The following is a 115343-nucleotide window of genomic DNA, read 5'->3' as shown; positions in this document are numbered from 1 at the left end:
TGAAGTCGGGCATACTTTTGATCTTGGTCATGATGGCCGTACCAATCCTGCTGAAGATTATTTTGTCGGGATAAACAATACTTCATGGGCACCTATTATGGGAGCAGGTTATTACAGACCTGTTGTACAATGGAGTAAAGGAGAATATGATTATGCCAACAACAAACAAGATGATGTTGCCACTATCGCAAGTGCTAAATTTGGTGTGGGATACAGAGGCGATGATTACGGTAATACTACAGCTGCTGCAGCCAATTTAGATTATAACGGAAGCGGTGCCATCAATCAGAAAAATGGAATTATTTCAAGTGAAGCTGATTATGATTTCTTTATGTTTACAACGGGAGGAGGAAATGTATCTATAAATGCCAATACAGTTTCAAGAGATGGAAATCTGCATCTTTTACTTCGATTATATAATTCGGCCGGAGCTGAAATGGGAACGTATTGGAATTCCGATCCGTTTGCTTTAAATGCTTCCATGAATGTAAATTTACCAGCTGGTAAATATTTTGTTGGTGTTGACGGAAACGGAGCCGGAAGCGCGGGTTATGGAGGATATTCGGCTTATGGTTCTATAGGAAGTTATTCGATTACAGGAACTATTCCGCCGGGAGGAAATATAGTGGCTTCTACAGATGTGATTACCGTTTATAAAGATTGTAATTATACCGGTTTCTCTGGCGGATTGACAATTGGTGATTATAATCTGGCCAGTTTAAATGCTTTAGGAATTTTAAATGATGATATTTCGTCACTTAAAATTACACAGGGTTTTCAGGCGATTTTATATCAGGATGATAATTTTACGGGAGCTTCGACTGTAATTAATTCTGATAATTCGTGTTTAAATACAACGTGGAATGACAAAGTAAGTTCAATTCGAATTTTGGCCAATGGCGTTACGACTCTAGGAAATCAGACTTTCTATTTACAAAACAGAAACAGCGGCTTAAATATGGATGTCTGGAATGCCAGTTTAGCTAATGGAGCCAATGTAGCACAAGGAACTGTAAATACAGGAAATAATCAAAAATATACTTTCACTCATTTAGGCGATGGTCTGTATAAAATTATTGCGAATCACAGCGGCCAATCGTTAGATGTAAATGGTTTTAATAAAGCCAATGGCGCCAATGTCGAGCAATATCCATATAATGGAACTACAAATCAACAGTTTATTCTGGTGGGAACAGGTGATGGCTTTTATAAAATAGTAGCCAGACACAGTGGTAGAATTGTTGAGGTTGCCGGAGCAAGCACTGCCAATGGCGCAAATGTACAGCAATGGGATAACAACAATCAAACTTGTGGACAATGGAAATTAATCTCCACCACAACTGCACAAACTTCAACTTTAATTCAGGCCGAAGATTATTCTGCTATGAGTGGAATTCAGGTCGAAGTGACAACAGATACTGGAGGAGGATCAAACGTTGGTTACACCGAAACAGGTGATTGGATTGCGTATAATAACATCAATTTTCCAACCACAGGTTCGTATTTAATTGAATACAGAGTAGCAAGTGGCGTAACTGGAGGCAGATTATCATCTGATTTAAACGGAGGAACGATTATTCTGGGAAATGTTGATATACCTAATACGGGAGGCTGGCAAAACTGGCAAACCGTTACACAAACGGTAAACGTAAATGCAGGAACGTATAATTTTGGAATCTACATTCAAAATACAGGTATGAACATCAACTGGATTAAAATCACAAAAATTGGTGCAGCTGCTATAACGGGGGAAACTTCATCTCTTATTGAAGAAGAAGAACCAATTGATGTTGTCTTTAATGTGTATCCAAATCCGGTTTCAGAAACGTTATTTTTTACAAAAGATGTTTCAGGAGGAAATCTTAATGTAGTCGATTCTCAAACAGGAAGTGTAGTTTTATCTCAAGAAATGAATGACAATAGTTTGAACGTTTCGAATTTGAGAAAAGGAGTTTATCTGGTTGTTTTTGAGAAAGATGGAGAGAAGATAATTAAGCGTTTTATTAAAAAATAATCCTAAACCATTCGCCATAATGGTTTTAGATACATTAATTTTAAGGTTTTAATGTAATGGAAGGCTGTCAGTAATGACAGCCTTTTCTATGCAGATTCCCATTTGCCGTTTTCTTTGGCAAGATCAATCATTAACTGGCCATGTTCGGTCATTAAACCTTGTTCTATCATTTTTGCTGCACGGTCTTTATTAGGCTGGCTCCATTTGCTTTTCTTAGGATTTCGGGGTGTAAAAGTCAGATAGAAACTTTCAAAATCTCGTTTTTTACACAAACTGTCGATCCAGCCAAAACATAATGCCTCTTCAGTTGCGTCATTCAGATTAACGCTTTCAACTTTACTTTTTTTGTGGTATAAAATCAACCAAACTGATTTTTCTGTTTGAGAATTTTGCTGTAGCCAGTCGCGCCATTCTTTTCTGGTTTGGGCGTAAATGGCTAGTTTTCCGTCTTTTGTTTCCATGATTAATCGAAATTGCAAATTGAATATAAATTTAATAAATAATTCATTGACGTAGAAAATTTAAATCCCAGAGGGATGTTATGTTTATAGAAAATAATAGAATTTAGGGTTTAAAGCCCCAGCGGGGTGACATCTAAATTCATAGAAAATAGCATATCGCTCCGATGGAGCTTTATTAGCAACGTTAAATATTTGGCTATAAATATTTTGCTCCTCTGGAGCTTAACAAAATTTAATAAATATTTATTTGATGAAAGCGGTATCAAAAGTTATCATTCGATAACAATAAAGTAAAGATCTTTCAGGTTTTTATCACTAAAATTGCACGTTCTTTTTTGATGATTGCGCCCATTTCATAAATCTTTTTAAAATTTAACCTAATGAATTTAAAAATTACATTCACTCATAAAGCTTGTTTTATATTTCTATTTTATTTTTTTTTCAACTCTAATATTCTAGCCCAAAACCCTAAAAATCTTAACGGTACTCAAATCGCTTTTTTATCTGACGTACACTTGCAGGATTTATTCGGAACCTTTTCAGATAATGATTATAAAGGTGTTCTGAATCCGAAAACCGGACAATATGTTTTACTGCGAACAATGGCTTCGCAATTGCATTCGACTAGAATATTCAATGAAAATTATTTTGCTTTTATAGCCGCTTTGGAGGATATCGCAAAGCGAAAAATAAAATACGTCGCACTTCCCGGAGATTATACAGATGACGGTCAGCCGATTCACGTTCGTGGTTTGCAGAAAATTCTGGATCAATATCAAAAGAAATATAACATCGAATTTTTTATCACAACAGGAAATCACGATCCCGTTGGGCCTTTTGAGCAAGATTCCGGTAAAGAAGATTTTCTTGGTAAAGACGGAAAAAGCCAACCCATTTATAGCAAAAACGTCCTTTATAAGCCCAATTTAAGTACCGAACAGCCTGTAATTGTAACAGCCGATATTGCCAAAATGGGTTATTTAGGAATCACAAACGGATTAAAAGATTTTGGTTTTTATCCGAATAAAAAATACAAATTCTGGGCAACTCCCTTTTCAAATTATAACAGTCAAAATTATAGTTTTGAAAAAGCTTCTGAAGCTGCTTTATTATCAAACCGTGTTTATAATGTTGCACCTGGTTATGAAGTTCCGGATGTGAGTTATGTTGTTGAACCAATAGACGGATTGTGGTTAATGGCGATTGATGGAAATGTTTATATTCCGAAGAAAAATGATGGCGATCCTAAAGATTCAAAAAGTTATTCGGAGGCGAGCACGGGTTATAACAATGTACTTTCAAATAAAAAGCATCTTATAAAATGGGTTGAGCAAATTTCGGCGGAAGCCAAAAAACAAGGAAAAACTTTAATTGCTTTCAGTCATTTTCCGATGATTGATTTTAATGATGACGCTTCCCCGGAAATAAAAGAGCTGCTTGGGCCAAACAAATGGCAATTAAACAGAGTTCCGGTTGAGGAAGTGGCAAAAACTTTTGCTGATGCCGGATTGAAAATTCATTTTGGTGGGCACATGCACATCAACGATACCGGAATTCGCACAACGGAAAAAGGAAATACTTTGGTAAATATTCAAACGCCTTCATTGGCAGCTTATATTCCGGCTTATAAATTATTGACGATTAAAAAAGATAATGTAGTTGATATTCAAACCATCACAATTGATGATGTTCCGCGATACGATGAACTTTTTGATTTGTACAAAATGGAATATAAATTCTTAGAAAGTCAAAACGCAAAAGACATTTGGAATATCGATATTTTGAAAACCAAAAACTATCATAATTTCACTGATTTCCATCTAAAAGAATTGGTTCGCCTACGTTTTTTATCAGACGATTGGCCTTCTAATTTCAAAGATTTTTTCCTGAAACTTTCCGCACAGGATTTATTGGTTTTAGCAAACGTTCAATCAGAGAATGATTTTGATGAAGTCTTGAAAAATAAGGAAAGATTTCAAAAAGAATGGAAAGATGCAGAACTTAAATCAGATCAATATTTAAAAGAGAATAAACTCAAAAAAAAAGATTTTAACTGGACGGGTTACGATTTATTGGTTGATTTTTATCGTTTCAGAAGTGCCGATGAATTGGCTCTGGCCGATGTGGGAACAGCGAGAGCAAAACAATATAAAGTATTGTCTCAATTGTTTTTTAAAAATCATGCAGCCGATACTTCAAAAGAAAAACCATTGCAAAACCAAATGCGATTGTTTTTAATCATCTTCAATAAATTTATGCATGAAGTTCCTGCAGATCATTTTACTGTTGATTTGAAGACTGGAGTGATTACTGGTTTGAAGTGATTTAACCGCAAAGAGCGCAAAGATTTACGCAATGTTCGCAAAGTTTTATAGACAAAGCTTTGCGAACTTTGTGTTTTCTGAGCATAGAGTAAGTCAAAAAATCTTTGCGCTCTTTGCGGTTAAATTTTTATGTATTTCAACTGGAACTTACTTCACTCCATTAATCGGATCAACTCTCACATAAGTTCCGTCATCGTATTTTATCTGATAAGGAGAATTGAAAAACGTACTTGGCAAATAATAGTCGGTCGTTATAATTTGTGCTCCTGATTTTTTGGCTGCTTCAAAGTGCGTGTAATCGTTTTTTCGTGCTTCTTTAGTGTCAGAATCGGCTCTGGTTCTGATGATGTAGCCTTTCTTAACTAAATCAGCAATTTGAGGATCTTCAGAATTATTTCTGAATAAAGTCGCCGCTTCCGGTTTTCCAGGTTCCGCATTAATGAAAACAGCACGTCCTTTTAAGGAAGGATGATTTAGAGCATATAAATCTCTTTTGGCTCCGTTGTTATCTAAAATAAACAAGAATTTACCTTTTGCTTTTTTCAATGTTGGCCAATTGTTATTCAAAACAGCTTCTTCTAAGGTTTTGTATTTACCACGTACCATATCTGGTGTGATTAATTTATCTCCTAAACCTTTTCTAAGTTCTTTGTCTAAAGCATCAAACAATTCGGGTGTAAATTTCTCTGCCTTTGTACCTAAATAACTATCGTCATCTTTTGGTTCCAAAGTAATAAAAACCGGAACGTGATCCGGATTGGCATCAGACCATTTTTTTAATTCTGCCAGGCAATTTTGAAGTGTGTAGCAGGATGTTCTAAAATCGATATCGATCATATGAAAAACTTTAAAACCGGGTTTTTTCATTTCTCCATTTGGATCATAAGCTTCTTCAGATTTTGCAAGGTCTAAACCTTTTGGGTGCGCAAATTTTCCGCCTTTAGGATCAGCCTGAACGTCAATTTCAAGATTTCTTAGACCTTTATTTAATTGATCTGTAATAGAAATATGAGTGTACTGCAAACCATTTAAAGAACGGCTTGTGTCTTTGGCCTGAATAAGATTGTATAGATCAGTTTCAATGGCGTGGCGGTAACTGTTGTGAGAACCAATAACCTGAATTTGATTGATTTTTAGATTGTCATTTTGTGCCTGAACGCTGCTGTTAATGGCGCTGGCAAGAAATAGGGTGAACAGAATTTGTTTCATGATGGAAAATGTAAAAAGCGTTACTAGATTAGGGGACGCATCAAAAGAAAACACTTTTTAGAGAGCACTAAATTAAAAACAGAAGTCGAATCTTATGTTAGTTTAAGAAAAAGAAATCGCAAACCGATTGTCATTTTTACCTTAAAATAGTAGTATTTATACAGCAAAAGAATTCATTATTTAATTTAAAGTTAACCTTCAGGCAAAAAACTTTGGTATAACATTTTATTATTTTACAACTCCAAATACTACCAAAATCGACTATGAAGAATCCTGAAATTTTTGAACAAACGTATACCGAATACTGGAAAAAGCTCAATGCGTTTTCGTATACGATGACTCAGGATAAAGACTTGGCGCAGAACATTGTTCAGGATGTTTTTATTGATTTATGGGAACGAAAAGACGATTTGAATATTAATGCGATTGAACCATATTTGTTTCGCGCCGTAAAAAATCAGGTTTTCAAACATTATCAAAACAATCGTTTTGATAAGACCATTATGGAAGATCAGTTTGAAGATTATGTTATCGATAATTTTGCTTCGATTGATCCTGAATTAATGGATTTACTTTATTCTTTATTAGATAAACTTCCGGAGAAACGAAAAGAAGTTTTATTGATGTACAAATTTCAGGATATGTCAATCGAAATGATTGCTGATGAACTTGGAATTTCAAAACAAACGGTTAAAAATCAAATTTCTTCTGCCTTAAAACAACTTCGAGAAGGCTTAAAAGACCTTGCCTGGTTGGCTCCATACATCATTTTACACCAAAAGTTTTAAGATAACTTTCCGTTGATGTTTTCATAATATTTCCCGATAGTACGATTTCGTGATTCCGGTACTTACTTGTAATAATAGCAAGTATGATAAAAAGAATCAAACATAGTTTAGAACATTTAATAGATAAAAGTTCAAGGAATAAAACGTCAATAGCAGAAGAAAATTTATTAAATGATTTTGCTTTTGACCAATATCAAAATTCAAAATGGAATGAAACGACAATGGGAAATCCAGATGAAGTTTCGCAACATATATATGAAGGAATTCAACTTCGAATAGGAAAGAAGAAAAGCTTCAATCCTTATTTAAAATACATGGCCGCTGCCAGTATTCTTTTTCTTGTTGGTTTGGGATTTTTTTTCAAACCAGGTTTTTCAGTTGAAAAGCAACTAACATTTAAAACTTTAGATACCCCCAAATCTATCCAATTAAATGACGGCTCGAAAATTTATCTGGCAGCAAATTCTATTTTTCAATATCCTGAAAAATTTGAGGGAGAAGAAAGAAAAGTTTCGCTATTAAAAGGAAATGCGTTTTTTGAAGTGGCCAAAGATAAAATGCATCCTTTTATTATCTCTTCAGGCGAAATTAAAACAAGAGTAGTTGGAACGTCATTTCACATTCAGTTATCAAAATCAAAATGTGAAGTAATTGTTGTGACAGGAAAAGTAAATGTTACTTCAAAAGGGCAGAGCGTTGATTTAGTGCCGAATGAAGAAGCGCTTTTTGAATCTCAAAAGTTAACCAAACAACTGGCTGACAAATCGTTTTTAGTGAATTGGTATAACACCGATGTCACACTAGATCAAACTACTCTTAAACACGTTATCACAATTTTACAATATAAATACGGAGTTTCATTTCAGTATGATAATGAACACGTATTAGCAATGCCGCTAACGGTATTCATTAAGAAGGACGCATCATTAGAGAATGTTTTAGAACAAATTAATTACATCACAAACCTAAAATTTAAAGTTTATGGCGAAATAGTAAAAGTGAATTAAAAACAAAAAAAGCAGTTGCTGAGAACAACTGCGATTAATAATTAAGTATCGATAAAAAACCAATAACTTAAATCATGTATTTTAAACTTTCCTATTTAAATCTAAAGAGAATTGTCTTTTTAGTAATGGCGTTACTGGCCATTCAAAATGGTTACAGTACAACTAGTTTCCTAGAAAATTCAAAAGTAAAAAATAAAATAGAAAAAGCTACACTTGTTTCTATCTTTTCAAAATTAAGCCAGCAAACCGATTATAAATTTAGCTACGGGCAGGCTATAATTGCTGATAATACGGTTTATACAGTAAATTATAGCAACGAATCTGTTGCATTGATTTTGAGCGACCTTTCTAAAAAAGCTAATTTCAATTATAATATTAATGGAAAATTAGTTTTAATTCAGAAAACAGAAGCTCCAAAAACGACAACTCATAAAGCGGTTGACAAAATCAAAGTAAAAGGAAAAATTGTTGATGAAAATAAAGTACCAATTCCTGGTGCAACAATCAAAGAAACAAGTTCATCAAACGCAACGACTACAAATTTTGACGGTGAATTTGAAATTATGGTTGGAGAAGGAAAAACAATCGAAATCTCTTATTTAGGTTATAAAACGAAAAGTGTGGCTGCACAAAATACTTTTATGACAATTCAGTTGGAACCAAATACAGCTGAATTGGCTGAAGTTTTAGTTGTGGGTTACGGTAAGCAGTCTAAAAAAGATGTTACGGGAGCTGTTACACAATTAGAAGCGGCTAATTTTAAACAAGGTCCCACTATTTCTCCGGATCAATTATTACAAGGAAAAGTGGCTGGTGTTCGCGTTGTAAGTACAAGTGGTGAGCCGGGAGCAGGTGTTAATGTTACGATTCGTGGAGTTGGTTCTATCAGAAGCGGAAGCACGCCTTTGTTTGTGGTTGATGGAGTGCCATTGTCTAATGATGATGTGAGTCCTGGTGCGAGTAATGTTGGTTTTGGAAGTTCACAGGCTAAAAACCCTTTAAACTTTTTGAATAATAGTGATATCGAATCGATTACGGTTTTGAAAGATGCGTCGGCAGCAGCAATTTATGGTGCAAGAGGATCAAATGGAGTTGTTTTGGTAACGACTAAAAAAGGATCTAAAGGAGAGGGAACTCTAACATTTGATTCTTATACCGGAATTTCAAACGTAGCCAATAAATTGGATGTTTTAAATGCTGATCAATACAGAAAAGCGATTAAAGATCCTGCGTTTGATCACGGAGGAAATACAGACTGGCAGGATGTAATTTACAGAACGGCTATTACGACAAATAATTCATTGGCTTTTTCTAAACAAACAGAAACGGGAAATTATTACGCTTCTGCTGCACAAATGAATCAGGAAGGTATAATCAGAAATAGTAATTTCAAACGTATGTCGGGAAGAATTAATGCAGCTGAATCCTTTTTGGATGACAAACGTTTGAAAGTAAAACTGAACCTTACAGCGAGTGAAACTAAAGATGACGGAGTGCCAACAAGTGATGACGGTGGTTCAAACGGACAGTTGATAGTACATACCTTAATGGCAAACCCAACAAGATCTGTTTTTGATGCTGACGGAAAGTACACCAACTTCAACATGAATGCGCATTATAATCCGGCTTATTTGTTAAGTATTTATGATGACGAAACGCGCACATTAAGAGTCTTGGCAAACTTAGAGGCTTCACTTCGAATTGTTGACGGACTGGAATATAAATTGAACATTGGTTTTGACCGTTCGGCGGCAGAAAGAAACACTACAATTTTCCCAAACTTAACCGATTTAAATCCAAAAGGGAAATACGTTCAGAATAATTTAGATTCAAAAAACTCTTTGATCGAACATTATTTGACTTACAATTTAGCGTTAGACAAACATAAATTTGAAGCACTGGGTGGATTCTCTTATCAAAAATTTGAAAGATCCGGGACAGGTTTCAGTATTGACGGAATTTCAAATCAGGGAGTTGGTGTACCGCCATCTATCAATCCTGGATTTGCAGGAACACAATCAGGAGTTGCAGGATATGCTCAGGAAAACGAATTACAATCCTATTTTGGAAAGTTACATTATAGTTTCGATAATAAATATCTTTTAACGGCTTCGATGAGGGCAGACGGTTCTACTCGTTTTGGAGATAATAACAAATACGGTTATTTTCCTTCAGCTGCTTTGGGTTGGAATATCTCTAAAGAAAAATTCTTAGAAAATGCTTCAGCTGTTAGTAACTTAAAATTAAGATTAAGCTGGGGACAAACAGGAAACCAGGAAGTTGAAAATAAAATTACACAGGCAAGTTATTCTCTTGCAGGAGCTGACGGATATTATTTATATGATGATTTGAACCTGGTAAACGGAGTCTCAGTAAACAGAACACCAAATCCTGATTTAAAATGGGAAGTTGTTACGCAATATGATGCTGGTTTAGATTTTAGTTTTTGGAATGATAAATTCTATGGAACTTTAGATTATTTCAATAAAACGACAACCGATGCTATTTTGAATGTTCCTTCACAGGCTTTGAGTCCAACTACTACAATCTGGACGAATATCGATGGGAAAATCATAAACACGGGCTTTGAGTTTATGCTGGGTTCAAAAATTATTGATAATAAAGATTTCTCGTGGAATATCGATATGAATGGCGCGACTATAAATAACAAAATTGAAGATTTGCCAGTTTCAGAAATTTTGAGCGGAACTATTTCAGGGCCGGGACAATCTGGAGTTAATGCTAATATCTACAAAAGTGGTTACGCAGCAGGATCTTTCTATTTGTTAGAGCATACTGGTTTTGATGCAAACGGAGCAAATGTATTTAAAGATCAAAACGGAGACGGTAAAATTGACAACAGCGACAGGGTAATTATTGAAGGAGCGTTACCAACTTTTTACTACGGATTTAATAGTGATATGAGATACAAAAACTTTACGTTCTCTTTCTCAATCATTGGGCAAACGGGAGGTTATTTATTGAATAACACAGGATTAAATGCCTTAAATATTAACAACTTAGCATCTGACAGAAACGTTGCTACAGGTTATTATGAGTCGGGAGCAAATGCTACAAATTCACCAATTTTATCGACACTTTTCTTAGAAAAATCAGACTTTATCAGATTAAATACAGCTCGTGTTGGATACAATTTCGATTTAAAAGGAATGAACTGGATCAACGGATTGACACTTTATGTTACAGGACAAAACTTAATTACGATTACAAATTATTCTGGTTATGATCCTTTAATCAACAGTCCAAAGTCAAATGGTGGAAATCAATCTATCGGTATTGATTATGCTAGTTATCCAACTTCCAGAACATTCAGTTTTGGAGCAACTTTAAAATTATAATTATTATGAAGACAAATAAAATTTTTAATATAAAACTAATAACATTATTCTCTTTCATCTGGTTGTTTGCCAGTTGTACTGATCTTGATGAAGTTGTTCTTGATGAGGTTTTAGGAGATAATGCCTCTAATCCTGCAGGTGCACTTGCTGCAGCTTATGATCGATTGGGAGACGGAACTTTTACAGATCACGGAGCCGTTTTTTCTTTACAGGAATACACAACAGATGAGGCTATTTTGCCAACTCGCGGAAGTGACTGGGGTGATGGTGGAAAATGGAGAGACATGCACGAATTTACATGGAAATCTGATAATGCTGTGGTAGGTAATAATTGGAATTTATTAACTAACGGAATTACGCGTTCTCTAACGGCAGTTCAATCTATCGAACAAAGCTCGATCCCACAGAAAAAATTGTTTTTGGCTGAAGCTAAAGCTCTTTTGGCCTATTATATGTACACAACTTTGGATTTGTATGGACAAACGCCTTACAGAGATCCGATGAATCCAAAAGCACCTTTGCAAATTTTAAAAGCGGATACTCAAATCGATAAATTAATTACAGATGTTGAAGCTTTGCTTCCTGATTTGGCTCCAATGGGAGAGCAGCAAACACACCACGGGCGTTTTTCGAAAGAAGCAGCTTACGCTTTTTTAAGTACAATGTATCTAAACCGTGCCGTTTTTAAAGATCGTTACAATGCCACTTCAAACTTTAATTTTAATGAAGCTGCAGTAAGCGGGGGAGGAACGGATATGGATCGTGTCATTTATTACACTTCATTACTAATCAATTCCGGAAAATACAGTTTAGAAAGTGATTATTTCAAAAACTTTGCAAGAGATAACGAGAATGGTAAAGAACTTATTTTCGCTATTTCTCAAAAGATTGATTACATACGTAACGGTTCTAACAGTTTTGCTTATGTGTGTATGGAGCGTAACCAGAGAACATCTGCAGCAAACAGAGGAACAAATGCGGCTTGTACAACTCCCGAATTTTATGCAACCTGGGATGGAAATCACGAAGATCCAAGATTTCAGCAACATTATCAATATGCAGATGGTACATGGTTTATGAATGATGGTACCGATGTGAGCGTTCCTGCAACAGATATTGTACCGAAAAGTGCAAACTTACCTTGGTTCCATTTTAATAGAGGGATTCAGGCCGGACTTCAATACGGACCAATATTATTGCCTTCAGGATCTTTAGAAATGGTAGGTAATCGTATTAAAGTTTCTCCTTTGTATATGGAAAAAAGTACGACGACAAGAATGGATTTTACACCATCATTAACGTTTAAAAACCCGGCTCAGGCAGTTTTTGCTCAAAATGAAATCAATCAGGGCGCGCGTGTTTTTAAATATGAATTTGATCCGGAAGGAGGAAACGGAAACAGTAATGTTGATATTTCATTGTTTCGTTTAGGTGGAATATACACCATGAGAGCAGAGGCTTACTTCCGAAAAGGAAGTGCCGGATTAGCTATGGAAGATTTGAATAAACTGCGTACCAGCAGAAAAAGAGAATCCTTATATGCAAGTGCTCCGGGAAAAGCCTTAACCTCTTTAGATGCTGAGCAATTGTATAAGGAAATTGGTTTCGAATTGTACTGGGAATTGTACAGAAGACCACAAATGATCCGTTTTGGGAAATTTGATTTACCGGGAACTGCAAAATCCGCTTCACAGCCTTTTAGAAGAATATTCCCAATTCCGCAGTCAACAATTGATGTGACTAAAGAAATCAAACAAAATCAAGGATACAATTAAGTTTGTGTTAGTTTATTTTTATTTATTTTTTTACAAAAAGCCTGTTTCGTAAGAGACAGGCTTTTGTTTTTTGAGATAAATCAGAAATATTAAACAGTTGGATTAAAATGAATTTCTTCATACAAATCCCAAACACTGCCGCTGCTGACAGCTTCTTTCATTTGGGCCATGATAATATTTTCTCCATCACATCTTAAATTAATCATCCCGTATTTAATTCTGTTGGTACTGTCGGTAGAACGGGCCAATTCAGTCGAAAAAACCAAAGGCCTTTTTGATTTGGTATATTTTCCGGCACATCCAATAGCATCGGCTCTCGGGTGCGAATAGGTTTCATTATCTCCTGATGAAATTACTGTTGCATACGGATTTACTTTTTCCATAAAATCAGTTGTAAATTCAGATGCTCCATGATGACATGATTTGGCAACGTCAACCTCAAAAGGATTTGCATGATTATAATGTTCCAATAAATGTTCTTCAGCAGGAATATTCAAATCTCCTCCGTATAAAAAAGAACGGTTTCCGTAGGTTATTTTCAATACTAGACTATGTCCGTTTATCGTATGTGCTTCATCATCAAAATATTTATAGGCCAATTTATTATTGATTTGAGAGGTGACCGGACCTAAAACTTCAATCTTAAAATTTTTATTGTTGATTAATTTCTGCGGAATAGTTTTAGTATGATCCAGGCGCTCAAAATTGGTTAACCTTCCCTGAGAAGTAGCATTGTTGACTGCGGCCAGAAATTTTTCCTGTAAATCAAGCATGCCGCCTTTTAGTTTTAAAGCATTGAATTCGGCCAAAGTAGTAAAGGAAGTCTCGAGAAAATATTCGGTTCCTTGTTTGGATTTTTTTCCTAATTCGGTATTGTATTCCAGTTTTGGAAAATTCACTTTAGCATTATTGAATTTCGCAATTCCGTTATGGTAAATGGTTCCGATAGTATAATGATCATCATTAATAATATCAATTAAGCCCTGATAATGATCTTTATCAAAATGACTGATGAAGATATAATCCAGATGGACTTTCTTGTTTTTATCAAAGTAATATTTGTATTGCCATTTACTTAAATAGTTGCTTAAATTATCATTTGGTCCTCCGTCAATAATTATTTTTAGTCCGTTTTCATCATTGCCAACTTCAATCAAAGCACCATCACCCTGACCCACATCTACATAAAAACATTTAAGCGATGGAGACAAACCAATGCAGTTTTTGTCAATCCAGCCTTCTTTGCTAAAGGCATAAATTTTTTGCCAATTGCCATTTTCTTCCGGTAAAACTTTGACAAATGATCCCATCAAAATGGTATTGTTTTTTGATTTTGGTTTTCCGTCGGTTCCTATGTTCTTATAAACGTAGGCATAAAGTGTTGTAACTACTTTGTAAACGTCTGCCATGTGATTTTTGATTAAAAGTTGGTACTGTAATTATGTTTTTTTCTAAGAATGTAAGTGTTAAAATATATGCAAATATATGAAAATCAGTGAAATAAATATTTTTATGTAGTAAGTATTTTGGTATTATTGCGTTAAATTATATTCATTTTTTTGGTTTCAAATTATAATATGAAACCATTAAAAGGCATTACATCAGATGTTTATTTCTAATTCTATTTAGCTTTGAGGTAATTTTAAGAAAGGGCAATAATTAAATTGACATTCAAGAAATTAATACTGCTATTTTATTTAATACTGATTAATCACCAGAATTGTATAAAGTAGAAAAGTAGCCGTATTATTTATAGATCAGGATAATTTAAATTCCCCATTTCTCCAGATTTAATTTGCATAAACAAAGAGAAGCATGAAAAAACAATTACTTGCATTGTTGGTTGTCCTATTGGTAACCTGTATTTTTTCGCAAATAACTTTGGGACAAAATCTTGACAGAACTTCATTACCTATAAAAGAACCACCCCGACAAACTTACACAGAACTGGATGCTCGTGATGCGAAAGCACCTGCGCGTTGGGAAGTAAAAGCGCCAAAAGGTGTTCCTAATGTTGTAGTTGTTTTAATTGACGATATGGGTTTTGGCGCTTCAAGTCGCTTTGGCGGTCCGGTTAATATGCCTGTGCTCGACAAAGTTGGACAAGAGGGAATTAGTTACAATCGCTTTCATACTACTGCACTTTGTTCGCCTACACGTGTTGCGCTGCTCACTGGATACAATCATCACAGCAATAATGCAGGAGCGATTATGGAAGCTGCAACTGTCTTTCCGGGAAATACTGGAGTACGACCACAAAGCATAACGCCGATGGCTGAAGTGTTGAGACAAAATGGTTATAGTACGGCGGCTTTTGGAAAGTATCATGAAACTCCGCCATGGGAAATATCAGTTTCAGGTTCGTTAGACCGTTGGCCAACACATTCCGGATTTGATAAATTTTATGGATTTATTGGAGGAGAAACCAATCAATGGGCACCACTTATTTATGATGGAACGGCTCAGGTTGAAATTCCGAAAGATCCTAACTATCACTTTACAACCGATATGACCAATCAGGCTATCAGCTGGGTTCGTTTCCAACAGGCACTGACTCCAGATAAACCTTTCATGATTTATTTTGCTACAGGAGCTACACATGCACCTCATCACGCACCACAGGAATATATCGATAAATACAAAGGAAAATTTGATCAGGGTTGGGATAAAATTCGAGAACAAACTTTAGAGCATCAAAAGAAACTTGGAATGGTACCACAAGACACCAAGCTTGGTCCAAAACCAACAGATATAAAAGACTGGAGTACACTTTCAGCTGATGAAAAGAAAATGTTTGCCCGTCAAATGGAAACTTATGCTGGATTTGGAGAACATACAGATCATGAAATTGGTCGTCTTTACGATGCTATTGCTGATCTTGGAGTATTAGACAATACCATCTTTATTTACATAGTGGGAGACAATGGTGCCAGTGCAGAAGGAACAATGAGCGGCTTGTTTAATGAAATGACTTATTTTAATGCAGTTCCTGAAACAGTTCAGGATATGCTAAAACATTATGGTGAATGGGGAGGTCCAAATACATATCCGCATTATGCAGCGGGTTGGGCAGTGGCAATGGATTCACCGTTTTCTTACACTAAACAAGTAGCATCTGATTTTGGGGGAACACGAAACGGAATGATTATCAGATGGCCTGCCGGTATAAAAGCCAAAGGAGAAATCCGTTCCCAGTTTACGCATGTTATTGACATTGCGCCAACGGTTTTTGAAGCTTGTAAAATTCCGGCGCCAAAAGAGGTTAATGGTATCAAGCAAGATCCGATTGAAGGAACAAGTATGGTCTATTCTTTTGATGATGCTAAAGCAAAAGAACGTCATACCACACAGTATTTTGAAATGTTTGGAAACAGAGCAATTTATCATGATGGCTGGTATGCCAGAACGATTCACAGACCGGCATGGAATCAAAAACCGGCCACTTCCTTAAAAGATGATTCGTGGGATTTATACAACTCTAATGTAGATTTTTCTCTTAGTAATAATCTGGCTGCAAAAAATTCGGAAAAGCTTAAAGAACTTCAAACCATATTTATGAAAGAAGCTGAAAAATATCATGTTTTACCACTTGATGACCGCTTGCTTGAACGACTGGATGCAGAAACTGTAGGACGCCCTGATGTAATGGGAAAAAGAACCAAAGTTACCTATGGAGAAGGAATGAAAGGAATGGGGGTAGATGTTTTTATCAGTACTAGAAATACTTCTTACAGCATTACAAGTGAAGTTGAAGTAAAAGAAAAATCAAATGGCGTTTTGGTATGTCAGGGAGGAAAATTTGGCGGTTTTTCATTTTATGTTAAGGAAGGAAAACCTGCATTTACTTATAATTTTTTAGGACTTGATAATTATAACATTCAGGCTGATCAGGCCCTGAAACCGGGAAAACACACTATCGTTTACGATTTTAAATATGATGGTGGAGGTTTGGGAAAAGGAGGGACAGGAACGATCACTGTTGATGGAAATAAAGTAGCAGAAGGAAAACTAACCAAAACACAGCCGGGAATTTTCTCTGTAGATGATCTTGCTGATGTTGGTACAGATGACGGAACGCCGGTTACCAATTATGGAACATCACCACATTTTAATGGTAAACTGGATAAAGTAACAATCGAAACAAAAAAGTAAATCAAAAAATTAAGTCAATTATAAATCAAATTAAAATTAGAAATCATGAAAAAGTATCATTTATTATTCGCAGTTTTTTTCTTCTCGCTGACAATGTCAGCTCAAAGTGAAGGGGCATTTTTACTTAATGTATATGGAGGTTATACCTTTTCGGACAAAGTAGAATTTGACTCCTCGTATGCAAAAGTAGAAGATGGTTTTGAGTGGGGTGGAGGATTGGAATATTTCTTTATTGATAACCAATCCATTGAATTAAAATATAACCGACTTGATACAAAGATGCCTTTATATACATATCTTCCTATACCTGCTGCTGGTATTCCTGCTAATGGTCAGGTTAATAAGGGAGATGATGATGGTTCTATCAATTATATATTAGCAGATTATACCTATTATTTTGGGTCAAGTGCTTCGAAAGCCATGCCATTTTTAGGTGCTGGTGCCGGTATTGCAATCCTTAATACACCTCAAAGTGGCAGCGGAACTTATTTTGCCTGGGAAATTAAGGCCGGTGTGAAAGTAAAAACCAATTCACCACTCTCAATTAATTTTAATGCTTATTTGCAATCGATGTCAGCAGCTGTTGGATATGATTATTACTGGGACTACTACTGGGGACCTGTGGGAGTTACTGATTATGCATCAACATTTCAGTTTGGATTGGGAGCTGTTCTAAGCTACGACTTCAGTAAATAAAGAATTGCCCTTAATCGAATTTCAACCTTACAAATAAAATTATGAAAAAAATATTTTTAGTAATTATCTTAGCTTTTACTGCAGGAGGATATGCACAATCAGGTTCGAGTCTGGCAGATGATGTTGCTGTAATTCAGAGTATTTATGGTAAATCTAAAGCAGATTTAGTGAAACAATACATGAACTTGTCAGAACCTCAGGCAGCGGCATTTCAAACCATCTATGATGAATATGAAACGCAGCGTAAAGCATTAGGACAAAAGAAAATGCAGCTAATTAAAGATTATGCTGATAATTATGATAATCTTGATGATGTAAAGGCGGCAGAATTAACAGAAGCTAATTTGAAAACGAATGCCGAATCAGACAAGCTATTATCTAAAACATTCGGTAAAGTTAAAAAAGCCGTTGGTGGACGTAATGCTGCAAAATTTGTTCAGTTAGAACAATATTTACAAGTAACAATAAGAGGAGAAATTCAGGATTCAATTCCTTTTATCGATGAAATTGATAAATCAAAAATTTCTAAATAAAAAACAAATGCAACTCTATGAGTTGCATTTGTTTTTATAGGCGCTGAGGTTTTAAGGCACTGAGGTTCTAAGATCAAAAAAAACTTAGAACCTTAGCATCTTAGTCCCTTAGAACCTTAGCAAAAGATAGTTATTTTATAAAATACAAGTGCAATGATATAATATTGAACACTTATAATAGTGGTATTTTTGATAGAGCTTCACATCATCTGTGACAAAAAAATACTACATAAAAAGCATTCAATAAATAATAATTCAAAATGAGAATATCATGATACATCAAATAGACACAACTGATAATATAGTCGCTTTTAGAGCATTGGCAGAAGTAACTAAAGAAGATTTTCTGAGTGTAGTAATCCCTGCTGTTGAGCATTTAATAAAGCAGACCAATGAAATCAATTTTTTATTAGTTCTGGATACTGACCTGGAAAATTTTACGGCCGGTGCCTGGCTAGAAGATGCATTACTTGGATTAAAGCATCTTGGAAAATGGAACAGAGCGGCTATAATTTCAGATTCAGAAGATATTATTTCGTTTACCAACGGATTTAGCTATGTCGTTCCGGGAGAATTCCACGGATTCAAAAAAATAGATTTCAATAAAGCCTTAAACTGGGTAGAGGGGAATATTAACTTGGCATAAGCTTAGTTTTTTTTGTTTGAGGTTTCAAGTTTCAGGTTACTTTCTGGACATTTTAAAATAATAGCCACGAATTCACGAATTTTTCTACATGATAGTAGACAATAATTCGTGAATTCGTGGCTAACTTTTTTAGTTTGCCTTCGGTTCCAATAACTTTAAACCTCAAGAAAATCTGAAACAAAAAATAGCCACGCCTTCAGGAGTTTTTCTACAGAAGCAGACACTCATGAATTTTCGTGGCTAATTTTTTTAGTCTCTTATTTTGGTTCCAATAGCTTGAAACTTGACACGAGGCTTTAGCCGAACTGGCGAAGCAAACAAAGAAAAACCTGAAACAAAAGTTTTAGTGATTATACTCAATACCACTACTTTCGGTTTCTGCTTTTTTGTCTTTAGATATTTTTGATAGTTTTTTATAGCATGCTGACGCTAACAATGGCAATGCAAGACCTCCAACAACAGCTGCAGTCTTATTATGACCTGTTTTTTTTAATACAGCACTAACAGCAAGCGTACTTATACCAGCGCAAACTAAATTCCTAACAGAAAGTTTAGAGGCCGGATTTGGTGTAATACCGTGTAATAATGGGTCTATGAAATTTAAATTTTCCATGATTATAATAATTTATTTGTTTGAACTTTTTTGTCTTTTATTTTGAGACTTTTTCGTTGTCTGTTTCAATCTCGATTTTTTCAATCTCTACTTTTTCCTTTTTGATAGCTTGTCTTAGCAAAGCCAAAAGGCTCATATAGACATTCGCAACAAAAACTAGCGAGAATCCTGCCAAAATATACCCGCGCCAGTCATTTAACAAAAGTTTATAATCCGTAAAGAATAAACAGGCAATTGTGACATAATGGCTAAAACAGTATTCACAGGTAAAAAGATAGAACGCTTTTCTTGACAGTAATGTCCTGTCATTTTTAGAATGTTTGACACACCATTCTCTGGGTTCCCTAAAAATTTCTTCATGCGTTACCGTCCAACTGATGCAAGCAACTGGAACCGCTAAAACAAAAAGCCAAATAATTTGGGTTGAAAGATCCATAAACTGACGTGTTTCTTATTCTCTGGGATGTGTTTCAGGAAAATGTTCCGCTTCAAAGTCATCCATTTCATCAAGATCATCATCTATATGTTCTTCTTCATCATCGTCAGGTTTATTATGATCATCGACGTCATCCGGAACATATTCTGTATCCTTTTCTTCGTCATTGGTAATTAAACCATCCTCATTAATGATTCTTTCTTCGTTCGGAATATTTTCATTTCGGCTGTAATCATTGGTCTCGTGATTCACATCTCCTATAAATTCTCCGTTATAATGCTGTTCATACGGATCTTCCTCTTTTTTATAATTATCGTTATCAATAAGTGTTTCCTGATCTATAAAATCTGGATCTGTCTGACCATAATTTTCATTATTATACTTTTCCATGATGTTTAATTTTAATTCTTTTTTTGTCGAATGGAAGAAAACTTCCAGGGCTTTTACTTTTTTTAATGGCTTGTATTTTTACAAATTTAGCTATAGAATAATTGGAAAGCGTTACAGAAAATTAAATTGAATTTCTATAATTATCAGTTTATGTAGCGAGTGTCATTAGGTAAATGTAATTGGTACCAATTGAACCCAATTCGATATTTATGAAGCGCTAATGATATTCTTTACATAAAGGAGTAAATCAAAAGTGAAAGAAATTTTTGAACGCATTGAAGGTGTAGAAGATTGATATTTAAATATAATATTGAATAGATATTTAAATAGAAGTAACTGTAATAAAACTGAAAATCCTCCAAAAATATAATTGATTTTGGAGGATTTTTTATGTTATTTTATGAAGTAAAATGCTGACTATAATTTAGTGTATAGAATAACTAAGGTTTTAAGTCCACCGTAACTTTCTCGATTTTGCCCTGAAAAGTAAAAGGAGCATCGTAAGTTCTGTTTACTGGTGTACCAAAGTCTTCGCCTACGTCTAAAGTTTCATCAGAAGAGAACCTACTTGGAACTGTTTTAGAAATATCACCGCTGGCTACTTTTTTACCATCGACCATTAAGGTAGCTTTTGCCGCTTTTCCAACTCCGCCACCAGCGTAATCAAAATTCAATATAATGGTATGTTTTCCTGCTGTTAGGGCCGTAGGCGATTGAATACTCCATTTATGTTCTGGATAATGCGAAAATGCATAGGCAAATGTTGGTTTTCCTTTTTGAAGCATCAATGCTAAACCGGCAAAATAACCGCCTTGCGTAATAATCATACCTTCCTGGCCTGCTTTTACATCAATATCTGCCGTTATGCTGAACGATGTGTTTTTCATGTTAGGCGCCATTCCTTCTGTAATACGTGAGATTCCTTGATGAAAAGTGAATTTTGTTCTGCCTTCGTTAAATTTTGGTCGATTCTCCGGATTTACTCTGTCAATATAACGGTCATCAAATGGAAAGACTTTATATTTCTCTGCTTCTTCCATAAAAGCTTTTTGCATTTCTTTTAATTTTTCCGGATTTTGTGCTGCAATATCATTCGCCTGGCTGTAATCTTTTGTAAGATCATATAGTTCCCATTTATAATCTTTAACAGGATCTTCTGAGGGTACAGGGTGGCCTTGCCACGGAAGATTTTTTGGTGTTGTACTTGCCAGCCAGCCATCTTTATAAAAACCTCTATTGGCAATAACTTCAAAATACTGTGTTTTATGGGTTTCAGGCGCATTTGCATTATCAAATGAATACACAAGACTTTTTCCCGCAATTGGCGTTTGTTCAAAACCGTCTACCTTTTTGGGCTGTGGAATATTGGCTGCTTCTAAAATCGTCGGTACAATATCTGTAATATGAGCAAACTGGCTTCTGATTTGACCTGTCTGTTTAATTCTTGCCGGCCATGAAATAACCATACCGGTACGGCTGCCTCCTAAATGAGAGGCGATCTTTTTATCCCATTGAAAAGGAGTATTCATGGCATGAGCCCAACCATGAGAATAATGTTCTCCCATCCATGGCCCGCCAAAATCGTCCAGGTGCTTTAGCATATATTCTTCTGTATCAACTTCACCGTTTACCAACATACCAATCTCACTGGTCATTCCGTGACCTGTTGGATCTTCTGCACTGGCGCCATTATCACCCATTATAAAGATAATCATGGTATTATCTAATTCTCCCAAATCTTTAACAGACTGAATAACTCTTCCAATTTGATAATCGCAATAAGCCAACATAGCAGCGTAAACTTCCATTTCTCTGGCAGCTACTTTTTTCATTCCCGGAGTAAGCGCATCCCATTTTTGATATTCTGGGGGTGTTGCAGCTAATAATGCATCCGATGGTATAATACCTAGTTTCTTTTGATTTTCGTAGGTTGCTATACGTTGCTTGTCAAATCCCTGATCAAATTTACCTTTAAATTTAGCAATCCATTCTTTGGGAGCCTGATGTGGTGCATGTGCTGTACCGGGTGTATAGTAAGCAAAGAAAGGTTTATTTGGCGAAACATTTTTTTGTGTCTGAATCCAACGAATAGCATGATTTGCCAAATCTTCGTCTAAAATGTAATTATTATCTACTTTTTCATCTTTTAAATAGGGATCAACAGCCTTTGTACCTTCAAATAAAGCAGGTCTGAATTGATGTGCATCCGCACCAAGAAATCCATAAAAATACTCAAATCCTAAACCAGTAGGCCATAAATTAAATGGTCCTGCCGGAGTAGTCATCCAATCTGGAACATTATGATTTTTACCAAACCATGAAGTTCCGTATCCATTATCAGTCAATATCTTACCAATAGTAGCAACGCTTCGTGGCACTAAACTATTATAGCCCGGATAAGGCGTTGAAAATTCCATAATAATTCCTGTTGCAGCTGTATGATGATTTCTTCCTGTGATTAATGCAGCTCTGGAAGGCGAACAAACCGCTGTTGTATGAAAACGATTGTATCTTAATCCGTTTTTGGCAAGAGCATCAAAATTTGGAGTTGGAATTGGACCTCCAAAGGTTGAACTTGCGCCAAAACCAACATCATCAATCATAATCAACAATACATTTGGTGCTCCTTCCGGGGCGCTGATTTCTTTAGGCCATTTGATTGGATCAGAATCTTTAATTGTCGGTGCTACTTTGCCTACCTTTTGATAAGGTTCAATAGGCAATGAGGTTCTGTCAGGCCAGTTTTGTGGAGAAGAATTCTCCTGAGCATTAACGGAGGATCCAAAAACCATCAATACAATAAAGCCAGTGAGTGAGAGAAAATTTTTCATAGTGAGTTTTTATGGTTGAAATACAAAGAAAAAACGCAAATTTTACTGTGTTGGAAACGAATATATTTGACTGATAAAATTAACGAGTTAAATACTAAAACCTACGAGTTATTCGGTTGCATTTTATAAAATGAAACCATTTTGTAGTATTAAAAATAAAGAAAAAGGATTAAGGAATTAAATTAATTAGTTCGAATACAGCTTTTAGAATGGAACCCAATTAGATTATAGTAGAATCCAGTGATTTTTATTAAATTCATTATTAAATAAGAAGAAAAAAAATGACTTCTTGATGGAGAAGCAGGGTAATGAATAAAAGGTTAAATCGTGAATTAATCTAGATCCGAAATAATACTATCACCAAAATATAGATCTCTTAGGTTTACATAGAAAAGCCTTTAGCTTGATTCGATAATGATGCGTATATTTGGAATAATAATAATAATAATAATTAATAATGCTACCGATGAAGAAAATAGGATTTTTATCGTTTGGACACTGGGCCAATCATCCTTCCTATCAAACTCGTACTCCAGGCGACACACTGCTTCAGTCTATTGATTTGGCTGTGGCGGCAGAAGAAATTGGTATTGATGGAGCTTACTTCCGCGTGCATCATTTTGCTACGCAGTTAGCATCGCCCTTTCCTTTACTTTCAGCCATAGGGGCCAAAACGAGTAAAATAGAGATCGGGACAGGTGTGATCGATATGCGGTACGAGAATCCGCTGTATATGGTAGAAGACGCCAGTGCTGCCGACTTAATTTCAGGAGGACGTTTACAATTAGGAATCAGCAGAGGATCACCGGAACAGGTTATTGATGGCTGGCGCGCTTTTGGTTATGAACCGATGGAAGGTGAAACTGACGCCGATATGGGACGTACAAAAGCCTTAGAGTTTTTGGATAAGCTTAATGGTGAGGGATTTGCAGAGCCAAATCCATATCCCATGTTTCCGAATCCGCCAGGATTATTGCGTCTTGAACCGCATTCAGAAGGTTTAAGGGAACGAATTTGGTGGGGAGCTGCTTCAAATGCTACGGCAGTTTGGGCAGCTGAAAATGGAATGCATCTGCAAAGTTCTACTCTAAAGTATGATGAAAATGGTAAACCTTTCCATATTCAGCAAGCGGAGCAGATCAGGTTGTATAAAGAAGCCTGGAAAAAAGCAGGACACAAGCACGAAGCAAGAGTTTCAGTTAGTCGTTCTATTTTTGCATTAGTCAACGATCAGGACAAATATTACTTTGGAGATCAGGGTAAAGGATCTGATAGTTTTGGAAATATAGAAAGAGATAAACGGGCAATTTTCGGAAAGAGTTATGCAGCGGAACCGGACAAACTCATTGCAGAGCTGGCACAAGATGAAGCTATTCAGGAAGCTGATACGCTACTTTTGACTATTCCCAACACTTTAGGTGTAGATTATAATGTTCACATACTATCGTCTATTCTAAAATATATTGCTCCTGAACTGGGGTGGCGCTAGAGTTTTCAAAACAAATATAATTAAGCCTTCTTATCTGTTTAGAAAAGAAGGCTTTTGCTATTTCTAGGAGCCAAGAAACTTTTCAAAGTCGTACAGACAAATTTTAAATTAAGCTATATCATGTTTTATTTAATTAACAACCATCTTTGTTGACTTCACGTTTATAAAGTATTTTGCCATCTCGTTCTACATAGTCGCCCGCTATTATGGGATAAGAATATTTTGGTGCCTGCGATATGTGATGGCTTCTTATAATTATTTTGTCGTTAACTTTCAGCTGATGTAATTGCTCAAATTCATATTTAGAACTCAAAATATTCGTACCAACCCTTTCTGGTCCAAAAACAAGAATATAATCGTCACCATCAATTCTGACCATCATGCCGAAACCTAATCTTGAGTCTGGCGGAAGAGAAAGAGAGGTTACAACTGCTTCCATATTGGTATATTCTATTACGGACTTGCTTATTTTAGTAACGCTGGCATGCACTTTTTGACCTGCAGCAGACGCTTGCCATTTTTTGTATAGGACACCATCAGGTGTAGCTTCCCACTTTTTTAAACCAGCTTTCCTTTCAGCATCAGAAAGCGGCTTTGAGATTGACTTTTTAGGAGTTTTATTTTTAATTTCACGATTAGCAAATACCGCACCGCTTACCACAACCAGTGATAAGATCAGCACATAAAGGATTTTTTTCATCTTTTTGTTGTTTTAATTAGTAATAAAGTTTTATCTCATTTCAAGTTTATGAAGTAAAATTACTTTACTATTTTGCTGCTTATGGGCTTATAATTGTAAATAAAAATGTAAACTTTGTAAATAAAAACTTGACACTATGTTTAATAACAGAAAAATGTAAACTTTGCAAATAAAACTTGAAACTATGTTCAATAGCAGAAATCTCCTTTTAGGAAAACGCAAATACGTGTTAGGATTATTACTCCTCTCACTTATCTGTTTAATCTGTGCTGCTTTTAGCAGTGAAGATAGTGATGACTTTAACTTTGCCAGAAGAGAAGTTTTACTCCGTAAAATAGGACATGAAATACTCCTACAGTCGGGAGATAGTATATCACGAGTGCTGCCTGTAAAAAAAATTGCAGAAAATGAATATTTGATTCGTTTTGAGAGTGATTTTACTTTTCAGCCAGACAGCTTAATGAGTACGACCAGTCGTTTTCTAGACGAAGCCCCGTTTGCAGGTAATTATATTGTTAACGTTCTGAATTGTAGTGATTCAAGCGTGGCCTATGGATATGCTATATCCAAAAACAAGAAAGATAATATTGTAGCCTGCTCAGGAAGAAAGCAGCCCAAAGCCTGTTATACGATTAGCATTAAATTTAAACCAACAGGTATAAATATAGTTAAAAATGGATATCTTCTGGGAGGTCTGTCCTTTCTGGGATTTTTAGGATTTATTCTTTTGAAACCTTTTAAGTCGAAAAAATCTTTATCTAAAAATGGACATAGCGATATAATCACTATTGGCTCCGGGCTGTTTGATACGATAAACAAGAAACTTGTTGTAAACGAAAACACAATAGATCTAACCGGAACTGAAACCCGTTTGCTACTCATTTTTGCCTTGTCTCCCAACGAGATTGTAGAGAAAAGCCGAATTCAAAAAGAGATATGGGAAGATGAAGGTGTTATTGTGGGACGTAGCCTGGATATGTTCATATCAAAGCTTAGAAAAAAACTGGAATTTGATCCCAATATAAAAATTGTTGTGGTACGCGGAAAAGGGTATAAGCTTGAAATTAGCGTTGTATAAAATACTATGAACTGCTGTTAGCTGTTCGGGCTTTTTAATCATTTTTTAGTTTCGAGTAAATATCTACATTTAAATATTCACCATTTTTAATTTCGCGCTCTCGCATTGTTCCTTCGAGTTTAAAATTCATTTTTTCAATAGCTTTTTTACAGTTTTTATTTTTGCTTTCCACGAAGCCTTCAATTCTATTTAGTTTGAGTTTTTCAAAACCGTAATTGCAAATTATTGGAAAAGCTTCTTGCATAAATCCATTTTTCCAAAATTCAGGAAGAAGCCAAAATCCGATTTCTGCTTTTTTGTGTTCTTTATTCAAGTTATTAAATCCACCAGCTCCGTAAAATATTTTGTTATCCTTTGAACAAATGCCCCACCAGATTCCTGTTTCAGTTTCTTCTAAATTTTTAAACCAAATCATTTGCTCTTGGGTAGCTTTCAAGCTATCAAAACTAATTCCGTAATATTTTATTACTTCAGGATTTGAAAGTCCGCTGTAAATAATTTGAATATCTTCTTGCTTTATTTGTCGAAGTAAAAGTCTTTCAGTATTTAAAGTCGGAAATAAAGTTTGTTCCATTTTAAGTTTTTATAGAGTTTTGTTTTAGCTTGACAACTAAGGTTTTGGGGCAAAATTGGGTTTGGTGCTATATTAAGCCTATTCTTTCGATTTGCCACTCCGATACCGGACAGAGGAAGCAAATCATACCAAAGACAAAATCAACTTTCCTACCGATACTTCGGGAAAGGCTATTGTCCAAATTCGTTTTAGTAGTTGTTATATGCAGTTATTTTTTAAAAGGCTCTTTCTTTTCAAACTTTTTTGTTATTTCATTTAAAATATATATTTCCGGTTTACAGTATGCGCAATTATTGTAAAAATAATTTGTTTCTTCGGGTGGATTTATAATTAACATTCTACTGTCTTTTTTAAATTCTGAGCCAACTGATGAATCTGGAGCATCATATATTTTTCCAGTTCTTCTGTCGATTAGTACGTTCATCTGACAAGGACTTCCACAACCCCAAGTAGCAAAAGTGTAATGTCCTGCAAAAAGATTTTCTGAATCATTATAATTTTCTCTAATTGCAGTTCTGAATTGCCTTCCTAATTTGTGAGAATTTAAGTCAAGTTTAGCTTTGACATTTTCGATGCTAACTTTAAAATCATCAAAAGTTATATATGGTTCAAATTTTATTAGAACTTCTTTAATTTTATCTTTTTGAATAGTTGTATCTCCGTAAATGATTACGCTACCTTCATTTAATATGGTATCAATTATCGGTTTTACTTCCTCTTTCTTTTGATTTGATTTAGCAGTATCGGATTCAATTTCTGGTGTAATCAAATTTTTATCAGTACATGACAAAAATAGAATGAGTGTTGCTAAAAAATAGAAAAGTCTTTTCATAATTGCATACAATATTCTGTTACAACAGTGGTTTTGGGACTAAATTAAGCCGCTTCTTCAGCTTGCCAATCCCGATAGCTAACTGGATTCAAATACAAAACTAACTTTCCATTACCAAATGCCCAAATACGTTGTAGCTGTTAAGTATTCATTTTTTTATTTCCCACCAATAAGGACTTTCCCTTTTGGTACATAATAAAGATAATCTTCTCCATATTCGTCTTCTGTCTTGATTTTGGTATAATTTTTCTTTTGCAATTTTTTTAATAGTCTTTTGCAATAATTGTAGTCATCTTCTTTATGATAATAACTTTCTGGAGTAAGTAATTCTTGTTCACTATACATGTCATCGTCAGAATGAGTTCTCCATTTAAAACCAGGGCTTAATATTTTTTGAAAATTTAAATCACTTTTATTATCTGTAATTTGATAAAAATTTTCGTAATATTCAATTTTTTCTTTACCAATTGCACAAATTACTTGTGATTTTGAGATTCGAGGTTCAAATAAATAAATTTTTAGAAAATATGGTTGATTCAATTTATCAAGTTCAATTTTCCAATTATTATATATTTCCTGTAAACCTAATACAATTTGCTTTCTTGTTTTTGTTTTCGGTTCTGCTATATTGCTATTATTAATTGAAATATTAAAATAGGGTTCAAATGAAATATGAGTATAACAATATTTATTGGCTAAAAAGTCGCCAATGTTTATAATTCTGTTTTGCTCAATCCAATTCTGAATTCTTTTCTGAATTTTTTTGTGACCTCTTATTTTCTTAATTCTATTCATTTTGTTTCGTTCCGCTAAAATGACGCCTAACGTTCTGGTACTACAAGCAGTTTGGGATTAAATTAAGTCTTATCTTCTGATTTGCCAAAACATCCCAAATACAAAAACAACTTTCTATTGAGCCAATTGTCCAAATCCGTTGTATTGGCTGTTAGCGGTTCGGGCTTTTATCATTTGGCTGTCCATTCAATTTTAAGCAAGGGTGTTTTTATACATTGTTTATACGTTAGTATTGCATTTCAAATTCAATATGTTCGTGTTCTGATATAATTTCAAGAATAATGTCAAAAAGAGTTTGTCCATTACTTTCATTTAATTCTTTTAGTTTGTTTGCATAATATTGAAGACTCTCCTTATCATCTTTAAAAAAAATGATTCTTTCATCATACCATTTTTTTGTTGCATCAAGTCCTAAGTCTTTTTTGTTTTTTGAAATATTTTTCCAAATCAATTTAATTGGTTCTCTATACTCATAAACTCCAAATCCACCACGAAGCAAATCATTAAATGCGTCTAAATTATGTCCTGTTTGCCAATCGAGGTCTTTAGTCAATACTCGGTCAATTTCATCATAGAAACTTTGCAAGTCTGAAAAATTGTCCCCATTTATTATGATTTTCTGTTTATTCATTGTTGTTTTTTTTCAGCCTGACCGGTAACGTTCCCTTGCCACAAGAGGTTTGGGGTTAAATTAAGCCTTATCTTCGGATTTGCCTAAACATCCCAAATGCAAAACCATTTTTAAATTAAGCCAAATGCCCAAATTGCTTGTAGCAAGTGTTATAGGCAGTTCTTTATTTTCCAGTATATACAATTTTCCAATCCAAACTATCTAGTTCTGTTTTCGAAAATTTCATTAATTTTAGTTTTCCCATTTTGAACATAGAATCTATATTTTTATTTACAAATTCTCTATCTTCACAATTAAAAAATACAAAATAAATTGATTTATCTGGATAACTATTTATATCTGTTTTGATTCCATCTGAACTTCCTCTAACAAAAGGAGAATCATAACCATTAGGATCAATATCACCGCCCGATGAGATATCATATAATTTATTTTCATCGGTTAAAGCAAAAGTAGAATAACCAATTTTTTTATCTGTTTCATTTCGGATTGTCATATTTACTTTATGATAATGACATCCCGCTATCATACAGAATAATAAAAAGAGAAAAAGTTTATAACTTGATTTCATGTTTGAATTAAATTATTTGAGTTTTGCGATAGAATTGCCTATAACGTTCTGGCACTAAAGCGAGTTTGGGATTAAAAATGCGTAATCTTTCGGTTATGCCAAAACTTCCAAATATAAAATCATCTTTCCATTAAGCCCAATGCCCAAATCCTTTGTGGCTGTTATGCACAGTGCTTTAATATTTAGGTCGTTTAGATTTTGGAATATTGATTACTCCTGAACCATCAACTAAAGTAACACCATTTTTTTCTATTACTTTTAGTACTATTTCAAAATTAGGAGCGGATTTTCCACTTACCGTTACATAACCAAGTATAGAATCTATTTTCTTTATTTCATAACCTTGTTCATCAGAATCTTGAGCATTAACAATTGGATCAAAATCCAATCCTAATTCTGGGTCAGCACTTTCTGCCGAATCTAACATTTGTTTGTATCGTTGCAATAAGTTTGGTGTGATTGTTTTATTTTTCGAAAGCCACTCCAAGCCTTCTGAATGTGGATTGAGAAACTCTTTGTTATAATCATTTATGAATTTTAAAGCAACTTCATAATCTCTGTTTGGCAAAGATTTCAAGTTTTCCATTTTTGAATTAGAAGATTCTCGACATGAAGTCATTAAAAAAAGAAGTATTAGAAAATATCTCATTAATTTGTATTTAACTTGTTTTGGTGCATTGTGCCCAACGTTCTCGCGCTACAAGCAGTTTGGGACTAAATCAGCGTTATTTTCGTTCTGGTAAAATAGCCACTAAAGGTTCGCTGTTTCTCGTCAGTGGCGCAATTTTTCTCACTGAACCATCTAAATATACCGAATGTTTAAAAACGAGAGTTGTTTGTGATAAAAAACATTCTCACTTAACAGTTCTGATGAATCCCAACCCTAGCCATTGAGAGGCAAATGAAAATAAAAAGCTGGAGGAGGGAATTAAAGATCGCCTTAAGAAAAATCATTAATCCTGATTTGGACTTTTTGACGTTTTAGCGACAAGCAGTTAGCTTACATAACCCCTTGCAAAGATCCTATTGTCATCTCGTTGTCATCCCTTAGGGACCACCAACTACGCCCAGCACCTACTTTTTAACAAATCGCATCACGCCATCGCCCAGTTCCGTCCTCACCCGCATTACATAGCTTCCATTAGCAAGTGTTGTAACATTGACATCACCTTGGGGTCCGGGTGTTACATTTTCAAGTACCAACTGCCCTAAAAGATTATACACTGTTACCGACTGAACATTAACTTGTCTGGGAATACTGATGAATACCATATCGCCCGCAGGAACAGGATAAAGCATCAATTCAATGGTTTCAAATGATATAGTATGCAAAGACGTCTGCACCGTCACGACCGAAGTATTCGTCACAATAGGGAGATTGTAGTCAAAATAAATCGAAGCTGTATTCTCTAGCACAGCACCTTCTGCAAGCGAATTCAATGAACGAATTTTAAAAACCAAATAGCCATCATTATTATCATCAGCAAACCCAAGCTGTATGTTGTTGAACATAAACTCGACCTGATTATCTTGTATCACGCGGGTAGTAAAAGGATGGCTACCGTCTACCGGACTCAAACTAGCGATATCAAATTTAGTGGTATCAATTATATCGGTCACCTTAATGTTTTGCGCCGATGCCGTACCCAAATTCTCGAATCGGATTCGGTAATACATATAATCACCTACTTGTTCCAAGCGCACATAGTCGCCTCCGAGGCAAATCTTATCATTAGGATCAAACGAATTTACTACCGTTTGCTCCAATGTCGCTTCATTATTCGTCGCAACTTCGTCTTGAGCAATGGTTGCCACTGCTGTAAATGTCAATACATCATTGCCATTCAGTGGTGGCGTATCGGCAGGGGTGTTCAAGTTCAGTTTTACAATATATTCAACTTGAGATAACGGCAATAAACCCTCAACATTCCATGTCACCGAGCCAAAACCTGCGCTTGCGGCCGAAGGGGTACTTTGGAGGTATTCCGCCGTAGCGGCATCGTACGTAAATCGTACAGTACCCGTTGCTGTTTGATTGCCGTTGTTCCTAACCAAAACTTTATAATAGGCGTCAAAACCTGGTCTCGCTCTGTCAATTGGCACTATTACAACCGACAAATCATGGTGGATTCCGACTGCGGTCACACAGAAATTCTGGTTTGCATAATTCGTTGCCGATGGCATATTCAAACTGATACTTGATGGCGAAACGCTGAACCAGGTCGGATTGTCAAGTATAGGCGTGATAACACTTGTGCCATTTTTGAGCATTACGCCATGGTAACCATTGGAACTGGAATAATAAAAACTTTGGTTCGTACCGTTCACCAGTTTGTACTTAAGATACGTAAATCCGGGATCGGTATCGGTACACCCATTATTTTGCATGTCAAGTCGGGTATAGCCGTTTACAAGGTAGCTATCAGTACCGAGCAAGCGAATCATGTTAGTCCTATCAGACTGACCTCCAATATTTCCATAATCACCACAGTGCAAGATCATACCGTCAGGTTGCTGCACGACCCTGCGCACCTCCGAGTATTCTGTAATCCTAACGCTAGTACCAGTCGTCGATGGCGAAAAAGAATAAGTTACTGAACCATTTGGTAACAGCATAGCAATACCATAAATACTACTCGCGCTAAAATTACCTCCAATCAGGATATTGCCGTTAGGTCGCACCAAAATGTCATTTACCACAGGTTCTGTGTCATATATTGGAGATGTAAATGTGTTGTCATAACTTCCGTCGGGGTGCAGCCGTGCTAAGCTCTTAGAATTGTTGCCGTCGCAAGTATCGAACCTTCCGCCCACCAGTATTTTTCCGTCAGGCTGTAATGCCAATGAAGACGTATAACCATTCTGACCTATAAAACTGGTGCTGATATCAAATGTTGGATCTATTGTGCCGTCGGCATTTAGTTTTTCAACATGGTAGTACGTAACCGCCCCTCCTGGGTCTGACATTGAGCCGGCTACAATCAACTTGCCATCTGGCAATACCAATATGGCAGTACACTGCTCTATTTCGGGATGTTCATCATAAAAAGTGGTATCTACAGCACCATCGGTGGTCAGGCGAAGCAGTTTTTTAGAAGAGTCATTTCCAACCAGTAGCTTCCCGTCTGGCAACAAGGTCAAACAGTAGATATAAGAAGATGTTGGCAAAGCGGGCGTGTCGAAGGTTGTATCAATAGTACCGTCGGTGTTCAGCCGAATCATAGGTTTGATTACACCTGCTACGGTAAATTGGGAGCCCAATATAATTTTGCCATCGGACTGTATCACTATCGGACATTTATGCCCATTTGCCGTATTATCGGTCAATACCTTAAAAGCAGCATCACTTGAACCATCTGCATTGAGTCGTTCTATGGTTCGCGTCCATCCCGTATCGTAATCGTATTGGGTAGCCTCAATGACAATTTTGCCGTCGGACTGAAGCGCCATATCGTTGACCTGTTTTTCATAATTATTCCAAACCGTAGCAGGAATAAATCCCGGATCGGCACTAGCTGCATTTTGCGCTTGAAATAAAGCAGGAAGCAACAACAGTGAAAGTAATAGTTTTCGCATGTTTCAGATTTTGACCAAAGATATTAAAGTAATGATAAAAACGTATTTAAATTGCAGCAATAGAGTTTAAATTATTTTCTTCAAATTTCCATAATGTCAAAGCACAAATTTCATTTTGAAATTGATTAGATAGAAATTTATTTTCTTTAATTTCTGTTTTTCTTTTCTTTAGAAAGTCAAATAGTCCCTTTTTTATTTCCATTTTATTAATTGTGAAGTTTCAGGCGGTAAAATTGCCACTAACGTTCTCGCGCTACAAGCAGTTTGGGATTAAAATGCGTAATCTTTCACATTCGCCAAATCTTCCCAGATACAAAACCATCTTTCCAATAAGCCAATGCCCAAATCCGTTGTGGCTGTTATGCAACGTTATTTTATTCCAAGTTTCAATTTATAGTTTTTCAAAACTTTGTGTTCTGAACAGTTATATTTATAAGCATAAACTATAAGATTTTCTGCAATACTGTCAATTCCAAAATCTGAATTTACAAATTCTTTGTTCGTTAATATTAGACCTTGTTTAGTTTTTGAAATTATTGCCAAACTTGGTTGAACACAAGTACCGTTTAAATCTACAGGCTTTAACCAATATCTTACAATTGCACTACAAGTTTTGTTTGATTTTAGATTATAAATTGTGTCATAATCAATACACATATTCTCATTTGAATAATCTTTAATTTCATTTCTTGGGAGCGCTCCTTGAGATTTAAAATATTTATAGAGATATTTTTCGACCTCTAATTCGGTTATGCTAATACAATTGTCATTTGAGTTTGGAATGTTTGACAAAATTATAGTTGTATCAATAACTTTCAAATTGTCCTTCTTTACTACACTGTTATTGCTTTTCGGGATTACAATTTCTTTGCTAACAGTATTTTCTTTTCTACAAGAAGTAAAAATCAAAATAATAAGAAATGGTAGAATGCTTTTCATAGAGTTCTATTCGGCTTTTTATAATGTTGCACAACGTTCTCGCGCTACAAGCAGTTTGGGAGTAAATTAAGGCCATTCTTCGGATTTGCCAAATCTTCCAAATACAAAACCAACTTCAAATTAAGCCTAATACCCAAATTGCTTGTAGCGTGCGTTGTGCGTCGTTTTTTGGTTAGTATTTCCACTCGCCTTCATCTTCTGCTTTTTTCTTTATTCCATCGATTAATGACTTCTCATCAATTATTATTTTTTCCCCTTTCAATTTTTTAAACTCTGTGAATATCTGGTGTAAAGCAAAATTATTCCAGTTATATAATCTGTTTAATGTGATTTTTTTCTTAGCGCTTTTGAATACTATCTTATATCCAATTACACTTCCCGTTTTTGATACACGATTTCTAATTTGGATGTTTACTTTCTTAATTTCAAATTTTTCAATCCAATCATTATCAAAATTGCTACCAAAAATATTTATGTTTTCATTTTCAAATTCAATTTTATATACAAATTCTTTTGATTCATCATAAGTTATAAATAAGAAGACAAATAAAAAAAAGAGAATAAATAATATTGAAATAATATTAAATTCACTACAAGAAAATATTGGGATTGATGCAAAAATTAAAAAGACAAAAAATTTAATTTTAATATCTTTTTTGCATCTTTCTTTAAATGGAATTCTTTCAGTTTCAAATATTTTTTTTTCCAAAGATATTTCGTTTTTCCGTTAAAATGACGCACAACGTTTTGGCACTACAGCGGGTTTGGGACTAAATTAAGCCTTGTTTTCGGATTTGCCAAATCTTCCCAAATACAAAATCATTTTTCCATTAAGCCAAATGCCTAAATCCGTTGTAGTGGCTGTTTTGTGCTGTTTATTTTTACCTCAGTTCAAATGAATGAATTATTTTATCCATTTTTCCTATTAGTTTTTGTTTGTTCTTTATGTTTGTCCAAGACATTATTTGATAATAGTTCTCATTATCTTCAATTATTCCAAATCTATAAAACACACTTTTATTGTTTTCAAGTTCTATTCCTGACATTGAAAAAAGATAGGCATTACAGTAATCTATCTTTGTTCTTCCAAAGTCATTCAACTCAAAATTTTTAGTTATTTCTTTAAAATGATTTGTAACTACTTTAAAATATCCGGTTAAATCTGCAGTTGAATTGTGTAATTTTAATCTAATTGCATTTTCAAATCCTTTTTTAGGTTCTTCTAATACAATAAAATATAAATCTTCTTCTTTAATTTGAAATTGGACTTTTGATAATCCGTTAAGGTTGTTTGTTCTTTCAAAATCTGAGGGGACAATTATTGAATAATTATCAGAGATAATTCTTTGAGAATCCTCATTTTTTACTTTCTGACAAGCAGTCATAATTAAAAGTGAAAATAATAATATTAACCGTCTTTGTTTTTCGAACTTTATTGGAAACATAAATTTCATTTTTATTTCTCTGTTTTCTGATAAATAGCACACAACGTTCCCTTGCTACAAGTGGTTTGGGGCTAAGTTAAGATTTATCTTTCGGTTGTCACAAAATTCCCAAATACAAAACCATTTTTCCATTAAGCCAATTGCCCAAATCACTTGTAGCAAGTGTTACCGCCAGTTATTCTTGTTTCCAATGGAGTTAAAATTAATGAAATTATTCCAGCCGAAATTGCTGTAACGATTAGATTTCCATATTGTTTAATTTCAAGTCCATTTAAAATTCTGATTGAAATAATTGTCAAAGTTAGACCTGTAAAAATTGCCCAGTATTTCAAGTTAATTTTTTTATTTACATTGTTTTCTGTAGGTAGTTTATAAAATGAAAGAGCAATTATAAGACCACCAATTAATGTACTAGAATGTTGTAAAATTTTAAATATCGGGATTTGTCCTCCAAAAATGTCAATAGTGTTTATCAAGCTCGGAATGGCTTCAACGAAGTAGCCGTGGTTATGTGTAAAGCTGTCCCAAAATAGATGTGAAGCTGTACCAATTAAAATTGAAATTACCACTACCAACCAATTTTTGTAGAAGAAGCGATTCCAATTAAATTGTTTAAATGTGGAAAGTTTTGACTTTAAAAAAGTCGGCAAGTTTTCAAATAAACTGTTGCGAACTATATTGTGAAAAGTAAAAGCAAGTACTAAACCTAATGGCAAGTCAAACCAAATTATACCTTCTAAAGTGTGACTGTAATTACTCTTAACTCTCATTCTTAAAAAATATTCAAAGTCAGGTGTCAAACTTCCGATTACAAGCCCAGTCAAAGAGAACCATTTGCGGGGCAAATATGTCAATGGTAAAATTATTGCTGGATGTGAAAATGTAAATGGCATTATCTCGATTTTGTTAGTTTAAGTCCAAATAAATTCTATTGCTTTTTTGCTTTCTGGGTCAAACCATTCGGACGCAGATTCTTTATAAAGGGGTTTACCGTTCTTGTCAATTCTTACCAACAGTAATTCACCAACAGGCGCACCGTGTAAATACCGAAGTCTGCCTTTTGAGTCTTCCTTAATTTTTCCATTTTTATATAACTGGTCAAACTTTGGCCAACTGTCAATATTCTCATTGGTAATTATTATTCTTTCCGGGAATTCGTTTTCTTTGGATTTCTTCAGCCCGAAAATGTTCTTTAGAATACTCATTGTTGTCTTGTTTATCGTCTTTATAATTACCGCCAACGTTCTCGCGCCACAAGCAGTTTGGGACTAAATTAGCCTAAACTTTCGGTTTTGCCAAATATTTCTGACACACAACCAACTTCAAATTAAGCCTAAAACCCAAATTGCTTGTAGCGTGTGTTAGCGGATGTTTTTTTATTTTTATAGTGAGATATGGTTAAAAACAGCATTTTGTCTATAACATTTTATTACTAATTTTAATGGTTTATTATAGAAGCCTTCGTTATTTATAATTTGATAAATTCTATAATTTTTGGTGTCATAGTAAGAATTATAATCTGGACAACATTCATATTTATGCCAATCCTTTGATAATTCTTGATAATTTTTTCTAAATCTTATTCTTGTTAAAGGGTCAAACAATTCATTTTCAAGGTTGTGATTTTCATTTGAATAACCATTCAGTACTTCTGTACTATCTTTTTCTGTTACAATTTTACAATTTAATAAAGAAAACATCATTTCAGAAATTACTTTACGACCTGTTCCTAATGTGTCATTTAATTTTAATGTATTCAAAGCCTGACTAAATTCTTGATTGAAATTAGTTTTAGTCTTTTTTACATTTGAAATTGTTTTTTCGTTTTTAAAACCCCAATAATCTCTGTATGTATTTGATAAAAAAGGAATAGCACAACATTGATTCCGTGAATTAATTAATACTAAAATTTTTTGTGGGTCATTCACACTATCAGGTTCAGAACGGAGTTGAAGTTTAAACTCATTTTCTCCATAAGTAACACTTCTAACGAGTTTATAATATTCTATTTGCTTTGATTTACCTTTTCTGAATTGCGGAAAATTATCCATTAAATCGGAAATTGCTTTTTCCAGATTTGGTTCATTATTTAGTTGTTTGCAACCAATTAAACTTATAAACATAAACGCAAAAATAGAAATCCTTATTAATATATTTATTTTCATTATATAATTGATTATCTCTTATTTACGATTTTTTCTCAAAATATCCGCTAACGTTCCCCCGCTACACGCAGTTTGGGACTAAATTAAGCCCATTCTTCGGATTTGCCAAATCTTCCAAATACAAACCAATTTTTCCATTAAGCCTAATGCCCAAATTGCTTGTAGCGTGTGTTGGCGGTTGTTTCTTTATTTAAGCGTTGAATTCTCCAATTATTTTTTGGTCGTAATCATAGTTACTTTCATTCGGAAAATTTCCATTTAAATCTGGAAAAACGAGTTGCAAATATTCATAATTACGCTTTTCATAAAATTTAATTGAAGTTAGAGTATATTCGGTCAAGTCTTCATTACCAACTTTTATTAAGTAAACTGGAAACTTTTCGTTTAAATTATCAAGTCTTTCATTTAAAGGAACTTTTCCAAATTTAAATTTTTCGACATAGTTTTTAATTAGTTCACCTGATAGATTTGGCCCAAGTCCTGAAATGAATAATTCAGGTATTTTAAAGTTTTCAAATATGCCCGTCGAGTACGCAAAAGGAGTGAAGTTTTCTTCTTCCATTATTGCGGTTGTATGATAACCAATATTTTTGATATTGTCATAAACACGTTTAAAATATATTTCCTTTTTATCTTCGTTTTCTTCCATTATCTTGCTTCCGTTGTGAAATAACCGCCAACGTTCTGGTACTACAGCGGGTTTGGGACTAAATTGAGCTCTATTTTCGGATTAGCCAAAACATCCCAAATACGAAACTATCTTTCCATTAAGCCAAATGCCCAAATCCGTTGTAGCACCTGTTAGCAGTAGTAAAGTGATATTATTTGATATTTATTTTTTCGCAATAGAAATCATATTCTCCGTCTTCATAATCAAAAACGTGAAAATTGCAATTTTCCATTTGTCTATTCGCGATATTGTCGATTTGAAGTCCTGTTAGTTGTGGTAAACCGAGGTTAAGAATATCTTTATTATTGATGTTATAGAATTCAATAGAAATTTGAGAATCATTATTGGATAAATCTTGAGTCAAACATAAATTTAAGCATTGTAGAAATTTTTCATTTCCGGTTACTTCATTAGTTAATTCAATTTTTCTAATAAAGAAAGGAGTGATTTCGCCATTACTTCCTTTATTCCCTTTTAGGAAATCAAATTCATTTTCCTTCATAATCAATATTTTACTTTTAATAAGCCTTTTTAGGACACAAGTTCTGGTTTTATTACTGCTAACGTTCTGACGCTACACGAGGTTTGGGGTTAAATTAAGACCTTTCTTCGGATTTGCCAAATCTTCCAAATAGAAGACTATTTTTAAATTCAGCATAATGCCCAAATCTTGTGTAACGGCTGTTATATGATGGTTATTTTTGTCGAAAGTACGATTTTAACAGCTAATTTTTCAATCCTTTAATTTTTAAAACTCTATTTAAAATAATTCCAAAATATGAAGTTAAGACAATTATTAGAGACAAAACTATTTGCCAATATTTTGAATTATTTTCATCAAATATTATTTCGAATTGTGGAATTTGTATTAAAGTCAAAATTAATATTAGTATAGTAAAGAAAACAAATGACTTTAAATTTCGGCTTTTGGATTTAGGATTATATCCCATTAATATTTCTTTTGTATAAATAATTAATATTCCGAGTGTGAAAATATTTGGAATGATAAGATTCCATATTGTGTATTTAGTCGTTACAATATTTCCAAATGTGAAATTGAGAAATGTTATCCAACTAAAAATATAAATAGTAATTAGAATAAATACAATCCAAATTGCTTTAAGTGAAAATTCTAAATTAATTGTTTTCATTTTTTTGCTATTTCGGTCTAATTTCACCCAATTTTCAAGTTTCTGCTTTTCATATTCCTGTTTTCAAGTTTTCGCTATTAAACATCAACTTTTTAAAAACTCGAATTTCAGAATTTCTCTTTTCAATTTTTATGCGCAACTAAATGCGTGATTTTCTTATGATTTTCGTTAGCGTATTTTCGGCGATAACTATCATATAACGTTCTCTCGCTACAAGCAGTTTGGGAGTAAATCAGCATTATCTTTCGGATTTGCCAAATCTTCCAAATACAAACCAATTTTCCCATTAAGCCAAATGCCCAAATTGCTTGTAGCGTGTGTTGTAGCCAGTTTTTTTATCTCATCCAACCTTCAACAATGTAATTTCTTTCGGCAATTTTATAATCCTTATTCCCATTTGAAGGTTCAAACCATAATTCAATTCTTGCACCATATTTATCTCCCCAAGGGCCTTCATAAATTGTAAACTCCCCTGAATAAATTGTAGTTTCAAAATTTTCTACTTTAACTTTTGAGCGTATCTTCATTCTGTCTTCCGATAATTTATCATTTGATGTTATTTCGAAAGCTTTAATATAGAAATTACCTGATTCAGTTGGTTTTTTGTTTGTATAATAGTTGTAAATTCCAGGTTGCCCACCTGATGATAAAATCAAATCATATTTTTCAAATTCCGTTTTAGTTGGTTCGTTTTCTATCGGTTTGTATATTTCAATGCCCTTCGGTATAGTTTTGTTTGCTCCATAATAATCCGGAGGGGAAAAAGTAAAAAAAATAGAGACATAGAAAAAAAGGAAAAAAGAAATTCCGATTTGAGGAATTAAGTAAAACCATTTTTTAATAACAATCTGAACAATTGATGAAGTTATATTGCCTAAAATATTGATAAAAAATATTACTAAAGAAAAATCTATTATTGCATCACTTTTAAAACCATCGCCAATTAAATATATTCCAAAGGGAATTAAGTAGCTTAGAATAGGAATCCACCAAATTTTAAAATATTGGTTAAATGCGTTTTTAATTTTCTGTAATGTCATTGATTTCTTCTTCGGTTCTTTAAAATTGGCTACAACGTTCCCGCGCTACAAGCAGTTTGGGGTTAAATCAGCGTTATCTTTCGGATTTGCCAAATCTTTCAAATACAAACCAATCTTTCAATTAAGCCAAATGCCCAAATTGCTTGTAGTGTGTGTTATGCGATGTTTTTTTATACTTGTCTAAATAATTCAATTAAAGCATATTTTGTAGCAAGATGATGTGCGGGTCTTTCTGAATTTTTATATTCTCCATCAACAACGGAAAATTTTAAAACAATAGCTTTATCATTGTTAAATGTGGACAAAATTTCAATAAATCGTAATATTTCGGGTTTAATATACTCTTCAAAATATTTCGGAAGTTTTTCTTCCTTAACTTCCCATTCATATGTGTAAAAATTCGTGGGATTTACACATTTGTTATTTATGCTACGGGCATATTCTATTTTTTCAGTATCTTTTTCAATATCTAATTTTATTTTTACTTTACCATATCTATCCGAATTCATTCTATAAATTTCATTTTCTCCATATAAAGGAAGTATAGACAAATCTATTTCTTTTAAAAGATTATCTAAAATTTGATGATAAAGACTTCCAATTATTATTTCACTCATTTTTTAAAATTTATAAAGTATAATATGTTTAATTGAATTATTCGATTCTTCCTTTTTTGGCCAAAATATCGCATAACTTATTTATATGTGTGACATAATCACACAAAGCTACCCAAATCAAGGTAGATATGTGTAGTTTTAATCACACATTATTCATTACCAAATATAGCAATTTCTTTTATCCAAATTATATAAATTACGCAACAACCAAAATGTAAAAACCTATTTCAACGCATTATTTTATAAAACATTCCCAATATCATATAATAGAAAATCACGACTCTGCCTTAAATTTAAGGTCAATTTAAAACAAAGAAATCATGAGGTCAATATGGACAGGTTCAATCAGTTTTGGTTTAATTAATATTCCGATTAAGTTATTTTCGGCAGTGCAGGAGAGTAGTCTTGATTTGGATATGCTCGATGCAAAAGACCTTTCAAACATTATATTTAAAAGATTTAATGAAAATACAGGAAAAGAAGTAGCTTACGGAAACATCATAAAAGGTTATAAAATCGAAGACAAATATGTAATTCTGGAGGAAGAGGATTTTCAGGCTGCCGATGCGATAAAAACCAAAACGATTGATATTCAAAGTTTTGTCGCTGAAAAAGAAATTGATAGTATTTACTACGAACAGCCTTATTTTTTGGAACCAGATAAAGGCGCAATGAAAGCCTATGCTTTGCTTCGTGATGCGCTGGCGGCGTCCGGAAAAGTGGGCGTAACGAGTTTTGTGCTGCGAAATAAAGAAAGCCTGGCGATTTTAAAACCCTATAAAGATGTAATTGTTTTAAACCGAATCCGTTTTGAACAGGAAGTTAGGGATCCATCCGAATTAAAACTTCCGCCAGTCGCTAAATCTACAAGTGCAAAAGAAATGGATATGGCTGAAAAATTAATTGATCAGCTAACCGAGAAATTTGATATCAGCAGTTTTAAAGATGAATATACCGCCAAACTTTTAGATATCATTAAAAAGAAAGCCAAAGGAAAAGCGCCTAAAAAACCGACAGAACTTAAAGTGGTCCACAAACAGACAGATGATCTTATGGAAATGCTAAAAGCCAGTCTGGAAACTAAAAAGAAAAAATCATCTTAACTTCTGTGGCGATCTTCAATTTTTTTGATGATTTTTTTGACGTTGGCTCCTTTTTCTAAAACGGGTTTCCATAAATCACCTTTTTTCTCAAAACGACTCAAAACATTTTTGATAGTAAATTGAGACGGATGCAAATCATCGTTTACTTCACTCCATTCTAAAGGTGTAGAAACTGTCGCACCCGGTTTAGGGCGAACGGAATACGGTGCTGCCAATGTTTGCCCATGTCTGTTTTGTAAAAAGTCGATATAAATTTTGCGATCTCTTTTTTTGATGCTTCTTTCCAAAGTTGTGGTATCCGGTAAGCGTGATTGTACTTCTTTGGCTATTAATTCAGCTAAGATTTTAGTCGAATCATAGTCATATTGAGCCCCTAACGGAATATAAACATGTAATCCGGTAGCTCCTGAAGTTTTGCATAAACATTCGGTTTCCAGTTCATCCATGACTTCTTTTACGGTTAAAGCTGTCTTTACAACTTCGGTAAAATCTTGGTTATCAGGATCTATATCGATAACCAGCCAATCCGGATTTTCTATATGCTGTATGGTAGAATTCCACGGATTGATTTCAATACAACCCAAATTTGCCATATAAAGTAAGGTTTCTTTATTGTTGCAAATCAAATAGTTTACATCAGCATCATTCGATTCTGAGAAAATTTTTTTTGTTTTCAGCCAGGACGGACTTTTTTCGACGTCCACTTCTTTTTGGTAAAAACTGGTACCGGCTATTCCGTTTGGGAAACGGTTCATCGATTGCGGACGATTTTTAAGATAGGGAAGTATAAAGTCAGCTACTTCATTGTAATACTGAACAATGTCACCTTTGGTAATTTTGTCATCCGGAAAATATATTTTATTTTGATTAGTCAAATGAAGAACCGTTTTTCCCACTTTCAAATCATAATCATTTTCTGTTTTGTTTTTTTGAGTAGTATCAGTCATTTTTTCTTCTTTTTTTAATTCCGTTTTATTTTTAGTATCAGTTGGCAGAAAAACTTCATTTGGTTTTTTGTCTATTCTCAAACCGAGATAAACGGGATGTCTCAGGCGTTTATCAGCTGTCCATTCAGAGAATTTGATCTGGCAGACCAACTTTGGTTTTACCCACTGAATTGTATCTCGAAGACCTGTTTTTTCAGTTAAAGGAGAGTCGGCAATAAAATACGGCTGTAATTTAGTATACAATTCTTCTAATATTTGTTCTGTAAAACCGGTACCGCATTTTCCAATATACTGAAGTCTTTTTCCGTAATACTGTGCCATTAAAATAGCACCAAAATGCTTTCTGGAATTCTTAGGTTCAGTTATTCCAATAATAATTACTTCCTCCTGATTGGCGGTTTTAATTTTTAGCCAGTCATGTGAGCGTTTGTCTGATAAATAAATACTGTCAGCTTTTTTGGCCACAATCCCTTCTTCTTTATTTTTTGTAGCAAGTTCAAACTGTTTTATTCCGTCTCCAACAGAATGATCGGCATAGAATATATTGTTGAATTTATATTTGTTGAATAGAATTTTTAAAAGCTCTTTTCGATCCAGAGTGGATAGTTTAGTAACCAGGTTTCCATCTAAATTCAACAGATCGAATACATAATATTTTAAATTTCCAAAACCTGTTTTAAGATAATTCTGAAGCAATTGAAAACTGGCTTTGCCTTGTTCATCTTCTACTACAACCTCACCATCTAATACAACTGCATGATCGATTTTTTTTAATTCTTCAGCAATAGGTTTAAAATTGGTATTGAAAGAAATTTCGTTTCTGCTGTATAATTCAACATCTTCATTTGGGTTAATGACCGCGATAGTTCTGTAACCGTCGTATTTGTTTTCGAAAATCCAGTCTTCATCATCAAATGCCTTATCGGTGATTGTGGCCAACATCGGTTTAATGAATTCGGCAGGTTTGTCCGTCTTTTTAATTGTTTGTTGGGTTTGATTTTCTTCTTTAGAAGTTGCTACTTCTTTTGTTTTTTCACCCAAATCAGCTAAAGTCCTTTTGGAAATTACTGATTTATCTTTTTCTAATATGTCGGTATCATTCACATATTTATCATTTTTTTTAATCAGTAACCAGGCATTTTCCTGTTTTCCATTTAATTTAACTAAAGAGAATTCACCTTTGAGTTTTTTACCATTCAGAACAAAACTCAAACGCCCTTTTTTTAAATTTGCCAACAAGGTTCGTTCAGGCGATGCTGTTTTCTCTGAAGGAATATAAGTTCCATTATCCCAAACAATAACATTTCCGGCACCATAATTTCCAGCCGGAATAGTTCCTTCAAAATCTTTATAACTATAAGGATGATCTTCAACCATCATAGCAAGTCGCTTCACATCAGGATCCATTGAAGGTCCTTTTGGAACTGCCCAACTTTTAAGAACACCATCCATTTCAAGTCTAAAGTCATAATGCAAATGCGAAGCGGCATGTTTTTGCACCACAAAAATCAATTTATTGGCAGATTTTTCAACTTTACCTTTTGGTTCTTGTGTTTGCTTAAAATCTCTTTTTTTGTTGTATTTGGAAAGTGACATAAGTTAGAATTGAAGCGTTAGAAAATGAGTGAATAACCCCAAACTATATAGAAATACAGCTTAAAATAATTTACCGAATTGTAATACTGGCTAATACAACAAATATAAAATTGAAAAAGAGGAAAATTTTTATAACATTCAGTCTGACGATTTCATAATTATCAGATTTTATTGCGTTTTGCTTCCCAAGGTTGAAACATTGGGTTATAATTGAATTTTATTGTGACAATCTATTTTAAACCATTAGGACAAAACAAATGCATTACCATATGATTGTAATGTATTAGGATGTTACGTTATGTCTCCCAAGGTTGAAACCTCGGGCTATATTTGAGTTTTATTGCGACAATTTATTTTAAACACAGGCCGAGGTTTCAACCTTGGAGAACAATATAATGCAACGCTATACTATATTAAATCGTTTAGGTCACGTCTCAAAAGTCTATTTCAGAATAAAAACTAAAAGTTAAGACTATTATTGAAATTGTTTGTTATCTAAATAATAAGTTTAAAAAGTAAGCAACGATTAATATTGCTATTCAAATAAATTCGAAAAATATATTTTAACCTGATTTACAATAAATTGTATAAAATTTACGATTAATTATATAAAGTTATTCGTTTCAGATTTTGGATATTTGATGCAAATAACTAGTATTCAGTTAATTGATTATTAATCCTTAACCTACATATCGATGCTACACCGTAACTACATTACCATTTTGTCGAGTGCCTTGCTTATTGCTTGTGGCTGCTCAAATGACAAAGATCCTGTTATAAATCCGGATCCCGGAACACCAACGAACCCGGTAGAAAATAAACCTGCCAATACCACCTATAGTCCGGCCTTTGCAGGACAAACGCGAATTGGTGGTTTACAAACGAATACCGGCTACGAAGGAAAAGTCATAACTTCATCCTTAACTAGCCCGTGGGGAGTAAAAAGTCTTCCTGATGGAAGATTATTGGTTACTCAAAAAGCGGGAACAATGCGTATTGTTACTGTCGCAGGAGAGGTAAGCAGTCCAATAACGGGAATTCCAACAGTGAATCCCGATGGTCAGGGAGGATTGTTAGGATTGTGTCTTGATCCTGAATTTTCTACAAACCGAATGATTTATTGGGTTTTTTCTGAAGCATCATCAGGCGGAAATCAGACGTCAGTAGCTAAAGGGAAATTATCGGCAGATGAAAAAACGATAGAAGGCGCGGTCGTAATTTATCGTGCTAATCCCGCAAACCCTAGTAATCTGCATTATGGCGGACGTATCCTTTTTGATCAAACCGGAAATTTGGTTGTTAGTACAGGAGAACGTTCTGTATTACAAACCAGACCATTAGCTCAATCTGTCACAGCAGCCTTAGGAAAAGTAGTCAGAATAACTAAAAACGGACAAGCCGCAACAGGGAATCCACCCTTTACTGGAGCCGGTGCTTTGCCAGAATTGTATTCGATTGGACACCGAAACCCACAAGGATTGGCTCTTAATCCGGTGACCAACGAAATTTGGCTAGCCGAGCACGGACCAAGAGGTGGAGACGAAATTAACCGTTTAAAACCAGGTGCTAATTACGGATGGCCTGTTATTACCTACGGAATTGAATATGACGGACCAGCAATAGGAGCAGGGATTCAGAAACAAGATGGCATGGAACAACCGGTTTATTATTGGGATCCGGTGGTGTCGCCAAGCGGAATGACTTTCTACACTGGAAATCGTATTCCGGAATGGCAAAACAACCTTTTTATTGGAGCTTTAAGCGGTATGCATATTGTTCGTCTCGCCATAGAAAACAATAAAGTAATTGGTGAAGAAAGACTTTTAGAAGGAGAGGACCAACGTTTTAGAGATATTACACAAGGCAATGACGGAGCCTTATATGCAATTACTGACCAGGGCCGACTTTATAAAATTGACAAGAAATAAAATAAAATAAAATTAGAATTTAAAAAAAGAATGGCGCTATTAATTAGCGCCATTCTTTTTTTATGAATTAGTGTGAAAGATTTTAATTTCTTGGATTTTGACAAATCACTTTGGCGTAAAATAAGCATTTGTTAGTAAAGTGACAGTTATTGAAATAGCATAAACTGCAGTAGCAGTAAGGGCAAAAATAATATGGGCAATGAATAATTGTATGTAAAAGCCTCTGAAATCAATACGCTGCTGAAAATGCGAAATTTTAAAGAAAATCATCCAACTGATGATTCCGATAATTCCACTGGCAATGCCTAGTATAAGCGCGTGTAAAATGGATAATTGGAATATGTTACTTGCCCAAAAGTAATGGTAAACAATTACAAAAAACACCCCAATGCCATAATGTATCATCCAGCCCAATATGTTTTTTGAAGCATTTGAGAGGTTGATTTTAAAATTATGCATCAAATAAGTAAGTAATAAGGGCTCTTTGTATACTTCTCTATAACGCGCGGATGCTGCATAACTAAATAAGGTCATGGTTGATGTTGCGGCAATTGCTACAATTATTATTTGAAAAATTAGATAAAGATTCATAACAGGTAATTTTTTGGAGCAATAAAAATCAATGTGCTTCATCTATTTTTATTGACTATTGAAAATAGATGAAACACATCAATTGATATTTAAGTACTCGCAATTGAATCATTATCTGCTACGCTTTCTTTTTCTGCATTTTTATTGCTGGTGGTTTGCGAAACAGACGAATCTGAATAATTTTTATAGCAGCCAATGGCTAAAAGCGGAATTGCCCATTTTCCAAAAAACGAACCAGCCGAACCATTTCCAGCCAGTTTTAATGTTGCTGCCAGAAACAATGAGCCAGCTCCCACGCACAGAAATGTATTTGACGAAATACCAGAGAATTTCTTTTCTAGTGTTTGCCCTAAATTTGCCAGGTTTTCAGTGTTAAAAATATTTTCCATGATTTTAGATTTATTAGTTAGGGATAGCTATTTAATCAATTTTTAATGAATCTCTATTTCGAATATTTTGCTCTTCTCTGTCGAGATCCGGGTTGTTCAGATGATCGCCTTCGAGATCATTAAGGTCATTATCTGCCAGATCATCTTTATCCAGATTATTTTGATCATCGTATATTTCTTCTTCATCCTCATCTTCTTGCAGGGCATCTAAGAATTCCTGATCCAAATTCTCCTCATCATTTGTAATAGCGTCATCTTCGTTTACTATAGTTTCTTCCTCAGGATTGTCATCGTCTAGCGGAATGTTTTCATATTGATCAACATAACTTGTACTTTCGTCCAGAGGATCTTGGACAGACGATTCTGTAGTTTGATTTAAAGTGTTCATATCTATTGGTTTTAATTATTAATAGTTTCTAATTTTTAAAACCAAATTTAGAGTTGAAAAACGACTTTTACTTACAAGATTCTAATTTCTAATTGTATAATTATCAGTGTTTTGATTTAATTTTATGCAATCAGAACAAAACATTTTACTACAAAGAAAATAATGCAACGTTTAAAATTGCTATCAGTGCATGAAATTTGTAAAATAGTTGTAAAATCATTTTAAGAGTAAAAGCCTGTGAAATATAGCCTTCTCAAAAGTTTCTTTCGTAATTACGAAGAGTTTTTTCTTCAAAAGAGCATTATAAAATTTCTCTTAAGATGTTTTTAAGCTCATTAAAATTACTTGGTTTTGTAATATAATCTTTAGCATCAAGTAATTTTGCCAGATTTGCTGACACAGGAGCTGTGGAGAATATAATAACTGGAATATTTTTAATGGCCTCTCTTTTTTTTATTTCTGCTAAAAGTTCAATACCACTCATTAAAGGCATATTGATATCAAGGAAAATCAAATCTGGATTGATCTCCTTATCAACCAATTTTTGCAGTGCTTCGATAGGATTATGAAGTGCCATATATGATGCTGGTGAGACTGCCTCCAGTGCCTGCTGAAAGAATTCGCAATCATCAAAATCATCATCAATTTGCAAAATATTTTTATACTTCATAGGTGGGGCTATTTGTTTTGACTTTTTTATCGGATAAGCATCCTAGTAAATTTAAATCTTTTTAGGGATAATAAAGTAATTTTTGGACTGTTTTTTTATTGAATAGTAAGATTATGAGTACTTTTTTGAATTAGAGAGATCAAAAAAACTTGCCGTATAAACAAGACGTCTATTTTAGTTTTACGTTTCATTATAATGTTGAGATTGAAACCATATAACATTAATCTGAAATTATGTAAAAGCATAAAAATTAATACTTCCATATTTGTAGGTTATATTGAATAAAATTTAAAGCTAAACCTTGACTCTATTTTTAATTTAAAAGAAAGAATTATTGAAAGAACTTTACACACCAGTAGTACCAAATAAGCAACTGACTTATAGTAATATTTTACAAATTGATGACGATTCAGATGACTGTGAGTTATTCATGGAAGCATTGGAATCAGTGTCTGTGGCTACCTATACCGCAATTTATGATCCGGTAGAAGCATTGCGAAAATTAATACAAAGGGAAATTTCTCCGGATGTAATTTTTCTGGATTTAAACATGCCTCTTATGTCCGGCCTTGAATTCTTAACTGAAATTAAAAAGGAAGAAGGATTAAAAGAAATTCCGATTATTATCTTTTCGACCTCGCAACTGGATGATATCATTCGTGAAGCCATAGCGCATGGGGCCGATGATTTTATATCCAAACCAAACAATTTTAACGACTTAAAGAAGATTTTAAGTCAATATACTTTTTCAGTTTAAGTGTTGGCAGCTTTATCCTTGATTATAGCCGCGGAAGGTTCATCAATACAAAAGACACTTAAAAATAATTTGGAAAAGATTTTATTATTTTTCTTAATTTTATTGAGTAAACGATTGTTGCATAGTGTGATATGGCCTTTTAATTGTAATTAAATGAAATTATCTACTCAAATTTTTGTGGCTTTTACTTTGGTGATTTTGTTGTCCGTTGCGGACTCTTACACCAATTATTTGCTGTCGAAAAAAGTGCAATTGAACTCGCAGTTTCTGGCCAGATCTGAGGAGATTATTCGGAATTCAAATAAAACCCATAAATCGATTATCGAAATGCAGAGTGCTTTTCGAGGTTTTCTGCTGACAGAAGATTATACCTTTCTGGATTCTTATTTTATCGGACTAAAAAGAGTGCCTTTACTAATAAAAGAACAGGAAATTCGTATTGGGAGCAAGAATGAACAACGTGCTATACTAGATTCTATCAGTACGCTTCATAGTGATTGGGTTCGTTATTCGAAAGAATTGATAAAGAGTAGACGAGAATATCCATACTCTTATAAAAATCTTTTTAATACTACTCTGAAGAGACATGTCGGTAAAAATATAAATGACGCTATTTCCGAGAAGTTCACGCGATTTGATAAAATCGAATATAAAAGAAGAAAACACCATACAGAGATGTTGTTAACTTCATTAAAATATGCGCATACTTTTTCTTTTATATTTCTAACGCTTACTGTTATAGTAGGTTTGTTAAGTACAGTGTTTATTATGTATATCACCAATAAAAGAATTACGGCAATGGTTCGTCTTGCTGAAAATATTTCCAAAGGGAATTTTACAATGGTGAAAGATACCAGAAACGATGAGCTGACTGCCTTGTCAAAATCGCTCAACAGAATGTCTGGCAAGCTGGATAAAAATATTCATGAACTTAAAAACAGAAATGCTGAGCTGAATAAGTTTGCCTATGTGGTTTCGCACGATCTGAAAGCGCCAATTCGCGGTATTCATAACGTTGTGAGCTGGATTGAAGAGGATCATGAAAAGGAACTATCGCCAGAAATTAAAAGATATCTCAGTATTATTCCGCAGAAAACAAGACGCATGGAAGCACTTATTAATGGTTTACTGGATTATGCCCGTCTGAACCTGAAAGCGCCTTCAGAAAATATAGATACAAATGCTTTGGTACGTGAAATTGCGGATTCTATTGTTCCGAGAAATTTTAAACTTGAAATAGGGAATCTTCCTGATTTATTTACCGAAAGAATTAAACTCGAACAGGTATTTGCCAATTTGATTAGTAATGCTGTAAAATATACACCACAAGAAGACGGAGTGATTCAGATAAGCTGCAAAACATTTGGGGGCGTTCATGAATTTTCTGTTAAAGACAACGGAATTGGAATTGCAGTAGAATATCACGAAAAAATATTCGAAATATTTCAGACATTACGGGAACAAAATGAACAGGAAAGTACCGGAGTTGGGCTGGCAATAGTCAAGAAAATAATTGATGATCAGCAGGAAAGTATTATTGTTAAATCGAAATTAGGCGAAGGTGCCGAATTTATTTTTACATGGAGAAATAATTAAGCATATGAAAAAGCCAACCATTTTATTAGTTGAAGATGACGAACTGGACGTGATTAGTGTAGAACGATCCTTAAAGAAATTAGAAAGTGAATATGTTCTTCACACGGCTTATAACGGAATTGAAGCCCTAAAAATACTGAGAAACCCGGAATTAGCATTAATTCCCGACGTGATTCTATTGGATATTAACATGCCAAGGATGAACGGAATAGAATTTCTTAAAGTATTGCGGGAAGATAAAAAGCTAAAAGATTTAAAAGTGTTTATCATGACAACATCTTCAGAGGAAATGGATCGTTCAGAAGCAGAAAAATTAGGAATAGCAGGTTATATTATCAAACCGCTTAATTATAATGATAACACAAAAAGATCAGATTCTATGGACGCATTTGTGCAATTTCATTTAAGGAAAATATTGTTTGACGAAATTTAAAACCTGATGATCATCAGGTAAGCTAAAAAAAAAAGTATCAGATTTTTTTAATCATTCGATAAAGAATTGGGAATATGAAAAAAACAAACGAAATTAATATTGAAGAAGTTCAGGACATCCTTGAATTGCCAATTGTTTCAGGAGATAAACCTTCACAGCCGAGAGGCAAAAAAGGAGAGTCAGAAGAATCTATTTTGACTGATGCAGAGTTTTTAAAGATTTTACTGAAAGTCAAAAATGGTAATTTCACGCAACGTTTCCCAACGGATCAGAATGGAATTAAAAGATCAATCTGTGATACTTTGAATGAAATCATCGACCTGAATGAACGTATGGTTTTCGAATTTCAAAAGGTTGGAAAAAGCATTGGTAAACAAGGAAAACTAACCAATCGAGTAGCACTTGACGGCGCTCGAGGTTCGTGGAGTTCCTGCGTTGACTCGGTAAATACGCTGATTTCAGATCTGGTGCACCCAACGATCGAAATTGCACACGTAATTACCTCAGTGGCAAAAGGAAATTTATCTCAGGAAATGCCGCTTTCTATTGAAGGAAATCCATTGCAGGGAGAATTCCTCAGAATTGCAAAAGAGGTAAACGGAATGGTAAAGCAGTTGAATCTGTTTTCGATGGAGGTTACACGCGTGGCACGTGAGGTAGGTACAGAAGGTAAACTGGGAGGTCAGGCAAAAGTGAGAGGTGTTGGTGGTGTTTGGAAAGATTTGACCGACTCGGTAAATAAAATGGCAAGTAACTTAACGGGTCAGGTACGTAATATTGCCGATGTAACCACAGCGGTAGCAAAAGGAGATTTGTCTAAAAAGATTACCGTTGACGTAAAAGGAGAAATTTTGGAGTTGAAGAACACTATTAATACGATGGTGGATCAGCTGAACTCGTTTTCATCTGAGGTAACCCGTGTGGCGAGAGAGGTAGGAACCGAAGGAAAACTGGGTGGTCAGGCACAGGTAAAAGGAGTTGGAGGAACCTGGAAAGATTTAACGGATTCGGTGAATCAGATGGCATCCAACTTAACCGGTCAGGTTCGTAATATTGCCGATGTAACAACCGCAGTAGCAAAAGGAGATTTGTCTAAAAAGATTACCGTTGACGTAAAAGGAGAAATCCTCGAACTTAAAAATACGATTAACACGATGGTGGATCAGCTGAATTCCTTTTCTTCTGAGGTTACACGTGTGGCGGTTGAGGTTGGTTCTGAAGGAAAACTGGGAGGTCAGGCAAAAGTAAGAGGAGTTGGTGGTGTTTGGAAAGATTTGACCGATTCGGTGAATCAGATGGCATCCAACTTAACAGGACAGGTACGTAACATTGCTGAGGTAACAACAGCGGTAGCAAAAGGCGATTTATCAAAAAAAATTACAGTAAACGTAGCGGGAGAAATCCTCGAACTTAAAAATACGATCAATACCATGGTGGATCAGCTGAACTCCTTTGGTGCCGAGGTAACCCGTGTGGCACGTGAGGTAGGTTCAGAAGGTAAACTAGGAGGTCAGGCCAAAGTAAAAGGTGTTGGTGGAACCTGGAAAGATTTAACCGATTCGGTGAATCAGATGGCATCGAACTTAACGGGTCAGGTACGTAATATTGCCGAGGTAACAACCGCGGTGGCCAATGGAGATTTATCGAAAAAGATTACGGCTGTAGCCGAAGGGGAAATTCTGGAGTTGAAGAAAACCATTAATACGATGGTGGATCAGTTAAACTCTTTCTCTTCCGAGGTAACCCGTGTGGCACTTGAAGTTGGTACCGAAGGTAAACTGGGAGGCCAGGCCAAAGTAAAAGGAGTTGGAGGAACATGGAAAGATTTAACAGATTCTGTGAATCAGATGGCATCGAACTTAACAGGTCAGGTACGTAATATTGCAGAGGTGACTACAGCGGTAGCAAAAGGCGATTTATCACGCCAGATTACCGTAGATACAAAAGGAGAAATTCTGGAGCTTAAAAACACTATTAATACCATGGTGGGCCAGCTGAACTCGTTTGCATCTGAGGTAACCCGTGTGGCTCGTGAGGTGGGTACCGAAGGAAAACTAGGAGGTCAGGCGCAAGTAGAAGGTGTTGGTGGAACCTGGAAAGATTTAACGGATTCGGTGAACCAGATGGCATCGAATTTAACAGGTCAGGTACGTAATATTGCTGAGGTAACCACAGCGGTAGCAAAAGGCGATTTATCACTCCAGATTACCGTTGACGTAAAAGGAGAAATTTTAGAGCTTAAAAATACAATTAATACCATGGTGGATCAGCTTCGAGGCTTTGCTTCGGAGGTAACCCGTGTGTCAAGAGAGGTAGGAACGGAAGGAAAACTGGGAGGACAGGCGAATGTGCCGGGAGTTGCCGGAACCTGGAAAGATTTAACCGATTCGGTGAATCAAATGGCAGGAAATCTTACCGCTCAGGTACGTAATATTGCCGATGTGGCGATTGCCGTAGCCAACGGAGATATGTCCCGAAAAATTACCGTTGACGTTCGTGGGGAGATTCTGCAATTGAAAGAAACGCTAAATACTATGGTGGACCAGCTTCGTGAATTTGCATCCGAGGTAACTCGTGTGGCGCGTGAGGTGGGTACAGAAGGGAAATTAGGAGGGCAGGCAAATGTACCGGGTGTTGCCGGAACCTGGAAGGATTTGACCGATTCGGTAAACCAGATGGCGGGTAACTTAACCACTCAGGTACGTAATATTGCCGAGGTGACGATTGCCGTGGCCAACGGAGATATGTCAAAAAAAATTACCGCTGACGTACGTGGAGAGATTCTTCAATTAAAAGAAACAGTAAATACTATGGTGGATCAGCTTCGAAGTTTTGCTTCGGAGGTAACCCGTGTATCCAGAGAGGTAGGAACAGAAGGAAAACTGGGCGGACAGGCTTTCGTACCGGGAGTTGCGGGAACCTGGAAAGATTTAACGGATTCGGTAAATCAGATGGCGTCCAACTTAACAGGTCAGGTGCGTAATATTGCCGATGTAACCAAAGCCGTAGCCAATGGTGACCTTTCTAAACAAATTACCGTTGACGTAAAAGGGGAGATTCTGGATTTGAAAAATACTTTCAACACGATGGTGGAACAGTTGAATTCGTTTTCATCTGAGGTAACCCGTGTGGCGCGTGAAGTGGGAACAGAAGGAAAATTAGGAGGTCAGTCGGAAGTAAAAGGGGTTGCGGGAACATGGAAAGATTTAACGGATTCGGTTAACTTAATGGCATCGAACTTAACTTCACAAGTACGTGGAATTGCAAAAGTAGTAACCTCCGTAGCAAAAGGAAATCTGAAACAAAAACTATCCATTGATGCCAAAGGGGAGGTTGCTCAATTAACGGACACAATCAACGAAATGATTGATACGCTGGCGACCTTCTCCGATCAGGTAACAACCGTGGCACGTGAGGTAGGGGCTGAAGGAAAACTGGGAGGTCAGGCCAATGTGCCGGGAGCTTCAGGAACATGGAAAAACTTAACCGAAAACGTAAACCAACTGGCGGCGAATTTAACGACACAGGTACGTGCAATTTCTGAGGTGGCTTCTGCGGTAACCCAAGGAGATTTAACACGAACTATTGGTGTTGAAGCAAAAGGTGAGGTAGAGGCACTTAAGGATACCATCAACCAAATGATTTCGAACCTGAAAGCAACAACACTAAGAAATCAGGAACAAGACTGGCTGAAATCGAATTTGGCTAAATTTACCCAAATGCTTCAGGGACAAAAAGAACTGAATTCGGTTACCAAAAAAATCCTTTCTGAGTTGGCAACGGTGGTAACCGCACAACACGGACTCTTCTATATTTTGCAGGAAGATGAGAATTTTGAGGACTCAAAACTGAATTTGATTGCCTCGTATGCCTATATCAAAAGAAAGAATTCACCAACGCAATACGCTATGGGAGAAGGTCTTATTGGTCAGGTTGCGATTGAGAAAGAAAGAATTATTCTGAGCAATGTTCCAAAAGATTATATCAGAATTAATTCGGGTCTGGGTTCGGCTAAGCCTCAGGATGTAATTATTTTACCGGTTTTATTTGAAGGACAACTTAAAGCTGTTATTGAATTGGCATCACTAGATACTTTCAGCCAGACTCACTTAGATTTCTTGGAAGGATTGACGGAAAGTATCGGAATTGTATTGAATACGATCGAATCAAATTCACGAACAGAAGAACTTTTGGTGCAATCTCAATCGTTGGCAAGCGAGCTAAAAAGTCAGCAGGAAGTTTTGAAAAATACCAACGAAGAGCTGGAAGAAAAAGCTTTCTTATTGGCGAATCAAAAAGAAGAAGTGGAACTCAAAAATCAAGAGGTTGAGGTCGCCAGAAAAGCTTTGGAAGAGAAAGCAGATCAGCTGACGCTAACATCAAAATACAAGTCGGAGTTCCTGGCGAATATGTCGCATGAGTTAAGAACACCATTAAACAGTTTGCAAATTCTTGCCAACGAATTAATCGCCAACAGAGACGGAAATCTTTCAGAAAAACAAATTCAGTTTGCCAAAACGATCAATTCTTGTGGAGACGATTTAATTCAGTTAATTAATGATATTCTGGATCTTTCGAAAATCGAATCCGGTTATATTTCTGTGGATTACAATCCGATCAGTTTTGACGAAATCAGCCGATTTGTGGAATCTACTTTTAATCCGATTGCAGCGGCGAAACATCTTCGTTTTAAAATCAGTATGGATGACGAACTTCCGGAATTGATAGAAACCGATTCACAGCGATTAAATCAGATTTTGAAAAACCTGCTGTCGAATTCATTCAAGTTTACCGAAAAAGGAGAAGTACAATTAAAAATATACAAAGCCAATAACAATTGGAAAATGGCAAATCTTAGTCTGGATAAAGCAGATGCAGTTGTTGCTTTCGAAATTTCGGATACTGGAATTGGAATTTCCAAAGAAAAGCAAAATATCATATTCGAAGCTTTCCAACAAGCCGAAGGTTCAACGAGCCGTAAATATGGAGGAACCGGTTTGGGATTATCCATTAGCCGTGGACTTTCTGATTTATTAGGAGGAAGTATTGAACTTGAAAGTGAAATGAATGTTGGAAGTAAATTTACGTTGTTCCTTCCACTTCAATATGTAGATATTTCTGAAATTATTGATATTGATGTAGAAGAAGAAACAGATGTAAAAGGCCGTATCAAATCATTGCCTTCAGAGAAATTTAACCGCTCTGATATTGATTTGTTTTTTGTGGATGAAATAGGCGATGACAGAACCGATATTAAGCCGGGTGATAAAATTTTATTGATTGCAGAAGATAATCTGACATTTGCCAAAATTATGCTCGAGCAAGCGCATATCAACGGAATTAAGGCGATTGTAACCACAAAAGGGAATGATGTGGTTGATTTTATTAATCAGTTTCATCCGCATGCGATTACAATGGATTTAAACATGCCGGATACCAGTGGCTGGAAAATTCTGGACCGTTTGAAAACCGATTTCAATTTACGACACATTCCGGTTTATATTATTTCGGGTGAAGATGAGCGAAACAAAGGATTAAAACGTGGTGCAAGGAACTTTTTCTTAAAACCGGTTAAGAATGATTCGCTGTCGTATCTTTTTAATGATATTCACGATTTCAAAAATAAGAAAATAAAAAATCTGTTAGTTGTAGATGACAATGAACAGGAACTGAGCAGAATTGTAAATGCAGTTGATGGTGATGATATTAGAATTTCGAGTGCAGCAACAGCAGCTGAAGCTGTTAGATTGATTCAGGAAAAATCATTTGATTGTATTATCTTAGATTTGGTTTTACCAGATGCTGACGGACTCGATATTATTACAGATCTGGAGAATAATATTGCCGGACAGGAAACCGCCATTATTATCCATTCAGCGGGAGATGTCAATAAAAAGCAACGATCAAGACTTAATCGATTTGCGCATAGTATTATTACAAAAAGTGCAGGTTCGATGGAAGAGTTGATCGATCAGACAGCTTTGTTTATGCATCGTGTTCATAAAGAACTACCAGATGAAATGAAAGAAATCATCGAATCTTTTTACTTAAGGGAAGATGTGCTGCCGGGCAAAAAAGTGTTATTGGTTGATGATGATGTGCGTAATCTTTTTGCTTTAACAACTGCTTTGGAACGATACGGATTAGATGTAATCAGCGCAGAAAGCGGTCAGGAAGCGATTGATCTTCTGAATGAGAGTAAAGATATAGATATTGTTTTGATGGATATTATGATGCCGGAAATGGACGGTTACGAAACCATGAAACGCATTCGTAAAGATGCCAGACATAAAGATCTTACCATTATTGCCGTAACCGCAAAAGCAATGAAAGGCGACAGACAGCGTTGTATAGAATCAGGGGCTTCAGATTATATGACGAAACCTGTAAACGTGGAGCAATTGTCTTCATTAATGCGTGTGTGGCTTAAATAATAATTTCATATTCAATGTAAAACCTAATGGGAGACAACGCAATTAAAATCTTAATAGTCGATGACAAAAAAGAAAACTTACTTTCTTTACAAGTCATTCTGGCTGACCGTGGTTATCAGTTTGTTGAAGCAACATCAGGAAAAGATGCGTTGCGGATTCTGCTGAAAAACCAGGATTTTGCTATTATCCTAATGGATGTACAAATGCCATTGATGGATGGTTTTGAAACGGCTGAAATGATTCGCCAAAGTGAAAAACTAAAACATGTTCCTATTATCTTTTTAACCGCCAATATGAACACCAATGAATATATTTTCAAAGGATATCAGTCCGGTGCTGTTGATTATATGATTAAACCTTTGTCACCGGAAATATTGCAGGCAAAAGTGATGGTTTTCACCGAATTGTTTCGGAAAAATCAGGAATTAAGAAAGAAGGAGGAAGAGACGCATGCTCTGAACGAAATGATTTTAAAAGCCAATAAAGAACTCGCTTCTCAATACGCAGCGATCGAAAAACATGCCGATGAGCTGAAAAAGAAAAACATGGAACTTGATGCCTTTACCTATATATCAAGCCATGATTTGCAGGAGCCGTTGAGAAAGATTCAGACTTTTGCCAATCTTATTATGTCTAATGAATATGCTAATTTAACTGACGATGGTAAAACTAAATTCGACCGAATTTTATATGCCTGTAACAGAATGCGTGAGCTGATTAACAGTCTGCTTACTTTCTCGAGAGCCACTCTTGTCGACAGAAGGTATGAAACAGTTGATTTGAATACTATAATTAAAGATGTAAAAGAGGCGCTACATGAAAATCTAAACGAAAAAGGAGCTACGATCACAACTGATTTTCATGATACAGCTAAAATAATTCCTTTTCAGTTTGTCCAGTTAATGGAAAACCTGATTCATAACGCCATCAAATTTGCAAGAACAGAAACACCATTAGAAATTACAATAAAAAGCCGTTTGGTTTATGGATTTGATTTACAAATCGAAAACCTCGCAACTGATGTAAATTATTGTCACATTAGTTTTGGAGATAATGGTATTGGTTTTGAACCCCAACACAGCGAGAAAATTTTTGGTGTTTTTCAGAAATTACACGGAAGAGATGTATACGAAGGAACCGGAATTGGACTGGCAATTGTCAAGAAAATTGTAGAAAACCACAATGGTCATATAAATGCAGTTGGCGAACCGATGCAGGGCGCTACTTTTAATATTTATATTCCATATTAGAGAGATGAGGTATATTGTCTCCTGTTTTAGGACATGATTGATTTACAAGTAAATATTTTATGAGCTTTAGTTTAATATTTTTTAAAGTAAATTATCTGATATTGAGAATTTTATAGTACTTTTAATGTGTAAGACTCTAAACTTTTAACATATGAAAAACAAGATTTTAAAAGGATTATTATTAGGAAGTGTGCTAGTTTCAATGTTAGCCTGTAATACTAAGAAGGAAGAAGAAAAGCCCGTCGTAGTAGTTGATAAAGAGCAAATAAAAAAGGAAATTCAGGCAAAAGAAGATGAATTTGCTGCAACTTATAATTCTGGGGAGGTAAAAAAAATTGGTTATTATGCTGATGATGCGATAAGTTATTATCAACATAGAAAACCGCTGGTTGGTAAGCAGGCAATTTCCGAATTTTTAATAGCGGATCTAGGCGCAAATTCTAATATAATTTCTTTTAAAACAAATGAAGTTTTTGTTTCAAATGATGGAAATCAGGTTGTAGAGAGCGGTGCATATACCGTAACAGATTCCGTTAGTAAAACTGTTATCAATAGTGGTAACTATCTAAGTTTATTCGAAAAAAGAGATGGTAAATATGTTTGTGTCAGAGATATGAGTGCTTCCGATATGGAAGTAAAATAAAGAGACCAAATTTACAAATAAAAAAAGTGGACTAAAACCTAATAAGTTTTAGTCCACTTTTTTTGGGGAAAAGATTTTATTAACGTCTTCTTCCGCCGCCACCGCCAAAGCCACCGCCGCCGTGAAAACCTCCACCGCCACCTCTGCTGCCACCGCTAAAGCCACCTCCGCCGCTGCTTCTGGTACGACCTGAATCAAAACTTGAGTTCGATGAACGATTTGAAGTTGATGGACGATTTATGTTTGAAGATCGGTCTGAAGTACCTGCCGATGGGCGATTTACTTTGGATGATCGATCTGAGATCGAACCACGATTTACGTTAGACCCACGATCTGAAGTTCCTGCACTTGGCCTATTACTGTTGTTTCCACGATCTGATGTTCCCGCCGTTGGGCGATTGCTGTTATTTCCACGGTTATCACCATACTTTCCGTTTGCTCGATTATTGTTAACGGTATTGGATCGGTTTCTGTCGTTATTATAATGGTTAATTTGATTTCTGTTGTTAATAATTACCGTATTTCCACCGCCATAATGACCACCATAATAACCGCCATGATACCAGTTGTTATGACGATAAATACCTACTGCCAGCACTGTAAAGGCTGCAAAGTAAGGAGGATAAAAGCCGTAATAATAAGGTGGATAATAAGGGACATAGGCAGGAGAATATACATACTGTACTATGGGGGCCGATTCTACGACAACTGTAGTAGTAGCAGGAACATTCACCGTTACCGGATCGGATCCTACATAGGCGGGATTCGCAGTTACTGAATCACTTTTAGTTTTTGGCTCAATTACATAATTTTTCCCATAAAGGTCTTCATCTCCAACTATTTGCAAAGATACTTTTCCGTTCTTGTCTTTGTTTACTAAAATAACAGCAACATCCTGAGTTTCCTTTTCGCTTACATTTACCTGAAGTACAAACGTAAATGCATTGCCATCTTTTTTGGTTACGACTTTAATAAAGTCAACTTTTTTGTCAAGATTCAGATCCAGATTATTGATTTTTGTCTCTTTTTGATTTAATGACTTTTCAAACTCTTCAATGGTTTTTGACTTTTGAAAAAGATCAAGTACTGCATATAAATCCAGATTATCTCCGGGTAACCCTAATGGTGGCACATCGTCATCTTTTGTTTGAGAAAATACAGACTGATTAGAGAAACATACTACAACCACAAATAATGACAAAAAAAGTTTTTTCATAATGAATGAGTTTAGAAGAATATACTGCAAGTTAGTGAATATCAATTGTATAAAAAAATATTGTGTTTGTTTTGTTTATCCTTATTTTTTTGCGTCTGTTATAGTAACTCTTTAGCTTTTTAACGGTTTAAAAGAAGATAATTGATAATAATATACTTAGTTTTATTAAATACTGTTATAAGAAACGAATTCGAATAGCTAAATAATTTATTTTTGTAACAACTTAAATTTAATTATGACTAAGAAAATTTTAATAGTTGATGATCATTTAGTTGTCCGAAATGGGGTCGCCATGGTTTTAGAAAAACAAATTGAAGATGTACAGATCTTCAATGCAGAAAATTTCTTTGAAGCAATAGCACTAGTAAGAGAAACTTCCTTTGATTTAATTATTTTAGATATTAATATTCCTGGAGGAAAAAGTAAAGAGATGATTACTGATTTGAGAGCAATTCAACCTGCGGTCAGGATTCTTATTTTCTCTGCCCATGAAGAAGAACAATATGCTTTAAAGTACATTTCTGCTGGTGCGAATGGTTATTTGAACAAGCTCTCAAGTGAGGAAAAAATGATGTTTGCCATTAACTCTATTTTTGAATCGTCTACGTATATTTCTGCTGAACTTCTTACTAAATTAGTCGATGCTAAGACGAGTATAAAGATTATAAATCCACTAGAAGTTTTATCTAAAAGAGAACTTCAGATAGCTCAATTATTAATAAATGGCAATGGTAACCTTGAAATATCAAATATGTTGGATATTCACATGTCCACAGTTAGTACTTATAAAGCCAGAGTATTTGAGAAGCTTAAAATTAACAATTTGGTAGAATTGATCAATCTTTATAAATCTTTTGAATAATTAGTTATAATTAACTATAATTTCAATAATAGTTCCTTCATTAACCGTACTCGAAATATTTATATTTCCTTTAATGATAAGGAGAAGCTCAATAATCATGTGTAAACCAAGATGATAATTTTTCACAATTGGATTTTTGTAAAAATCAAGATAATAATCAATAAGTTCTTTACTCATACCTTTTCCATTATCCATAATCATTAACGAAAGCATATTGTCTTTCGTTGCACATTGCAATTCTATTTGTCCACCATTAGTGTTTTTGGTTGCGTTATCTAATAGATTATGAATAATAATAGATAATGCCTTATAATTTGTTTTGATAAAAAAATCTTGCGAAACTTTATTAATTATTATTGTATTTTCTGATTTTGCAATTTTTTCAAAAATCTGAATTTTTTCCTCAATTAAATCATATAAAGAATAACTTTTGTCTTCGAGTTTTCTTCCTTCTATAAAGATGGTTGAATATTTTATAAGATTCTCAACATATTCATATAGTTGATCCGATGATAATTGTATCGTTTCTATTTGTCTTTTTAGTTTTTCATCCTGTTGAATATTTGCATTATCAGACAAATGATTTAGGGAAGCGGTTAGAAATTTTAAAGGACTTTTTATATCATGACTTATACTTTTTACTAAAGTTTCCTGTTGTCTAATTTCTTGTTTTAGATTTTTTTCTGTTTTTCGTAGTTTGCTGACGGTTCTGGCTAATTTTTTAGTTTTTTTATCAATGACTTCCTTAAGCTGTACATTTTTTAACTTTATATAATACAATCTTACGAACCACAAGAAAATTATAAATAAAATGGTCAACGCATAACACAATATCGTAAACCATATTGTTTGGTGAAACATTGCCGGTACTATAATAGTAACTTTTTTGTAGATATATTTTCCATCAAATCCCGAAAGATTTCTGATAGTAAGGGTATATTCTCCGGGAGGAAGTGTAGTAAAAGAGATTGAATTTTGATCTCTGATTTTTTCCCATCTACTATTAGGAGTTTTGTCAAGTCTTGCCTGCAGGTTAATATTTTTAGGATTGCCATAATAAGGATAAGCAATTATAAAACTTACCCTTTGAAAATTGTTTTTCAGTACTATAGTATCTTTTGGTGCAAGAACCTTTTGGTCTACAATGACTTTGTCAATAAAAAGTTTTTTTTCCGGTAGTAAAGGTGTTAATTTATCAGGATTAAAAAATACAAAACCATTCATTGATGGAAAAACAATCTCGTTATTTTTAAGATAATTACTGTTTGGCTGGCATCCACCGTTAAACTCATTAGTTAGAAAGCCTTCTTTTTTATCGTATTGATGGTAATAAAGTACTCCTATTTTATTTTTATGATATGCTAGTAACGCTTTGCGGGATATTTGAAACAGTCCTTTGTTGGTAGGAATCCAGAAAAAACCTTTTTTATCTTCGACAATAGAATGTGATGAATTTAGATAATTGTCTTCATCTTTTGGAAAAGAATGCAAAGTGTTATTGGAGAAAAGAAAAAAGCCTTTTTCATAAGTAGTCAGCCATACTTTTTTTTCACTATCGATAAAAACACTTCGTATGTTTAGTTTTTCAGACTTTTTAATGAAAAAGAATTTTTTGGAGTCTTTTTTATAGGTAAATAAACCTTTGTCAGTCCCCATGAAAAGAGTATTGTTATCAAACTGAGTAAGGTAATTGATGTTTTCTTTTAAGGTTGTTACATCTGTCACCACACCATTTTTTATGTAACATAATTTTGCTTTATGAAATTCATCATTTTCCAGACTGATCCAGATCGTGTTGTCTTTGTCCTTAAAAATTGTTTTTGGAGCCTGTGTAAATTTATAAGTAATATATTTTTTATATCCTGATTTTTTTAGATAGCACTGAATGCTAAATCGGCTAATAATCCATAAATTTTTGTCATCATCTTTCTCGATGCTGAGATGGTCATTTAGATAAACAGTTTTTACAAAAGGGAGACTATCGATAACCCTTTTGTTATTCACTATATACCCTTCGGCCGTAATGATAGTACTGTCCGTTAAAGGTAAGGCTGCATAATAGACTTCTGCGGCTTTTAGAGGATCTTTTTTTACAGTTTTAAAATTAGGAAAAGTAATTACACATACTCCATTTGTATAACTTCCTAAATAGAGTTTTTGATTTTTTTGATCATAAAAAATCGAAATGATATTGCTTTTCTCAAAATTTTTAAATTCAACTATTGGCTTTATTAATAATTGATTTTTGTCAGATGTTAAGAGGTAAATTTTATTATTTGAATATAGAAAAACCTGTTGAGCAGTGATATTCCAATATAGTTTATGTTTTGATTTAAAAATAGCCAATTTCTGTTTTTTGGCCGATTTTCCATCTTTAGAAAAACAATCGTAACTGCCATCGGAATTAAGATAGAAGAGATCATCATTTATACTAAAAAAGTTAAAAACGCTATCGCTTTTATATGCTATTTTGTAAATGCTTTTCATTTTTGAATCGCATAATTCTACTTGTTTACTGTCAATAAAAAAAATATTTCCATTTGATAGCTTAATGTAATAGGGATCATGAGGATCTATTGTATTATTTGATGGAATCCCATCATGATAATAATATCGCTTTTTATTTCGGATGATTTTATAAGAAGGATAATCTTCTTTTTTGACTAGTTGTATTTTACGACCATTTATAAGGACCAGTTCATTTTTATTGTCGTTATAACAGTACAAACTGTCTTTTTGGATGTTCCCTAAAATTTCGGTAAAACGACACTGTTGTATATTCGTGTTAGCAGAATTATAAATAAGAAAAGAATTTCCGTCATAACGTACCAAACCATTTTCGGTTGTCATCCAGATAAAATTATATTTATCCTGTACAATTGCTTTTACACTACTTTGAGGTAATTCATTATTATCAGCCGTGTACCATGTGGCCTCGTAGTTTTTCTGACTAATTCCTTTAACAGAAATTAGCAATACTATAAGGAAATAACAGCGAAAAGCAGTAAACAACGTCATTTTTGACCTCTGACAAGTTTTATACACACAAACTTAACAAACATAATACAATATTTTGAATTTGTAGTTTTAAATCTACAGCGTTGTAGATTTATTAGCACAAACACTTGTAGTGCTTCCTGTCTTATACGGTTATATTTGTTTAAAAATGTATTATTAACACATATTAAAATAAATGAATTTCATCTTTTAAATCGGGCTGAGATCAACAATAATAAAGATTATGAAAATAGGTATTATAGGAGCGTGCAATATGACTTTGGATATTGCTTCCAGAGCTGCAAAATCTGGTCATGAAGTATTAATCAGCCATCCTAGATGTATTGAAAGTTTAAGACCTATTGTAGAAAAAATGGGAGATAAAGTAAAATTAGTTACAAAAGATAAAGCAGTTAAAGCTAAAATGATTGTACTATTTGTTCCCAGGGAAGAACTTAACGGCTTTTTTGATGGTCTGCCTGATATGTCTGAAAAAATACTATTGCATACCAATAATCCTTTTTTTAATACTGAAAGTCTTCTATCACCAATTGCAGAGGTAAAGTCTTCAAGTGAAATTATAACTTCACTATTACCTGGCGCACATGTAATTCGTATTTTTAATGTGCTAGAACCGGGAGTTATTTTATCTAAATGTCAAACTCAAAATGGAAACGAAATATTCTATATGGGAACCAATCAGGAAGCAAAAAATAAAGTAAAAAGTTTTTTAAAAACGATAAATTTATCAGCCTGTGATCTTGACGAATTATGCTCAGCCGGACAATGCTAAGATTTATATGAGCCTTATAAAAGAATACTTCCAGGTTGTCATTTTGTAAATATCAGCATGAAAAAACATTATGGCAACAAGGAAGTAAAGTACATTTCAAGATTTACATTAATTATTTTACAGATCAAATTTAAACAGCTTTTTAAAAACCATTTTTACAACATTAAAAGCTGTGCTTATATAATTAACATTATTTCTTCCTTTACTTTCTTTAAAAATCCACTATAAAAAAATCTACAAAATTTAACATGTAATGTTTTGATTTACATGATGTGCCATATAAGAATGTGATCAACTTTGTTTTGTTTGATAGTTTTTATCTATTGCAGTAAATTAATTTAATATGCATCTGTCGTTTTACTTTTTTATTTTGTTCGTAAATTAGTCTGATAATAAATCGATTAAGATTAAAACAAAAAAATAAAATTGTAATTATGGACAACCAATCAAATGACATTAGCAAATGCCCTTTTCATAATGGGAGCATGGACAAAGTAGCAGCTACAGGCACAAAAAATCGTGACTGGTGGCCAAAACAATTAAAGGTAAATATTCTGCGACAAAATTCTCCACTATCAGATCCGATGGGAGAAAATTTTAATTATGCAGAAGCCTTTAAAAGCCTTGATCTAGAAGCATTAAAAAAGGACCTACATGCACTTATGACTGATTCGCAAGAATGGTGGCCTGCAGATTTTGGTCATTATGGAGGGTTATTTATAAGAATGGCATGGCATAGTGCCGGAACTTATAGAGTACAAGATGGTCGTGGAGGAGCAGGTGCAGGACAACAGCGTTTTGCCCCACTTAACAGCTGGCCGGACAATGTGAGTCTTGATAAAGCAAGAAGATTATTATGGCCCATTAAGCAAAAATACGGTAGAAAAATTTCCTGGGCCGATTTGATGATCCTGACTGGAAATATTGCCTTGGAATCGATGGGATTTAAAACTTTTGGTTTCGCTGGAGGAAGAGCCGATGTTTGGGAACCGGACGAAGCTGTTTACTGGGGTTCTGAAACTACATGGTTAGGTGGAGATGAACGTTACAAAGATGGTTCTGAAGGTGTGCCAAAAGATCATGGAGTTGTTTCATCTGATGATAATGCAGATGGTCAAATCCATTCAAGAAACTTAGAAAAACCACTTGCAGCTGTGCAAATGGGACTTATATATGTAAACCCGGAAGGGCCAGATGGTAATCCGGATCCTATTGCTGCTGCTAAAGATATCAGAGATACTTTTGGTCGTATGGCTATGAACGACGAAGAAACGGTTGCATTAATTGCAGGTGGACATACTTTCGGAAAAACACACGGAGCCGCTTCTTCTGATCACGTAGCAGAAGAGCCGGAAGCTGCAGGTTTAGAACTACAAGGTTTTGGCTGGAAAAATAGCTATGGTTCCGGTAAAGGTGGAGACGCTATTACAAGTGGTCTGGAAGTTACCTGGACCAAAACACCAACACAATGGAGTAACAACTTCTTTGAAAACTTATTTGGTTTTGAATGGGAACTTTCTAAAAGCCCTGCCGGTGCACACCAATGGGTAGCCAAAAATGCAGAACCAATTATTCCGGACGCTTTTGATAGTTCTAAAAAGCATTTACCAACAATGCTTACAACCGATTTATCATTACGATTAGATCCTGAGTACGAAAAAATATCAAGACGTTTTCTTGAAAATCCTGACCAGTTTGCAGATGCCTTTTCACGTGCATGGTTTAAATTGACACATCGTGATATGGGACCTGTTTCGCTTTATTTAGGAGCCGATGTTCCGAAAGAAGAGCTATTGTGGCAGGATCCAATTCCGGCAGTAAATCACGAACTTATAAATACCACTGATATTGAGCAATTAAAAGGAAAAATTCTGAATTCAGGATTAAGTATTTCGCAATTAGTTTCAACTGCGTGGGCGTCAGCTTCTACTTTTAGAGGTTCTGATAAACGTGGAGGTGCAAATGGAGCACGCATAAGACTGGCTCCTCAAAAGGACTGGGCAGTAAATAATCCGGCTCAGCTGAAAACTGTTTTAGATAAACTAGAAAGTATTCAGGCAGAATTTAATGCGGCTCAAGGTGGTGGAAAAAAAGTTTCACTGGCAGATTTAATTGTTTTGGCTGGTTCAGCAGGAGTAGAGAAAGCGGCTGCAGCTGCCGGAAGTTCTGTTAATGTACCTTTTACTCCGGGACGTATGGATGCTTCTGCAGAGCAAACAGATGTTGAATCTGTTGCTTACTTAGAGCCTAAAACTGACGGATTCCGTAATTACCGAAGAACAAAATCATCTGTTGCAACAGAGGAATTACTTATAGACAAAGCGCATTTGTTAACGCTTACAGCACCAGAATTGACAGTGCTTTTAGGTGGATTACGTGTATTGGATATCAATGCGGACGGCTCTAAAAATGGAGTATTTACAAATCGTCCGGGTCAGCTTACAAATGATTTCTTTGTAAACTTACTGGATATGAATACGCAATGGCAATCTGTCTCTAACGATAAAGAACTTTATGCAGGAAACGATCGTTCTACAGGTCAGCCAAAATGGATTGGTACACGTGCCGATCTTGTTTTTGGATCTAATGCCGAATTAAGAGCTCTTGCTGAAGTTTATGCTAGCGGCGATGCGCAGGAGAAATTTGTAAAAGACTTTGTTGCGACATGGAATAAAGTAATGAACCTGGATCGATTCGATTTAAAGAAATAATTTCTTTTCAGTAGAATAAAAAATAAAAGGGAGCCCTGGTTGTGGCTCCCCTTTATTTTTATACGCTTAAATTAAACTGCTTTTATTTGCGTTTTTTTCTTCTTTTTCTTCTTTTTCAACCAAATAATAAACCCGGTTATTGGTAAACTGGCTGCAATTAAACTGGCTAAGAAGGCAATTATTTTTCCAAAAAGACCAAAGATTTTTCCGGTATGAAGATCGTAATTACTAGCTTCGATAATATCAACAGTATTAAAATCTTTATATAATTTATAACGAAGCAATTGCCCCGTTGAAGCATCAAAGAAAAAGGTATTTTGTTTTCGGGACCATTCGTATGGATATAACATTCTCAATCTAAGACCTCCGTCTTTTCTTATTGACAAGGTTACTGTATTGGCTCCTGGATATTGTTGTATGGCAGTTGTGTAAATTCGATTATAAAGTACCGCCAATGGTTCTTCTTTAATAATTGCTTTTGATTCTACTTTTATGCCTTCATTAACTTCACTTCCTGTTAAGAATGCCGCTGCGCTTTTTACGCCTTTAAAAGCAAAAAACAAACCGGTGAGGGCAATAACAATCAGAAAAAAGGAAGCGTAGAATCCCAATACATTATGTAAATCGTAGTTAACGCGTTTAAATGTTCCTTTCCATTTAATTGTCAAAGCTTGTGTAATTGCTTTTATCCGAGCTGGAAACCATAATATTAGCCCGGTTAGTAACATGAGCGTGAAAATAACTACAGACCATTTCTGAATAAAACTTCCGGTGTCGCCTAAAAGTAATGAAGTATGAAGTTTTCTGACTGTAGTTAACCAATCCTGAGTGCCAGTGGAAATTAAAGTACCATCGTAAGGATTAAAATAATATGTTTTCTTTTTTGTAGAAAGTTCTACAGCAGCGTTAGAAGTTTTTTGATCTACTTTGATTGAAGTGATTTTTTGATCGGCCTCTGTTTTTTGAAAATTGAGGACAATTTTCTCAATGCCAACAAATGGCTTTTCCTGAATCGGAACAAGTAAATCTTCTTTTTTGCTCAAGCCTCTTATTTCTTCCTCAAAAACATAAATACAGCCGGTAATACTAATTATAAAAACAATTATTCCGGTTGCCAAACCTAACCATAAATGGACCTGGCGTACTATATTTTTAATTTGTTTCTGATTCATTTTATAAAGCGTATACTAAAATTAGAGGCTGTTTTTTGAAAAGTTTTTCAAACAAGCTGCGCAAATGTAGATGTATTTTAGAAACATTCCAAATAACACTTACTACAAATCAAGCAGTTTAGGCACTTGTTAGTTTAAAATTTAGAGCCGAATTTATTTTGAAAAAATAGCAATTTGCTGTTGATATATTTAGAAATATATTGTTCTTTTGCGCTCAATTTAGAATCAGTTTAAATAAATATAAATATGAGGAGAGCAATACTTTCAATTTCAGATTATATACAAGTACTAAATAAAAGAATAGCAGGTTTATCGTTTACATCAGTATTTTTAATATTGATGTTTTTGTTGTTTAATACCAGTGTACAGGGGCAAACAACTGCAACCGGTTCAATTTCAGGTAGTGTGATTACTAATGATGGAAATGCCAGTCAGGGTGTAATCGTGAAATTAATAGAGATTAATAAAAACGCAGTTACCAATTCGGCTGGAAATTTCGAATTTAAAAAAGTACCCTTCGGAAAATATACTTTAGAAGTTACGATGACTGGTTACGAATCATCTCTCGAAAGTACCGAGATTACAGAGCAAAATCCAACGGTTTCAATTGACATCAAAGTAAATTCTTCCATTCAAAATCTGGAAGATGTAGTAATTCGCACGGGAGGAAATCGTTTTGCTAAAAAAGAAAGTTTTGACGTTGCCAAAATGCCTTTAAAGAACATCGAAAACTCTCAGGTTTACATAGTAGTAAGTAAGGAATTAATGAAAGAGCAGGTAGTTACTGACTACAATAGTGCTTTTAAGAATGTACCGGGAGCAGGTATCGCCGAAGTAAGAAATCAAGGCCGTACGACTTCCATTTCAAGAGGGTTTCCAACTCCGCAGGTCGTTAGAAATGGTGTTGGAAGTTTTACTTACACCACTATTGATCCTTCCAATTTAGAGCGTATTGAAGTTATCAAAGGGCCATCTGCAACACTTTTCGGAAGTACTTTATCATCATTTGGTGGATTATTTAATCGTGTAACTAAAAAGCCTTTTGATACTTTTAAAGGAGAAGTTTCGTATTCTGCAGCAAGTTGGGATTTGAACCGTTTGACTTTTGATGTAAATACACCTTTAAACGAAGATAAAACAGCTTTGTTACGAATCAATACGGCATTGCATAGTGAAAGAAGTTTTCAGGATGCCGGATTCAATAAAAACTTCTCAATTGCTCCAAGTTTCTCCTATGCTATCAATGACAGATTAAGTCTTTTAATTGACATAGAATTCAGCATGTACAAAGCAACTTCACCAACCAGACTTGCGCCGTTCGTGGTAGCAAACACTGAAAGCAGTATTGAGGAACTAGATATGCCATATAAATTATCTTTTGCCAATAATACTATTAATTACACGAGTCAACAATATAATATTTTTGCTCAGCTAAAGTATAAAATGTCAGATAGTTGGGATTCTCAAACTATTTTGTCCAGAACAAGATCATCGTCTGATGGTTATGTGGTGGCTTTGCAAATGAGGTCGCCTACAACAATAAGACAACAGGTAACCTATCAGGAATCACCCTTTTATGGAACGGATATTCAGCAAAATTTTATTGGAAAATTCAATATTGGCCAACTTAAAAATAGAGTAGTAGCCGGTCTTGATTTCTATAGTCTGCGTGCTACCCGAAACGATGCCATCGTTAATATGCCGGCAATGGATTATAAAAAACCTGGCGACGCTTATAACGATTTTAACATCCAAAAAGTACAGCCAATGTTTGCAGGCGCTACTTTTAATAACTACGTTTCTACTGATGAAGATACGTACAGTGTCTACGTTTCTGATGTTTTAAATGTAACAGATAAATTGTTAGTAATGGGTGGAATTCGTGTGGATAAATATGAAAATCATGGAACCTATTATCCTACCAAAGATTCTATTGCTGGAAACTACAATCAAACCGCTTTCTCTCCAAAATTTGGAGTAGTTTATCAAATTGTGAAAGATAAAATCGCAGCTTTTGGTAACTACATGAATGGTTTCAGTAATGTTTCCGGTTCAGATTTTGAAGGTAATACTTTCAAACCAAATCAGGCCAATCAATGGGAAGGTGGTTTCAAATTTGATCTTAGTAAAATATCAGCTACCTTAAGCTATTATGATATTGCCGTGACCAATATAACACGTGACGATCCTGATCATGCTAACTTTTCAATTCAGGACGGAACTCAGGTAAGCAGAGGTTTTGAAGCCGAGTTAATAGCCAATCCAATTTCAGGATTAAACATTGTGGCAGGTTATACGTATAACGATAGTAAATACGAAAAGAGCAATGCGAGCGTTCAGGGATTACGACCAACAACCGCAGGATCACCTCAAACGGCAAATTTATGGGCAAGTTACAGGCTTGTTACGGGCCGTGCACAAGGTTTAGGAATTGGTTTTGGAGGTATTTACGGAAGCGAATATTACCAGACGAATACAACAACTTTCAAATTTTCGATTCCGGCTTATACCGTTTTGGATGCGTCCCTTTTTTACGATCAGCCAAAATATAGAATTGGCCTTAAAGTGGACAACTTAACAAATGAAAAATATTGGTCTTACAGACTTGCAGCGCAAACCCCAACACGTGTTACCGCTAATATAACATTTAAGTTTTAAGCAGCTTTACTTCAAAAAAAGGGATTGTTTCATGAAACAATCCCTTTTTTAGTTTAAGAATTTGAATAACATTTTAACATGCTTATTCTTCCTCTTCCTCATCATCCGGTTCCGCTTTATTGGCGCTATATTCGTCCAACGTTCTTCGGTTCGGATCATTTTTGTCGCTTAAATCTCTTTCGGCATCAATTGTTCGATTGCTGTTTTTTTGAATATTAATATCATCGTTATCATCGAGATTTTGTCCATCTGAATTATCAGTGTTATAAGGCTCTCTGTCTTTGTAACTATTCTGATGCTGATTAATTGCCGGATCTTTATTTTCCATTGTTTCAGAAGTAATGGCTTCATTATCTGATCTGCTGTTTCTGTGGTTTGAAGTATTCATAATAATAAGATTTAATAATTAATACTTACAAAGCTATTAACCAGAAACAGAAAAAAATTATAAGTTTTTGAAATACAATTGTATTATTATCAGCTATATATAATTTCAATACTGTCTGTTTTTTTTAAGAAGAAAACGGATAAGCAGCCATAATTAAATAAGTAATTATAATAATACTCATCAGAAAAATAACAACGGTCAGAACTGTTATCAGTAATGTAGAATATAAGTATTCGCCTTTTTGCAGCAGTTTGTGGGTTTGTCTGTATTTCCAATATGATAAAAAAATGGTAATAGCACCTGTAAGGACTAATGCTATACCTATAATTATGGTTAATCCATTTTTAGGAATATTGGTTTCACGAAAAAAACTGGCTGGTAATTGATTCACAAACAAAGAGAATTTTACGATTACAAAACCAAAAACCATTATTCCGATGCCAGTTCGAACCCATGACAAAAATGTTCTTTCATTAGACATTTGTTCGTTGATCATTTTTTTATTATTCTCCATTGTGTTCAATGTATATCTTAATATTATAATAACAAAAGGGAAAAACCTGTAAAGAATTTCTCTTTACAGGTTTTATTTTTTATGTGAAATCAGTTAAACAGATTCTATATAGGTTTTGAAATTCATGATATCATCTTTTACCAGTTTTTCAAAATACGGATTAAGCAATTTTGCAGCGCTTTCTCCGGCAACTCCGAGTGGTGCGTGATAAGAAATAGTTACAATGATTTCCGTATTTTTTCCGCTTGGTCTAAAGACAACTTTTCCGGCATTTTTTATGGAGGATTCCGGAAGAGAATTCCAACTGATTAATCTTTCTTTTTCATCTTTTATAATTTCGGCTTTCCAGGTTAATTTGCCTATTCCGGCCGGCCCTTTTGCTGTCCATTTAGAGGTAGTGTAATTCAGCGGTTTTACAGATTCCAGATGGTTCATGAATTTTGGAAAATTTTCGAAATCGCGCCAAAAATTATAAACTTCACTTATAGGTTTATTAATGATACTGTTAACACGAATGTTTATATTGGAAGCTTTATCGTTTTTAAGATGATCGACAGCATCATACACCGGGCAATATCCTGACAGTCCGCGTAAAAGCATTGCGCCTCCTGAACCTATTTGCGTGATATTTTTATCTTCTTTTGATAATCCTTTATACAACAGATATCCGCCGCTGGTTACCATTAAAAATCTTTCCAGGGCTGAAACGTTTGTTTTAAGTTTTGAAGTTCCTGAATTAGAAACTTTTTTCTGAGATGTTGTGGCTGTTTCCATAATTCTATATTTTTATTGATGTGCAATTGTTACGAGATTAAAATTAAGCTCTTTAGGCTGTTTTTCTTTTACACGATTAATCCTGATTATTACAGAATTAAGCTTGATAGAAAGGAAATTTTTATCAGTATTTTTTTTTAAAATTCTTAAACACTGAAATTTTTGAAGAAGATTTTCAATTAGAAAGGCTTCTCTTTTTGTGTGGAGCTATGTGTTTTTTGTTTGATATGAATTTTATGTAAATCGATTTGCGCCGGACCATTTATAACAGATCCTTCAGTCGAAAATCGGGAACCATGACAAGGACAGTCAAAAGATTTTTCATCAGCATTCCAGTTTACAATACAGCCCAGATGTGGGCAGACTGCAGAAAATGCTTTCAAGGAATTATCATAATCCCGGTAAACGGCAATTCTCTTCAATCCGGATGAAATTACGCCACCTTCTCCAGCTGGTAAATCTGCAGTATTTTTTAAGTCAGATGAAGTAATCCAATCAACATACTGCGACGCCATATTCCCCATTTCTTTTGCAAAGTCAACTGCAATTTTAAGGGTAATACGGGATGGGTTGTATAAATCCTGATATTTATTTTTAACTCCCATTATACTATCGCAAATAATCATAGCTCCAATTGTGGTGTGCGTCATTCCGTTTCCGGAATCACCTGTAATAATATAAATATTGTCATCACCAGGATTCTTTCCCATAAATCCCAAAGAATCTACCGGTTCCATAACCTGACCTGACCATCTGTAAGTCAGATCGTCTTCCAGCATCGGAAAATAATTTCGCGTCCATGCTTCGAGTCTGTCATAACGTTCGGTAGCTGATATTCCATCTTCATCTAACTGACCCGTTTTGTGATCTTCTCCACCGGAAATTAACAAATCGTATTTGTCATCATAATTTTCCAGACGCACATAATGATAAGGCTGAGAAACCCATTTAGATTGCTGATCGCCTGTATCCCACCATAGCGCATAAGGAAGTTGCCCTTTCGGAATTTTACCTGCAATAACATAAGTTCTATACGCATGTTGCTTGGTGTGCATGGTCAAAACATCATTTACCGGACTGTTTGTCGCTACTACAATATGCTGTGCTGAAAAATTATATCCGTTCACTTTAGCTCCTTTTTTAGTAATATCTTCTGCATGGGCTTCGGTATAAATAACGCCTCCTAAGGAAGTTACAGCATCGGCAAGACCTTTTAAATAATGTAAAATATGAAATTGTGCCTGATTCGCAAAAGCCAGACACCTTTGATTTTCGACATTAGCCAATCCGGGAATAGCTTTTAAAATAGAGGTTTTTAATCCTGCTTTTTGTGTAACATGAAACTCCTTATCCAGATTTTCTTCTTTATCAGTTGGATGAAGGAATAAATAACCATTTACTCTTTTAAAAGAACAATCGATATTTAATTCAGAAACAATTTTTTCAATTTCATCAATGGCTTCCGTATGGCTTTCGGCCGCAAGTTTGGCAGCATTTTCTCCAAATATTTTTTCAAGAAAATAATATCGGTCGTCTAAAGCGCAGGTTAAATGTGCTGTTGTACGCCCGGTTTCGCCACTTCCTATAAAACCATCTTCAACCAGAACTATTCTTTTTCCGGCTTTGAGTAATTTATAAGCAGTCGTTAAACCCGCAATTCCGCCACCAATAATAAGTACTTCTGTGTCTATATCCTGATCTGGTTTACCAGAGGAAATTATCTGTGTAGAATCAATCCAAAACGAGACATTATCGCCTGAAGTAATACTGGAGCTTTTTAAAGTATTGTTTGATTCGTTCATGGTCGTAAAGTTTAAAAGTTATAATCAGTTGGAATTGTGGTTTTTGCGATAGTTTACCTGTATTAAGTACTTATCAAAGCTACTATGCAAAACACTTGAATACTTACAATTTTAAGCGTAAATTTTATATGATTGCCATTGTATTGTGCTCATATTCAGATAATAAAAAAAGCCGCTTAAATTGCTTTAAGCGGCTTAATTAAAAAAAAACGAAACTATTTCACCAAATATTTTTTCTGAATTTGCTTTTTGACTTTTTTATCAATGCCATATTCTACTAATAACATTTTATCAATACTGCCATATTTCTTAATAGCGGCATTCCACGCTGATTCTAAGTAAGCTTGTTTTACGCCCATTAATTTTGCCATTCTTTCTTCCGGAATTCCGTAGGCTTTGTATTTGCTTAAATCTGTTTTTGCGATGGCTTCATTAGATCTTAGGTAATCTTTCATGATTTCTTCATCAGAAACATCTAAAATATGCAACAATAAAGAAGAAGCAAATCCTGTTCTGTCTTTACCAGCTGTACAGTGAAACAAAACAACAGTTTCTTTTTTCTTCACTTCATCAAAGAAAGGTTTAAAGTCTTTTGCGCTTTCTGCAAATCCTGCATTGGCAGCAACCATTAATGAATCTGCCTGAGCTTCGTTGAAAGTTGGTGACATCATAATTTTCATAAATTGTTCCATTTCTTTGCCATTAATAGAACCGATATTAGCTCTTTTAGTTTCAATTTTTTCTCCTGCTGGAATAAAGTCAGGATCTTTTTTTATTTCATCGTCGTTTCTAAAATCTACAATCGTAGTGATGTTTAAAGCGTCGAATTTTTTAATATCGTTCTCTGTGAGTTTAGAAAAATTACCTGATCTGAAAATAATATCTTCCTTGATTTTTTTGCCGTCTTTGTTATGAATTCCGGATAATGATCTGAAGTTCGGGCTGTTCTCGATTTCCATATTTTTTTGAGCCTGAGTTTGAAAAGCAATCATTAAAAAGATTGCAGTAGTACGTAAAAGTGTTTGAGTTTTCATATTATTTATTTTTTAAATTAGAGATTAGAGTTTTAATGCAAACTGAAAAAATCAGCTTGCATTAACTATTATTTAAAAGTGTTTGAAAAGAAATGAATCTTATAGAATTTGGTATTTAAGACCTAACTGACCATTGATAGAGGACCATTCGCTGTTGGTGATTCGGCCTTCATTATTCCCCATAAATTGTTTGAAGGGTTCGTTAGTAAGATTTCTAACTTCCATAAAAACTTTGATTTTATTGCTGATTGAATAATCTGCAGAGAAATCAACAGTGAAATTGGGCATAGCCGAGATATAATAATCAGGACCTAAATTTTGATTGATTGTTTCTACTGATTTTCCTCTGTAATTTCCGGCGATTCTAAACATGAAGCCATATTTTTCGTAGAAAAGAGAAGAATTAAACAGCAACTTAGATTGATTTGGTAATGTAGTTTCGTCCGTAGCGGTTACATTTCCTTGTGCATCATATCTCGAAACTTCTAATTTTGATTTTATAATTGAAGTATTAAAATCAATTCCAAATCCGCCCCAGAAACCATTCCATTCTGTAAATCTTTTTGTGATTCCAAATTCAAAACCTAGTAAACTTGCATCTTTAATATTTTTTGGCTGCGTAACGATATAATCCACGTTATTGATTCTTTCTGCAGAAATATCCCTGAAAATATAGTCGCTAATATCTTTATAGAAAACTCCCGCAGTAATTAACCCGATGTCTTTTAAGAAATACTCTCCCATAAAATCTAAGTTATTAGAGAAAGTAGGCTTTAAATCAGTATTTCCTCTGGTGATTTTTGGAACTCCGGCAGTAACATCAATAATTTCACTCGGATTTAAATCGGGTAAATTTGGTCTTGAAAAAGTTCTCGTATAAGCTGCTCTGAAATTGATGTTTTCATTGAAAGCATATTTTAAATGAACCATTGGCAAAAACGCATTATACGATGATGTTTTGGTAATTGGCGTTGCCACTTTAGTTTGAGAATTATAAGCGGTACTGCTCATCGTAACATTCGTTTCTTCGTTTCGGGCACCGGCAATGATTTTTGTTTTTTCAGTTAAATCATAAACACCCATAACATAAGCGCTGAAAACATTTTCTTCGCCTTTAAATTTTGTTGTTACATTAGAGGCCGGAGAATAATCTGCAAAACCATTTGCTTTTAAGTAGGAAGGTGTGAAAATATCAAACAATTGATTTTTTGTAATCGGATTTACAATTAGGTTATTAAACGGACTTCCAATTTCTGAGAAGAAATTATTAGCATTTGGATACGGTTCCGTTTGTAAACTGCTCATCGGAAGTAACGCTGGCGACCCCGGAATTCCTAAAGCCGCACCAGGTAAATAAACGATTGGTGTTTGCTGTCCTTGATAATCTTTGAATCTTAATTTTGAACCTGCTTTGATTACAAATTTGTCAGTAGCATCATAATTAAAATTAATCTGTCCCACTTTATCATGATCTCTTTGGTCCAATTGTGTAATGACCAATTGTTGTAAAGTTAATCTTGTCGGATCCATGACATCCGTTGGATTAGTCAGTTTTGGATCGATGTTGTAGATGTTTACACCATTTCCGTCAGGAGAATCAAAAGTATTATAAACTGCTCCGTCTGATGATCTTACACCAAAATCGCCAACCAACTTTTGAGAAAACTGTGCAATTGGTAACCCTCTCATATCAGTAGGCATATTTGGAGGGGTATCTAAAAGATAGGTCATTTCGTTGTTAGCAAACGACCAGTCAAATTTCAACTTAGAACCAATTCTGTGTTCTCCGCCAATTTCTACTCCGTTTAAATCTGTTTTATAATCAGAATAACGGTAGCTAAAAGTGTATCTCTTTTTGGCAAAGTCATAAAATGATTCATAAACCGGACGCACATCTCTGAATTTATCATACAAGAATTTCCCGAAAAATTTATTCTTATCGTTCAATTCAAAATCAATTCCACCGCTTATTGCTTTTGTAGTTCTTTGCCCAAAATATCTTTTAGCATTAACGGTATTGATACCATATTTTTGAGATTGTACAGGAGCGTTGATATTGTAATCCACTACCATTTCATCAGTAGCGAAATTTCTGTCCCAAATAGAAGCTGCCAATACAACTCCCAATTTATCTTTAAAGAATCTTTGTCCGTAAACTAAAGACGCATTATAAGAACCTTTTTCAGCTTTTTGATTGTAACCGCCACCAAGACTCGCGTTTAGCATTGTTTTTTTAGGTGCCGTTCTGGATATGAAATTCACAGATCCACCAATGGCATCGCCTTCCATATCAGGAGTTATAGCTTTTGATAACTGGATATACTGAATCATTTCAGTAGGAATAGCGTCTAAAAGTGTGTTTCTTGTTCCGGCAACAGAAGCACTTGGCAATCTTGTTCCGTTGTACAAAGTTGATGTCCATCCGTAAGGCGTTCCACGTACACTCACCTGATTGGCTTCTCCATGATAACGGTTTACACTTACACTTGGCATTCTTTGAACCGCTTCAGCAGCGTTGCGGTCTGGTAGTTTTCCAACAGCATCTGCAGAAAGCACATCCATAATAGCAAGTGATTTCTTTTTCATACTTAAGGCTTTGATTTGAGATGGCCCAGTAAAACCTTTCACAATAATTTCTTTTAAAGCACCTTCTTCTGCAGCAAGCGTAACAGTTCCCAGATTATTAATACCCGAAACTAATTTTATTTCTTTGGTAATCGTTTGGTAGCCCATATAACTAAATGAGACTGTAAGCTTTTCTCCCGATAAATTCGAAACTTGAAAATTACCATCAAAGTCTGTCGAGGTTCCCGTTTTTCTTTCTAAAATCGAAATATTTACTCCTGGTAAAAACGTTTTTCCATCAGAAACTTTTCCGATCATTGAAGCATAATTTTGCGCTATAAGTTGATTTCCGGATAAAATCAAAGCAAATAACAATAGTAGTTTTTTCATTGTGTGTAGTTAATTTTTATTTTCTGCTGCAAAACTATCTGATGGTTATTTTCCGGAAGTCTTTTTAAATTTAGGCGTACAAAAAAGACTAGAATTATTTTTAAGTTATTGATTATTAAATATTTGTGAATAATATCAAATGGTTAACTAAATATGAAGGACTTGTTATTTTGAAATTGCATTTGATATGGAAATACTTTTCTTATAAAATAATAGGCTTTACGAGAATGCATTTTCTGATGATAAAGCTTCTTCAAGTACTTTTTTGTAATCACTTGGAGTTGCTCCGGTAATTTGTTTGAAATATTTATAAAAAGTCGATTTGTTTTTAAATCCGCTTTCGTAACCAATAGTGACAAAATTGGCATCTTGTTTTTTATCAATTAATCTTTTGGCTTCTTCAACTCTAAGGGAATTGACGTATTGATAGAAATTGGTTTTTAATTCGACATTGAGCGCTTGCGTGATTTTTACTTTTGAGATATTTAAATCAGCTGAAAGTTTATCTAAGTTAAATTCAGAATCTAAATGGCCTTTTTTGGTTTTGAAATAAGATTGAACAGCGTTGATGATCTCATTCATTTCATCCGATTTCAATTCGTAGTTTTTATACTTCTCTTCGTTTTTAAGTTCAATGACCAGTTTTTGAATCTCAAAAAATATGGCAAAGCGAATGTGAATGACATAAATGAAGATAAAAAGCATCAGACAATAGTAAACAAAGCGAAGGTTTACGATCATCTCCATATTAAAAGCCAACAATACAAGTCCCAAAACAGTTAAGATTCCTAAAGAACAGTAAACACTTCCTATAACTTTTACAATACTGATTTTTAAATTGAAAATTCTTGTTGTATCGAGATTAGAAGAACGAATATACTTTAAACAATAAATACTATAACCGAGAAAAGAGGACATTAAAAGCAGCATCACAATAAGGTTAGAAAGTTTAATGATTTTTGGGAATACGGGATTGGTTACCGCAATAAACACTACAACTATGTTGAAAGCAAAACCTATAAAGAACGGAATGCAATGGTAACAGATCTTTCGGGTTGAAATTGGTTTACCAAATACCGACAGCATATAAAAATAAAGCAACGGACCGTAGAGGAAAGAGAAACTTCCATGTAGTTTTTCAAAAAGATTGGCATCCTGATAAAAGAAGAGTATGGAGATCTTATATATAAGGTGAAAGAATATTGTTCCGAAAAAGAGACTAAGGTAAAAATCTTCCTGCCTGAATTTTTTATTAAAAAAGATTAATAAAGCAGTAATTAAAGATTGGATCGAGGTTAAATAAAGAAGGAATAACATAATAAGTTGTATTGATAAACAAAACTACTCGATGAGAATTATCATAAGGTTACCAAAAGATTAAGCTAAGGGAACCTGCAAAAATTGGCAATCATTTTAGATTTCATTTTTGAAGAAATTTATAAAATGAAATTGCAGTAAATTTTAAAAAGTTTACAAATAGTAAAAAAAGGCACTTTAGTAAGTTTTTGAAATAGAAGCTATATTACTTCTCTTTTCATTGTTTCGTAAAGTGTTGCGAGGCCTTAATTTTAAAGAGAAAAAGCTTTAAAAGTGTTAGTTTTCAGTAAACTGCATTTCCTGTTTTTTTACAAATCCTTAACAAATTGTAGCCCTTAAATTTCCTTTTTTTTAACAATTACATAATTCTCGTTTTTTCACTATTTGTAAAATTCATTGTTAATTTGCTTCAATAAATTTAATATTTGTAAACAATTAACCATGAAAACAATTTACAAGGCAATTTTTATTTTTTCTGCTATACTCTTTGCACAAAACATGACAGCGCAAAAAGGAACCATCAGCGGAACCATTACAGATTCACAGTCTCCATTGCCGGGAGCCACTATTATATTGTCAAATAATCAAAAAACAACAACTGATTTCAGTGGTTCTTTTACGATTCAGGATGTTAGAACAGGAAATTTTGAATTGCAAATTGCTTATATAGGATATGAAACAAAAACCATTACGGTTGAAGTTAAGGACAATCAAAAAGTAAGTTTAGGAATCATCAGACTTTCTACGAATTCAAAAGAATTAAACGAAGTAGTAGTAAGCGGAATGACCCAAAGAAATAGTGAAGCAAGAGCGCTGAACATGCAAAAGAAATCAATGAGCATTGTAAACGTAATTGCTGCCGATGGAATAGGAAAACTTCCGGATCGTAATGCTGCAGAAACGGTACAGCGTATGCCCGGAGTTTCGATTGAAAGAGATCAGGGTGAGGGACGTTTTGTTTCGGTAAGAGGTTTGCCGCCTTTCTGGTCATCAACTACAATTAATGGAAACAGAATTCCAACTGCTGAAGAAGAAACCACTTCAAGAGCAACAGCATTCGACTTTTTTCCGTCAGATTTAATCGCTTATGTTGAAGCTACAAAAGCCATTACACCAGATATGGATGGAGATGCCATTGGTGGAAGCGTAAATTTTACCACGCAGACTGCTCCAACCAAAAGAACCATTAAAGCAAGTGTTTTTAGTGGTTACAATGAAAAATCAGATAAAGGAATTTACAGCGGATCACTTACTATTGGTGACAAAAGTAAAAACGGAAAATTCGGTTACATTATAAACGGAACCTACTGGGACAGAAACTGGGCTACAGACAATTACGAAGCCAGAAGACAAGGAGATCAGGGTGTTTACAGATTAGAATTGCGTGATTATACCGGAGTTAGAAAAACGACAGGTTTAAATGGTGCAATGGAATTTAATCCGTCTTCAAGAGATAAAATTTTCCTGAAAGCAACTTATGGCGGACTTACAGATGAAGAAACACATTACAAACACAGAATCCGTTTTGACAAATTCAGTAGTACAACCAACGCTTTAACTGTTGAGCAACAAGATATTCATAACGAATTAATGACACAATTTATTGGTATTGATTTGGGCGGAAAACATCAATTGGCAAATGGAAATCTAGACTGGAGTCTGGCTTCTTACAGAAATCAGTTTAAATATGGAAATATTCCAAATGCAGAAGACAACAGTTATTTCTTAATGCAATTCAACCAAACCGGAGTTGGTGTTAAACCGGAATATATGAATACTGTTCCCGTTGCAAATGGCGGAGCAGGAGGACCAAGAGCGTATTGGGCTGCTGACGGCGGTATGCTGGATCCAAATAATCCAAAATCAATATTTGACTTTTTCTCAGATCCAAATTTCCAAACAGATCCGACAAAAATGAAATTTTCCACTTTAGAGTTGTATAAAATCAGCATTGTAGAAAGAGATAACATTATTGCGGCTGTAAACTACGAGCACAATTTTAATGAAAAACTTAAAATGAAATTCGGTGCGAAATTAACAGACAAAGATCGTATCGCCACATTTAGAGATGAATATTACAATTGGACAGGATCGGCAACACCATTTTTATCAGATTACAGTCAGGATTTAATTCTTCAGCCTGGAGGAACAGACTATATGAGAAAAGAAACAGGAACGAATATCGGAAACAGTTTCGGGCCGGTTTTATCTACTGGTGGAATGACGAATTTTTTTAATACTTCACAAGGCAATTTAGTTTTAAATCCAACAGATTCTCAAATTCCGGAATTAGGAAAAGGATTAGGAAGAAACTTTAATGTAGACGAAACAACCTCTTCTTTTTATGCAATGGCAACGTATTTAGCTACTGATAAATGGACAGTTTTAGGAGGGGTGAGAGTTACGAATACCAATACAAAAGTAACCGGAAAAACGGTAGAAAATGATGTAGTGGTTGATGCTGAAAACACTAAAAATTACACTTCAGTATTGCCAATGTTACATGTAAAATATACTCCGGTTGATAATTTAAATCTTCGTTTTGCAACAACGAGAACTTTTGCAAGACCCAACTTTGGAGACATTTCTCCAGCGGGTTCTTTGAATACTATTGATGGTGAATACGCAGGTGGGAATCCAAATTTGAATCCAACTTACTCTTGGAACTTTGATTTATTGGGAGAATATTTCCTTGATGAAGTGGGAATTATCAATGCCGGAGTTTTCTACAAATCAATTACAGATCCAATTTTTGATGATACTTACCAGGGAACTATTAACGGAATTCCTGATATCGAAATCAGTTCGCCAACAAACGGTGGTAACGCATGGATTGGCGGAGTGGAATTCGGATTCACAAAAAGATTCAGCTTCTTGCCTGGATTCCTGAAATATTTCGGAACTCAGATCAATGCAACACTTATGAATTCTGAAATGACATTGGGTAAAAATGCTAATAATCCAAACGGAAGAAAAGTGTCAACTCCTTATCAGGCCAAAGAATTATACAACTTACAATTATTTTATGAAAGCGGAAAACTTAACGTGAGAGCAGCTTTTAACCACAAAGGAGCCTACGCAACAAGTTTTGATGCCAATGCCAAAAATACCGACATGAACGATATTTATTATGGTAAATACAACTCACTTGATTTTTCAGCTTCTTATAAATTTGGTGACCATTTTACCATCTTCAGTGATGTAAATAACGTTCTGAATGAGCCTTTAATGTATCATTTTGGAGAAACGCCAAACCGACCAAAACAGGTGGAATACTATGGAGCGAAATTCAATTTAGGACTTAAATATAATTTATAGACAACTATAAGTTAACCCGTTGGATGTTGGAAGGTTTTATTTTTACAGTTTATTTTTTTTAATCGACTGCATTCAACGGGTTTCTAAAAAAGGATATCCAATCTCAATTTTATACCACATTATCATTTTAATCTTAAGGAACTAATGTCTAAAAAAACATCTAATTTCAGGTTTATATTAAAAACATCCATAGCGGCATTTGGTACTTATTTTTGTATGTATGCTTTCAGGAAACCTTTTACTGTAGCCACATTTGACCATATGTCTTTCTGGGGAATTGACTATAAAATATTGCTGATTTTAGCGCAGGTTTTAGGTTATACGTTTTCTAAGTTTTTGGGAATCAAGGTTATTTCAGAATTAAAATCATCAAAAAGAATACTTTATTTAATAAGCTTTATTGCGATTGCAGAATTGGCATTATTAGGTTTTGCAATAGTACCGGCACCTTATAATATTGCATTTTTATTCATAAACGGACTGCCTCTCGGAATGATTTGGGGAATCGTTTTCTCTTATATTGAAGGAAGAAAAACAACCGAATTATTAGGCGTTATTTTATGTTCCAGTTTTATAGTTTCTTCGGGCGCGGCAAAGTCTGTCGGTTCCTTTGTCTTGAAGGTTTTGGGATGCAATGAGTTTTGGATGCCTTTTGTTTCGGGATTGATTTTTATAATTCCGTTAATAGTATTTTCATTGTTTTTGGAGAAAATCCCAAATCCGGATAGCGAAGATTTAGCTTTGAAATCAAAAAGAAGACCGTTGAGTAAAAAAGAACGCGCTTCATTATTTCAGCAATTTGCTTTTCCGTTAACGGCCATTATTATCTTTTATGCAATGCTAACGGCCATGAGGGAATTCAGGGATAATTTTGCAAGGGAATTATGGGATACTTTAGGATATAAAGAAAGTATTTCTATCTATATGTATTCAGAAATTCCAATTGCCATTTCAGTTCTGGTAATTTTAGGTTTCTTAGGAAGTATGAAAAACAACTACAAGGCGTTTAAAAGGTATCATCTGGTTTTGTTTATTGGTTCATTGCTTATCGGCTTAACGACTTTTTTATTTCAAAAGCATTTAATGGGGCCACTTCCGTGGATGATCATTTCAGGTTTTGGAATGTACGTTTGTTATGTTCCGTTTAACGGTCTGTTTTTCGACCGAATGATTGCCACTTATAAAATAGACGGAAACACTGGTTTTTTAATTTACATCGCCGATGCTTTTGGTTATTTAGGAAGCGTTTTGGTCTTGTTTTTCAAAAATTTTGGTGACAAGAATATTTCACTCTTAAGCTTTTTTACCACTTGTATTTATCTGTTATCCTTTGTCGGGATAATTACAACCATAATGTCGTTTAATTACTTTAAGCGCAAATTCAAAAAAACAATAAAAATTAACACCACTCCTTTATACACCTGAACAAAGGAAAAGAAATAGAATAAAATAAATTACACAAACACAAACACATGAAAGAGAAATATGATTTAATAATTGTAGGGTCGGGAGTTTTAGGCACATTTCATGCCTACCACGCTTTACACAAAGGAATGTCGGTTGCTATTCTGGAAAAAAACAGCAAACCGGAAGGCGCCACTGTTCGAAATTTTGGTCAGGTTGTACCATCTGGAATGGACAGAAAATGGCAAAACTTCGGAAAAGAAAGTTTAAAAATTTATAAAGATATTCAGTCGCAGTTTGATATCAGCATTCGCCAAAACGGCACCGTTTATTTAGCTTCAAACGAAGAAGAAATGCAATTGATCGAAGAGTTGCATCAAATCAATATATCAAATGATTACGAATCTAATTTGCTGACAAAAGAACAATGTCTGGTCAAATATGCCGGATTGCGATCTGATTATTGTACGGGAGGTTTATTCTTTCCACAGGAAGTAACAGTTGAACCCTCGACAATGATTCATAAATTGCATGATTACATGACAGCCAATTTAGGCCTTGATTTATTTATGAATACCACTGTTTTGAATGTTGAAAACAGAAATGATGGAGTAGTGGCAACCACTTCGGCAGGACAAGAATACAAAGCTTCAAAAATTATAATCTGTAACGGAAGTGATTTCAAAATTCTATACCCAGAAATTTACAACAACAGCGATTTGGTTGTTTCGAAACTTCAGATGCTGCAAACTAAACCTCAAAATAACTATAAATTAGATGGTTCTATTTTGACAGGATTAACGATCAGAAGATATGAATCTTTTGAAGAATGTAAATCGTATGCCGCAATAAAGGCAAAAGAAAATCCCGATAGTTTTGAGAAGAAATATGGTGTCCATATTTTATTCAAGCAAGCGCTGGACGGATCTGTAATTTTGGGAGATTCACACGAATATGCGCCGGCAAAAGATATTGATTCCCTTGGATTTGATTTAAATATGGACATTGACAATTTCATGATTGAAGAAGCCAAAAAAATAATCGATTTGCCAACGTATGAAATCCAAAACAGATGGTTTGGCATGTATTCACAATGCAAAACCAAAGATATTTTTGAGCATACGATTGAGGAGAATATCCACATTATAACCGGAATTGGAGGTAAAGGAATGACCGGAAGCGCCGGCTTTGCCAAACATAATATAGATAAAATTTTTAATGTTTAATTTTTTTAGCCACTCCCGATAGCTATCGGGATAAAGGATTAAAAAGATTTAAAAAAATCTGCCTTAATCTGCTTCAATCTGCCTTAATCTGCGTGAAAAATTAAGCACAATTACATTCAAGAAACATGTAAATACATGTTCAAAAAATAAAACACACAAAATGAAAATTAATGAAATTGAAATGGTCGTTTTTGATATGGCCGGAACAACAATAAACGAACAAAATATAGTTTACAAATCACTGCACAAAGCCATCAATAAATTCGGAATTGAAGTTTCGTTGCAATTGGTACTGTCGTTAGGTGCAGGAAAAGAAAAACATCAGGCGATAAAAGATATTCTGAAGCACGTCAACAATACAGATTCAAATACATCAAATTTAATCTTTGAATATTTCAAAGAGATATTAGACCAGGAATATTTATCTGCAAAAGTGTTACCAATTGAAGGCGTTGAAAATGTACTTCAAAACCTTAAAAAAGATGGTGTAAAAGTAGTTTTAAACACAGGCTACAGCAGTCATGTCGCCAATACATTATTAGAAAAATTAAACTGGAAAAAAGACAATCAGTTTGATGCTTTAATTACAGCTGATGATGTTGCATTGGGGCGTCCTTTTCCGGATATGATCCATAAAGCGATGCAGTTGTTTGCTATTACAGATGCTTCAAAAGTATTAAAAGCAGGAGATTCGGCTATTGATATCGAGGAAGGAAAAAATGCAATGTGTGGTATTACGATAGGCGTTTTATCTGGAGCGCAAACACGCTCACAACTCGAAGAAGCAAATCCGGATTATATTTTAGAATCTCTGGCCTCTTTATATAGTATTGAGAATTAAAGAGCTCTTTTTTTTAACACATAGTAACATAGATTTTAGGCACTCAGAAAGGCGTTTCACTTTTTTGAAAACACATAGCTATGCCCTTTATTTAAAATAAATAATGTTTTTATGTATTAAAAATAGAGCCACTCCCGATAGCTTTTTTGGATAGAAGATTAAAAATAAAAATCTAATGGATCTGCGTGAATAATGATACACATCGCTATGTGTTTTCAAAAAAGTGAAATGCCTTTTTACATATTTTATGCTATGTTCCTATGTGTTTAAAATGTTCGCAACGTATTAAAATAGAATTCTTTATAAGTAAATAAATAGTAACCCATTAAAACAATTCAACCCAATGAAAAAGATTTTTAGATTAAGTTACGTTACAATTCTGGCAAGTGTACTTTTAGTTACATCTTGTACCAACGATGCAGCGCTTATGAGCGACGAGAGCGCTGTAAATGTGAATAAAACGAATTCCAAAACTGCTAAGACAGCACTTGTTGCCGGCGGAGTTAAAAAACTGCTTATTATAGGTATTGATGGCTGTCGCGGAGATGCTTTAATGGGTGCCAACACCCCAAATGTGCATGCTTTATTACCAAATTCAGTTTACAGTTTGGATGCTTTAACAGAAGCACCAACCTGGAGCGGAAACGGCTGGTCGACGATGCTTAGCGGTGTTACGCATTTGAAGCATGGTGTTACGGATAACTCTTTTTCAAGTCCTAATTTTGGAACGTATCCAAGTTTTTTAAAGCGACTTGAGACTTACAACGCTTCTTTAAGAACCATGTCAATTGTACATTGGGCGCCGATCAATACTTATATTGTGGATGGAATTGATTTGGAAAAAACTGTTACAACAGATTTAGCGGTAAAAAATGAAGTTGTAGCAGCCTTGACAAACGACAATCCAGATGCCTTATTTTTACATTTTGATGATGTGGATCACGCTGGCCATAGCTATGGATTTTCATTGAATGTACCACAATACAAATCTAGTATCGAAACTACAGATGGTTATATCGGCGAAATTTTAACTGCTTTAAAAAATAGACCCAATTATGCCAATGAAGACTGGTTGGTTATTGTAGCACCCGATCATGGGGGAATAGTTACAGGTTCAACAGGATCGCACGGAGGATCATCTTATGAAGAAAGAAATATTTTTACCATCTTCAATAATAAGAATTTCACTTCAACAAAAATTGAAAAACCAGTTGATCCTACAACATCAATTACAGGTAGTTTTGCCAGTTTTAATGCAAATAACAAATATGCGTCAACAACGAATGCGCTATACAATTTCGGAACTTCAAGTTTTACGGTAGAATGCAGAGTAAAAACTTCCGGTTATTCTAGTGATCCGTCTTTGGTTTCTAACAAAAACTGGGCAAGTGGTAAAAACCGCGGATTTGTAATTTGTGCCAATACGGGTGGAGTATGGAAAGTAAACATTGGCGATACTCAAAGTCGTGTTGATATTTCCGGAGGTACGATCAATGACGGAAAGTGGCATCATTTAACTTTGGTGGTAGATCGTACAGCAAAATTGGTTAAAACGTATCAGGATGGCGCTTTTGTTGGTCAGGCAGCGATTCCTGCTACTTTTGGAAGTTTGACTTCAGGATTACCGTTTGCCGTTGGACAAGACGGAACATTAACGTATGGTGCCAATGTAAACGGAAATATAGCGGAAGTTCGTGTATGGAATAAAGCATTGGCTGAAGCCTCTATTTTAAATTATACATGCTCCTCTGTGACTTCTTCTCATCCGGATTATGCTAATCTTATCGGATATTGGAAAGGGAATAATGGTTCGGGAAACAGTTTTACAGACTCAAGTACAAAACAAATACCTCTTACGTTTGCTAATACGCCAACATGGACAACAAGTACAGCTACCTTAAAATGCGGAACAGCGACAGGAGTTGTTCCAAAAATGACAGATATCGCCTATTCTTCTCTACAATGGTTTGGAGTACCGATCAACTCAGGATGGTCGTTAGACGGACGCTCATGGCTTCCGGCAGGAAATTAATTCAGTTTGTGTTTTTTATTGTTAAAAGGTTGTCTCTGTTTCTGGAGATGACCTTTTTTTATTTAACCACAAAGTTTTTTAACCGCAAAGGGCGCTAAGGTCTACGCAAAGGGCGCAAAGTTTAATAGTATAGCTTTGCGAACCTGGCGTAAAACCCTTGCGCCCTTTGCGGTTAAGTATGAAGTAAATATTAACTATTACTTTCAGAGTAGAAGTAAAGCACTAACATAACACAATTTTCGGTAGTTCTGTTTTCAGGAACGTGCGGATGTCTTCCATTAAAACATAAAGAATCTCCTTCGCTGACCAATACTTCAACATCATCAATAATATAAGTCACACTTCCTTTGATGATGTATTTAAATTCCCAGGCATCTGTAATTACTTTTTCACGTTTACAATCGGGTTCAACGTCAAGTATTACAGCTTCAAAACCAATAGAATTAATACTTTTACTGAAGATATGATAGTAATTAAAACCTTTTGTTTCGGCCCTGTCTTCTTTCTCTATTTTTTGATAATCTTCTTTTTTAATATGCAGGTACTTTGCATTTTTGGTATTTTCAACACCTTCAAAAAAGTAACTGACATCAGTATTTAAGGATTGTATCAACTCAATTAAAACGGGCAGGGATGGAATAGTTCTTCCGTTTTCGATTCTCGAAATTAGTCCATTGCTAACGCCGGCTCTGTTGGCAACTTCATGAATGGTTAGCGAATTTTTCTTTCTAATTTCTTTTAATCTTTTTCCAATACCAATTAAAAAATCTTCCATAATAAAACCTGTAGTTTGAATTGTAAATATAGTACATAGTCTCCAATGTTAAGTTTTTAATCTGAAGCAAAACTTAACATTGGAGCGTTATTTTTAAAGGTATATTTGTTAATAATTAATTAACATTCAGTTAAAATATAAATAACATTGAAAATTATTTAAAATTTCACTCTAATAATATATCTGCACATGAAAGAAAAAGAAAACGAATTAAATGAAAGCTCTGAAAACGATAGTTTAAAGGCCAGTGAGCAAACACTTGAAAATGAAATTGCTAATGACAATGACATAAAAACGGAAACAACGGATTCAAAACCAGCGGCAGCAGTAAAGTCAAAAACTACCACAACAAAAAAGAAACCTGTAAAAAAGGCTGAAGTTTTAGTTCCAGAAGCTATAGAACAAAAAGAAGAAGCCGTTTCGGCTGAGGTTTTGGAAAAAACAGAAGAAATTGTTTCAGAAGATAAAAATAATAGTAAATCTAAAAAGAAGAAGAACAAGATGAAAGAAAAAGACGCAAAAGACAAAGACAAAGAAAAAGCAAAAAAGAAAAAACAAGTAGCTAAGAAAAAAGAAAAAGCGAAAGAGGATAAAAAGAAAGAGAAAGCTAAAAAAGCAAAGCAAAAAGCAAAAGCTAAAAAGCAAGCCAAAGCAAAAAAAGCAAAAGAGAAAGCTAAGGCAAAAAAAATAGCCAAAAAGAAAGCTAAAAAATCGAAATCAAAATCGAAAAAGAAAAAATAAAAATAAAGCCCTGAAATTTCAGGGCTTTATTTTTTTAGTTACAGCAGCATTTTTTTCTTTATTCCGAATGTGTTCCCGATGCGAGATTCCCCAATTGATCATTTCAGATATAATGGGGCCAAAAGATTTGCAATATTCTGTCGATTCATAAAGTATAGGCACTTTGGCATCACGGTCTTCTGTTCTTTTTACCAAATTATTGAGCTCCATATCTTTCAATTCTTTAGAAAGCATACGTGAAGTTATTCCCGGAATACTTTGTTGAATTTCCTTGAATCGGGTGTTTCCATTACAAATGGAGTTAATAATAGGCAATTTCCATTTCCCGCCTAAAACATATAAAGTATCCTGAAGCGCCTGAAACTCTTCTTTCTGATTTCTCTCCATTGAAATTTAATTTGTACTAAGATATAAAACATTTTTTTTCACCGTGTAGATATTTTTTCACCATATAAGTGATATAAGTTCATTTAAACTTTGTGGTTCGTTTGAGTAATCTTTGTGGATGAGGTCATTTAAGCTGAACTTATTTAGAGTAATTTTTATCGCATTTATTTTAAGTACTAAAATACTCATTGCTATTTTCTTATATGATCTTGATCAGTATTATACAAAGCAGCTAAATTATTTGCTATAATATCAACTTATATCACTTATATGGTGAAAAAACACACACGCAGTATACTCTATGATACCATTGAAAAAGCAATGTCTTTTCAGATTTAACTTTGTACCGTTAATTTAAAAACATAAAAAAATGGACAATTTAAAAAATAAAGTTGTTGTAATTACCGGAGGAAATAGCGGAATTGGTTATGCAACAGCCAAACAACTTAAAGAACAAGGAGCAAAGGTTATCATTACCGGAAGAAGAAAAGAAGCAATTGAAAAAGCAGCTTCAGAATTGGGAGTTCATGCTATAATTGCTGATCAGTCTCGTGTTTTGGACATTGAAAATTTGGCTTTAAAAGTAAAAGAAGATTTTGGACAAGTTGATATTCTTTTCATTAACGCCGGAATCGCTGGTTTAGGAACTATTGAAAAAGCCACAGAAACCTTATACGATGATATTATGAATATCAACTTAAAAGGAGCTTACTTCACTTTAAGCAAGTTTATTCCGATTTTGAATGATGGTGCATCTGTAGTATTTCTTTCTTCTAATACTGCGAGTATGAGCGGAGCAGGATCATCCATTTATTCATCAAGTAAAACTGCTCTGAATGCCGTAATGAAAATAGCAGCGGTAGAATTAGCGCCACGAAAAATCAGAGTAAATTCGGTTAGTCCTGGTCCAACAGAAACTGAAGTAATGAAAAAAGTAGGTTTAGATGAAACAACTGTAAAATCAATTATGGATGTTGTAGTTGATAGAATTCCGCTAAAACAAATGGGAACTTCAGAAGATGTGGCAAAAATGGTTTCACATTTAAGCAGTGATGCTTCAAAATTCATCACAGGAGCTGATTTTATTATGGATGGAGGAATGGTTTTAGCTTAAATTGTTTTGTTTCAGGTTTCAAAGTTTCAAGTTTCAGGTTGGAATATTTTAACCGCAAAGGCCGCTATGCCGATAGCTATCGGGATACGCAAAGGTCGCAAAGTTATTATCCATATAGCTTTGTGACCTTTGTGTTTTTATAAAAGCGCACTTAAAAAATCTTTGCGCCCTTTGTGGTTAACTCGCAAAGTATTTCAAATCTCATATTTCACACTGTCCATTTCACTCCTCACTTTGTCCGTTTGGACTATTTAATGATTTTTAAACAAGTATTGTCGAAATACTTTTGACGAAGAAATTAACTGATAGTCAAATAATTTAAAAATCAAAAAAAAATGAAAACAACTCAAAAGAATAATCGCAGCTTCTTAAACGCAATCGCAACAGGAGCTTTTATGCTGATCGCAGCTACCAGTTTTGGACAGAAAAAAGAAGTTCAAGCAGTAAAAGATTCAGAAGCTATTCGTCCGTATCATATTAGTGTAAATCAAGAGGCAATTAAAGATCTTAAAAATCGCGTAAATGCTACAAGGTGGCCACAACAGGAAACAGTTACAGATCAGTCTCAGGGAGTAAAATTGGCACAAATTCAAAAATTGGTAAAATATTGGGGAACCGATTATGACTGGCATAAGGCAGAAGCGAAACTAAATGCATTGCCACAGTTTGTAACCAACATCGATGGATTGGATATTCAGTTTATCCATATTAAATCGAAACATAAAAATGCTTTGCCCTTGATAATCACTCACGGATGGCCGGGTTCTGTTTTTGAACTTTTAAAAGTGGTTGGACCTTTAACTGATCCTACAGCTTACGGAGGAAAAGCAGAAGATGCTTTTGATTTGGTTATTCCTTCAATGCCGGGTTATGGCTTTTCAGAAAAACCAAAAGGAACGGGTTGGGGACCAGAAAAAATTGGAACTGCCTGGGATGTGTTGATTAAACGTTTAGGATATAAACATTATGTTTCACAAGGAGGTGATTGGGGTTCTGTAATTGCAGATGCAATGGCACGTCAGGCACCAGAAGGATTATTAGCTATTCACGTAAATATGCCAGCGACAGTTCCGGCAGATGTTGCTAAAGCACTTAAAGACGGAGATCCGGTACCTGCAGGATTATCAGCAAAAGAAAAAGCGGCTTTTGTTTCTCTTAATAAATTATACACAAAAGGTGGTGGTTATGCAGGAATGATGGTCACAAGACCTCAAACTTTAGGATACGGACTTACAGATTCTCCAGTAGGTTTAGCTTCTTTCTTCTTAGATAAATTCAACGAATGGACGTATAGTGGAGGAGATGCTGAAAAATCATTAACCAAAGATGAAATGCTGGATGATATTTCATTGTACTGGCTTACAAATACAGCCAATTCATCTGCTAATTTATATTGGGAGAATAACACGAACAATTTTAATGTCGTTGAGCAAAGAACAAATGAAATTAAAATTCCGGTTGCCGTAACTGTTTTCCCTGGAGAAATTTATCAGGCACCAAAAAGCTGGACGGAGAAAGCCTACAAAAATCTGATTTATTTTAATGAAGTAAACAAAGGCGGTCACTTCGCTTCTTGGGAAGAACCACAACTTTTTACAGAAGAACTTCGCGCAGCTTTTAAATCATTAAGAAAATAATAAATTTTAAAAGAAATACAAAATGAAAAATGCAGTAAAAATTATTGCTCATACATTATGGGTATTATTATTCGCTCTATTGTTGAGTGAGGTTATAGGTTAAGCAACAGTAATTTAAAAAGAGGTTCTGATTCCATTTTTATGGAACAGAACCTTTTTTTAATTAAAAAAATAGGAAACAAAAAATGGTAATTGCTTTATAAAGGTTTCATTACTATCGGACTTGTTTAATTTTTGATACACTCATAAAACCCCAGCTTTGAGCCTGTCCATTTCACTCCCTAGTTTGTCCGTTTGAGCTATTTTCTGATTTCAAAAAAAGGATGGTCGAAGTACTTTTGACGAAGAAATTAACTGATAATCAAACAACTTAAAAAATTAAATAACATGAAAACAAATTCAAACTTCAGAGCAAACGCAATTACTATCCTTAGCTTTTTTGCATTACTTATTTCAGGCGCAGTTTCAGCCCAGCAATCAGGAATAAAACGCACCGATTTACAACGACACGATCTTAGTGTTGCCGGATACGAAACAGTACAGGCCAAAATTGATTTTGATGCGCATTCCGCTTTCGGAAAACATTCGCATCCTGGAGAAGAAGTGATCTATGTTTTGGAAGGTTCATTAGAGTATGAAGTCGAAGGTAAGGGAACAGTAACATTAAAAGCTGGAGAGGTACTTTTTATTCCTCCAGGTGTAGTGCACGCTGCGAGAAACAATACTAATGCAAAAGCTTCAGAACTGGCAACTTATATCGTTGAAAAAGGAAAACCTGTTTTGGTTTTGAAAAAGTAATTCATCAACAAAATTTTCAACTTTCAGTCTGTCCGTTTCACCTTTTACTTCGTCCGTTTGAGCTATTTTCTCATTTCAGAATAACCATAACCAGACTACTTTTGACGAAGAAATTAACTAATAATCAAATAATTAAAAAATCAGGAATTATGAAAATAATATCAAAAATTACAAACTGTATTACAGCTTTAACTTCTAAAATATTTTTAATCGCTGTTCTTTTCTTTGCCATGACATCAATCAATGCACAATCAGAAAATCAAAAAACAAACCCAATAGGAGTAAGCTCTTCTCTTGGCACATTAAAACAAATTAACGCCGGTTTATTAAACGTAGGATATACTGAAGCAGGACCTTCAAACGGAAAACCGGTAATTTTGCTTCACGGCTGGCCTTACGATATTCATAGTTACAATGAAGTAGTTCCGATTTTAGTTTCAAAAGGCTATAGAGTAATCACACCTTATTTAAGAGGTTCAGGAACTACAACCTTTCTTTCAAAAGATACTTTTAGAAACGGACAACAAGCAGCATTAGCAAGCGATATTATTGCTTTGATGGATGCACTTAAAATTGATAAAGCAGTAATTGGTGGTTTTGACTGGGGAGCAAGAACAGCTGTGGTTATGGCGGCACTTTGGCCAGAACGTTTACAAGGATTGGTTTCGGTAAGTGGTTATTTGGTTGTCAATCTTGAAGCCAACTTAAAACCATTACCTCCAAAAGCAGAATTAGGATGGTGGTACCAATATTATTTTGCTACTGAAAGAGGAAAATTAGGATACGCTCAAAATACTTATGAGTTCAATAAACAAATCTGGCAAATAGCTTCTCCTTTATGGAAATTTGACAAAGCAACTTACGATCAAACTGCCCAGTCTTTTGATAATCCGGATCACGTGGCAATTGTTATTCATAATTACAGATGGAGACAATCTCTTGAACCTGGAGAATCTAAATACAATAGTCTAGAAAAACGTTTGTCAGCAAGACCTGCGATTAAAGTTCCGACGATCACCATAGGAAGTGATTTTGATGGCGCTTTCGCGGATGGAAAAGCGTACATAGACAAATTCACAGGAAAATACGATCACCGAATCCTAAATGGCATCGGACACAATGTACCACAAGAAGATCCAAAAGCATTTGCACAGGCTATTATAGACGTAGATAATTTTAGTAAAAAGTAAAAAGATAAACATCACATTTCACAACGCACAACTCACATTTCACAATTAACAATTAACAATTAACAATTAATAATTAATAAAATCATGGAAACAAAAATCTTATACACAGGAAAAACACACACAACTGGTGGTCGCGAAGGAGCATCTCAAAGTTCAGATGATCAATTGAATATTAAATTGAGTTCTCCGGGATCTTCACGTCCTGGGACAAATCCGGAACAGCTTTTTGCTGCGGGATGGTCAGCTTGTTTTATTGGCGCAATGGGAATCGCAGCTTCAAAACTAAATATTAAATTGCCTGCCGAAACTGCCGTAGATGCAGAAGTAGATTTGGCTGTAACAGACGGAGCCTATTCTTTACAGGCAAGATTAAATATTAGTCTACCAGGTTTAGATACTGAAACTGCAAGAAAATTAGCAGATGAAGCACATCAGACTTGTCCTTATTCAAAAGCGACAAGAGGAAATATTAAAGTTGAAATTAATATTCTATAAAATGAAAGCCTCTTCGAAAGTTGAGGCTTTTAAAATAAAATTTTAAATCATGAAAAAAGTAAAATTAATACCCGTATTCTTTATTGCAGTGATTCTTCTAATTGGAATAACTGCTTTTGGACAAAACAATCCTGAGAAAAAAGCAGTGAAAGGCTTTGCACTTTTGGAATTATATACTTCTGAAGGCTGTTCGAGTTGTCCTCCGGCAGATGAATTGATGGGGAGAATTCAAAATGAATATAAAGATTTCAATCTTTACGTTCTGGCGTATCATGTTGATTATTGGGACAAGCAGGGCTGGAAAGATATTTTTAGCAAAGCAGATTATACCAAACGACAATACGATTATGCTAAATTTATGGAGAAAGATCCCATCTATACGCCACAATTGATTATCAATGGTAAAATAGATTATATCGCATCTCAGGAAACTGCTGTTCGAAACGGAATTAAGTCAGCGCTTTCAAAATCCGCTGTAGCCCAATTATCTTTAGATGCCAGTCAACACGATATTAAGTTGAATGTGAATTATAACGTCAGTAAAGTGACACAAAACAATCGTTTGTTTATTGCTGTGGTTCAAAAGTCGGCCAAAAGCAACGTTAAAAGGGGAGAGAATGCGCATCGAATTTTATCACATTATCAAATTGTGCGCAGTTTGTCAAGCTTCGCCTTAACGGGAAATTTGAAAGGAACAGCTTCAGTAGCTATTCCGAAAGATTTTAATGGGAAAGACTATGAAATAATTGGATTTGTTGAGGACAAAAATAATGGAAGCATTTTGGATGCAACAAAAGCTGTTTTACAACAATCTCATGTTTTATGAAAACGCTTTTTTTAAATTTAACCTGTTGCAGTAAAACGGCAGAAGCAAAACGTATCAAAAGTGTAAAGCGTTATGAAAACGATCTTCTTATAAAAGAAAATATCATGTATTTAATGCAGGAAAACAAGGCGCTTTGGCTTTAAAAATAAAATTTAGAAGGATATGAAATCGGAATACAAATATTTTATTCCGATTTTTTCAGTCAGTAAAATATGCTTTCAAAATATACTATCTTTGATATAGCGAGATCTAAAAACATATAAAAAAATTATGGAAAAAGTAAAAAGCTTTCACGTTTCCCGAAAGGTGATTTGGGGAAGTTCTGTAGCATTGGCGATTCTTGCTTCTATACCAAAATTATTTGATGCCGCTTCGACTCCCGGAGATATTGTCATCAATTCTTCAATTACCTTGATGTTTTCTATTTTCATTTGGTATTACAACATTTACAGTCTGCCTAAATTTTCTTCGCAACGCACGAATACAAATTTATTCAACTGGAAACTTTTGTTGAGCGTTTTGCTGGGGATAGCAGTTATGGTTATCCTGGTAATTGGTCATCAGGAACTTTTTCAGATATCGAAAATGGATGCTCCCATTATGTTTGAGTTACGCGGTATTTTAATCAATCTGATTGTTTATATGTTCCTGCATTTGCTTTTTCAAAACTACCAAACACAGCAAATGGGAGTGGAATTAGAACGTACGCATGCTGTAAATCTGGGTGCACAATACGAATTATTGAAACAGCAGGTAAATCCGCATTTTTTATTTAACAGTCTGAATACGTTGAAATCAATGGTAGAAATTCAGGATCCGCAGAGTGCTGATTTTATTCTGAAATTATCTGATTTTTACCGATTTACACTTGAGAGCCGAAAGTTAGATTTAATACCATTAAAAGAAGAACTTCAAATTTTAGATTCGTATGTGTATCTGCTGAAAGCACGTTTTGAAGACGGATTTGTTCTGGTAAATGAAGTTGATAAAAAACAATATGATTCAGTTATTCCGCCTTTTACATTGCAATTATTAATAGAAAATTGCATTAAGCATAATGTGGTTTCTTTGGATAAGCCTTTGCAGATTAAATTATATTCTGAAAATGATTTTTTAGTTATTGAAAACCCAATACAACTCAAAAGAGGTGTTTTGTCAACAGGCGTTGGTCTTGACAATATCAATCAGCGTTTTATGCATTTAATTCACAAAGAAATTGAAATTGACAAAACCGAAACTATTTTTAAAGTAAAAATACCCATGATCTATGACTATTATAATAATTGAAGATGAGGTAAAAACGGCCAAAGCGCTTGGTCAGCTTATTTTGAGTATCAGGCCTGATACTCAAATTTTATCATATATACAAAGCATAGACGGAGCTGTGAGTTATCTGTCCGAGAATGACCAACCCGATCTTATTTTTATGGATATTCAATTGGCTGATGGTCTGTGTTTTGAGATTTTCAAAAATGTAGAAGTTTTATCGCCCGTAATATTTTGTACCGCTTTTGATGATTACGCGATTGAAGCATTTAAATCAAATGGAATCGATTACGTTTTGAAACCTTTTTCAAGAGAAAGTATTGCGCAGGCCATTACAAAAGCAGCTGAGTTAAAAAATTTCTTCCAAAGAAATAAAAAAATGATGCCGGATTTCGAGTATTTATTGACAAGAACTGGGGAGAATAAAGGAAAAAGCAGCTTCCTGGTTTTTAAGAATAATAAATACCAAACCGTTTTAACAGAGAACATTGCTTTGTTTTATATCAAAAATGAAACCCCAACAATTATGTGTTTTGATAGGACCGAATATCAAATTACACAATCTTTGGATGAGGTTCATAAGCTATTGTCGCAAACGCAATTCTTTAGAATCAATAGACAATATTTGGTGAATTTTGCTGCAATTAGAGAAGCAGAGCATTATTTCTCCCGTAAATTAATAATAAAACTAACCATTCCGACCGAAGAAAAATTATTGGTTGGAAAAGAGAAAGCAACTGCATTTTTGAGTTGGCTGGAAAACAGATAACTGTACTTGGTATTTAACCGCAAAGCACGCAAAGTTTTTTTTGAAGTAGAGGACGTTATAAAAACGCAAAGGTCCCAAAGCTAAATGTTACTTTGCGACCTTTGCGTAATTCCTTGCGTACTTTGCGGTTAAAAGTTTTCAGCATTTTTGGCTATGTAGATTTTTCCCGTTGAGGTATTTTGAATAAAACCAATTATTTCGAAATCTTTTGAATTGAAATTGTCTGGTTGTACGATCATTATGTTTCCTTCTTTTTGAGTTAGTTGAAAAGAATTAAGCTGTTTTACAATCTGAACATGACGAAGTGTAGCACCTTGGTTTTCTCCACGAAATATTTTTGAAGTGGCTTGCTTCTGAATGGTAGCGAGAACCAAATTAGCATCTTTTTGAAGCAGATTAATTGTATAATTAATTTCAAGAGAATCTTTATTAGTTTTTGCTGTTAGGTCTAAATTAGCTGTTGTTTTGGCATTTAAAGCAGCTGAAACTTTTTCATTTAACGCAGATTCATTGTAACCTGCAAATTCTGTAGTTCCGTTGATGATGAATTGCGGCGTATACATCACATATAAATTAAGCCAGTCCAGGTATTTTTGTTGACGCTTTGTAAATTCATTCGAACTAAACTGATCCTTCCATCCCAAACGATCCCAATAATCAACATGGTAGGCTAAAAGATAAATGTTTTTTTCAGCAGATTCACGTTGTAATTTTACCAATAATTCATCGGCAGGAGGACAGCTCGAACAACCTTCTGAAGTAAAGAGTTCAACAACAGCAAAACCATTTTTGTTGATGGTTTCTATTTTGTTTTTTTTAGTTTTAAAACTCCCTGCGATTTCGCTTTCTGGAAACATAAAACAATCTAAAAAGAAGAGGGAGGAAAGGGTTATGGCGAAGAATATTAAGATACTATTTTTCATAATTTCTATTTTTAAAATTTGACATTCTGTTTATTTACTCAAAGGTAAAATCACAGTTACTGTTTTTAAAGCGAAAAAATGTCAAGTGTCCATATTGGCAGTTGAATAGACCAATCTTGATGTGGAAAAGAATATAATTTAACCGCAAGGTACGCAAGGAATTACGCAAAGGTCGCAAAGCTAGTAGTTAGCTTTGCGACCTTTGCGTTTTTATTAAGTTCTCTACTTCAAAAAAAACTTGCGTACTTTGCGGTTAAATTTTTCACACTTTCGATGGAGATAATCCGTATTGTTTTTTAAAGGCGAAGGAGAAATGAGAAAGATCTTCAAACCCTACTTCCAGATAAACTTCAGATGGACTTTTTCCTTTTTCTTTTATAAGATAATAGGCTTGTTGTAGTCGCTTTTGGAGTAACCATCGGCTTGGTGAAATGTCAAAAATACGTTGAAAATCCCGTTTAAAAGTAGCGAGACTGCGACCGGTTAAATACGCAAAACGCTCTAGTTGCACATTAAAATGAAAATTCTTTTTCATAAAAGCTTCCAAATCAATTTTACCAGGTTCATTAAAGTCAAATAAAATATCTTTGAGTTCCGGTTTGCATTGCAGTAAAATATTGATGGCTTCATTTACTTTTAAGGCTTGAAGTTCTTCTGTAATTAATTGATCTTCGTTGATATAAGGAATCAGCGAATCCATTAAACTTTTAAGCAATGGAACTTCTTTTAACTGAAAAACAGTTTCAGTTTCAGGGCTCTTAATTAAACTGGTTTTTTGATTGTGTTTTATAGAGAAATCACGCAACGCTTCCTGATTCAGATAAATTGAAATGGATTGAAAAGCGGTATTCGGATTGGGTTGTTTGTTGAATTTGATAAGCTGATTCCTTTTGATAAATCGAAAATCTCCGGGGTTGAAGACATATTCACAATTACCGTTATTTAAAGTAAGTACTCCCGAAATCTGAAAACTTAAAACATGTTCAGCAGCAAATTGTTCGCCTTCCCGGTTCTGCGTATAATAGCAGGAGTAGGCAATTGGCGAGGTTTTCTGATTTATTTTGGAATCGTTCATATCACAAATTTATAAAAAAAAGGGCAGTAATAATGGATAACTGCCCATTGTAAAACGTTTTGGATTATTGTTTTTTACCATTATTGGTATACCATTTTCCTTGTGCCGTATCAAAAAAACTTCCAGCATCATCATGATCTGTAGAAAAACTAATATCGATCCATTTTTCCATTTCTTCTGTTCGGTTCTGATCAGCATTTTTTAAAATACCAATTGCCTCACTACCTAATACCAAGTGTACCGGCGGGTTTGGATGAGAAGCTAAATCAACCACCACTTTCGCTGCTTTTTCAGGATCTCCGACAGCAACAAATTTTCCTCCTTTGAAAAAATCAGTACGTTGTTTTACCATTTCGTAGCCTTCGATTTCAGCTGCATACGACATAGAGGCTCCCGCCCAATCGGTACGGAAACCACCTGGCTCAACACTGGTTACAAATATTCCTAATGGAGTAACTTCTTTAGCTAAAGCTTCCGTAAAACCGCTTAGACCAAATTTTGCCGCCTGATACATCGTCAAACCGGGATTACCAACGCGCCCACCAATAGAACTGATCTGCAAAATTCTTCCTGAACCTTGTTTACGCATATAAGGCAATACAGCACGGGTAATTGCAATTGGCGCGTATAAATTGGTTTCCAACTGACTTCTAACTTGTTCATCAGTATAAGCTTCAGCCGCACCAATTATTCCGAATCCGGCATTGTTCACTAATACATCTATTCTGCCAAAATGTTCTGCGGCAGTTTTAACCGCGCTATAGACTTGTTCGTAATTAGTAACATCTAAAGCCAAGGGAAAGATTTGATCTTTAAAACGTTCCTTCAAATCATCTAATTGACTGATATCGCGAGCTGTTGCTACGACTTTATCGCCACTCTCTAAAACTGCTTCTGTAAGATTACGTCCTAATCCTCTTGAGCTTCCTGTAATAAACCATATTTTGTACATTGTAATTGTATTTAATTGTTCATGACAAAATTACGTCAGAAGCAATGTTTGTTATTTTGCTGAAAAGCTCAAATTTATTTGTTGAAAAGCTCAGTAGTAAAAATCAAAAAGCTTAAGAATAAATCTCAGGCTCTTTAAAATGGTATTGAAATAAGTTATTCTGCAACAGTGGCAATATATTGGATACTATATAACTTTCTAAACATGAAATAAGTTACACTCACCATTACAAAAGCAATAATAGCATCTGTTGTTGCAGAAAAGCCTAATACAGCTAATTTTGAAAAGAAGGCGAAAGTAATGTCAAAGAAAACACCGGCAAATACCCATTCTTTCAATCGTAATAATTTATTCGGAATTAATAACGTAATTATACCTGCCACTTTAAATACGCCTAGCAAATAAATAAAATGTTCCGGATAACCTAATTGTTGTGTAATTCCCCAGACAATTGGATTTGTTGTAAGTTCGAAGAAACCGCTGGCGCCAAACCATAAAGAAGTTAAAATAACACCTGTCCAATAAATAATTTTTGTTGTTTTTGCATTCATGATTTTAAATTTTTAAGTTGTTAAACAGGACAAATTTCTATCAGAAGCATCAAAAAAAATAGTGCTTTTTTGTCGAAGCGGACATTTTTAGCTTCCAAATAGACAAACAATAAGTTCAACAGATTTCCTAACTTTACAAAAGATTTATTCAGATTTTAAAATGGAAGCCAAAGAACTCTTACAACAACATATTGCGAAAATAGCTTCATTGACAGATGAAGACTTCACTTATATTTTTTCTCATTTTAAACCACAATCTTTTAAAAAAGGACAGGTTATTATTGGTGAAGGAGATAAAGTAGATTGCGAATATTTTGTGATTTCGGGTTGTCTGAAAGCTTTCTTTATTAATGACGAAATTAAAATGTACATATTGCAGTTTGCCATGCCAACCTGGTGGGCTTCTGATTATGCTGCGTTATATAATCAGACACCTGCTACAATAAGTGTTGATTGTATTACAGATGCAGAAGTGCTTTGCCTTTCTAGTGAAGATCGCGAGAAACTTTGTAGCGAGTTTCATGAGCTGGAACACTTTTTCCGCTGGCGAACAAATAGAGGATACATTGCCTCTCAAAAAAGGCTTTTATCCTTTATGAATAACAATGTCAAAAAAAGATACGAGGAACTTTTGGCATTGTATCCTCAATTATACAATCTTGTCCCAAAGCATTTAATAGCTGCATATCTTGGTGTTTCAAGAGAAACTTTAAGCCGATTGCATAGCTCTTAAAAGGAGATGTAATCAAAATGAATGGATTTGCATACGTTTGACTGGACTGAAGTCCAGCCCTACAATATATTTAGAGCCGAAGGCTCTTTCTCTTAAAGTTCGGTAAAGTTCCGGAGGAACGGTTTATTTTGTAGGGCTGGACTTCAGTCCAGTTAACGCCAACGCAAATGATTGATTCATATAACAAAACCAATATAATTACCCGATTTAACCCAAAAATCAGAATGTGATCTACATCACGTAACCAATTTTCATAGTCGCCGTTCCTTTGTATTGTACTTTTAAATACAATAAAAATGGAAACAACAAATTTTAAAATCGTAAGCTCAAATAGCAACGTAGAATGGACTGGTAGAAAAGTTACCGGTGCCCATAATGGTACAATTGGTATCAAAGAAGGTAATTTCGTCTTTAATGATGGAATAATAAAAGAAGGCAATGTTGTCATCAACACTTCTTCAATTAAAATTCTGGATGTAACAGATCCGGCAACAAATGCACAATTCGCGGGTCATCTTTCCTCAGATGATTTTTTCTCAATCGAAAAATTCCCTACTGCCTCTTTTGATATTCTTACTGTTAGAGAAGTATCAGACAGCACTTATTATCTGGAAGGTAATCTTACTATAAAAGATATTACTCACGTTGTTGGTTTTGAAGCAACGGTTGAAAACAATAGAAATAACATTACCCTTTCAGGTAAACTGGTAATTGATCGCACTAAATATGATATCAGATTCCGTTCAGGGAATTTCTTCAAAGATTTAGGAGATACCTTAATTTACAATGACTTTGAGTTGGATTTTAATATCATAGCCGAAGCCATCTTTTCAGAACAAGCTAAAAACTAAAGCCATGCCTTACGTAAAAATCGAATTGACTCGCGAAGGAGTAACCCGCGAGCAAAAACAGGAATTAATCAGTGGTATAACCAACCTGATTACAGACGTATTAAACAAAGACCCGCACTTAACTCATATCGTGATTCAGGAAGTAGATTTAGACGATTGGGGTTACGCAGGAGAACAAGTATCAGTATTAAGAGAAAAAGGCATAACAGCCGATAAAAAATAAATATCATGAAAAAACAAACAATAATCGTAACAGGTGCAGCATCTGGTATAGGAAAAGGAATCGCTAAATACTTTTTAGACAGAGGCGATAATGTAGTAATCAATTCAGTAACTCCGGCTTCATTAGAAAGCGCTTACAACGAATTTGGAGCAGGAGATAATCTGGCAATGTACGCCGGAGATATCAGCGATAAAAACACAGGTGAACAACTGGTAAAAATCGCACTTGAAAAATTTGGTTCTGTAGATGTGTTGGTAAACAATGCCGGAATCTTTGACAGCAGACCCTTTTTGGAAGTAGACGAAGCTTATTTAGACAAGTTTTTGACTACAAACTTAAAAGGAACTTATTTTACTACACAAGCCGTTGTTCCTCAAATGTTAGAACAAAAAGGTGGTGTTGTAATTAACATCGGAACACCATTAGTAAATCACGGATTAGGCGGATGGCCGGCTTCTGCTCCGGTTGCGAGTAAAGGTGCCATTCATGCTTTGACTATTCAATTGGCAGCAGAATTTGGAAAACGTAATATCCGTTTCAATACTGTTGCTCCAGGCGTTATTAGAACCCCAATGCACGGTGATAAAGCCGATCAGAGTGCTGGTCTTCATTTATTGAATAGAGTAGGTGAAATCGAAGATGTTGCCGAAATGGTTTATACTGTAGCAAAAAGCAATTTTATTACCGGATCAATTATCAATGTTGATGGAGGTAAAGCTGCTGGTCATAACTTAAATTAGTTTAAAAAAGAATAATAACTGCTTCAATGCTTTGTAGCAATATAAAGTGTTGAAGCATAAATAATAAGAAAAATGAAAAATATAATGAAATCAGTATTTATTGCTCTTTTTGCAATAAGTAATCTTGCAGTTACTGCGCAGGAAAACAAAAAAACAAAAGTATTGTTTGTTTTAACTTCACACAATAAATTAGGTGACACTGGGGAATTAACCGGTTCATGGATTGAAGAATTTGCAACACCTTATTTTTACTTTTTAGATAAAGGAATTGAAGTCGTAATTGCTACTCCAAATGGTGGACAGGCTCCAATTGATCCCAAAAGTAATGATCCATCCTTTCAAACTCCGGCAACTAAACGCTTTTATGCAGATCAAAAGGCACAAACTGCATTGGCAAGTACAGTGAAAATTACCAGTGTAAAACAAAAGGATTTCAAAGCAGTTTTCTATCCGGGAGGTCATGGTCCAATGTGGGATTTGGCTACTGATAAAAACTCGATAAAACTTATTCAGGATTTTTACAATAATAGCAAACCAATCGCTTTTGTATGTCATGCACCGGCAGCTTTGGTAAATGTTAAAGACAAAGACGGAAAATATCTGATTGCCGGAAAAAAAGTAACAGGTTTTACTAACACTGAAGAAGCAGCCGTTGGATTAACCAAGGTGGTTCCGTTTTTATTGGAAGATAAATTAAAAGAACGTGGAGGTAAATATTCTCAGGGTTCTGATTGGGGCTCTTATGTAGTGGAAGATGGTTTATTATTGACAGGTCAAAATCCACAATCTTCTGAGGAAGTAGCTACTAAATTATTATCAAAAATAAAATAAGTAATGATTTGGTATGGTTTGAAAAACAGCTGTACCAAATCTTTTTTTAATATTTAAAAGAATTCATTATGATATCTAAAATATTCTGCAATAGTATCTTAGTGCTATTTTTTATTTTTGCTAACCTAAGTGCTGCACAAGGACTAAGTACTAAAGATTTTAATTTTATTAATCCGGAAAATATAGTCTGGAATTCATTTCCAGCTTTTCCTGAAAGAGTAAAACTTGCTATTTTAGTGGGTAATCCAACTAAAGCAGAACCCTTTATTGTTCGGGTAAAAGTACCCAACGGCGAAAAGATAATGCCACATCTACATCCTGAAGACAGGATTTATACGGTAGTTTCAGGTATATTTTATATAGGTATAGGCGACAAGTATGATGAAAATAATTTAAAAGCCTATCCGCCTGGTTCAGTAGTAGTATTACCGGGAAATACACCTCATTTTCATCTTGCTAAATCGGGCGAATATATTACTCAGGTATATGCCATAGGTCCTCTTGGTTTAGACTATCTGGATAAGCAATTTGATCCGAGAATAAAATCTAAATAATAATATATAAGTGATGTAGATCACGTAGTCTTCTCGCTGTTTCTTTTGAAATTTGTAGTGTAATTATAAACTTAAAAATCATGAAACTGCAAAAATCAAAATTGTTAGTATCAAAAGTAATTTTAGTAATCGCTTTAATGCTCAATAATGTACAGGGCATAAAAGCACAAAATAATATCAAAATGGAAAATCATAAAGAAGATGTATCTGCCATTACAGATGCAATAGAAAATTATTATTTTAAAGGCATTTATGAAGGAGATGCCATACTGTTGGAAAGTATTTTTTATCCCGGAACATTAGTTTATGGAGATGTAAACGGACAGCCGTACTTTAAAACAGCCGATCTTTATTTGAATGGCGTAAAAAACAGACAAAGTCCGAAAGATTCAGGCAAACCTTATAAAGGCGAAATTCTGAATATAAAAGTCGTAAACTCAATTGCGATGGCAGAGATTAATTTAAAAATGTACGAGTTTAATTATCGGGATTTTTTATCTTTCCATAAGATAAATGGCAAATGGTATATTGTCAATAAAATGCTAACCAATGTAAGTGAATAACTTTAAAAAGTAAAGTCATGTGGTACAATACAAAAGCAACAGAATTACTTGGAATTCAATATCCAATATTGCAAGGACCATTTGGAGGTAATTTATCCTCTGTAGCCTTGGCCGCAGCGGTTTCAAACGCTGGCGGACTAGGTGGTTACGGTGCTTATACAATGACACCTCAGGAAATTTTTGAGGTTGATAAACAAATAAAAGCAGCAACTGATAAACCATATAATCTTAATCTTTGGGTATCTGATCATGATATTCCTGAAGGCGGTTTAACAGATGAACAATTCAATAAAGCGGCAATACTATTTAAACCTTATTTTGATGAAGTTGGAATCCCGTTACCGGAGAAACCAGCTTCCTTTCAATCCAGATTTGAAAATCAATTGGATGTTATTTTAGACGTTCGTCCAAAAGTATTCAGTTTTATGTTTGGCGCATTACCTGCTGATGTTTTGGAACAAACCCGTAAATTAGGAATTGTAACAGTTGGGGCAGCAACAACTTTAGACGAAGCCATTTTTTTAGAAAATTCCGGCGCCGATATGATTATTGCTTCCGGTTTTGAAGCAGGTGGGCACCGTCCTTCTTTTTTAGCTTCAGCAGAATCATCAGTAACAGGAACTTTTGTTTTATTGCAATTAATTAGAGAAAAAGTAAAAATTCCGGTGATAGCAGCAGGCGGAATCGCTAACGGAAAAGGAGTTGCAGCAGCATTAGCTTTAGGAGCAAGTGCAGCTCAAATCGGAACTGCTTTCTTAGCTGTCGACGAATCAAATGCATTACCTATTCATAAGGAAATGTTATTCTCAGATGCGGCAAAATATACCACATTATCACGCGCCTATACAGGAAGATTGGGTCGTGGAATAACCAGTAGAATTGCAAAAGAAATTATAGGAAAAGAAGCGAGTGTTTTGCCATTCCCACTGCAAACGACTTTTATGTCACCGTTGCGAAAAGCGGCACTCGATCAGGAAAAATGGGATATGATTTTATTTTGGGGAGGGCAAATTGCACCCATTTTAAAACATACCAAAGCAACCGAATTAATGCATTCTTTAATAGAAGAAACCACAACATATTTTGATGATTTGAAAGGGTAACAGAATTTTTTTTTAAAAAATTAAAGTTAAAAATAGTTTTGAATTAAAGACCGTTCGGTCTATATTTGCAACTTAGAATTTGGAAATCATGAGTAAAGCAGAACGAACCAGACAATTTATAATTGAAACCTCGGCGCCTCTTATTAATAAAAAAGGTATGGCGGGTACTTCATTAAGAGATATTATGGAAGCCACAAAGCTTGCTAAGGGAGGAATCTATGGTAATTTTGAGAATAAAGAAGAGATCTGTATGGAATCCTTTTTATATCTAAGATCACAATTAGCTTCCAAATTAGATATAGCTGCTTCCAAAGGCAAATCTGCTAAAGAGAAATTATTTAATTTGCTGGAGGTCTATGGCAATGGCAAAAATATGGTAGAAGGTTGTCCTATTTTGAATTTTGGAACAGAAGCGGATGACACAAATCCCGTCATGAGAGAACAGGTGAAAAAAGCAATTCTTTCTGCCCAGAAAAGATTTTTCAATATAGTGGAAGAGGGGATTCAAAATAAAGAATTGTCTTCAGAAATAAATTCTGAACATTACAGTATCAGGGTTTTCGCAATGATAGAAGGCGGTATTTTATGCCGAAAAGTATTTGGAAACAATGATCAAATGAATATTGTTCTGGACGGCATTAAAACTGAATTTGAGCGCTATGTTTTATAGCGTATTTTTTTTAAGCAATTTAAGACCGATTGGTCTATTTTATTAATAATTAATCTTACAAAATGAGAAATTTACAAGAAAATCATAAAGGTTTCAGTACTCTACTGGCTTTGGCACTTATACCATTATCAGGGTTTGCAACCGATATTTATTTACCATCGCTTCCTGCTATGGCAAAAGACTTAAACGTTACAGCTGGAGCGATTCAGCTTTCATTAGTTTTTTTTATGTTCAGTTTGGGAGTAAGCCAAATTTTTATAGGCAGTATATTGGATAGTTTCGGGCGCTTTAAAATTAGCATTGCATCATTGGCTGTCTTTTCAGCAACCAGTTTTGTTATCGCTTTTGTACCCAATATTTATGTTATATACGCTATGCGTGTCATTCAGGGAATTGCGATTGCCTTTATTGTAGTCTCAAAACGTGCTTACTTTGTTGATCTGTATTCAGGAGATAAATTAAAAAGTTTTATCAGTTTATTTTCTATTATTTGGGCCTGTGCGCCAATCATGGCTCCGTTTTTAGGAGGTTATTTACAAAGTTTGTTTGGCTGGAGATCTAATTTTTATTTCCTTGGCGGATTATCATTACTTTTTCTGGTGTTGGAACTTTTATATAGTGGAGAATCGTTAAAATACTTTCATCCCTTTAAATTAAAATCTATTGCACAAACCTATTCAGGTATGCTCAAAACAGCTGATTTTACATTAGGAATCGTAATTCTGGGTATTTGTTTTGGCTTAGTCGTAATTTATAATTTAGTAAGTCCTTTTATCATAGAACGTGTATTTGGGTATTCTGCCATTACAACAGGTTATAGCTCTTTATTATCTGGTTTAGCTGTGATGACGGGTGGTATCATTGCCAAATCTCTTATTCATAAACCTTTAGCAAAAAAGGTATCCATTGCTGTTACTGTACAACTTGCGTTAGTGTTGCTAATGATTTTTACAGCACAATTTGGAAGTAATATTTACACAGTAATTGGTTTTACAATGGGACTCAATCTCTGTGGAGGTTTTATATTTAATGTTATTTATGGGTATTGTCTAAGTCGTTTTTCAAAAAATGCTGGGATAGCAAGCGGACTTACAGGTGGTGCTACGTATATGGTTAGTTCCGTCTTTAGCTATGGATTTGTTAATTTATATGCTGTTAAAAGTCAGCTATTACTTGGAGCAGCAAACATTTCGTTACTATTTATTATGGGATTTATTTTTATAGTTTTTAATAGATATAGATCGAGAAGTGTTATGGCAGCTACTGTTAGAGCATAAAAAAGGAAAGAGTTTGCTCAAAGAGGGCTTCACAGAGACTACATAAAAAAGGGATTATTTCATTTATAAAGAAATAATCCCTTTTACTTTTAAACATAAGAACAATCTGATTATTAGCTTTAATTACTATGTCATATTTGATTTAAGTTTCCAATTGTGCTTTTTGCCGAAGCTTACTAGTCATCTGTCGAATTTTTAATTTTTTAGCGCATGTATTATATAATTTTATGCTAATAAATTAAGACAACACATAAATGATTAAAGAAAGTATAAATTTTAAAGAAGCTGGAAAGTTTGAAGAAACACGTTTTGAAAAGATTCATAATGTGATTTTTGATTCGTCTCAGGAAGCGTCTATATTGGTTGCTCAGGAAATCGCGAACATCATTCAGAGAAAAGAAGAATTGAATGAACCTTGTGTTTTAGGATTGGCAACCGGATCTTCTCCTATAAAAGTATACGAAGAATTAGTACGACTTCATAAAGAAGAAGGTTTGAGTTTTGCAAATGTAGTAACCTTTAACTTAGATGAATATTATCCAATGGATAAAAATAATATTCAGAGTTATTGGTATTTTATGCACGAGCACCTTTTTAATCATGTAAATATTTTACCTAAAAACATTAACATTCCTGACGGAAATATTAGCAGCGAAGATCTTCAGCAATATTGTATTGATTATGAAATGAAGATTAAAGATTACGGTGGATTAGACTTTCAGCTTTTAGGGATTGGAAGAACGGGGCATATCGGATTCAATGAGCCGGGATCGCACGTAAACTCTGGAACCAGAAGTATTACATTGGATCACTTAACCCGTGTTGATGCCGCATCTTCATTTTTAGGTATTGATAATGTACCCAGAAAAGCTATTACAATGGGAATTGGTACCGTAAAACATGCCAAAAGAATTGTATTGTTAGGATGGGGAATCAGCAAAGCCGAAATCATTAAAAAAACAATTGAAGGAGAAATTTCTTCAAGAGTACCAGCGACTTACTTACAACAGCACAACAACACAACATTTGTTTTAGATACAGAAGCTTCATCAGAATTAACCAGAGTAAAAACACCCTGGTTAGTGAAATCTGTAATCTGGACAGAAGAATTAAAATTGAAAGCTGTGGCCTGGTTAAGCGAATTGACTCAAAAGCCTTTCCTTAAACTAACAGACAAAGATTATAACGATAACGGAATGTCAAGTGTTTTGACTGAAGAAGGAACTGCTTATCATTTAAACATTAAAATGTTTAATAAAATGCAGCAAACCATCACGGGCTGGCCTGGAGGAAAACCAAATGCAGATGATACTTACAGACCAGAACGTGCAACTCCGGAGAGAAAAAGAATTATCATTTTTAGTCCACACCCTGATGATGATGTTATTTCGATGGGAGGAACTTTTGACAGATTGGTAGAGCAGGGCCATGACGTTCATATCGCTTATCAGACTTCAGGAAATATTGCAGTTTCAAATGAAGAAGCTTTAAAATTTGCTGAGATTTCAAAAGCATTAAATGCTAATTCAATTGAATCAGAAAATATTATTAACTTTTTGAAAAACAAAAAAAGCAATGATATAGATTCACTAGAAGTTAGGAAATTAAAAGGTTTGATTAGAAGAAGTGAATCTTTAGCTGCAACACGTTATTTAGGAGTACCGGATTCAAATGTAAATTTCCTTGATCTTCCTTTTTATGAAACAGGAACAGTTAAGAAAAATAATCTTGGCGAAGCGGATATCAAAATTATGTGTGATATAATCGAAAGAATTAAACCACACCAAATTTACGCAGCAGGAGATTTGGCAGACCCTCACGGAACGCACAAAGTATGCTTGGACAGTTTATTTGAAGCTTTGAAAAGATTAAAACACAACAGTTATATGGATGACTGCTGGGTTTGGTTATACAGAGGCGCGTGGCATGAATGGGAATCCTACCAAATTGAAATGGCGGTTCCAATGAGTCCTGATCAGGTACTTAAAAAACGTCATGCAATCTTCTATCACCAATCTCAAAAAGACGGCGTTATGTTTCAGGGAGATGACAGTAGAGAATTCTGGGTAAGGGTAGAAGACAGAAACAGATTAACCGCAGAAAAATACCATGCTTTAGGGTTAGCAGATTATTCGGCTATCGAAGCTTTTAAACGTTATTATTTCTAGAGTGATTTAAAATATAATAAGCTATTTTCATGTAGTTTATTTTGGTTAGTTACCAACTTTGAAAATGCAGCCCTGGTAAGGCTGCATTTTTTTTGTATGTGAAATGTTATATGTGAAATGGTAGAAGTTTTGCGCAATCTTGTCATCCTGAGGAACGAAGGACCACACAAGAAATTCCGCTTCTAAAATCACCAATCTTTGTCGATCTGCTAGTATGATCCTCCGTTCCTCAGGATGACAAACTGAGCGAAAAACGGTGTGTATTTTCTAAATCGAAGAATTCAAAATTCTTTGTTTAACATGCTCCATGTACGATCTGCCAATTACGTATCTAAGACCTTCAATTTCAATGCTGTTTCCTTCAACAGCGTCGATTTTGTCAATGGCGATGGTGTAAGATCTGTGTATTCTTAAAAAGTTTCTTTCAGGAAGCAAATCGGTAAAATCTTGTAAGGTACTATGAATGATGTATTTGCCTGTAAGCGTATTTATTTTCAAATAATCTTTCAAACTTTCTATAACCAGAATTTCATTAAAGAAAATCTTCTTCATTCTTTTCTTGTCGATCTTCACAAAAATAAAAGGACTTTCCGGACCACTTTCTTGTGGAGTATTGTTTTTATTTTCAAGTCTTTTACTTGCTTTATTTAAAGCTTTCATTAACCTTGGAAATTCGATTGGTTTTACCAGGTAATCCAATACATCTAGTTCGTAAGTTTCGATTGCAAATTGGCTATAAGCGCTTGTAATGATAAGCAAAGGAGGATTTTCAAGACTTTTTATAAAATTGATGCCATCAAGAACCGGCATGTTAATGTCTAAAAAAATGACATCAACATTATTGTTTTTCAAAAAGTTTAAACCTTCTATTGGATTACTAAAAGTGTTTATTACCTCAAAATTTTCGATTGGCTCTAAATAATTTTTAATGACATTAATTGCCAATGGTTCATCATCTATGATTAAACAATTTATTTTCATCTTTATAAATATTATTTTTTGAGCGAAATAATTTTGGTGGTATTTTTTTTAACGAAGCCGTTTTTTTAAGCGACTTTTATTTTTAGCTTTACGACAAAAATATTCTTTTTATTTTTAAAAGAAAGTTTGTACTCCTTTTTATTATAACCTAATTCCAGTCTTTTTTTGACATTTTCAATTCCTATACCACTTGACTGGTTAAAATTGTCTGTATGCTGTGTAATTTCTGGCATTGGATTCGAAATTGTAAAATACAGAAAATCATCTTTTACTTTAAAGTTAATATTAATAACAACTTTCCCGGTATTTCTGTTTACACCATGTTTAAAGGAGTTTTCAATAAAGGTCAATAATATAATTGGAGCAATTTCTTTATCATGAATATCACCTGAAATGGACATATTTACTTCTAATCGATCATCATTTCTAATTCTTTCGAGATCCAGATAATTTTGGATGCAGAGTATTTCGTTTTCTAAAGTTTGTCTTTTGCTTTTGGTGTCATATAGCATATAACGCATTAATTCGGAAAGCTTTATGACCACTTTTGGTGTTTTGTTTGATTTTTCTACAGATAGCGAATAAATGTTATTCAACGTATTAAAGAAGAAGTGCGGAGAAATTTGCGATTTCAAAAAAAGCAATTCAGTTTCTAATTGTGATTTTTCAAGATCTGTAACTCTTTTTTGTTCTTTCAAAAAGTCGAAAGTTATTTTAATTGCTGTCACAAAAGTCATTACATACAATTCTCCCATCATCATCTCAATCGTGTAATTGAGTGTCAGTTTCGTTATAACTTCAGGTCCTTCAGGCCAAACATTATGTGCTATTAAAAAGTAAGTAAGATTGAATTTTAGAATTACCATTAAAAAAATGGAGGATAAAATCGCAATTACATACAAAA

100 protein-coding genes (2 of these 100 running past the window's edge) are annotated in these 115343 nt (G+C 34.5%); 50 read left to right on the top strand and 50 right to left on the bottom strand.

The annotated features are described in order from the left end of the window. Positions 1-2014 carry the 3' portion of an RICIN domain-containing protein gene (locus IRZ99_RS21175; RefSeq protein ID WP_228519048.1) on the top strand. Its footprint begins 869 nt before the window's first position, so only the last 2014 of its 2883 coding nucleotides appear in the window; its start codon lies beyond the left edge, outside the window; its stop codon occupies positions 2012-2014. A gap of 86 nt (positions 2015-2100) precedes the next feature. On the opposite strand, the gene IRZ99_RS07940 is transcribed toward IRZ99_RS21175, so the two are convergent. Next, positions 2101-2475, bottom strand: coding sequence for a YdeI family protein (locus IRZ99_RS07940; protein WP_194656761.1), 375 nt, complete (start codon positions 2473-2475; stop codon positions 2101-2103). 380 nt (positions 2476-2855) lie between these two features. Here IRZ99_RS07940 and IRZ99_RS07935 point away from each other — a divergent pair, with 380 nt between their 5' ends. Further along, positions 2856-4799 (top strand): metallophosphoesterase, encoded by a 1944-nt coding sequence (locus IRZ99_RS07935; protein WP_194656760.1) that lies wholly within the window; start codon positions 2856-2858, stop codon positions 4797-4799. 147 nt (positions 4800-4946) lie between these two features. Here the strand turns inward: IRZ99_RS07935 and IRZ99_RS07930 are convergent, their stop codons facing one another. Next, complete coding sequence (locus IRZ99_RS07930) at positions 4947-6008, bottom strand: phosphatidylinositol-specific phospholipase C1-like protein (protein ID WP_194656759.1); 1062 nt, start codon at positions 6006-6008, stop codon at positions 4947-4949. A 263-nt stretch (positions 6009-6271) separates the two neighbouring features. On the opposite strand from IRZ99_RS07930, the gene IRZ99_RS07925 reads away from it, so the two are divergent. From IRZ99_RS07925 to IRZ99_RS07910, 4 genes are all read left to right on the top strand, one after another. Next, positions 6272-6796: an RNA polymerase sigma-70 factor gene (locus tag IRZ99_RS07925; protein WP_194656758.1), complete on the top strand. Its 525-nt coding sequence runs from the start codon at positions 6272-6274 to the stop codon at positions 6794-6796. Positions 6797-6879: 83 nt separating this feature from the next. After that, positions 6880-7803 (top strand): FecR family protein, encoded by a 924-nt coding sequence (locus tag IRZ99_RS07920; RefSeq protein WP_194656757.1) that lies wholly within the window; start codon positions 6880-6882, stop codon positions 7801-7803. 74 nt (positions 7804-7877) lie between these two features. Next, positions 7878-11162, top strand: coding sequence for a TonB-dependent receptor (locus tag IRZ99_RS07915; protein WP_194656756.1), 3285 nt, complete (start codon positions 7878-7880; stop codon positions 11160-11162). 5 nt (positions 11163-11167) lie between these two features. Further along, on the top strand, positions 11168-12937 hold the full coding sequence (locus IRZ99_RS07910; RefSeq protein WP_194656755.1) for a RagB/SusD family nutrient uptake outer membrane protein: 1770 nt from the start codon (positions 11168-11170) through the stop codon (positions 12935-12937). Positions 12938-13026: 89 nt separating this feature from the next. Here the strand turns inward: IRZ99_RS07910 and IRZ99_RS07905 are convergent, their stop codons facing one another. Beyond that, complete coding sequence (locus IRZ99_RS07905) at positions 13027-14346, bottom strand: hypothetical protein (protein ID WP_194656754.1); 1320 nt, start codon at positions 14344-14346, stop codon at positions 13027-13029. A 406-nt stretch (positions 14347-14752) separates the two neighbouring features. On the opposite strand from IRZ99_RS07905, the gene IRZ99_RS07900 reads away from it, so the two are divergent. From IRZ99_RS07900 to IRZ99_RS07885, 4 genes are all read left to right on the top strand, one after another. After that, the gene (locus IRZ99_RS07900; RefSeq protein ID WP_194656753.1) at positions 14753-17089 is read left to right on the top strand and encodes an arylsulfatase; all 2337 of its coding nucleotides are present in this window, start codon (positions 14753-14755) and stop codon (positions 17087-17089) included. 45 nt (positions 17090-17134) lie between these two features. Continuing rightward, the gene (locus tag IRZ99_RS07895; protein WP_194656752.1) at positions 17135-17785 is read left to right on the top strand and encodes an outer membrane beta-barrel protein; all 651 of its coding nucleotides are present in this window, start codon (positions 17135-17137) and stop codon (positions 17783-17785) included. 41 nt (positions 17786-17826) lie between these two features. Continuing rightward, complete coding sequence (locus IRZ99_RS07890) at positions 17827-18318, top strand: hypothetical protein (protein ID WP_194656751.1); 492 nt, start codon at positions 17827-17829, stop codon at positions 18316-18318. 271 nt (positions 18319-18589) lie between these two features. Continuing rightward, entirely contained in the window at positions 18590-18964 is a 375-nt protein-coding gene (locus IRZ99_RS07885; RefSeq protein WP_194656750.1) for an STAS/SEC14 domain-containing protein, read from the top strand. A gap of 343 nt (positions 18965-19307) precedes the next feature. Here IRZ99_RS07885 and IRZ99_RS07880 read toward each other — a convergent pair whose 3' ends face one another. The 4 genes from IRZ99_RS07880 to IRZ99_RS07865 all read right to left on the bottom strand — a co-directional run bounded on the left by IRZ99_RS07880 (position 19308) and on the right by IRZ99_RS07865 (position 23234). Beyond that, positions 19308-19577, bottom strand: coding sequence for a PrgI family protein (locus tag IRZ99_RS07880; RefSeq protein ID WP_194656749.1), 270 nt, complete (start codon positions 19575-19577; stop codon positions 19308-19310). Positions 19578-19614: 37 nt separating this feature from the next. Continuing rightward, the gene (locus IRZ99_RS07875) at positions 19615-20013 is read right to left on the bottom strand and encodes a hypothetical protein (protein ID WP_194656748.1); all 399 of its coding nucleotides are present in this window, start codon (positions 20011-20013) and stop codon (positions 19615-19617) included. A gap of 15 nt (positions 20014-20028) precedes the next feature. Continuing rightward, positions 20029-20403 (bottom strand): hypothetical protein, encoded by a 375-nt coding sequence (locus tag IRZ99_RS07870; RefSeq protein WP_194656747.1) that lies wholly within the window; start codon positions 20401-20403, stop codon positions 20029-20031. Between the two features lie 440 nt (positions 20404-20843). Beyond that, on the bottom strand, positions 20844-23234 hold the full coding sequence (locus IRZ99_RS07865; RefSeq protein ID WP_194656746.1) for an arylsulfatase: 2391 nt from the start codon (positions 23232-23234) through the stop codon (positions 20844-20846). Positions 23235-23700: 466 nt separating this feature from the next. Between IRZ99_RS07865 and IRZ99_RS07860 the strand changes: the two genes are divergently transcribed. Beyond that, on the top strand, positions 23701-24723 hold the full coding sequence (locus IRZ99_RS07860; RefSeq protein WP_194656745.1) for an LLM class flavin-dependent oxidoreductase: 1023 nt from the start codon (positions 23701-23703) through the stop codon (positions 24721-24723). 133 nt (positions 24724-24856) lie between these two features. Here IRZ99_RS07860 and IRZ99_RS07855 read toward each other — a convergent pair whose 3' ends face one another. Next, positions 24857-25423, bottom strand: coding sequence for a hypothetical protein (locus IRZ99_RS07855; RefSeq protein WP_194656744.1), 567 nt, complete (start codon positions 25421-25423; stop codon positions 24857-24859). Between the two features lie 163 nt (positions 25424-25586). On the opposite strand from IRZ99_RS07855, the gene IRZ99_RS07850 reads away from it, so the two are divergent. Continuing rightward, positions 25587-26501, top strand: a complete 915-nt coding sequence (locus IRZ99_RS07850; RefSeq protein ID WP_228519047.1) for a winged helix-turn-helix domain-containing protein — start codon at positions 25587-25589, stop codon at positions 26499-26501. 34 nt (positions 26502-26535) lie between these two features. Here IRZ99_RS07850 and IRZ99_RS07845 read toward each other — a convergent pair whose 3' ends face one another. The 19 genes from IRZ99_RS07845 to IRZ99_RS07755 form a co-directional block, all read right to left on the bottom strand. Next, the gene (locus IRZ99_RS07845; protein ID WP_194656743.1) at positions 26536-27075 is read right to left on the bottom strand and encodes a GNAT family N-acetyltransferase; all 540 of its coding nucleotides are present in this window, start codon (positions 27073-27075) and stop codon (positions 26536-26538) included. Between the two features lie 208 nt (positions 27076-27283). Then, complete coding sequence (locus tag IRZ99_RS07840; protein WP_194656742.1) at positions 27284-27844, bottom strand: hypothetical protein; 561 nt, start codon at positions 27842-27844, stop codon at positions 27284-27286. A gap of 219 nt (positions 27845-28063) precedes the next feature. After that, positions 28064-28702, bottom strand: a complete 639-nt coding sequence (locus IRZ99_RS07835; protein WP_194656741.1) for a hypothetical protein — start codon at positions 28700-28702, stop codon at positions 28064-28066. A 226-nt stretch (positions 28703-28928) separates the two neighbouring features. Further along, complete coding sequence (locus IRZ99_RS07830; RefSeq protein WP_194656740.1) at positions 28929-29333, bottom strand: barstar family protein; 405 nt, start codon at positions 29331-29333, stop codon at positions 28929-28931. A 163-nt stretch (positions 29334-29496) separates the two neighbouring features. After that, positions 29497-29904 (bottom strand): hypothetical protein, encoded by a 408-nt coding sequence (locus IRZ99_RS07825; RefSeq protein WP_194656739.1) that lies wholly within the window; start codon positions 29902-29904, stop codon positions 29497-29499. A 175-nt stretch (positions 29905-30079) separates the two neighbouring features. Then, complete coding sequence (locus tag IRZ99_RS07820) at positions 30080-30490, bottom strand: hypothetical protein (RefSeq protein WP_194656738.1); 411 nt, start codon at positions 30488-30490, stop codon at positions 30080-30082. A gap of 488 nt (positions 30491-30978) precedes the next feature. Next, positions 30979-33480, bottom strand: coding sequence for a T9SS type A sorting domain-containing protein (locus tag IRZ99_RS07815; protein ID WP_194656737.1), 2502 nt, complete (start codon positions 33478-33480; stop codon positions 30979-30981). Between the two features lie 46 nt (positions 33481-33526). After that, positions 33527-33682 carry a hypothetical protein gene (locus IRZ99_RS07810; protein WP_194656736.1) on the bottom strand — a complete coding sequence of 52 codons (156 nt, stop codon included), beginning with the start codon at positions 33680-33682 and terminating at the stop codon, positions 33527-33529. 167 nt (positions 33683-33849) lie between these two features. Continuing rightward, positions 33850-34419: a hypothetical protein gene (locus IRZ99_RS07805; protein ID WP_194656735.1), complete on the bottom strand. Its 570-nt coding sequence runs from the start codon at positions 34417-34419 to the stop codon at positions 33850-33852. A 172-nt stretch (positions 34420-34591) separates the two neighbouring features. After that, on the bottom strand, positions 34592-35128 hold the full coding sequence (locus tag IRZ99_RS07800; RefSeq protein ID WP_194656734.1) for a hypothetical protein: 537 nt from the start codon (positions 35126-35128) through the stop codon (positions 34592-34594). A gap of 172 nt (positions 35129-35300) precedes the next feature. Beyond that, positions 35301-35864 carry a hypothetical protein gene (locus IRZ99_RS07795; protein ID WP_194656733.1) on the bottom strand — a complete coding sequence of 188 codons (564 nt, stop codon included), beginning with the start codon at positions 35862-35864 and terminating at the stop codon, positions 35301-35303. A gap of 149 nt (positions 35865-36013) precedes the next feature. Beyond that, a complete protein-coding gene (locus IRZ99_RS07790; protein WP_194656732.1) occupies positions 36014-36757 on the bottom strand; it encodes a DUF4184 family protein in 744 nt (247 codons plus the stop codon). A gap of 18 nt (positions 36758-36775) precedes the next feature. Continuing rightward, positions 36776-37069, bottom strand: a complete 294-nt coding sequence (locus IRZ99_RS07785) for a hypothetical protein (protein WP_194656731.1) — start codon at positions 37067-37069, stop codon at positions 36776-36778. Positions 37070-37246: 177 nt separating this feature from the next. Then, positions 37247-38029 carry a hypothetical protein gene (locus IRZ99_RS07780; protein ID WP_194656730.1) on the bottom strand — a complete coding sequence of 261 codons (783 nt, stop codon included), beginning with the start codon at positions 38027-38029 and terminating at the stop codon, positions 37247-37249. A 190-nt stretch (positions 38030-38219) separates the two neighbouring features. Then, positions 38220-38678: a DUF4262 domain-containing protein gene (locus tag IRZ99_RS07775; RefSeq protein WP_194656729.1), complete on the bottom strand. Its 459-nt coding sequence runs from the start codon at positions 38676-38678 to the stop codon at positions 38220-38222. Between the two features lie 172 nt (positions 38679-38850). Further along, complete coding sequence (locus IRZ99_RS07770; protein ID WP_194656728.1) at positions 38851-39201, bottom strand: hypothetical protein; 351 nt, start codon at positions 39199-39201, stop codon at positions 38851-38853. 223 nt (positions 39202-39424) lie between these two features. Next, the gene (locus IRZ99_RS07765) at positions 39425-39850 is read right to left on the bottom strand and encodes a hypothetical protein (protein ID WP_194656727.1); all 426 of its coding nucleotides are present in this window, start codon (positions 39848-39850) and stop codon (positions 39425-39427) included. Between the two features lie 335 nt (positions 39851-40185). Continuing rightward, positions 40186-40890: a hypothetical protein gene (locus IRZ99_RS07760; RefSeq protein ID WP_194656726.1), complete on the bottom strand. Its 705-nt coding sequence runs from the start codon at positions 40888-40890 to the stop codon at positions 40186-40188. Between the two features lie 170 nt (positions 40891-41060). Beyond that, entirely contained in the window at positions 41061-41507 is a 447-nt protein-coding gene (locus IRZ99_RS07755; RefSeq protein ID WP_194656725.1) for a hypothetical protein, read from the bottom strand. Between the two features lie 320 nt (positions 41508-41827). On the opposite strand from IRZ99_RS07755, the gene IRZ99_RS07750 reads away from it, so the two are divergent. Next, on the top strand, positions 41828-42610 hold the full coding sequence (locus tag IRZ99_RS07750) for a Ku protein (RefSeq protein WP_194656724.1): 783 nt from the start codon (positions 41828-41830) through the stop codon (positions 42608-42610). Here the strand turns inward: IRZ99_RS07750 and ligD are convergent. Further along, positions 42607-45153, bottom strand: a complete 2547-nt coding sequence (ligD, locus tag IRZ99_RS07745) for a DNA ligase D (RefSeq protein WP_194656723.1) — start codon at positions 45151-45153, stop codon at positions 42607-42609. The two genes, IRZ99_RS07750 and ligD, sit on opposite strands and share 4 nt — an antisense overlap. Before the next feature lie 695 nt (positions 45154-45848). Here ligD and IRZ99_RS07740 point away from each other — a divergent pair. Then, positions 45849-47081: a PQQ-dependent sugar dehydrogenase gene (locus IRZ99_RS07740; protein ID WP_194656722.1), complete on the top strand. Its 1233-nt coding sequence runs from the start codon at positions 45849-45851 to the stop codon at positions 47079-47081. Positions 47082-47186: 105 nt separating this feature from the next. On the opposite strand, the gene IRZ99_RS07735 is transcribed toward IRZ99_RS07740, so the two are convergent. From IRZ99_RS07735 to IRZ99_RS07720, 4 genes are all read right to left on the bottom strand, one after another. Continuing rightward, a complete protein-coding gene (locus IRZ99_RS07735; protein WP_194656721.1) occupies positions 47187-47672 on the bottom strand; it encodes a hypothetical protein in 486 nt (161 codons plus the stop codon). An 89-nt stretch (positions 47673-47761) separates the two neighbouring features. After that, entirely contained in the window at positions 47762-48061 is a 300-nt protein-coding gene (locus tag IRZ99_RS07730; RefSeq protein ID WP_194656720.1) for a hypothetical protein, read from the bottom strand. A 31-nt stretch (positions 48062-48092) separates the two neighbouring features. Then, positions 48093-48449: a hypothetical protein gene (locus IRZ99_RS07725; protein WP_194656719.1), complete on the bottom strand. Its 357-nt coding sequence runs from the start codon at positions 48447-48449 to the stop codon at positions 48093-48095. Positions 48450-48750: 301 nt separating this feature from the next. Next, on the bottom strand, positions 48751-49119 hold the full coding sequence (locus IRZ99_RS07720) for a response regulator (protein WP_194656718.1): 369 nt from the start codon (positions 49117-49119) through the stop codon (positions 48751-48753). A 334-nt stretch (positions 49120-49453) separates the two neighbouring features. Here IRZ99_RS07720 and IRZ99_RS07715 point away from each other — a divergent pair, with 334 nt between their 5' ends. The 6 genes from IRZ99_RS07715 to IRZ99_RS07690 all read left to right on the top strand — a co-directional run bounded on the left by IRZ99_RS07715 (position 49454) and on the right by IRZ99_RS07690 (position 60232). Continuing rightward, a complete protein-coding gene (locus tag IRZ99_RS07715) occupies positions 49454-49876 on the top strand; it encodes a response regulator (RefSeq protein WP_228519046.1) in 423 nt (140 codons plus the stop codon). Between the two features lie 153 nt (positions 49877-50029). After that, complete coding sequence (locus IRZ99_RS07710) at positions 50030-51472, top strand: ATP-binding protein (RefSeq protein ID WP_194656717.1); 1443 nt, start codon at positions 50030-50032, stop codon at positions 51470-51472. 4 nt (positions 51473-51476) lie between these two features. Next, entirely contained in the window at positions 51477-51905 is a 429-nt protein-coding gene (locus tag IRZ99_RS07705; protein ID WP_194656716.1) for a response regulator, read from the top strand. 74 nt (positions 51906-51979) lie between these two features. After that, on the top strand, positions 51980-58339 hold the full coding sequence (locus IRZ99_RS07700) for a HAMP domain-containing protein (protein WP_194656715.1): 6360 nt from the start codon (positions 51980-51982) through the stop codon (positions 58337-58339). 26 nt (positions 58340-58365) lie between these two features. After that, positions 58366-59589, top strand: a complete 1224-nt coding sequence (locus IRZ99_RS07695) for a response regulator (RefSeq protein ID WP_194656714.1) — start codon at positions 58366-58368, stop codon at positions 59587-59589. A 151-nt stretch (positions 59590-59740) separates the two neighbouring features. Further along, on the top strand, positions 59741-60232 hold the full coding sequence (locus tag IRZ99_RS07690; RefSeq protein ID WP_194656713.1) for a DUF4440 domain-containing protein: 492 nt from the start codon (positions 59741-59743) through the stop codon (positions 60230-60232). A gap of 79 nt (positions 60233-60311) precedes the next feature. Here IRZ99_RS07690 and IRZ99_RS07685 read toward each other — a convergent pair whose 3' ends face one another. After that, on the bottom strand, positions 60312-61448 hold the full coding sequence (locus IRZ99_RS07685) for a hypothetical protein (protein ID WP_194656712.1): 1137 nt from the start codon (positions 61446-61448) through the stop codon (positions 60312-60314). Positions 61449-61683: 235 nt separating this feature from the next. Between IRZ99_RS07685 and IRZ99_RS07680 the strand changes: the two genes are divergently transcribed. Further along, entirely contained in the window at positions 61684-62310 is a 627-nt protein-coding gene (locus IRZ99_RS07680; RefSeq protein ID WP_194656711.1) for a response regulator transcription factor, read from the top strand. Here the strand turns inward: IRZ99_RS07680 and IRZ99_RS07675 are convergent, their stop codons facing one another. Continuing rightward, positions 62311-65328, bottom strand: a complete 3018-nt coding sequence (locus IRZ99_RS07675; protein ID WP_194656710.1) for a sensor histidine kinase — start codon at positions 65326-65328, stop codon at positions 62311-62313. A gap of 223 nt (positions 65329-65551) precedes the next feature. Here IRZ99_RS07675 and IRZ99_RS07670 point away from each other — a divergent pair, with 223 nt between their 5' ends. Together IRZ99_RS07670 and katG are read left to right on the top strand one after the other, a co-directional pair. Then, positions 65552-66100, top strand: coding sequence for an NAD(P)-binding domain-containing protein (locus IRZ99_RS07670; RefSeq protein ID WP_194656709.1), 549 nt, complete (start codon positions 65552-65554; stop codon positions 66098-66100). A 434-nt stretch (positions 66101-66534) separates the two neighbouring features. After that, complete coding sequence (gene katG / locus IRZ99_RS07665) at positions 66535-68811, top strand: catalase/peroxidase HPI (RefSeq protein WP_194656708.1); 2277 nt, start codon at positions 66535-66537, stop codon at positions 68809-68811. Positions 68812-68882: 71 nt separating this feature from the next. Here katG and IRZ99_RS07660 read toward each other — a convergent pair whose 3' ends face one another. Beyond that, the gene (locus IRZ99_RS07660; RefSeq protein WP_194656707.1) at positions 68883-69983 is read right to left on the bottom strand and encodes a PepSY domain-containing protein; all 1101 of its coding nucleotides are present in this window, start codon (positions 69981-69983) and stop codon (positions 68883-68885) included. 246 nt (positions 69984-70229) lie between these two features. Here IRZ99_RS07660 and IRZ99_RS07655 point away from each other — a divergent pair, with 246 nt between their 5' ends. Continuing rightward, complete coding sequence (locus IRZ99_RS07655) at positions 70230-72641, top strand: TonB-dependent receptor (RefSeq protein ID WP_194656706.1); 2412 nt, start codon at positions 70230-70232, stop codon at positions 72639-72641. An 82-nt stretch (positions 72642-72723) separates the two neighbouring features. Here the strand turns inward: IRZ99_RS07655 and IRZ99_RS07650 are convergent, their stop codons facing one another. From IRZ99_RS07650 to IRZ99_RS07620, 7 genes are all read right to left on the bottom strand, one after another. Beyond that, positions 72724-73029 (bottom strand): hypothetical protein, encoded by a 306-nt coding sequence (locus tag IRZ99_RS07650; protein WP_194656705.1) that lies wholly within the window; start codon positions 73027-73029, stop codon positions 72724-72726. A 124-nt stretch (positions 73030-73153) separates the two neighbouring features. Continuing rightward, positions 73154-73543, bottom strand: coding sequence for a YidH family protein (locus IRZ99_RS07645; protein WP_194656704.1), 390 nt, complete (start codon positions 73541-73543; stop codon positions 73154-73156). Positions 73544-73636: 93 nt separating this feature from the next. Next, positions 73637-74317 carry an SRPBCC family protein gene (locus IRZ99_RS07640; protein WP_194656703.1) on the bottom strand — a complete coding sequence of 227 codons (681 nt, stop codon included), beginning with the start codon at positions 74315-74317 and terminating at the stop codon, positions 73637-73639. A gap of 179 nt (positions 74318-74496) precedes the next feature. After that, positions 74497-76119 carry an FAD-dependent oxidoreductase gene (locus tag IRZ99_RS07635; RefSeq protein ID WP_194656702.1) on the bottom strand — a complete coding sequence of 541 codons (1623 nt, stop codon included), beginning with the start codon at positions 76117-76119 and terminating at the stop codon, positions 74497-74499. 215 nt (positions 76120-76334) lie between these two features. Next, positions 76335-77153 carry a tyrosine-protein phosphatase gene (locus IRZ99_RS07630; RefSeq protein WP_194656701.1) on the bottom strand — a complete coding sequence of 273 codons (819 nt, stop codon included), beginning with the start codon at positions 77151-77153 and terminating at the stop codon, positions 76335-76337. Between the two features lie 99 nt (positions 77154-77252). Further along, positions 77253-80108, bottom strand: coding sequence for a TonB-dependent receptor (locus tag IRZ99_RS07625; protein WP_194656700.1), 2856 nt, complete (start codon positions 80106-80108; stop codon positions 77253-77255). 219 nt (positions 80109-80327) lie between these two features. Continuing rightward, entirely contained in the window at positions 80328-81425 is a 1098-nt protein-coding gene (locus tag IRZ99_RS07620) for a helix-turn-helix domain-containing protein (protein WP_194656699.1), read from the bottom strand. A 441-nt stretch (positions 81426-81866) separates the two neighbouring features. Between IRZ99_RS07620 and IRZ99_RS07615 the strand changes: the two genes are divergently transcribed. The 5 genes from IRZ99_RS07615 (at position 81867) to IRZ99_RS07595 (ending at position 90246) form a co-directional block, all read left to right on the top strand. Further along, entirely contained in the window at positions 81867-84743 is a 2877-nt protein-coding gene (locus IRZ99_RS07615) for a TonB-dependent receptor (protein WP_194656698.1), read from the top strand. A gap of 144 nt (positions 84744-84887) precedes the next feature. Continuing rightward, the gene (locus IRZ99_RS07610; RefSeq protein WP_194656697.1) at positions 84888-86168 is read left to right on the top strand and encodes a DUF5690 family protein; all 1281 of its coding nucleotides are present in this window, start codon (positions 84888-84890) and stop codon (positions 86166-86168) included. A 47-nt stretch (positions 86169-86215) separates the two neighbouring features. After that, a complete protein-coding gene (locus IRZ99_RS07605) occupies positions 86216-87373 on the top strand; it encodes a TIGR03364 family FAD-dependent oxidoreductase (protein ID WP_194656696.1) in 1158 nt (385 codons plus the stop codon). Positions 87374-87533: 160 nt separating this feature from the next. After that, the gene (locus IRZ99_RS07600) at positions 87534-88214 is read left to right on the top strand and encodes a phosphonatase-like hydrolase (RefSeq protein ID WP_194656695.1); all 681 of its coding nucleotides are present in this window, start codon (positions 87534-87536) and stop codon (positions 88212-88214) included. A 343-nt stretch (positions 88215-88557) separates the two neighbouring features. Continuing rightward, positions 88558-90246, top strand: coding sequence for a DUF4983 domain-containing protein (locus tag IRZ99_RS07595; RefSeq protein ID WP_194656694.1), 1689 nt, complete (start codon positions 88558-88560; stop codon positions 90244-90246). A 190-nt stretch (positions 90247-90436) separates the two neighbouring features. On the opposite strand, the gene IRZ99_RS07590 is transcribed toward IRZ99_RS07595, so the two are convergent. Beyond that, positions 90437-91021, bottom strand: a complete 585-nt coding sequence (locus IRZ99_RS07590) for a helix-turn-helix domain-containing protein (protein WP_194656693.1) — start codon at positions 91019-91021, stop codon at positions 90437-90439. 189 nt (positions 91022-91210) lie between these two features. Here IRZ99_RS07590 and IRZ99_RS07585 point away from each other — a divergent pair, with 189 nt between their 5' ends. Further along, positions 91211-91762, top strand: a complete 552-nt coding sequence (locus IRZ99_RS07585) for a hypothetical protein (RefSeq protein ID WP_194656692.1) — start codon at positions 91211-91213, stop codon at positions 91760-91762. An 18-nt stretch (positions 91763-91780) separates the two neighbouring features. On the opposite strand, the gene IRZ99_RS07580 is transcribed toward IRZ99_RS07585, so the two are convergent. Continuing rightward, entirely contained in the window at positions 91781-92149 is a 369-nt protein-coding gene (locus IRZ99_RS07580; protein ID WP_194656691.1) for a helix-turn-helix domain-containing protein, read from the bottom strand. A gap of 370 nt (positions 92150-92519) precedes the next feature. On the opposite strand from IRZ99_RS07580, the gene IRZ99_RS07575 reads away from it, so the two are divergent. From IRZ99_RS07575 to IRZ99_RS07535, 9 genes are all read left to right on the top strand, one after another. After that, positions 92520-93263 (top strand): SDR family oxidoreductase, encoded by a 744-nt coding sequence (locus IRZ99_RS07575; RefSeq protein WP_194656690.1) that lies wholly within the window; start codon positions 92520-92522, stop codon positions 93261-93263. Positions 93264-93598: 335 nt separating this feature from the next. Next, positions 93599-94900 (top strand): epoxide hydrolase family protein, encoded by a 1302-nt coding sequence (locus IRZ99_RS07570; RefSeq protein ID WP_194656689.1) that lies wholly within the window; start codon positions 93599-93601, stop codon positions 94898-94900. Between the two features lie 387 nt (positions 94901-95287). Beyond that, a complete protein-coding gene (locus IRZ99_RS07565) occupies positions 95288-95698 on the top strand; it encodes a cupin domain-containing protein (protein WP_194656688.1) in 411 nt (136 codons plus the stop codon). A 149-nt stretch (positions 95699-95847) separates the two neighbouring features. After that, positions 95848-96888: an alpha/beta fold hydrolase gene (locus tag IRZ99_RS07560; RefSeq protein ID WP_194656687.1), complete on the top strand. Its 1041-nt coding sequence runs from the start codon at positions 95848-95850 to the stop codon at positions 96886-96888. Positions 96889-96972: 84 nt separating this feature from the next. Next, complete coding sequence (locus tag IRZ99_RS07555) at positions 96973-97383, top strand: organic hydroperoxide resistance protein (protein ID WP_194656686.1); 411 nt, start codon at positions 96973-96975, stop codon at positions 97381-97383. Between the two features lie 49 nt (positions 97384-97432). Then, positions 97433-98209, top strand: a complete 777-nt coding sequence (locus IRZ99_RS07550; RefSeq protein WP_194656685.1) for a thioredoxin family protein — start codon at positions 97433-97435, stop codon at positions 98207-98209. Next, on the top strand, positions 98206-98352 hold the full coding sequence (locus IRZ99_RS07545; RefSeq protein WP_194656684.1) for a hypothetical protein: 147 nt from the start codon (positions 98206-98208) through the stop codon (positions 98350-98352). The genes IRZ99_RS07550 and IRZ99_RS07545 overlap by 4 nt, the downstream gene beginning before the upstream one ends. Positions 98353-98479: 127 nt before the next feature. Beyond that, complete coding sequence (locus IRZ99_RS07540; RefSeq protein ID WP_194656683.1) at positions 98480-99496, top strand: sensor histidine kinase; 1017 nt, start codon at positions 98480-98482, stop codon at positions 99494-99496. Continuing rightward, positions 99477-100244 carry a LytTR family DNA-binding domain-containing protein gene (locus tag IRZ99_RS07535; RefSeq protein WP_194656682.1) on the top strand — a complete coding sequence of 256 codons (768 nt, stop codon included), beginning with the start codon at positions 99477-99479 and terminating at the stop codon, positions 100242-100244. Before IRZ99_RS07540 ends, IRZ99_RS07535 begins: the two co-directional genes overlap by 20 nt. Positions 100245-100372: 128 nt before the next feature. Here the strand turns inward: IRZ99_RS07535 and IRZ99_RS07530 are convergent, their stop codons facing one another. The 4 genes from IRZ99_RS07530 to IRZ99_RS07515 form a co-directional block, all read right to left on the bottom strand. Then, on the bottom strand, positions 100373-101167 hold the full coding sequence (locus tag IRZ99_RS07530) for a thioredoxin family protein (protein WP_194656681.1): 795 nt from the start codon (positions 101165-101167) through the stop codon (positions 100373-100375). A gap of 262 nt (positions 101168-101429) precedes the next feature. After that, positions 101430-102242 carry an AraC family transcriptional regulator gene (locus tag IRZ99_RS07525; RefSeq protein ID WP_194656680.1) on the bottom strand — a complete coding sequence of 271 codons (813 nt, stop codon included), beginning with the start codon at positions 102240-102242 and terminating at the stop codon, positions 101430-101432. 64 nt (positions 102243-102306) lie between these two features. Beyond that, a complete protein-coding gene (locus tag IRZ99_RS07520; protein WP_194656679.1) occupies positions 102307-103194 on the bottom strand; it encodes an oxidoreductase in 888 nt (295 codons plus the stop codon). Positions 103195-103349: 155 nt separating this feature from the next. Beyond that, positions 103350-103745 (bottom strand): DoxX family protein, encoded by a 396-nt coding sequence (locus tag IRZ99_RS07515; RefSeq protein WP_194656678.1) that lies wholly within the window; start codon positions 103743-103745, stop codon positions 103350-103352. A gap of 160 nt (positions 103746-103905) precedes the next feature. On the opposite strand from IRZ99_RS07515, the gene IRZ99_RS07510 reads away from it, so the two are divergent. From IRZ99_RS07510 to nagB, 11 genes are all read left to right on the top strand, one after another. After that, positions 103906-104478, top strand: a complete 573-nt coding sequence (locus IRZ99_RS07510; RefSeq protein ID WP_194656677.1) for a Crp/Fnr family transcriptional regulator — start codon at positions 103906-103908, stop codon at positions 104476-104478. Between the two features lie 296 nt (positions 104479-104774). Next, positions 104775-105329 carry a YceI family protein gene (locus IRZ99_RS07505; RefSeq protein ID WP_194656676.1) on the top strand — a complete coding sequence of 185 codons (555 nt, stop codon included), beginning with the start codon at positions 104775-104777 and terminating at the stop codon, positions 105327-105329. A 4-nt stretch (positions 105330-105333) separates the two neighbouring features. Next, entirely contained in the window at positions 105334-105552 is a 219-nt protein-coding gene (locus IRZ99_RS07500; RefSeq protein ID WP_072973910.1) for a 4-oxalocrotonate tautomerase family protein, read from the top strand. Positions 105553-105557: 5 nt separating this feature from the next. Next, positions 105558-106292 carry an SDR family NAD(P)-dependent oxidoreductase gene (locus IRZ99_RS07495; protein ID WP_194656675.1) on the top strand — a complete coding sequence of 245 codons (735 nt, stop codon included), beginning with the start codon at positions 105558-105560 and terminating at the stop codon, positions 106290-106292. Between the two features lie 72 nt (positions 106293-106364). Continuing rightward, the gene (locus IRZ99_RS07490) at positions 106365-107123 is read left to right on the top strand and encodes a type 1 glutamine amidotransferase domain-containing protein (protein ID WP_228519045.1); all 759 of its coding nucleotides are present in this window, start codon (positions 106365-106367) and stop codon (positions 107121-107123) included. A 68-nt stretch (positions 107124-107191) separates the two neighbouring features. Beyond that, positions 107192-107677 (top strand): cupin domain-containing protein, encoded by a 486-nt coding sequence (locus tag IRZ99_RS07485; RefSeq protein ID WP_228519044.1) that lies wholly within the window; start codon positions 107192-107194, stop codon positions 107675-107677. An 80-nt stretch (positions 107678-107757) separates the two neighbouring features. Further along, positions 107758-108240 carry a nuclear transport factor 2 family protein gene (locus IRZ99_RS07480; protein ID WP_194656674.1) on the top strand — a complete coding sequence of 161 codons (483 nt, stop codon included), beginning with the start codon at positions 107758-107760 and terminating at the stop codon, positions 108238-108240. Between the two features lie 17 nt (positions 108241-108257). Then, on the top strand, positions 108258-109343 hold the full coding sequence (locus tag IRZ99_RS07475; protein WP_194656673.1) for a nitronate monooxygenase family protein: 1086 nt from the start codon (positions 108258-108260) through the stop codon (positions 109341-109343). An 88-nt stretch (positions 109344-109431) separates the two neighbouring features. Further along, on the top strand, positions 109432-110013 hold the full coding sequence (locus IRZ99_RS07470; protein ID WP_194656672.1) for a TetR/AcrR family transcriptional regulator: 582 nt from the start codon (positions 109432-109434) through the stop codon (positions 110011-110013). 62 nt (positions 110014-110075) lie between these two features. Then, on the top strand, positions 110076-111290 hold the full coding sequence (locus IRZ99_RS07465; protein WP_194656671.1) for an MFS transporter: 1215 nt from the start codon (positions 110076-110078) through the stop codon (positions 111288-111290). Between the two features lie 254 nt (positions 111291-111544). Beyond that, entirely contained in the window at positions 111545-113458 is a 1914-nt protein-coding gene (nagB, locus tag IRZ99_RS07460) for a glucosamine-6-phosphate deaminase (protein WP_194656670.1), read from the top strand. A gap of 267 nt (positions 113459-113725) precedes the next feature. Here the strand turns inward: nagB and IRZ99_RS07455 are convergent, their stop codons facing one another. Together IRZ99_RS07455 and IRZ99_RS07450 are read right to left on the bottom strand one after the other, a co-directional pair. After that, positions 113726-114439, bottom strand: a complete 714-nt coding sequence (locus IRZ99_RS07455) for a LytTR family DNA-binding domain-containing protein (RefSeq protein ID WP_194656669.1) — start codon at positions 114437-114439, stop codon at positions 113726-113728. A 65-nt stretch (positions 114440-114504) separates the two neighbouring features. Beyond that, positions 114505-115343: the 3' portion of a sensor histidine kinase gene (locus tag IRZ99_RS07450; RefSeq protein WP_194656668.1), read on the bottom strand. It continues 220 nt past the right edge of the window; the window shows 839 of its 1059 coding nt (coding positions 221-1059); the start codon falls outside the window, past its right edge; the stop codon is at positions 114505-114507.

The organism is Flavobacterium sp. LC2016-12 (genome assembly GCF_015351595.1).
Classification (GTDB): domain Bacteria; phylum Bacteroidota; class Bacteroidia; order Flavobacteriales; family Flavobacteriaceae; genus Flavobacterium.
Note: the sequence above shows the minus strand (reverse complement) of the source record. Positions and strands in the feature narration are given on the sequence as shown.

Excerpts from the sequence above, each read along its gene's own strand:
- IRZ99_RS07940 (WP_194656761.1), bottom strand. The coding sequence starts at position 2,475 with ATGGAAACAAAAGACGGAAAACTAGCCATTTACGCCCAAACCAGAAAA.
- IRZ99_RS07935 (WP_194656760.1), top strand. The coding sequence starts at position 2,856 with ATGAATTTAAAAATTACATTCACTCATAAAGCTTGTTTTATATTTCTA.
- IRZ99_RS07930 (WP_194656759.1), bottom strand. The coding sequence starts at position 6,008 with ATGAAACAAATTCTGTTCACCCTATTTCTTGCCAGCGCCATTAACAGC.
- IRZ99_RS07925 (WP_194656758.1), top strand. The coding sequence starts at position 6,272 with ATGAAGAATCCTGAAATTTTTGAACAAACGTATACCGAATACTGGAAA.
- IRZ99_RS07920 (WP_194656757.1), top strand. The coding sequence starts at position 6,880 with ATGATAAAAAGAATCAAACATAGTTTAGAACATTTAATAGATAAAAGT.
- IRZ99_RS07915 (WP_194656756.1), top strand. The coding sequence starts at position 7,878 with ATGTATTTTAAACTTTCCTATTTAAATCTAAAGAGAATTGTCTTTTTA.
- IRZ99_RS07910 (WP_194656755.1), top strand. The coding sequence starts at position 11,168 with ATGAAGACAAATAAAATTTTTAATATAAAACTAATAACATTATTCTCT.
- IRZ99_RS07905 (WP_194656754.1), bottom strand. The coding sequence starts at position 14,346 with ATGGCAGACGTTTACAAAGTAGTTACAACACTTTATGCCTACGTTTAT.
- IRZ99_RS07900 (WP_194656753.1), top strand. The coding sequence starts at position 14,753 with ATGAAAAAACAATTACTTGCATTGTTGGTTGTCCTATTGGTAACCTGT.
- IRZ99_RS07895 (WP_194656752.1), top strand. The coding sequence starts at position 17,135 with ATGAAAAAGTATCATTTATTATTCGCAGTTTTTTTCTTCTCGCTGACA.
- IRZ99_RS07890 (WP_194656751.1), top strand. The coding sequence starts at position 17,827 with ATGAAAAAAATATTTTTAGTAATTATCTTAGCTTTTACTGCAGGAGGA.
- IRZ99_RS07885 (WP_194656750.1), top strand. The coding sequence starts at position 18,590 with ATGATACATCAAATAGACACAACTGATAATATAGTCGCTTTTAGAGCA.
- IRZ99_RS07880 (WP_194656749.1), bottom strand. The coding sequence starts at position 19,577 with ATGGAAAATTTAAATTTCATAGACCCATTATTACACGGTATTACACCA.
- IRZ99_RS07875 (WP_194656748.1), bottom strand. The coding sequence starts at position 20,013 with ATGGATCTTTCAACCCAAATTATTTGGCTTTTTGTTTTAGCGGTTCCA.
- IRZ99_RS07870 (WP_194656747.1), bottom strand. The coding sequence starts at position 20,403 with ATGGAAAAGTATAATAATGAAAATTATGGTCAGACAGATCCAGATTTT.
- IRZ99_RS07865 (WP_194656746.1), bottom strand. The coding sequence starts at position 23,234 with ATGAAAAATTTTCTCTCACTCACTGGCTTTATTGTATTGATGGTTTTT.
- IRZ99_RS07860 (WP_194656745.1), top strand. The coding sequence starts at position 23,701 with ATGAAGAAAATAGGATTTTTATCGTTTGGACACTGGGCCAATCATCCT.
- IRZ99_RS07855 (WP_194656744.1), bottom strand. The coding sequence starts at position 25,423 with ATGAAAAAAATCCTTTATGTGCTGATCTTATCACTGGTTGTGGTAAGC.
- IRZ99_RS07845 (WP_194656743.1), bottom strand. The coding sequence starts at position 27,075 with ATGGAACAAACTTTATTTCCGACTTTAAATACTGAAAGACTTTTACTT.
- IRZ99_RS07835 (WP_194656741.1), bottom strand. The coding sequence starts at position 28,702 with ATGAATAGAATTAAGAAAATAAGAGGTCACAAAAAAATTCAGAAAAGA.
- IRZ99_RS07830 (WP_194656740.1), bottom strand. The coding sequence starts at position 29,333 with ATGAATAAACAGAAAATCATAATAAATGGGGACAATTTTTCAGACTTG.
- IRZ99_RS07825 (WP_194656739.1), bottom strand. The coding sequence starts at position 29,904 with ATGAAATCAAGTTATAAACTTTTTCTCTTTTTATTATTCTGTATGATA.
- IRZ99_RS07820 (WP_194656738.1), bottom strand. The coding sequence starts at position 30,490 with ATGGAAAACTTGAAATCTTTGCCAAACAGAGATTATGAAGTTGCTTTA.
- IRZ99_RS07815 (WP_194656737.1), bottom strand. The coding sequence starts at position 33,480 with ATGCGAAAACTATTACTTTCACTGTTGTTGCTTCCTGCTTTATTTCAA.
- IRZ99_RS07810 (WP_194656736.1), bottom strand. The coding sequence starts at position 33,682 with ATGGAAATAAAAAAGGGACTATTTGACTTTCTAAAGAAAAGAAAAACA.
- IRZ99_RS07805 (WP_194656735.1), bottom strand. The coding sequence starts at position 34,419 with ATGAAAAGCATTCTACCATTTCTTATTATTTTGATTTTTACTTCTTGT.
- IRZ99_RS07795 (WP_194656733.1), bottom strand. The coding sequence starts at position 35,864 with ATGTTTCCAATAAAGTTCGAAAAACAAAGACGGTTAATATTATTATTT.
- IRZ99_RS07790 (WP_194656732.1), bottom strand. The coding sequence starts at position 36,757 with ATGCCATTTACATTTTCACATCCAGCAATAATTTTACCATTGACATAT.
- IRZ99_RS07785 (WP_194656731.1), bottom strand. The coding sequence starts at position 37,069 with ATGAGTATTCTAAAGAACATTTTCGGGCTGAAGAAATCCAAAGAAAAC.
- IRZ99_RS07780 (WP_194656730.1), bottom strand. The coding sequence starts at position 38,029 with ATGAAAATAAATATATTAATAAGGATTTCTATTTTTGCGTTTATGTTT.
- IRZ99_RS07775 (WP_194656729.1), bottom strand. The coding sequence starts at position 38,678 with ATGGAAGAAAACGAAGATAAAAAGGAAATATATTTTAAACGTGTTTAT.
- IRZ99_RS07770 (WP_194656728.1), bottom strand. The coding sequence starts at position 39,201 with ATGAAGGAAAATGAATTTGATTTCCTAAAAGGGAATAAAGGAAGTAAT.
- IRZ99_RS07765 (WP_194656727.1), bottom strand. The coding sequence starts at position 39,850 with ATGAAAACAATTAATTTAGAATTTTCACTTAAAGCAATTTGGATTGTA.
- IRZ99_RS07760 (WP_194656726.1), bottom strand. The coding sequence starts at position 40,890 with ATGACATTACAGAAAATTAAAAACGCATTTAACCAATATTTTAAAATT.
- IRZ99_RS07755 (WP_194656725.1), bottom strand. The coding sequence starts at position 41,507 with ATGAGTGAAATAATAATTGGAAGTCTTTATCATCAAATTTTAGATAAT.
- IRZ99_RS07750 (WP_194656724.1), top strand. The coding sequence starts at position 41,828 with ATGAGGTCAATATGGACAGGTTCAATCAGTTTTGGTTTAATTAATATT.
- ligD (WP_194656723.1), bottom strand. The coding sequence starts at position 45,153 with ATGTCACTTTCCAAATACAACAAAAAAAGAGATTTTAAGCAAACACAA.
- IRZ99_RS07740 (WP_194656722.1), top strand. The coding sequence starts at position 45,849 with ATGCTACACCGTAACTACATTACCATTTTGTCGAGTGCCTTGCTTATT.
- IRZ99_RS07735 (WP_194656721.1), bottom strand. The coding sequence starts at position 47,672 with ATGAATCTTTATCTAATTTTTCAAATAATAATTGTAGCAATTGCCGCA.
- IRZ99_RS07730 (WP_194656720.1), bottom strand. The coding sequence starts at position 48,061 with ATGGAAAATATTTTTAACACTGAAAACCTGGCAAATTTAGGGCAAACA.
- IRZ99_RS07725 (WP_194656719.1), bottom strand. The coding sequence starts at position 48,449 with ATGAACACTTTAAATCAAACTACAGAATCGTCTGTCCAAGATCCTCTG.
- IRZ99_RS07720 (WP_194656718.1), bottom strand. The coding sequence starts at position 49,119 with ATGAAGTATAAAAATATTTTGCAAATTGATGATGATTTTGATGATTGC.
- IRZ99_RS07710 (WP_194656717.1), top strand. The coding sequence starts at position 50,030 with ATGAAATTATCTACTCAAATTTTTGTGGCTTTTACTTTGGTGATTTTG.
- IRZ99_RS07705 (WP_194656716.1), top strand. The coding sequence starts at position 51,477 with ATGAAAAAGCCAACCATTTTATTAGTTGAAGATGACGAACTGGACGTG.
- IRZ99_RS07700 (WP_194656715.1), top strand. The coding sequence starts at position 51,980 with ATGAAAAAAACAAACGAAATTAATATTGAAGAAGTTCAGGACATCCTT.
- IRZ99_RS07695 (WP_194656714.1), top strand. The coding sequence starts at position 58,366 with ATGGGAGACAACGCAATTAAAATCTTAATAGTCGATGACAAAAAAGAA.
- IRZ99_RS07690 (WP_194656713.1), top strand. The coding sequence starts at position 59,741 with ATGAAAAACAAGATTTTAAAAGGATTATTATTAGGAAGTGTGCTAGTT.
- IRZ99_RS07685 (WP_194656712.1), bottom strand. The coding sequence starts at position 61,448 with ATGAAAAAACTTTTTTTGTCATTATTTGTGGTTGTAGTATGTTTCTCT.
- IRZ99_RS07680 (WP_194656711.1), top strand. The coding sequence starts at position 61,684 with ATGACTAAGAAAATTTTAATAGTTGATGATCATTTAGTTGTCCGAAAT.
- IRZ99_RS07675 (WP_194656710.1), bottom strand. The coding sequence starts at position 65,328 with ATGACGTTGTTTACTGCTTTTCGCTGTTATTTCCTTATAGTATTGCTA.
- IRZ99_RS07670 (WP_194656709.1), top strand. The coding sequence starts at position 65,552 with ATGAAAATAGGTATTATAGGAGCGTGCAATATGACTTTGGATATTGCT.
- katG (WP_194656708.1), top strand. The coding sequence starts at position 66,535 with ATGGACAACCAATCAAATGACATTAGCAAATGCCCTTTTCATAATGGG.
- IRZ99_RS07660 (WP_194656707.1), bottom strand. The coding sequence starts at position 69,983 with ATGAATCAGAAACAAATTAAAAATATAGTACGCCAGGTCCATTTATGG.
- IRZ99_RS07655 (WP_194656706.1), top strand. The coding sequence starts at position 70,230 with ATGAGGAGAGCAATACTTTCAATTTCAGATTATATACAAGTACTAAAT.
- IRZ99_RS07650 (WP_194656705.1), bottom strand. The coding sequence starts at position 73,029 with ATGAATACTTCAAACCACAGAAACAGCAGATCAGATAATGAAGCCATT.
- IRZ99_RS07645 (WP_194656704.1), bottom strand. The coding sequence starts at position 73,543 with ATGGAGAATAATAAAAAAATGATCAACGAACAAATGTCTAATGAAAGA.
- IRZ99_RS07640 (WP_194656703.1), bottom strand. The coding sequence starts at position 74,317 with ATGGAAACAGCCACAACATCTCAGAAAAAAGTTTCTAATTCAGGAACT.
- IRZ99_RS07635 (WP_194656702.1), bottom strand. The coding sequence starts at position 76,119 with ATGAACGAATCAAACAATACTTTAAAAAGCTCCAGTATTACTTCAGGC.
- IRZ99_RS07630 (WP_194656701.1), bottom strand. The coding sequence starts at position 77,153 with ATGAAAACTCAAACACTTTTACGTACTACTGCAATCTTTTTAATGATT.
- IRZ99_RS07625 (WP_194656700.1), bottom strand. The coding sequence starts at position 80,108 with ATGAAAAAACTACTATTGTTATTTGCTTTGATTTTATCCGGAAATCAA.
- IRZ99_RS07620 (WP_194656699.1), bottom strand. The coding sequence starts at position 81,425 with ATGTTATTCCTTCTTTATTTAACCTCGATCCAATCTTTAATTACTGCT.
- IRZ99_RS07615 (WP_194656698.1), top strand. The coding sequence starts at position 81,867 with ATGAAAACAATTTACAAGGCAATTTTTATTTTTTCTGCTATACTCTTT.
- IRZ99_RS07610 (WP_194656697.1), top strand. The coding sequence starts at position 84,888 with ATGTCTAAAAAAACATCTAATTTCAGGTTTATATTAAAAACATCCATA.
- IRZ99_RS07605 (WP_194656696.1), top strand. The coding sequence starts at position 86,216 with ATGAAAGAGAAATATGATTTAATAATTGTAGGGTCGGGAGTTTTAGGC.
- IRZ99_RS07600 (WP_194656695.1), top strand. The coding sequence starts at position 87,534 with ATGAAAATTAATGAAATTGAAATGGTCGTTTTTGATATGGCCGGAACA.
- IRZ99_RS07595 (WP_194656694.1), top strand. The coding sequence starts at position 88,558 with ATGAAAAAGATTTTTAGATTAAGTTACGTTACAATTCTGGCAAGTGTA.
- IRZ99_RS07590 (WP_194656693.1), bottom strand. The coding sequence starts at position 91,021 with ATGGAAGATTTTTTAATTGGTATTGGAAAAAGATTAAAAGAAATTAGA.
- IRZ99_RS07585 (WP_194656692.1), top strand. The coding sequence starts at position 91,211 with ATGAAAGAAAAAGAAAACGAATTAAATGAAAGCTCTGAAAACGATAGT.
- IRZ99_RS07580 (WP_194656691.1), bottom strand. The coding sequence starts at position 92,149 with ATGGAGAGAAATCAGAAAGAAGAGTTTCAGGCGCTTCAGGATACTTTA.
- IRZ99_RS07575 (WP_194656690.1), top strand. The coding sequence starts at position 92,520 with ATGGACAATTTAAAAAATAAAGTTGTTGTAATTACCGGAGGAAATAGC.
- IRZ99_RS07570 (WP_194656689.1), top strand. The coding sequence starts at position 93,599 with ATGAAAACAACTCAAAAGAATAATCGCAGCTTCTTAAACGCAATCGCA.
- IRZ99_RS07565 (WP_194656688.1), top strand. The coding sequence starts at position 95,288 with ATGAAAACAAATTCAAACTTCAGAGCAAACGCAATTACTATCCTTAGC.
- IRZ99_RS07560 (WP_194656687.1), top strand. The coding sequence starts at position 95,848 with ATGAAAATAATATCAAAAATTACAAACTGTATTACAGCTTTAACTTCT.
- IRZ99_RS07555 (WP_194656686.1), top strand. The coding sequence starts at position 96,973 with ATGGAAACAAAAATCTTATACACAGGAAAAACACACACAACTGGTGGT.
- IRZ99_RS07550 (WP_194656685.1), top strand. The coding sequence starts at position 97,433 with ATGAAAAAAGTAAAATTAATACCCGTATTCTTTATTGCAGTGATTCTT.
- IRZ99_RS07545 (WP_194656684.1), top strand. The coding sequence starts at position 98,206 with ATGAAAACGCTTTTTTTAAATTTAACCTGTTGCAGTAAAACGGCAGAA.
- IRZ99_RS07540 (WP_194656683.1), top strand. The coding sequence starts at position 98,480 with ATGGAAAAAGTAAAAAGCTTTCACGTTTCCCGAAAGGTGATTTGGGGA.
- IRZ99_RS07535 (WP_194656682.1), top strand. The coding sequence starts at position 99,477 with ATGACTATTATAATAATTGAAGATGAGGTAAAAACGGCCAAAGCGCTT.
- IRZ99_RS07530 (WP_194656681.1), bottom strand. The coding sequence starts at position 101,167 with ATGAAAAATAGTATCTTAATATTCTTCGCCATAACCCTTTCCTCCCTC.
- IRZ99_RS07525 (WP_194656680.1), bottom strand. The coding sequence starts at position 102,242 with ATGAACGATTCCAAAATAAATCAGAAAACCTCGCCAATTGCCTACTCC.
- IRZ99_RS07520 (WP_194656679.1), bottom strand. The coding sequence starts at position 103,194 with ATGTACAAAATATGGTTTATTACAGGAAGCTCAAGAGGATTAGGACGT.
- IRZ99_RS07515 (WP_194656678.1), bottom strand. The coding sequence starts at position 103,745 with ATGAATGCAAAAACAACAAAAATTATTTATTGGACAGGTGTTATTTTA.
- IRZ99_RS07510 (WP_194656677.1), top strand. The coding sequence starts at position 103,906 with ATGGAAGCCAAAGAACTCTTACAACAACATATTGCGAAAATAGCTTCA.
- IRZ99_RS07505 (WP_194656676.1), top strand. The coding sequence starts at position 104,775 with ATGGAAACAACAAATTTTAAAATCGTAAGCTCAAATAGCAACGTAGAA.
- IRZ99_RS07500 (WP_072973910.1), top strand. The coding sequence starts at position 105,334 with ATGCCTTACGTAAAAATCGAATTGACTCGCGAAGGAGTAACCCGCGAG.
- IRZ99_RS07495 (WP_194656675.1), top strand. The coding sequence starts at position 105,558 with ATGAAAAAACAAACAATAATCGTAACAGGTGCAGCATCTGGTATAGGA.
- IRZ99_RS07490 (WP_228519045.1), top strand. The coding sequence starts at position 106,365 with ATGAAAAATATAATGAAATCAGTATTTATTGCTCTTTTTGCAATAAGT.
- IRZ99_RS07485 (WP_228519044.1), top strand. The coding sequence starts at position 107,192 with ATGATATCTAAAATATTCTGCAATAGTATCTTAGTGCTATTTTTTATT.
- IRZ99_RS07480 (WP_194656674.1), top strand. The coding sequence starts at position 107,758 with ATGAAACTGCAAAAATCAAAATTGTTAGTATCAAAAGTAATTTTAGTA.
- IRZ99_RS07475 (WP_194656673.1), top strand. The coding sequence starts at position 108,258 with ATGTGGTACAATACAAAAGCAACAGAATTACTTGGAATTCAATATCCA.
- IRZ99_RS07470 (WP_194656672.1), top strand. The coding sequence starts at position 109,432 with ATGAGTAAAGCAGAACGAACCAGACAATTTATAATTGAAACCTCGGCG.
- IRZ99_RS07465 (WP_194656671.1), top strand. The coding sequence starts at position 110,076 with ATGAGAAATTTACAAGAAAATCATAAAGGTTTCAGTACTCTACTGGCT.
- nagB (WP_194656670.1), top strand. The coding sequence starts at position 111,545 with ATGATTAAAGAAAGTATAAATTTTAAAGAAGCTGGAAAGTTTGAAGAA.
- IRZ99_RS07455 (WP_194656669.1), bottom strand. The coding sequence starts at position 114,439 with ATGAAAATAAATTGTTTAATCATAGATGATGAACCATTGGCAATTAAT.